Below are 111,005 nucleotides of genomic sequence, written 5' to 3' on the forward strand. Positions count from 1 at the left end.
ACCCCGAAGGGCTTCACCGTTCGACTTGCATGTGTTAAGCACGCCGCCAGCGTTCGTCCTGAGCCAGGATCAAACTCTCCGTGAATGATTACCGGATATCCGGTTCACACCCGCGTCGAGCGGCACGGCAACCACCGGAATAGGGCGGCCCCGCGCACTGCGTCCTCGCTAGTGTTATTTCAAAAGGAATCTCCAACCCCAGAAGAATCTGAGGCCGGGGATGTCAACATATCTGGCGTTGACTTTTGGCACGCTGTTGAGTTCTCAAGGAACGGACGCTTCCATCAGGCGGCTTTCACACCGGCCCTCCGGGCGCTTCGTTCTTTCGTGTTTCCAGCTTATCAGATGTTTTCCGTGCCGTTCCCGGCGCTTCCTTCATCCAACTCGCTGGCGTCTTCTGCGGCTTGACGCCCTGTCCGACGTTTCAAACTCTAGCCGATCACCGCTCCGAAAAGCGAATCCGGCCGCGATCCCCGAAAACAGGCACACCGAATAGACCCTGAGCCGGAACGCGTCGAAACAAATAACGACACGCCTCGGCCCGTAACCGGGAAGAGGTGGTGTTTCAGAGGATTGGCCGCCCCGGGACCGTCCGCGCAGACGCGTGTCCGGTGCTCCCAGCCAGGCAGCTCGAAGAACACTAGACCTCTCGGGTGGCAGAGTCAAGCGCCCGCCGCTGCTCGGGGTACTCCTCGTCGGCCGGCAGCTGGAAGGCGAGGACGGCGACGTCGTCGTCGTGCTCGGAGGTGACGCCCATCGCCCGCAGCAGGCGGGCGCAGACCACGTCGGGGGCACCGACCGCGCCGGCGAGGGTGCGGGCGAGCTGGTCGAGACCCTGGTCGATGTCCTCGTCGCGGCGTTCGACCAGGCCGTCCGTATAGAGGACGCCGGTGGTGCCGGGCAGCAGCCGGAGGGTGTGCGAGAGGTGCACGCCTCCCCCGGTGCCCAGGGGCGGGCCGTTCTGTTCCTCGCTGCGCAGGACGGTGCCGTCGGGGCAGCGCAGCAGGATCGGGAGGTGGCCGGCGGAGGCGTAGTCGAGGGTGCGGCGCTGCGGGTCCCAGACGGCGTAGGTGCAAGTGGCGATCTGGTTGGCGTCGATCTCCATCGCGAGGCCGTCGAGCAGGCTCATCACCTTGTGCGGCGGGAGGTCGAGGCGGGCGTAGGCGCGCACGGCGGTGCGGAGCTGGCCCATGACGGCGGCGGCGCGCAGACCGCGGCCCATGACGTCGCCGATGACGAGGGCGGTGCGGCCGCCGCCGATGGCGATGACGTCGTACCAGTCGCCGCCGACGGCGGCCTCGGCTCCGCCGGGCTGGTAGGTGGCGGCGACCCGGAGGTCGGCCGGCTGGTCGAGCTTCTGCGGCAGGAGACTGCGCTGGAGGGTGACGGCGGCCTCGCGGTGGCGGCGTTCGGACTCGCGCAGCCGGGCGGCGGCGAGGACCTGGTCGGTGACCTCGGCGGCGAAGACGAGGACACCGGAGGTCGGGTCGTCGCTCGTTCGGGTGGAAAGGGCGGGCTCGCCGCCGGGGCCCGCTCGGCTCGGGTCACGGGTGAGGGGGACGCAGGAGACGTTGTAGTAGCGGTTGCCGGTGAGACCGAGGATGCAGCGGGCCTTGACGCTGCGGGGGCTGCCGCCGCGGATCACCTGGTCCATCAGGGGCAGGACGCCGAGGGTGCCGAGTTCGGGCAGCGCGTCGCAGGCGGGCAGGCCGGTGGGGCGCTCGCCGAAGAGCTCGCGGTAGGCGCGGTTGGCGTAGCCGAGCTGGTGGAGCGGGCCGTAGGTGACGGCGACCGGCGACGGGATGCGGTTGAGGACCTCGCGGAGGTCCTGGGGCCGGTGGGGGTCGAGCACGCCGGTGGGGTCGAGGGCGTCGGGGGCGTCGAGGGCGTCGGGGGTGTCGACCGGTCCGGCGGGGCTGGTGGGGTCGCGGGGGCCGGGCACCACGACGGCGTCGCCGGCCGGGGTGCCGAGGTCGGTGCCGGCCCCGGACCGCGGGGTGGCACGCCAAGGGACTCCGGTGAGCCGGGCGCTCCAGCGCATGAGGTTCAAACGACGGCCGCTTCCTCGGGTTCCAGACATATCATCACTTTTTGTGCACTCGTCAGCACACGGGGTAATGACTCGGTCGGGCCGATCCTGTCAGGCGGAGGCCCGATTCCGGAAGTCGTCCGCGCCGGGCGTGGCCCTCCGGTCGGCCGCAGGGCCGCGTCCGTACGCCGGGCGGGCGGCGGCGGCCGGGCGCCGGGGCGGCTCACCCGGGCCGGTCGTCGACCGGCGCGGGCTGCTCGGGGCGGCCGAGCGGGACCACCTCGCGGGAGAAGAGCCCGGCCAGCGCCCAGTCCACCAGGACCCGCACCCGGCGCTCGCCGCTCGGCAGCCGGCGCAGATGCCGGGCCCGGTGCAGCCACCAGGCCCGGCGGCCGGTGAGCCGCCCGCCGCGCCGGGTGTGGGCCACCGCCCGGCCGAGGCCCAGCGAGGTGGAACAGGCCGGGGCCTCGGGCCGGTACTCGGCGATCCCGGGCGCGTGCGGACCCCCCTCCAGGGCGACCAGCACGTTGGCGGCCAGCAGCTCGGCCTGGGCGAAGGCGTGCTGGGCGTTCGGCGCGCACGGCGCCCCGTCCGCGTGCGGGTCCGGCACGGCGGCGCAGTCCCCGGCGGCCCAGGCCCCCGGCAGCGCGCGGCCGTCCGGGCCCAGCACCTGGAGGGTCGGCAGACAGCGGATCCGGCCGGCGGTGTCCAGCGGCAGGTCGGTGTCGCGCAGCAGCGGGTTCGGGCGGATCCCGGCCGTCCAGACCAGGGTGCGGGCCGCGAACCGGCTGCCGTCGGAGAGCGCCATGACCCCGCCGGCGGCGGACTCCAGGGTGGTGCGCAGCCGGACGTCGACGCTGCGCTCGCGCAGCTGGGCCAGGGTGTGGTCGGCGAGTTCGGGCGTCTCCTCGGCGAGGATCCGGCCGGTGGCCTCGACCAGCACCCAGCGCAGGTCCTCGGGGGTGATGTTGTGGTGACCGCGGACGGCGTACCGGGCCATGTCCTCCAGTTCGGCGAGCGCGCCGACGCCCGCGTAGCCGGCCCCGACGAAGACGAAGGTGAGCGCGGCCTGGCGGAGCGCCGGGTCACGGGTGGTGGCGGCCAGGTCGAGCTGCTCCAGGACGTGGTTGCGCAGGCCGACGGCCTCGCCGACGGTGGAGAAGCCCCGGCCGTGCTCGGCCAGGCCCGGGACGGGTGCGGTGCGGGAGACCGCGCCGGGGGCGAGCACCAGGACGTCGTAGTCGAGTTCGACCGGTGCGGGCGGTTCGCCCGGGCCTGCGGCGTCGGCCCAGGCCCGGCGGGTGGCGTGCTCGATGCGGGTGATCCGGGCGGTCAGCACCTTGCAGGCGGTGAGCTCGCGGCGCAGCGGCACGACCACGTGGCGGGGGTCGATGGTGCCGGCCGCGACCTCCGCGAGCAGCGGGTGGTAGGTGAGGTAGGCCTGCGGTTCGACCACGGTGAGGTGGACCTCGCCGCGGCGCAGCCGCTCGCGCAGGCCGCGCTGGAGGTGCAGCGCTGCGGACATGCCCGCGCAGCCGCCGCCGACGATCAGGATCCTGATGGCGCACCTCCTGTCGATGGGTCCGGGCGCCCGCCTTCGGCCGGGCATGCCCCCATCACGCCCCCCAATAAAGGACCGTCGGCGCCGTCTTGTCCACCATCCGTGCTGTGACGGGCGGGGCGGTTGGGGCCGGGTGGGGACAGATGTGCTGCCGGGGTCAGTTTCTGACGCACTTTCGGCCTCGAACGGCGGTGAACTATGGTCGGATTGTGTGGCGTCGCGGCCACTGCCATGTCAACCGGCGGCGACGCACCGTGGATCGGCCATTACGGCCAGTTCTAGTGTTGGCGGGAGAACCCGACTGCGGGACCGTGATCCGGGGAAGGGTAGTTCCCGGACAAGGCCCCGGACGGGCGCCGAGACGCCGGTCCGATCGCACCGATCGGCCCGGCGGCGCCCGCCGGATCGGGGTCCGGGTGGTCTGCGTGTGACCGCACCCGCGGTCGGGCGTCACCCGGGCGGCACCACCAACGGCACGAGCGATGGGTCATCGGTCATTTCTTTCAGGCGTAGCTGCACCGGGGGGTGCAGGGGCGGGCGACGACAGGGTCCGGAATCGGATGCCTGCGGGGGAGAGTTGGGATGATGGAACAGGAGCGACTGTTGGGGCGAGCGGGTGCGGCACTTCCCGGCCAGGGCGTGGTGCCGGAGCAACGCGGACCCGCCGAGGCGGCCGGGCTTCCCGGGCTTCCCGGGGCGTCCAGTGCGTCCAGTGCGTCCGGCGTTCCCGGAGCGTCCGGGACGGCGTACGCGGCGGTCCCGTACCGGGGCGGCGAAGTGACACAGGCAGGCGGACCGCCGCCGGGCGCGCGGCTGCGGGTCGACGCCCGCCGGAACCTGGAGAGCGTGCTGCGCGCGGCTCGCGAGGTGTTCGGCGAGTTCGGCTACGGCGCGCCGATGGAGGAGGTCGCGCGGCGGGCCGGGGTCGGCGTGGGCACGGTGTACCGGCGCTTCCCGAGCAAGGAGGTGCTGGTCCAGCGGATCGCGGCCGAGGAGGTCGCCTGGCTGACCGCCCAGGCGCGCGAGTCGCTGTACGGCGGTTCGGGGGCCTGGGAGGCGCTGGCCGGGTACCTGGCGCACGCGGTGTCCACCGGGGCGGGGCGGCTGCTGCCGCCGGAGGCGTTCCGGTACGCCGAGGAGCTGGGGCGGGTGCCCGAGCAGCGCTCGCCCGAGCCACTGGGCCCCGGCGGGCCGGCCGGCGGGTTCGGCTCCCAGCGGTACGAGCCGCCGGGCGACGGACCGACGGCGGCCGGCGGGTTCCCGGACACCGGGGTCCCGGCGTCCGAGGCCGAGGCCGCGGCGCTGGTGGCCGACGCGGACCCGCGGCTGCTGCTGCAGCTGCTCGCGGCGCTGGTGGCGCGGGCGGGCGCGGCCGGCGAGCTGCGGCCCGGCGTGACCGTCGCGGACGTGGTGCTGGTGCTGACGGCCTCCGTGCCGGTGCACGCGTGGCGCGGCGTTCCGGCGGGCGGCACCGGGCCGGCGGGCACGGCCGCGGCCGCGGTCCCCGGTGCCGCGGTGGCGGGCCCGGCGGCCGGGGACGTCTCGCAGCCGGCAAGTGGTCGGCAGGCGGACGGTCAACCTGCCGAAGGCCCGTCGGACCGCCTGCTGCAGATCCTGCTGGACGGGCTGCGGGCCCGCTGAACGCCACCCCGCCGGACGGCCACCGTCCGCCGCGGGCAAGGAGGTTGGCGAACCGGGTGGTGCGGCGGACCGGATCGCGCGCCCGGCGCGAGCGGTGCCCGCCGGGGTGCCGTTCACCCGGCGAACACATCCGCGACGGCCCCACGGAAGAGTGGGTCGCGGCCGGTCCGGCTACCGCCCAACTCTGCGCTATGCCATCCTTTGCCCGTGGTTGGAGCCAATGTCCCGATGCGCGCCGTTCGCGTGCCCTCGGCGCCGTGCAGCGGGACCTCGTGCGCCCACGCACTCCTGCGCGCCCTGCCACACTACGGGGGCTGTCGTGGAATCTGGGGTCCGTTGTGAGCGCCGAGGAACAGAACGACTACGGCTACGGCCTCGACTTCGGGCGGTCCGCCGGGACCGGGCCCGACTGGGAGTCCGACTGGCGGCCCGAGGGGCCGGGCGCGGACGCCGGGGCGCCCGGTTGCGCGGCGGCGGCCGTCCCGCAGGCGTCCGGTCCGGTGCAGCTTCCGCCCGGCCAGGTGCCCGACCAGGCCGGGATGCCCAGCCGCGAGACGCTCTCCGCCTCCGCCGCCTTCCCCCAGGGCCGCGTCCCCGGGCAGGCCCCCGCCGGACGGGGCGGTGTCACCCCGGAGGCCTTCGTCGGCGCCGGCGCCCCGGCGCGCCCCACCGTGCCGGCGCCCGCCGACCCGGTCGACGGTGAACGGCCGCCCTCCGACGCGGAGTTGACCGCGCTGGTGCGGGCCGGCGACGACACCGCGTACGAGGAGATCTACCGCCGGCACGTCGACTCGGTGCGCCGCTACGCCCGCACCTGCTGCCGGGACAGCTTCACCGCCGAGGACCTGGCCGGCGAGGTGTTCGCGCGCACCCTGCAGGCGCTGAGGGCCGGCAAGGGGCCGGAGTTCGCCGTCCGCGCCTATCTGCTGACCGCCGTGCGGAACGTCGCCGCGGCCTGGACCCGCAGCGAGCGGCGCGAGCAACTCGTCGACGACTTCAGCGTGTTCGCGCAGACCTCGGCGGCCGTCGTCGACCTCGACCTGGCCGACCCGGGCGCCGACGCCTGGGCGATGGCGATGGCCGACCAGCGCATGGTGATGCAGGCCTACGCCGAACTCCCCGAGGACGACCGGATGGTGCTCTGGCACACCGAGGTCGAGCGGGAGTCGCCCAAGACCGTCGCGGTGATGCTCGGCAAGACCGCCAACGCGACCGCCGTCCAGGCCCACCGGGCCCGCGACCGGCTCGCCGCCGGCTTCCTGCAGGCGCACGTCTCGGGCAGCCAGGACCGGGACTGCGAGGGGTACGCCAACCGGCTCGGCGCGTACGCGCGCGGCTCGCTGCGCAAGCGGGCCTCGGCGGAGGTCGGGCGGCACCTCAAGGAGTGCGACCGGTGCACGGCCGCGTGCCTGGAGCTGTCCGAGATCAACCACGGGCTGCGCGCGCTGCTGCCCGGCGGGGTGCTGGTCTGGGTCGGCGTGGGCGGCTTCGGTGCCGCCGCGGCCGCCGTGGGCGGGGCGGCGGTGGTCGGCGGCGCGGCCGCCGGGACCGCGGCCGCCACGGCGGGCGGCGCGGCAGGGGGCGCGGCGACGGGGGCGACGAGTGGTGCCGCCGCGGGTGCGGCGGGTACCGCGGGTGGCGCTGCGGGCGGGGCCGCGGGCGGGGGTGGTGGTGCGGGCGCCGGTGCCGGTGCTGCCGGGGAGGGCCTGGGCACCGCCGCGAAGGCCGGCATCGCCGCCGCCATCGCGGTGGCGGCCGCCGCCGTCGCCGCGTACGCGCTCACCGGCTCGCCCGAGCCCAAGCCCCCGGTGGCCGCTCCCCCGGTGGCCGCCCCGGTCTCGCCCGCGCCGCCGGCCCCCGCGCCCGAACCGGCCGCCCCGGAACCGGCGCCGAAGCCGGCCCCGGCGAGCGCCGAACCGGCGCCCGTGGAGGAGCCGGCGCCCGAGCCGTCGCCGCCGGCCGCGTCCCCCGCGCCGTCCAAGCCCGCGCCCCCGGCCGCGCCCAGCGCGTCGCCGGCCGGCGCGGCGCCGGCGCCGTCGAAGCCCGCGCCCCCGAAGGAGACCTCGGCGCCGTCGCCGTCACCGACGCCGGTGCCGACCAAGCCGCAGCCCCCGGTCCTGGTGACGCCGCAGCCGAGCCTGCCGCCGCTGCCGACGCCCGAGGTGCCGGTGATCCCGACGCCCGAGGTGCCGGTCATCCCCACGCCCACCTTCACGCCGTCCGTGCCGACGCCGACCCCGCCGCTGCCGCCGACCGACTTCTGGGCCGACAGCCTGCCGGTGGTCAAGCCCGGAAACAACCGGGTGCCCCCGCCGCAGCCGAGCATCCGGCAGAAGGGGAGCGACTGGTTCTGGCAGCGGGACGCGGTGTCGGTCGGCGGCACCGAGCACCTGCACGGCATCACCGTGCACGCTCCGGCGACCACGCTGATCGATCTCAACCGCACCTGCACGTCCTTCGACGCGGTGGCCGGGATGGACGACCTGAGCGTGACCCTCGGGGGCGTGGTCTTCTCGGTCCAGAGCGGCGACGGGCGGACGCTGTGGAGTTCGCGCACGCTGCGGGCAGGCGACGCGGCGGTGCCGGTGCACGTGCCGCTGGACGGGCAGAAGTCGATCCGGCTGGTGGTGACGCCGGCGAGCGGGGTCTGGTCGGCGCTGAACGTGGCCGACTGGGCCGAGGCCCGCTTCAGGTGCGTCTGAAACGGGCCTCGGGGGCTCTCCGGTCCGGTGACGGGGCCGGCGCGGGCGGCGGCGTCGGTCCGGGCGCCGGTGTCGGTTCGGACGGCGGCGTCGGTTCGGACGGCGGCGTCGGCTCAGATGGCGCAGGAGCCGTCCGCGCAGGCCTCGCCGGCCGGGGCGACCTGCACCGGCGCGGGCCGGCGCTCGCCGATCTCGGTGGCGACCTGGTCCAGCACCTGGCGGAAGGTCTCGGCCTCCTGGCCGCCCTGGACGGCCCACTTGCCCTCGAAGACGAAGGTCGGCACGGCGGTGATGCCCAGCTCGCGGGCCTCGGCCAGCTGCGCGCGGACCTCGGCGGTGCCCTCGTCGCCCGCGAGGTAGGCGGTCACGCGGTCGCGGTCCAGGCCCGCCGCCACGGCCACCTCGGCGAGGGCGGTGCGGTCGCCGACGTCGACGCCGTCGGTGAAGTGCGCCTTGAGCAGGGCCTCCTTGAGGCGGCCCTGGACGGCCGCGCCGTACTCGGTCTCGGCGAGGTGCAGCAGGCGGTGGCCGAGGAAGGTGTTGGCGTGCAGGGCGGCGTCGAAGTCGTAGGTGATGCCCTCGGTGCGGCCCAGTTCGGCCACCCGGGCATCCATCGCGACGGACTGCGGGCCGTAGCGCTCGGCCAGCCACTCGCGGTGCGGGCTGGCGGTGGCCGGCGCGTCCGGCACCAGCTGGTACGGCCGGTAGACCACCTCGACGTTCTCCTTGCCCGCGAAGCCCTCCAGCGCCTGCTCGAAGCGGCGCTTGCCGATGTAGCACCAGGGGCAGGCGATGTCGGAGTAGATCTCGACCTTCATGACGGGGGCTCCAGGGAGGTGGGGTGGGGCGGGCGGTGGTCCGGGTGGTCCGGGTGGTCCGGTGATCCGGCGGTCCGTTGATCCGGTGATCCGGGATTGGTGAACGGTGAACCATCTCGGGACATTCCCGGCGCCCCGCCGCTCAGCCCTCCGGCGGGGCGGGGACGACCAGGACGGGGCAGGCCGCGTGGTGGACGACAGCGGTGCTGACCGAGCCCAGGAGCAGGCGGGTGAAGCCACCGTTGCCCCGGGTGCCCAGCACCAGGGTGTGCTGGCGGGCCGAGGCGGCCAGCAGGACCTCGATCACGTTGCCGAGCACCACGTGCAGGGACATCTCCGCCGCGCAGGGGTGGGTGCGGGCCTTCTGGACCGCGGCCACCGAACGGCGCAGACCGTCGGCCATCGACTCGACCAGGGTCTCCACGCTCTCCTGGACCAGCTCGGCCATTCCCGGCGGGTAACCGGCGGGCGCCGGGTTGACGACGGCGAGCACGTACAGGGGCAGGCCGTGCACCTCGGCCTCGGTCATCGCCCGCTCCAGCGCCCAGAGCGAACCGTCCGACCCGTCACATGCCGCGAGCACCCCCGGCGGCCGCCCCGTCGGCGGCCGCCCGAGCACCGAGAGCAGGACGGGGACGGACGGGTCCGGGTGGGCACTGGCCACCACGACCTCCATGGGTACGGGAGAAGGGGACGGGACGCCTCGCCATGATCGCCGCCCCGGCCCGCCCCACGTCCGAGCCGCGCCGAATATGCCCACCGGGCACAGCGCAACGCGGCAGCCACACAGAAAGTCGGACCCGCCGACTTCCTACTCCAGCCATGCCGCCCGAAAGGCCGAATCAGTAGACCGGTCTGCATATTTGCGGGCGGGGAGGGGGCGGCGAGCGCAGGAAGTCGGACCCGCCGACTTTCCACTCCAGCCACACGGGGGTCAGCGCGTCTGCATTGTTCGAAGTGGGGAGGTGGCCGCGCGCGCAGGAAGTCGGACCCGCCGACTTTCCACTCCAGCCACACAGAGGCCAGCGAGCACAATAAGTAGACCGGTCTGGATATTCGTGGGCGGGGAAGAAGCGGCGAGCGCAGGAAGTCGGACCGGCCGACTTTCCACTCCGGCCGCACAGAGGCCGGCGCGGGCAATCAGTGGACCGGTCTGCATATTCGAGGCGGGGAGGTGGCCACGCGCGCAGGAAGTCGGACCCGCCGACTTTCCACTCCAGCCGCACGGAGACCAGCGAGCGCAATAAGTAGACCGGTCTGCATATTCGTGGGCGGGAAGCGGGGGGTCAGGGGAAGCGGGTGGGGGCGAGGGCGGGGTGGGTGGGGTGGGGGAGGCCTGTCCAGCAGGAGCCGTGGCGGCGGGCGCGGATGCGGCGGAGCCAGAGTTCGGTGGCGACCAGGTCGGCGAGGCCGGCGAGGGTGGCGGGTGAGAGGGGGGCGGTCCGGTCGGTGGCGTGGGTGAGGGCGGCGCGGACGGCGGGGAGGTCGATGAGGCCGGCCTCCGCGAGCAGGGGGGCGTCGAAGAGTTCGGCCAGGCCGTCGGCGGCCAGCCGCAGGCCCGCCCGGGCGGGGGCGGTGCGGTCGGGGCGCGGCCCGCGGCCCCAGTCCGGCGGCAGGTCGGTACGCCCCGCGGCGGCCAGGACGGACCGCAACAGCGCGTGCCGGGCCCCGGGCTGGAGCCGGACGTCGTCCGGGAGCAGCCGCGCGGCGCGCACCACCTGGTTGTCGAGGAAGGGCGCGTGCAGGCGCTGCCCCGGCTGTTCGGCGGCGTGCACCAGCGTGCGAAAGCCGCGCGCGTGCCGGTGCAGGGCGTGCCGGGCCCGGTACGCGCCCGGGTGTTCACCGGGCTCCGGCTCGCGCGCCGCCAAGCGGAGCCGCAGCGCGACGGCGGAGAGCGCGTCGTCGGAGAGCCAGCGGGCGGCCGGCCCCGGGACCACCCAGGCGAGGTCGTCCGCCGAGCGCGCGCCCGCCGTGCCGGCGCCGTCGGGCGTCCGCCGCAGGGTCAGCCGCACGGCCGTGTCGTCGAGCGCGTCCGCCCACCGGCGGCGGGCCAGCCGGTGGGCGGCGCGCACCACGGTGAGCGGGGTCCGCAGCGCGCCCGCGAGGACGCCGGCGGCCGCCCGGTCGGCGCCCGCCAGCGCGGCGACCGGGGAGAGCAGTTCGCGCGACCGCCCGGCCCGGACCAGGTCGGCCAGCCGGGCCGGGTGCCCGTCCAGCACGTGGCGGGCGCCGTAACCGGTGAGGTGGTCGGTGCCGCCCGCCTCGAACCGGGCCCCGGCCCAGGCCGCGGTGACCAGTTCCGGCCCGGGTTCGTCGGTGAGCCGCCCGGCCGTCGGGTCGGTGCGCAGGTCCGCGTACGGGAGGGTGTCCGGGCCGGTGGCGAGCACGGTGTGGCGCAGCCGCGGGACGTCGGGGGCCGGGACCGGGACGGCGGCGGCGGGGGCGGAGGCGGCCGGCAGGTCGGAGGTGACGGCGGCGACCGGCTCCGGAGCCGTCCGCGGCCGGTCGGCCGCGCGCGCCCAGGAGCCCTTCACCGCTCCGGTGCGCGCGCCCGTCGCCGGTCCGGACCCGGCGGGCGGCGGGCCCGGTTGGCGCAGCACGGCGGTGCCGCCGGCCGCGAGCGGGACGGCGGCGGCGAGCAGCGCGACGGTGGCGGACGCCGTCCCGTAGGAGAGGTCGACGCCGAGCCGGGCCCGCCCCGGCGGCCCGGCCGGGCTGGTGCGGACCCGGAAGCGGACCGACTCCAGCAGCGCCCGGGTGAGTTCCCCGACGGCCGCCGCCTCGCCCCGCCCGCGCGCCCCGCCGGCGCCCGGCTCGTCGTACCCGGAGAGGTACGGCCGCCCGTCGCGCAGGCCGAGCGCGTGCCCGGGCGGCACCCGCTGCACGCCCAGGTAGGGCGTGCCGGTGCCGAGCGCCTCCGGTGCCTCGGGGCAGGCGAGCCGGGCGGCGAGGTGGCCGGTGTCCAGCGGCGCGCCGACCAGGTCGGCGAGCGGCAGCGCCGCCGTGGCGTACGCGGTGCCGCCGCCCCACGGGGTGTGGAAGACCGGCCGGGCGCCGGCCAGGTCGGTGAGCAGCACCGTCGAGCGGGTGCCGCTGCGCAGCACCGCGGTGTAGCTACCGGGCCAGGCGGTGAGGTGGCGGACGGCGCCGCCGCGGGCGTTGGCCAGGCCGGCGGCGAGTTCGGCGTCGGTGGCGCCGCAGTGGCCGAGGACGGCGAGCCGCAGGACGGCGGGGCCGGCCTCGACCGGGTCCGGCGCGGTGGGGCCGGTGGTGACGGCGGCGGGGGCGCCGGGCCGCAGGGTGACCAGGCGGATCTCCTCGGGCCGCCAGTCGCCGACCGCCCAGAGCGGGTCGGCGCCGCTCCACAGGGGGCGCGCGGCGATCGGGGCGACCGTGCCGGGCGGCGGTTCGTGCGCCGGTGCGCCCGGTCGGGGCGCGCCCGTGCACCAGCCCGTCAGCCACCGCATCGCGCCTCCACCGCACGAGGACCTGCACCGCGCGGCGTCCGCCGGCGGGCGGTCCCCCGGCCGGTCCGGGGCGCGCCACGGCGGGCGCCGCCCACCGCGATCCGGCGCACCGTCAGAAGACACCGTCGGAAGACATGGTGCCACCGGTTGGGCGTCCGCCGACCGGAGTTGTCCTTTCCGGTACGCATCCGGCCGGGCGCGCACCGGAGAACGGGGAGCACCGGCGCCCGGCGGAACCCGCGCCGTCGAACACCCGGACGAGCCTCCCCGTCGGGGCGGGCCGGGTCTCCCCCTCCCCGGCCCGGACCGCCCTCCACGGCGCCCTGTCATGGCCATCGCGAGATGGCCGAAAGGCGTCGCTCTGCCCGGGAGGGCATCCGCATGCCCTCCCGGACGTCGCCGCCGCCCGCGGGGATGTAGGCGGCGGCATCCCCCGGCCCGCCGGGTCCTCGACGGCGGGCCGACCCACGACCACCAGCGAATCGCCGACCAGCCGGTCGGGCCAGGGGGCACGGCCGGGCGCACATCGACACGGGACCGGAGCACGGCGCTCCGGCGCTCCGCCCGGACACCCCCGGACGGCCGGATCCGGGCGGTCGGGACCGATCCCGCCCGCCGCCCGCCGCCCGGCCCCGGGCGCGCGATCCCGCCATCCGGAATGCGGCCTCTTAACCGTCGGAACGCGTCCGACTACTCTAGGTACAGCAGCTACGGCCCGGTGCCGCCCGGGCCCCGCGCACAAGGCCGCAGGAGGTGCCGCCGCCACCATGACCGTCAGCCCACGAGGACCGAACGAACGGCTCGGCACGCTCCTGACCCTCGCCCAGATCAGCAACGCGGGGCTGGCCCGCCGCGTCAACGACCTCGGCGCGCAACGCGGGTTGACGCTCCGCTACGACAAGACCTCGGTGGCCCGCTGGGTCAGCAAGGGCATGGTGCCGCAGGGCCCCGTCCCGCACCTGATCGCCACCGCGATCGGCGGCAAGCTCGGCCGGCCGGTGCCGCTGGAGGAGATCGGCCTCGGCGACACCGACCCGGCCCCCGAACTCGGCCTCGCCTTCCCGCGCGAGGTCCCCGACGCCGTGCGGTCCGCCACCGACCTCTGGCGGGTCGACCTCGACCTGCGGCGCGGCCCCGGCGGCGGGCGCTGGAGCGACAGCCTGGCCGGCACCTTCTCGGTCGCCGCGTACGCGACCCCGGTCTCCCGCTGGCTGATCACCCCCGCCGACGGCTCGGTGGCCCGCGAGGTGCCGCGCTCCCCCGCCGAGGCCGGCTCGTACCGGGTCGGCCACTCGGACGCCGCCAAGCTGCGCGAGGCCGCCCAGGAGGCCCGCCGCTGGGACTCCAAGTACGGGGGCGGGGACTGGCGTTCGTCGATGGTGCCGGAGTGCCTGCGGGTCGAGGCCGCGCCGCTGCTGCTCGCCTCCTACAGCGACGCGGTGGGCCGGGCGCTGTTCGGCGCGACGGCCGAACTCACCCGGCTGGCCGGGTGGATGGCGTTCGACACCGGCCAGCACGAGGCCGCCCAGCGCTACTACATCCAGGCCCTGCGGCTCGCCCGGGCCGCCGCGGACGTCCCGCTCGGCGGTTACGTGCTGGCCTCGATGAGCCTGCAGGCCGGCTACCGGGGCTTCGCCGAGGAGGCCGTGGACCTCGCCCAGGCCGCGCTGGAGCGCAACCGGGGCCTGGCCACCGCCCGGACGATGAGCTTCTTCCACCTGGTCGAGGCACGGGCCCAGGCCAAGGCGCGGAACGCGGCGGCGTGCGCGACGGCGCTCGGCGCGGCGGAGAGCGCCCTCGAACGGGCGCGCGCCGGGGATCCCGATCCGGCGTGGATCGACTTCTACGCCTACGACCGGCTCGCCGCCGACGCCGCCGAGTGCTTCCGCGACCTCGGTGTGCCCTCCAAGGTCCGCCAGTTCACCCGCGAGGCGCTGGCCCGGCCGACCGAGGGGTTCGTCCGCTCGCACGGCCTGCGGCTGGTGGTCTCCGCGATGGCCGAGGCCGAGGCGGGCAACCTCGACGCGGCGGTCGCGGCCGGCGAGCGCGCCGTCGACGTGGCCGGGCGGATCTCCTCGCAGCGCAGCCGCGAGTACGTGGTGGAGATGCTGCGCCGGCTCGAACCGTTCCAGGGCGAGCGCCGCGTCCGCGAACTGACCGAACGGGCCCGCGCGGTGATCGTCGCCCCGGCCTGACCGGGACCGGGGGCCCGGCGACGACGCCCCCTCGACCGGCCCCCGCCGGCGTGGCAGCATCGCGGTCGGACGGGGGACGGTCGGACGAGGCGAGGCGAGGAGCGGGCCGTGCGGTACGACGTCGACGTGCTGGTGGTGGGGGGCGGGATCGTCGGGCTCGCCACGGCGTACGCGCTGACCGGGGCCCGGCCCGGACTGCGGCTCACCGTCCTGGAGAAGGAGCCCGGCCTGGCCACCCACCAGACCGGGCGCAACAGCGGGGTGATCCACAGCGGCGTCTACTACCGGCCCGGGTCGCTCAAGGCCCGGTACGCCGTCTCCGGTGCCGCCGAGATGGTGGAGTTCTGCCGCGCCCACGCCATCCCCCACGAGGTCACCGGGAAGCTGATCGTCGCCACCGGGCCCGCCGAGCTGGACCGGCTGCGCACGCTGGCCGAACGCGGCCGGGCCAACGGCATCCCGGTCACCGAGCTGGACCGCCGGGGCATCGCCGGCCACGAGCCGCAGGTCACCGGCATCGCCGGGCTGCACATCGGGACCACCGGCATCTGCGACTTCCCCGCCGTGGCCGCCGCCTACGCGCGGCTGGCCCGGGAGGCCGGGGCGGAGATCCGCACCGGGGCCGAGCTGCGGGCGGTCGCCCGGCGGGCCGACGGCGTCACCGTGCAGACCTCGGCGGGCGAGCTGCGCTGCCGGGTGCTGGTGAACTGCGCGGGCCTGCACAGCGACCGGGTCGCCCGGCTGGCCGGCGACGACCCCGGGGTGCGGATCGTGCCCTTCCGCGGCGAGTACTACGAACTCGTCAAGGAGCGGCGGGAGTTGGTCCGGGGCCTGGTCTACCCGGTGCCCGACCCGGCGTTCCCCTTCCTGGGCGTCCACCTGACCCGGGGCGTGCACGGGGACGTGCACGTCGGCCCGAACGCGGTGCCGGCGCTGGCCCGCGAGGGCTACGACTGGCGCACCGTGCGGCCGCGCGACCTCGCCGGCACCCTCGCCTTCCCCGGCACCTGGCAGATCGCCCGCCGGCACTGGCGCTACGAGGTGGGCGAGCTGCACCGCTCGCTGTCCAAGCGGGCGTTCACCGCGGCCGTCCGGCGACTGCTGCCGGCCGTCACGGCGGGCGACCTGGTCCGGGCCGGGGCGGGCGTGCGCGCCCAGGCGGTGGCCCGGGACGGCTCGCTGCTGGACGACTTCGCGTTCGCCGGCTTCGACCCGGACGACCCGCGTTCCACCCGCCGCCTGGTGCACGTGCTGAACGCGCCCTCCCCGGCGGCGACGGCCTCGCTGCCGATCGGCCGGGAGGTGGCCCGCCGGGCGCTCGCCGCACTGGAGGCGGGCGGCTGAGCGGGCGGACGGGACCCGGCCGCGTGGGGACCGTCACAGGCCCTGCGGCCCGCGGCCGAGGGCCCCGTAGACTCGGGGGATTGTGACTGCCACCGCCCCGATCCCCCAGCCCTCGCCCTCCGCCCGGCTCTCCGCGGCGCCCGCCGCGTACCCCGCGCCGATGTACCCGCACAAGGCCACCGAGGCCCAGCACAGCGAGCGCCGCATCCGCAGCTTCCAGCCGCGCCGGGGCCGGATGACCAACGCCCAGGCGGGCGCGCTGGACCGGGGCTGGGAGAAGTACGGCATAGCCATCGACGGCACCCCGCTCGACCTGCCGGCGCTGTTCGACGGCCTGCCGGTCACCCTGGAGATCGGCTTCGGGATGGGCGAGACCACCGCCGCGATGGCCGCCGCCGACCCCGCGACGGGCATCCTGGCCGCCGACGTCCACACCCCCGGCCACGGCAACCTGCTCGGGCTGCTGGAGCGCGACGGCAGCACCAACGTCCGCCCGGCCGCCGGCGACGCCGTGATCCTGCTGCGCGACATGCTGCCGGACGCCTCGCTGGCCGGCCTGCGGGTCTACTTCGCCGACCCGTGGCCCAAGCCCAAGCACCACAAGCGCCGGCTGGTCCAGCCGTCCTTCCTGGACCTGGTCCTCCCCCGGCTGGCGCCCGGCGCGCTGGTGCACTGCGCCACCGACTGGGAGCCGTACGCCGAGCAGATGCTCGCCGTGCTGTCCGCCTCGCCGGAGCTGGAGAACCTGCACCCCGAGGGCGACGGCACCGGCTGGCTGGAGCCGGCGGACCACCCGGACGGCTCCGTCCCCGGCTACGCGCCCCGGCCCGCCTGGCGCCCGGTCACCAAGTTCGAACGGGCCGGCATCGCCAAGGGCCACGTGGTGCACGACCTGCTGTTCCGCCGCCGCTGAGCGGCCGCCGGGCGTTCGACCCGGCAGGCCGTCCCGGCCCCGGCGCCCGCCGCCGGGCCGCACCGGGACGGGGCACGCGCCCCGGCTCCCGCCGGCGGCCGGTCACCGTGGCCTACCCTGTGCCGGGTGAGCACCCCGTCCTTCGGTGGGTACCACATCACCGTGCGGGCCGCCGACGACCGAGAGATGCCCACGCCCACCGCCGGCCCCCGGACCGTCCCGGGGCCCCGGAGGCGCCGGGCGCACCGGCTCGTGCCCGCCCCCGCGCCCCGGCCGGACCGCGCGGCCTCCCCCGCCGCCCCGGCCGCCGGCGCCGCGCGGGCGCTGCGCCCGGTGGCGTTCCCCGCCGTGACCGCGACGGTCGTCCTGGCCCTGGCCGGCTGCGGCGTGCTGATCCTCCACCTGGTCCGCCGCCAGACCGGCACCGCCGGGCTGCTGGTCGGCCTCGGGCTGGCGACGGTCCCGCTGCCCTTCGTGCTCGGCGGGCTCGCCTGGCTCAACCAGACCGCCCGGGTGCCGCTGCGGTACACCGTCTTCTGTCTCGGCTGGGGCGCCTGCGCCGCCACCACGGTGGCCATCCTCGCCAACGGCTGGACCAGCACCTACCTGACCGCCCACCAGGGCAGCCTCGGCGAGGCGCTGGGCGCCGACCTGGTCACCCCGGTGATCGAGGAGAGCGCGAAGGGCGCCGCCCTGCTCGTCCTGCTGCTGCCGCTCGGCCGCCGGCCGCGCCGCGCGGGCGGGCACCGCGGCGGGCCCGGCGCGGGCGGGCCGTACCGGCTGCCCGGCCCCCGGCGGCCGCGCGGGTACGAGCGCCGGCTCGTCCGGCCGCACGCGCGCGGCCGGCTGCGGCTGCGCCCCTGTCCGCGCCCGCTGCCCCACCCCCGCCCCGGGCGGGCGGTCCTCCCCCGCGGCGCCCGGGTACGGCCGCGCGCGCTGGCCGCCGGGGTGGTGCTGGGCGGGATCACCGCCTGCGGCTTCGCCTTCACCGAGAACGCGCTCTACCTGGGACGGGCGTTCACCGACGACCAGCAGCAGCGGCTGGACAGCATCGGCCTCGGCGAGCCGCCGAGCCTGCGGGACTTCGACAGCACCGTGCAGACCTTCGTCCTGCGCGGCCTGCTCTCGCCGTTCGCCCACCCGCTGTTCACCGCGCTCACCGGGCTCGGCCTGGCGCTGACCCTCACCACCGGGCGCCGCGGGCTGGCCCGGCTGGCCGCGCCGGGCGGGCTGGTCCTGGCGATGGCCCTGCACGGCACCTGGAACGCCGCCGCGGACCTCGGGACACACGGCTTCCTGCTGGTGTACGCGGCGCTGATGGTGCCGTGCTTCGCGGCGCTGGTCGGCTTCGCCGCCTGGGCCCGGTCGCGGGCCGGGCGGCACACCGCGCGGGGGCCCTCGAAGGGGCGGACGTAGAACCGATTTCCCATTCGGGCGACTTCCCCGTATGGTTGTGTTCACCGACGCGGGGTGGAGCAGCTCGGTAGCTCGCTGGGCTCATAACCCAGAGGTCGCAGGTTCAAATCCTGTCCCCGCTACTCAGTAGCCGAAGGCCCGGAGGATTCGTCCTCCGGGCCTTCGTCATGCCCGGTGACCTCGGGCTCGGCACAGTCCTGCCACGAACCTGTAACGGCACGGCGGGTCAAGATCAGTCAAATGGTCCTTCGATCATACTGAGCGGGAAAGTCAGCCGTTCGGACGCGCACTGTCGCGCCGGGTTAGGAAGCACTCATGTTGTCGAAGCGCCTTGCCAGCACCGCCGCGATCTGTCTGCTGCTCGCGGCCGGAGCGACCGCCTGCGGCGACGACAAGGCCTCCCCCGCGAAGCTGGACACCGCCAAGCTCAGCGCCGAGGAGATCCAGAAGCAGGCCAAGGACGCCCTGGCCGGCGCCACGTCGGTCAAGGTCGTGGGCACGATCGGCGGCGCCGAGAAGATGACCCTGGACCTGGCGGTCGACACCCAGGGGCAGTGCAAGGGCACCATCACCATGCCCGGGACGGGCAAGTTCGAGCTGCTGGGCGACGGCAAGCAGGTCTACCTGAAGCCCGACGCCGAGTTCCTGACCAACGTCGCCGGCGGCGGCGCGGACGGCGCCAAGGCCGCCGAGCTCCTCAAGGGCCGCTACATCGCGGGCGTCCAGGACGACCCGGAGATGAAGGAGCTCACCACCGCCTGCAACCTCAAGGAGCTCACCAGGAGCTTCGTGGAGGACGGCAAGTCCACCGACCTCACCAAGGGCTCGGCCGGCACCGTCAACGGCGCGAAGACCTTCAGCGTCAAGTCGAAGAACAGCAGCGGCGACGAGATCGTCCTGCACGTCGCCACCGAGGGCACCCCGTACCCGCTGCGGCTCGAGAAGACCGGCAAGGACGGCGGCCAGGCGGACTTCACCGAGATCAACAAGCCGCTGACCATCCAGGCCCCGCCGGCCGACCAGATCATCGACTACTCGAAGTTCAAGGACCAGGCGACCACCGCCTGATCCGGCCGGAAGCGGCCGCGATAAATGCGTTGCCCTCCTCCCTGCGGGCTGCCTATGGTGGCTGCACACTGAAGGGAGGTGATCCTGAGTTGAGTTCCATCAGGATGCGTGAGGTGGCTGCTCGCTAGAGCCGCCCCTGCCTGCGCAGGGCGGGGCCGCAGGCCCCCGGCACAGGCGAAATCCACAGCAGTCACCCGGCCCGCGGGCTCACCGGTACATCCCCGGTGCCTCGGTGCCCGGCCCCTCGCGGGCCCGGGCCCGAGGAGCAGCCCGCGGGCTGTCTGCGTTCCCGGGGCGGGTCCGGAGGTCCGGGAGCCGGGGTTCCTGACGGTCCTGACGGTCCGTCCGGGTCCGTCCGGGTGTGTCCGCGGCCCCGGCGGGGCATCACGACCTCGGCATCGGGGGCGTCCCCGCTAGAGTCGGCGCGCGCTCCGCAGGAGTGGGGTGCGGGCACTGGGGGTGGTGGGCGATGGCGACACGGCGGAGCGGCGGAGCGGCGGTCGTGCGGACGGTGCAGCGGGTGGCGACCGGGATGCTGCTGGGCGCGGGGCTGCTGGGGCTGGTGCTGTTCTCGCTGGGACGGCCGCACCCCTGGCAGGCGCTGGGCGGCGGACTGGTGGTGGCCTGCGCGGCGACGCTGGTCGGCGGTGCGCTGGGGTTCCTGTTCGGGGTGCCCCGGGTGCGCGGCGGCTCCGGCGGCTCGACGGATGCCGGCGGCGGTGAGCCGCACGGCTCCTACGCGCCGAACACCAACCTGGAGCAGGTCTCGGACTGGCTCACCAAAGTGCTGCTGGGCGTCGGGCTCACCCAGCTCGGCTCGCTCGGCGAGCGGCTCGGCCGGCTCGGCAGCACGCTCGCCCCGGCCCTGGGCGGGGGCGCCGGCACCGCGCCCTTCGCGGCCGCGCTGGTCCTGCACTTCCTGCTGCTCGGCTTCCTGGCCGGCTGGCTGCTGACCCGGCTGGCGCTGCCGCGGGTGCTCTCCGACGCCGACCAGGCGCTGGACCTCTTCCTCGCCGGGCAGGACCGGGACCGCAAGGGCGACAAGGTGGGCGCGGACGACCTGCGGATGCGGGCGATGCAGCACCTGGGGCTGGTCGGCACCAGCGCCGGGAAGGCGGACGACCTGCCCGGTTCGATGCTGCCGGCGGACAAGGCGACCGGTCCCGAGCGGGTACTGGCCGAGGTGCGGTCGACGGCCCGGCGCTCGGCGCTGACGGCGTCCCAGGTGCGGGAGCTGTTCGCGGACGGCTCCGAGGGGCGGCGGATCCAGGCACTGGCCCTGATGCAGGGCGATCCGGCGCTGGCCGACCTGCCGAGCGTGCTGGAGGCGATCGAGCACCCGCGCTCCGGGTTCGAGCAGTACCACGCGCTGCTGGCGGCGCGCGGGCTGATGTCCCGGCTGCCGGCCGAGGAGGCGCGGCGGCTGCGGGACGCGGTGGCGGGGCGGCTGATGGCGCCGGACGGGATCCCGTACGGCTCGGACCGGAGCTGGCTGGCGGAGAAGATCCTCTCGGGGCTGGAGGCGCCGGTGTTCCTGCCGCAGCAGCAGGGCGGGCCGGCGGCGGACGGAACGGTCCCGGCACCGGCACCGGCGCCGGCACCCGCGGCGGAGGTGTGAGGACGCGCCCTCAGAGCGCGAAGCGCAGCTCGGGGCGGTCCCAGTCGATCGGCGGCCGGGCCGGGAAGGTGCCGACCCGCTCGGCGCCCATCCGCAGGTAGAAGGCCTCGGCGGGCGGGTGGGAGACCACCTTGATGCCGCCGGTGACGCCGACGGCGCGGGCGCGGTCGAGCAGGTGGGTGATCAGCCGGCGGCCGACGCCCAGGCCCTGCGCCTCGTCGGCGACGAACATCAGGTCGAGATCGGCGGGCTCGGTGACCAGCGCGTAGAAGCCGAGCAGGTGGTCGTCGGCGGCGCGCACGGCGAGGTGGACCTCGTGCCGGGCGAGGTACTCGGGCGTCACCCGGTATCCGGCGATCATCGGCGCGTAGCGGCCGTGGTAGGCGGAACAGTCCTGGATCAGGGCGGTGAGCCGGTCGGCGTCCGAGGCCTCGGCCGGCTTGATCAACATCTCGCTCATGGCCGGTGAGTATAGGGGCACAGGGCTGGTTCGGCTATTACCGGGGGGCGTCCGCCCGGTGCAGGACGAGTACCCGCTGGGCGCGGCCGTCCCGGTCGGCGGGCGGCAGCACCCGGACCTCGCTGGCGATCCGGCGCTCGCCCAGCGCCCGGCGGACGGCGTCCAGGCGGGTGGTGCGGCGGCCCTCGCCGTCGTACAGCGGGTGGATCCGGACCTCGCCGTCCGGGGCGGTGACCCGGACGAGTTCGGCCAGCGCGGCCAGCTGCCGCTGCGGCCCGAACAGCTCGGGGTAGGCGAAGAGCAGGTAGCCGCTCAGGGTGAGGGCGAAGACGCCGTCCGCGAAGGGGAGCCGGGGCAGCGCGGCGGCGACGTACTGCCCGGGGTGGGCGGCGCGGTCGGCCGCGAAGAGCCGGTGGGCCCGGTCCCAGCCGCGCAGATAGTGCTCGGGCCGGCGGTACCGGCGGGCCGGGTAGAGGTCGGGGCGGTCCACCATCGCCGCGGCCATCGCGGCCCGGGCGGCCAGCGCGCGGGCGGCGATCTCGTCGGCCGGCCGGGCGTACACCGGGTCGGTGGCGACGACCCGGCAGCCGAGCGGACGGGCCTCGGCCACCAGCGCGGCGGCGCCGCCGGGGCAGTCGAGCAGCGGGCCCGGCAGGGCGGCGATCCCGGCCCGGGTGAGGCCGAACAGGCCGCAGTACTCGTCCAGCGAACGGGAGGTCACCAGGGGCGGGACCGGGGCGGGGGCGGTGCGGTCGGCCATCCCGGCCATCCGACCACGGGCCGCGCGGCCCCGCACCCGGGGACAGCGGGCGGGGGCCGGAGGGCGGGACGGGAACGGGGGACGGGGACGGGACCGGGAGGGGGCCTGAGGTCAGCGGCCGAGCAGACCGCGGGCGGCGAGCCGGTTGACGTTGGTCAGTCCGCGCACCAGCTGCGGCGTCAGGAAGACGAACAGCAGCCCGACCAGGCAGACGCCGGCGATCTGCAGCGGCGACTCGACGTAGTAGACGTGCCGCACGCCGTCGCTGCCGGTGAAGTCGAAGATCCGGTAGCCCGGCCAGTCCACGTAGCGCGGGAACACCCAGTGGTAGACGGGGTAGAGCGCGAGCGTCCAGCCGACGCAGAGGAAGACCAGCGACAGCACCGTGCTGAGGATCGCCCACGGGAACATCACCACCTGGTACAGCACGGCCTTCCAGCCGGCCGCGTCCGCCAGGCGGGCGGTGATCGCGCCCCAGGCGCCCGGCCGCACCGCGCGCACCGGCGCCGGGGCGGGCACGTCCAGGGCGAGCATGCCGCGCACCCGGGCGCGCTCCAGCCCGCCGAAGCCGCGCGCGGCGGAGGTCAGCGCCGCCAGCACCGGCAGGCCGAGCACGGTGACGAAGGTGCCGAGGCCGAGGCAGAACAGCGCGACGGCGACGGTGAAGCCGGCGACCGCCACCGGCAGTCCGGTCAGCGCGTAGCCGACCTCGCGGTAGAAGTACCCGGTGAACGGGGCCCGCCAGGCGTACGGCGGCTCCTCGATGCGGCGGGCGACGGCGTGGCGCTCGCCGCCCTCGCCGCCCTCGCGGCCGTCGTACGCGTCGTACTCGTCGTACTCGTCGCGCTGCATGGTGTGGGTGCTCATGGCCGGATCTCGGTCCCTCGGGTCGGTCGCGGTTCGGGCTCGTGGGGTCTGTCCTGCTGACTCCGCCAGCCTCTCAGGGCGCGCGCCGCCCGGACATCCTGCTCCCCGGCGAACCGGGGGTGGGGTTATCCCCCCGCGACGGCGCTCCCGCCGGCCGGGACGTCCTCGGCCAGGAGCGCGTACTGGTAGGCGTCGCGCCAGCCGTCGTGGCGCCGGTAGTCGTGCCGGACCCGGCCCTCCAGCCGGAAGCCGGCCCGGGTCAGCACCCGGACCGAGGCGGCGTTGTCGACGTCCACCCGGGCTTCCAGCCGGTGCAGGCCGAGCGGGCCGAAGGCGAGGTCGCGCAGCAGGGCGACGACCTCGCCCGCGTAGCCGAGGCCCCAGACGTCGGGGCGCAGGGCGTAGCCGAGGTGGGCGGCGTGGTGGGGGACGAGGCCGAGCGCGGCGTTGCCGATCGGGACGGCGCGGGCCGGGTCGTCGGCGTCGGCGAGCCGGGTGACGGCCAGCCGGTAGACCTCGCGGTTCTCCTTCTGCGCCTCCTCCACGAACTGGGCGACCTGGTCGGCGCAGGACTCGTGGTCGCGCGGGGCGAAGGGGAGGTAGCGGGTGGCCCGCGGATCGCCGAACACCGCGTGCAGCGCGTCGACGTCCTCGGGGGTGTGGTGGAACTCGCGGATGGCCAGCCGGGGGCCGGTGAGTCGGACGGGGACCATGGCTCCCGACCCTACCGCCGACCAGCGGTTACGGTTCGTGGTTATGGAAGACGAAGACCTGCGGCTCGCCCCGCGCACCAAGGCCGCCGAACTGCTCGCCTGGGCGGAGGCGCAGGGCCGCGAGCCGGTCGCCGGCGCCCCGCTGCGGGCGGTGCTGGCGCTGCTGGAGCTGGGCGGCGGCAGGATGCGCGACGGCTGGCCCGAACTGACCTCCGCCGCGGTGGAGCACCTGCTGTACGAGCAGCTCCACCTGTACGTCCAGCCGGAGCCGGGGCAGGACCCGCTGGCGTACGGCGCGGCGGTGCGGCTGCTGGTCGACCACCAGCGGGCGGCGAAGCGGCTGAACGCCAAGCGGCAGGAGCGGCTGCACGCCGAGGCCGAGTGGCAGGGCGAGGTGGCGGCCGGGCTGCTGCGCCGGGCGGACCTGGTGACCTGGCCCCGGCTGTACACGCTGCTGCTGCGCGCGGCCGGGGTGGACACCGGCGAGGAGGCGGCGGTGCGGGCCTGGCTGGAGGGGTTCCGGGAGCTGTCGCAGGAGGAGCGGTCGGCGGCCTTCACGGCGCTGGAGGCGGACGGCGTGCTGGACCCGGTGGACGACGGGGGCTGGGGTGCCGGGACCCGGCCGCTGGCGGTGGGGATGGCCACCGACGGCGCGCGCCGGCTGCTGGAGCAGGGGCTGATGCGGCGCAGCTACCGGAACCTGGCGGAGCTGACGGCGCTGGGCCGGCCGATGCCGGACGAGCTGGCCGGGGACTTCACGGCGTTCGAGGAGGCCGCGGTCCGGGTGGCGCTGGAGCTGGCCGGCGCGTGGACGGTGCCGGGGCTGCCTCGGCTGCTGGTGGAGGAGTTCCCGGAGCTGGCGCCGGAGCCGGGCCAGGAGGAGATCGACGCCTACCTGGCGGGCCTGGAACCGGCGGAGGGGTTCGAGGAGGACGGGGCGGAATAGCGCCGGTCCGGCGGGACCGTGGATTCGAGCCACCGGGCGGTCGATTCCGGCACTCCTCAAGGGATTCGGGGCCGGCCGCGATTGATGGATCGCACGCGGTGGAATCGCTTGGCCATGTGAAGCGTGACATATCACATGCGCTCCACGGTTCCCTTTGCCCGTTCTCGAAGGAGAGAATTCTGATGAATCGTTTCTCCGCCATCCTGGCGGCCGCCACCGCGCTGTCCTCGCTCGGTGTCGCGGGCGCCGCCCAGGCCACCGCGCAGACCACGGGCACGACGGCGACCACCGCGGCCGCCGCGACGAGCACCTGCGCCAACGGCTTCGCCGGTGTCCTCCAGAACCGCGTCTGCGTCACGGTCGACGGCGCCGGCGTGACGGCCGGCGGCTACACGACGCCGACCCCCGGCTGGACGGCGCAGGACGCCTCGTACAGCCTGACCCTCGGCGTCGTCGGCGGCGCGTCGCTCGGCACCGACAGCGGGACCGGCATACTCCCGCCCGGCGGGCGCGGGTTCGGCTACCTCGCGGCCACCGCGCCGTGCGGCTCCACCGTGACGGCCACCCTCGTGACCACCACGTGGGGCTACGGGGCGACCGCGACCGTCACCGCGCCCGTCACCTGCTGATCCCCCCTTGGAAGAACTCCGCCCCGCCGGACGCGATCCGGCGGGGCGGAGCCCTCACAGTGTCCGACGGGAGGCGTCAGGGGGTGACGCCGTGCTGCTCGAACCAGCTCTCCGGGTCGACGGGGGCGCCGCCGCCGGGGCGGACCTCGACGTGCAGGTGGGCGCCGGTGACGTTGCCGGTGGCGCCGACCTTGCCGATCTGCTGGCCGGGGACGACCTTGCCGGAGCCCTTGATGATCGAGGAGAGGTGGCAGTACCAGATCTCGGTGCCGTCGGGCAGGGTCTCGACGATCCGGTAGCCGTAGGCGCCGGCCCAGCCGGCCGAGGTGATGGTGCCCTGGCCGACCGCGTAGACGGGTTCGCCCTGGTCGGCGGCGAAGTCGAGGCCGGTGTGCAGGTGGGCCCAGTAGCGGGCGCTCTGCCCGTAGTGGGCGGAGAGCCGGTAGTCCTTCACCGGCAGCTTGATGGCGGCGAGCTTGGCCTTCTCGGCCTCCTCGGCGGCGCGCCTGGCCTGCTCCTGCTGGGCGATCTGGGCGGCCCGCTTGGCCTCGGCCTCCTGGGCGGCCTGGACGCGGGCGTTCTCCTCGGCCGCGGTGCGCTGGCTGTCGGCCTGCAGCTGGATGCGGGCGGCGAGGGCGAGGCCGGGGTCGGCGGAGAGCGCGACCGGCTGTTCGTCGGGCGCCTCGACCGCCGGCGCGGCGGCCGGGGTGGCGGAGGCGAAGCCGGTGGCGCCCAGGGTGGCGGCGACGGCGGTGACGCCGAGCAGCGGGGCGGTGCCGCGGGTCTGGCGGGGCATCCGGTGCCGGCTGGTCGGGTCGGCCGGCGGGGCGGTCTCGTCGGCGGGGCCGCCGAACGGGCCGTGCCCGGTGTACGGGCCCGGGTGGTCGAGCAGCCGGGTGCCGGTGGAGGAGCCGGACGGATGTGCCGGGGTGTGCGTCGACGCCACGGAGGCGCGCTCCTTTCCTTCCTTCGCGCCTACCGGGTTAGCTGACGGGTTCGGAGCAGGAAGGTCTCCTACGGCTGGGCCTGGACGGGGCCTGACCCGGCCGATTCACCCCAAGGAACGTGGTTCCCCGGCTCCCTGGCCTGCCCGGAGGCCGGCCGGCGGGATTAGGCGACGGCGCACGGTGCCGTCTGGGTACGGCGTTGCGGACCGCGCTGCGTTATCAAACGTTAATCCGAGAGCCCCCCGATTCCAAGCCATCCGTTGGTGACGGCGGGATACGGATCGGGCACCACGCTGCCCGGTGGGCGATTTGGGACGTTTGATGACAACTGACACTACCGAACGTGTCGGGACGTCAACGAACGGCCCCTCACTTGAGTACGCCTACTCATGTGCGGGCGGGCGCGGCGCGGCCATCCTGGCGCCCATGAGCACACCGATGCAGTCCCGCACCACGGCCGCGTACTACATCCAGGCCGTGCTGTCCTTCACCCTCTCCGCCGCCGCCCTCGGCATCGGGATCGCCTTCCTCCCGGTGGAGCCCTGGACCCGGGCGTTCCTCGCCCTCGGCCTGCTCTACACGATCACCTCCACGTTCACCCTGTCCAAGGTGGTCCGGGACCGGCAGGAGACCACCGAGCTGGTGACCCGGGTCGACCAGGCGCGGCTGGACAAGCTGCTGACCGAGCACGACCCGTTCAAGGTCGAGGGCGTCTGAGCCGCCCCGCGGGCGGGCCGGTCGTGCCGGACGCGCCGATAGCTTGACGGCTAAGGCTATTAGCCTTAGCTTTATGGCTATCGGCGCTCCGCCGACGGTCCCGCCCCAGGAGGCTCCCCATGAACGGCACCACCGCTCCCGTCACCCGCCACCTCGACCTGCCCGGCGGCCGGATCGCCTTCGACGACACCGGGCGCGGCGAGGGCGCCCCGGTCGTCCTGCTCCCCGGGATGCTCGACAGTCGGGCCGCGTACCGGCACCTGCGCCCGCTGCTGGCCGCCGCCGGCCGCCGGGTGATCACCATGGACCTGCGCGGCTTCGGCGAGTCCTCGATCCTCTGGGACGACTACTCCCCCGCCGCGATCGCCGGTGACGTCCTCGCCCTGCTGGACCACCTGGGCATCGAGCGGGCCGTGCTGGCGGGCAGTTCCTACACCGGCGCCAGCGTCGTCAGGGCCGCCGGGGACGCCCCCGAGCGGGTCGCCGGGATCGTCCTGATCGACGCCTTCGTCGAGAACGTGCCGGCGGGCGCCCTGCAGCGCCTGGCGGTCGGCGCGATGGGCGCGCTGCTGGTGCGCTCGCCCGCGTTCTGGGGCCTCTACCACCGCAGGATGGCCTACCCGGGCCCCAAGCCGGCCGACCACGAGGAGTACGTGGCCGCGCTGGTCGCCGCGATGCGCACCCCCGGCCGCAGGACCGCCACCCGCGGCTACGTGCGCGGCGACTCGGCGCCCACCGGCTGGACCGCCGCCGTGCGCTGCCCGGCGCTGGTCGTGATGGGCTCGAAGGATCCCGACTTCGGGAAGCCGGAGCTGGTCGCCGACCGGCAGGCCGCCGCGCTGAACGCGCGCAAGGTGATGATCGAGGGGGCGGGACACTACCCGATGGCCGACCACCCGCGGGCCACGGCCGACGCCCTGCTGTCCTTCCTCGCCGGCCTGGCCTGAGCGCCGCCGCCCCCGCCCCGCGCCCGTCCCGCCGTCCCGACCCGCCCGATCCCGTCCCGCACCGCACCGCACCGCACCCAGCCAGGAGAACCGCATGCCCCGAGTCGGACTGACCCCCGAGCAGGTCGTCGGCCACGCCCTCGCCCTCATCGACGAGCAGGGCCCCGAGGCCCTCACCCTGGCCGCCGTGGCCGCCCGCGCCGGGGTCGCCACCCCCTCGCTGTACAAGCACGTCAGCGGCGGCCTGGCCGAGCTGCGCCGGCTGGTGGCCGTCCGGGTGACCGAGGAGCTGGCCGACCGGCTCGCCGAGGCGGCGCTCGGCCGCAGCGGGGACGCCGCGGTCGCCGCCGTCCTGCGGGCGTACCACGCGTACGCCACCGAGCGCCCGCACCGCTACGCGGCCCTGCCGCAGGCGCCGCAGCCGGACCAGGACCTGACCGAGGCGGCCGGCCGGCTGGTCGGGGTGATCGTCGCGGTGCTGCGCGGGTACGGACTGGAGGGGTCCGAGGCGATCCACGCCGCCCGCACCTTCCGCTCGCTGGCCCACGGCTTCGCCGCGCTGTCGACCGGCGGCGCCTTCCAGCTCGCCGAGGACCTCGGGCGGACCCAGGACCGCATGATCACCGTGCTGACCGCCGGCCTGCGCGACTGGCCGCGCCCCTGAGCGGCGGCCCGGGGAGGCCCGGTAACCGCGGGGAGCGGGGAACGCCGAAGGGCCCGGAGCGGGATGCTCCGGGCCCTTCGGTGTGGTGTGGGGCTAACAGGACTTGAACCTGTGGCCTCTTCCTTATCAGGGAAGCGCTCTAACCGTCTGAGCTATAGCCCCGTACCGTCCGGCCCGCCTGGCGGCGGACGTCGTACGGAGAAGGGTACCGGACCCGGCGGGGGTCTCCGCACACCGGGCGTCCCCGGAAACTCGGGCGCCCCGGGACCCGCCGTTCTCCCCACGCCTCACCCGCTTAAGAAATAAGGTATTAAGAATTAACTGCCCCATAAGGAACCGGAGAGGCCGGCCGTCCCGTGGACCCGCGCAGCAGCCCCACCGCGCGCAGTGCCATGCGCTGCGTCCGCTTATTGCTCGGCTGCACCAGCGCCGCCGAACTGCTCGGCACCGTGCTCGCCGAGGGCCCGGGCTGGATCACCGGCGAGGGCTCGGCCCTCTATCTGCTGGACGGCGCCGGAATGCTCCGGCTCTCCGCCTCGCACGGCCTGCCCGACTGGGCGCACGAGCGCTACAGCGTGGTCGACCCGGCCAGTGAGCTGCCCGCCGCGATGGCCCTGAAGCTGCGCCGCCCCTATCTGCTGAGCCCCGAACGCACCAGCGTCGACTACCCGAACCGGAACGCCGGGATGGGCACCGGGATGGTCGCCGTCATCACCCTGCCGATGGTGGTCGACGAGCAGCCGATCGGCGTGCTCGCCCTCGCGCTCGCCCACCGGGGCGCCGTCCCGCAGCGCGACCTGGACGTGCTGGAGACCCTGGCGGACGCCTGCGCGCACCGGCTGGCCTACCTGCTGGAGCACGCCGGAGCGCTCACGGCGCCGCGCACCGGGGGCGCCGCGCCGCACGGGGTGCGCCCCGGGCCCCGCGCCGACGGCGACCCGGCCGCCGGCACGGCCCACCCGCTGCTCTCGCTCGCCGTCCGCGCCGCCGGGCACGGCGCCTTCGAGCGCGACCTGGTCACCGGCGAGACCCACTGGGACGCCCAGGCGCTGCGGCTGGTCGGCCGCCCCGCGCCACCGGACGGCGGGCCCGCCCCCGCGCCCGACCTCGACCTGGTCGTCCACCCCGAGGACCTGCCGGACGTCCAGGCCGCGCTCGCCGAGGCGCTCTCCACCGGCGGCCCGTACCGGATCCGCTACCGGGTGCCGCACCGGGGCGGCGGGGTGACCCGGATCGAGGAGACCGGCGAGGTCATGCTGGACGTGCACCGCCGCCCGGTACGGATCTCCGGGCTGATCGCCGACCTCGACCACGGCCGCTCCCCCGAGGAGCGCCCGCCCGCCGGCCGCTGGGGCGGACGCCGCGCGCGCACCGGGGCCGCCGGGAGGAACGCCGGGGCGAACGCCGACGGGGCGGCGGCCGGGGCGTCCGCCGCCGGGGCCCGGTCGGCGCTGCTGCTGGCGCTCACCCGGGCGCTGTCCCGGGCGGTCACCGTCCGGGACGTCACCACGGCCGTGACCGACGTCGCCCGGCCCGCCTTCGGGGCGGCCGGCATCGTGCTGGACCTGGTCGACGAGGGCCGGCTGCTGCCCGTCGCGCACACCGTCTACGGCGGCCCCCGGCGCACCGAGCTGACCCGGCTGGCCGACCTGTCGGAGGGCGTGATGCAGCGCGCGCTGGCCCGTTCGACCCCGCTGTTCAGCGAGCCGGCCCGGCGCGGACGGGGGCGTGGACGGGACCGCGGGCCCGGGCGGCCGGCGCCGGCCGGCACGGGGGGACCGCTCGCCCCGGCCGCGTGGGCGGTGCTCCCGCTGGTCGCCTCCGGCCGGCAGGTCGGCTCCTGTCTGATCACCTTCGCCACCGAGCGGGTCTTCAGCCGCGAGGACCGCACCCTCTACTCCGCCTTCGCGGGCATCCTCGCGCAGTCCCTGGAACGGGCCCGCCTCTACGACACCCACCACCACCGGGCCACCGAACTGCAACGCGCGATGCTGCCGCGCACCCTGCCCCGGCTGCCCGGGATCGCCAGCGCCGCCCGCTACCTGCCGAGCACCGAGGGCATGCAGATCGGCGGCGACTGGTACGACCTGCTGCGGCTGCCCGGCGGCCGGATCGGCCTGGTGATCGGCGACGTCCAGGGCCACAACGCCGAGGCCACGGCGGTGATGGGCCAGCTGCGCAGCGGGCTGCGCGCGTACGCGACCGACGGGCACGATCCCGCCGCCACGCTGGCCCGGACCAGCCGGCTGCTCGCCGAGATGGACACCGAGCTGTTCGCCACCTGCCTCTACCTCACCCTGGACCCGGCCGACGGCACGCTGCGGGCCGCCCGCGCCGGGCATCCGGCCCCGGTGCGGGTCACCGAGGACGCCCGGGCGGTGGAGCTGGATCTGCCGGGCGGCCCGCCGCTGGGCGTCGCCCCGGACCGGCCGTACCCGCTGGCGGTGGAGCACCTGACGCCCGGCGAGACGCTGCTGGCCTACACCGACGGCCTGGTGGAGGACCGCGAGGAGGACTACGACGAGTCGGTGCAGCGGATGCTCGGCGGACTGGAGCTGTGGGCCCGCAACGCCGGTCCGGTGTGGCTGGAGCCCGGCCCGGCCCTGGAGAGACTGGCCGATCTGCTCACCCTGAACGTCACCGAACGGCGTTCGCGGCCGGACGACGTCGCGTTGCTGCTGTTGCACCGGTTGTCAGCTGTGCACCAGTGGGGCTGATGGGACACCGATCGGGGGTCCACGGAGCGTCCGGTCGAGTCCGAAGCCGTGCGGATTGGCGCGGTATTGACAGGATATAGACGAGATCCGGTCACTTGGCGAGATCCGGTCACACCTTCGTAGGATCATCACCCTAGAATTCGCCGCGTGACGATGACTCAGTGGTGCGCAACGGCAACAGGCGTGCTCGCCGTCCTCGCCCTCGTGGCCGCCGCCCGCTACCGCGCGGTCGCCGCCACCCAGCGCCGCCGGGTCTCCGAACAGCAGCGCGAGATCGCCGGGCTCCGGGACCGGCTCGCCGCCGAACTGTCCCGCCGCAACGCCGAACTGGCCGCCGTCCAGCACGAGCAGGAGCTCACCGCCTCCACCCAGCGGGCCTTCCTCAGCGTCGCCCGCCGGATCCTGGTGATGGCGCACGACCAGCAGGCCCTGCTGGACGAGATGGAGCGCACCCACGACGACCCGGCCCTGCTGGAGGGCCTGCTCAAGGCCGACCACGCCGCCGCCCAACAGGCCCGGCTCGCCCAGACGCTGGCCGTGCTCTGCGGCGCCCGGGCCGGCCGCCACTGGCCGGAGCCGGTCTCGCTGGAGGACGTCGTGCGCGGCGCCCAGTCGCGCATCCTGCCCTTCCAGCGGGTGATGATCCGCAGCCGGATCGAGACCGCGGTGGTCGGCGCGGCCGCCGAGGCGCTGATCCACGCCGTGGCCGAACTGCTGGACAACGCCACCCGCTACTCCCCGCCCAGCACCCAGGTGTTCGTCACCCTGATGCCCGTGCACAACGGCGCCGTCATCGAGATCGACGACGGCGGCGTCGGCATGCCCGAGCAGGCCGTGGCCAAGGCCTCCGCCGCCCTGGCCGGCGGCTCCACGGTGGAGATCTCCCGGCTCGGCGAGGTGCCGCAGCTCGGCCTGGCGGCGGTCGGCCGGCTCGCCGAGCAGTACGGGTTCCGGGTCACCCTCAGCTCCGCGCCCTCGCCGTACGGCGGGGTGCGGGTCGTGGTGCTGCTGCCGAACGCGCTGCTCACCGAACCGCTGCCGCCGACCGTGCCCGGCCTGGGCATGGACGACGCGGTGTTCGGGGGCGGCCAGCGCCGCGGCGCCCCGCCGTCGGGCGGGACGGGCCGCGGCACCGGGTACGGAGCCGCGCCCGTGCGGCCCGGCCAGGGCTCGGCCGCCCCGTACGACCCCGCGTCCGCCCCCGGCTACCCGCCCGCGTACCCCTCTCCCGGGTACCCGCCGATCGGGCAGCCGCCGGCCGGGCAGCCCCCGATCGGGCAGCCCCCGGCCGCACCGTCCGCCGCGACCCCGGCGGGCGGCCCTCCGGCGGGCGAGGTGCCGGAGCCCGGCACCACCCCGCCGCCGCTGCCCCGCCGGAGCCACCGGCGCGGCCGCGCCGCCACCCGGCACGCGGCCACCGCCGCCTCCGCCCCGCCGCCGGCCCCGCCGTACCGCTCGGCGCAGCAGGCGCAGGCGTTCATGGCGATGTTCCAGGCCGGTACCGCCAGCGGCCGCTCGGCCGCCCGGGCCAACTCCCAGGCCCAGACGGCGTACCGGCCCCGGACCCCGTACCAGGACCAGGCGGCGTCGCAGGACCCGGCGGCGCAGCAGGACCGGGCCCTCCCCCGCGGCCCGTTCGGCCAGGACCGGGACGGGTTCCCTCCCCCGGGACACTCCCCGGCCCCGGCCCCGCACGACCCTTCCCTTCCCGCTTCCCCCCAGCTTCCCCAGCGCTCCGGAGAGTTCCATGACCACCACCCCTGACCTCGGCTGGCTGCTCGCCGACATCATCAACGTCCCCGAGGTCCAGCACGCCGTCGTGGTGTCCAACGACGGCCTGGAGATCGGGCGCAGCGAGAACATCGTCCGCGAGGACGCCGAACGGCTCGCCGCCGCCTGCTCCGGCCTGCAGTCGCTGGCCCGCGGCGTCGCCCAGGGCTTCGGCGGCCACCACAGCGCCACCCGGCAGATCATCATCGAGTACGGCGGCGGCTACCTCTTCATCGTCGCCGCCGGCGCCGGCGCCCACCTGGCCGTGGTGACCGGCGAGGCCGTCGACGCCGGCCTGGTCGCCTACCAGATGCAGGTCCTCGTCGAGCGGATCGGCACCCACCTCACCAGCCCGCCGCGCGCCGACCTCGCGGCGGGGGGTCACCGGTGAGCGGCGGCCCGGTCCGCCCCTACGTCATCACCGGCGGCCGCAGCCGCTCCACCCGCCCCGAGCTGGCGATCGAGAGCCTGGTCAGCGCGTTACCGGACCGGCCCGAGCTGCCCGAGGACGCGCTGCTCAACCGTGAGCACCAGCGGATCGTCGACCTCTGCCGCAGCCTGCTGTCGATCGCCGAGGTGGCGGCCCACCTGGGGCTGCCGCTCGGCGTCGTCAAGGTGCTGGTCGGCGACCTCTGGGACCTCGGCGCCGTCCAGGTGCTCCCGCCCGTCCCGCAGGCCGAGCGCCTGCCCACCACTCTCCTGGAAGAGGTGCTCGTTGGCCTCCGCCAACTCCGCTGACCCGCTCGCCGGCCCGGTGGCCGCCGCGCCGTCCGTCCCGCCCGCCGACCCGCACTACCTGCCGCCGTCCGTCCAGGGCGCGGTGAAGATCCTGGTCACCGGCCCGTTCGGGGTCGGCAAGACCACGCTGGTCGGCTCGCTCAGCGAGATCACCCCGCTGCGCACCGAGGAGACCATGACGGCCGCGAGCGCCGGCGTGGACGACCTCACCGGGCGCCCCGGCAAGACCACCACCACGGTGGCGCTGGACTTCGGCCGGATCACGCTCAACCGGCGGCTCGCGCTGTACCTGTTCGGCACGCCCGGCCAGCAGCGGTTCTGGCCGCTCTGGGACGACCTGTCGCGCGGGGCGCTCGGCGCGATCGCCATGGTCGACCTGCGCCGCCCGGACGAGAGCTTCGACGTGCTCGGCCGGCTGGAGGAGCAGCGGATCCCGTTCGCGGTGGCGGTCAACACCTTCCCGGACGCGCCGAGCTACCCGGAGGAGGAGCTGCGCTCCGCGCTGGACCTGCTGCCCGGGGCGCCGATCCTGTACTGCGACGCGCGGGACCGCCGGGCGGCGTACGACCTGCTGATCGACTTCGTCGACCACCTGCACCGCACCGCCGTCCTGGAGCTGCAGCGATGACCGTTCCCGAGCCCGCCGGCACGGCCGCCGTCCCGCCGCCGGGATGCCCCGCCCACGCGGGCGGCGCCGCGACCCACCGCGGCACGCTGCCCGGCGGACTGCCCGTCGGGGTGCCGCTCACCCCGCTGTACGGCGCCGCCGTCGCCGACGACCCGCACGGCCTGTACGCCCGGCTGCGCGAGCAGTACGGCCCGGTGGCGCCGATCGAGCTGGAGCCCGGCGTCGAGGCCTGGCTCGTCCTCGGCTACCCCGAGCTGCTCGAACTCACCCGCAACGAGGCGCTGTTCTCCAAGGACTCGCGCCGCTGGCGGGTGCCCGCCGAGGGCCGGCTGGCCGCCGACTCGCGGCTGCAGCCGATGACCTCCTGGCGCCCCACGCTGCTCAACCTGGACGGCGCCGAGCACCAGCGGCTGCGCGCCGCCGTGGCCGACACGCTCGCCCGGATCGACCACCGGCAGCTGCGCGGGACCACCGAGACCGCCGCCAACGCGCTGATCGACAGCTGGGGCCCGGACGGCACCGCCGACCTGGTCGCCCAGTACGCCCGCCGGCTGCCGCTGCTGGTCTTCACCCAGCTGCTCGGCCTGCCCGCCGACGCCGGTCCGCACCTCATCCGGCTGATCAGCCACATCGCCGACAGCGGCGCCGAGTCGGTGCGCGCCAACCAGGAGTTCCAGGCGGTTCTGGTCGACCTGGTGCAGCGCCGCCGCGCCACCCCCAGCGCCGACCTCACCTCCTGGCTGCTGGCCCACCCGGCCGCGCTGACCGACGAGGAGGCGGTGCACCACCTGGTGGTGATGATGGTCGCCGGAAACGAGACCACCATCTGCTGGACCGGCAACACGCTGCGGCTGCTGCTCACCGACCGCCGGTTCCGGGCCACCCTCACCGGCGGCCGGCTGACCGTCGCCGACGCGCTGGAGGAGGTGCTCTGGCGCGACCCGCCGACGCAGAACTTCCCCGGCCGCTGGGCCACCGGCGACACCGTGCTCGGCGGCCAGTACATCAGCCGGGGCGACATGCTGGTGCTCGGCCTGGCGGCGGCCAACGCGGACCCGGCCGCCCAGGGCCCCGGCGCGCTCGGCCACGCCGGTCTCGGCGGCAACCGGGCGCACCTGGCGTGGGGCGCGGGCAAGCACGTCTGTCCGGCCCAGCACCCGGCGCGGATCATCGTCGAGACCGCCGTCGAGACGCTGCTGCACCGGCTGCCGGACCTCCAGCTGGCCGTGCCGGCCCACGAGCTGGCCTGGCGGCCGTCGCCCTGGTCGCGTGCCCTGGCCAGCCTGCCGGTGCTGTACAGCGCCTTCACCCCGCCCCGCCCGCCCGCGCCCGAGAGGCCCTCCGCATGGACACCGCCGCAGCTGCCGGAAGACCAGGACACGACCGTCACGCCGAACCCGCCGGGCCCGGTGGAGGCGCCGTCGGAGCCGGGGCCGGCCGGCCCGGGCCCGTCCGGCTCGACGCCCTCGGACGCGACCAGCACGGGGAGAACGCCCGGCTCCGGGAAGCCGGCCCGGCGGTCCTGGTGGAGCTCCCTGGCGGGGTGGTGGTCTGGGCAGTAACCCACCACGACACCCTGCAGCAGCTGCTCGCCGACCCGCGCGTCGGCAAGGACCCGCAGCTGTGGACGACGTTCCGGGAGGGGCGGCTGCCAGAGGGCTGGCCGCTGACCACCTTCGTCACCGTGCCCGGCATGATCACCGCCGACGGCGAGGACCACCGGCGGCTGCGCGGCCTGGTCACCCAGGCGTTCACGCCGCGCCGGGTCGCCGCGCTGCAGCCCGCGATCGAGGCCCGCGCCACCGCGCTGCTCGACCGGATCGCCGGGCTGGAGGCCGCCGCGGAGGGCTTCGACCTGCGCGAGCACTTCGCCTACCCGCTGCCGATGCAGGTGATAGGCGAGTTGCTCGGCCTGCCGCCCCGGCAGCAGGACGAGCTGCACGAGCTCTCCGACACCCTGGTCTCCAGCTCCGCCACCCCCGAGGCCGCCGTCGCCGCGCAGCGCTCGCTGTTCGCGCTGCTCGCCTCGGTGGTCGCCGCCAAGCGGGCCGAGCCCGGCGACGACCTCACCACCGACCTCATCGCCGCCCGCGCGGACGAGGACCGGCTCAGCGAGAGCGAGCTGGTCGGCACCCTGCTGCTGATGCTGGTGGCCGGCCACGAGACCACGCTCAACCTCATCACCAACGCCGTCCGCGCCCTGCTCGCCCACCCCGGGCAGCTGCGGCTGGTGCTGGACGGCACGGTGCCGTGGTCGGCGGTCGTCGAGGAGACGCTGCGCCACGACTCGCCGGTCGGCCAGTTCCCGCTGCGCTACGCGACCGAGGACATCCCGGTCGGCGACGCGGTGATCCGGCGCGGCGAGGCGCTGCTCGCCTCGTACGCGGCCGCCGGGCGCGACGGCGCCCACTACCCGGACGCGGACCGCTTCGACGTCACCCGGCAGCCGAACCGGCACCTCTCCTTCGGGCACGGGCCGCACTTCTGCCTCGGCTCCGGGCTCGCCCGGCTGGAGGCGGAGACGGCGCTGCGGCTGCTGTTCGAGCGCTACCCCGCGCTGGCGCTCGCGGACGGACCCGCGCCTGAGCCGATCGGGTCGTTCGTCAGCAACAGCGTGCGGACGCTCCGGGTGACCGTCTGACGCGCGGTGACCGAGGGCGGCCCGGGTCGTTGGGGGGTTCATGAAGAAACTCGCCACCCTGGCCGCCCTCACCCTGGCCGGTCTCGCCGCCGCCGTGCCCGCCGCGTCCGCCGCCACCTCCGTCGCGAACTCCCCGGACGCGCTGGGCGGCCTGTCCAACGGGCTCACCCTCTCCCCCGCCGACCTCGTCATCCACGAGGCGAAGGACCTGCCGCTGGTCGGCAAGGCCGCCACCGAGATCGAGGCCATCGGCAACGACCAGATGACCCACCCGGGCCTCAGCGGCCAGATCGGGCACGGTCTGTGACCGGCGTGCGGCGGCCCCGCGCGCTCGGGCTGGCCGCGCTGGCGCTGGCCCTCGCGCCGGCGCCCGCGTTCGCTGGGTCTGCTGAGTCCGCGCCGGCGCCCGGTTCCGGCGCGAACGGCTGGGACTTCAGCGCCGCCGCGACCTGTCTGCAGGAGGTGGCGGTCGTCCCCGCGCTCGGCAGCCACGCCGCCGGGCCCAGTCACTGCGCCCGCGGGAACCTGCTCGACCACGCCGTGGGCACGGTCGACTCGCTCACTCCGTGAGGTACAGCCCCTGCACCTCCCGGTAGTCCAGCCCGCCGTCGAGCGCGGTGTACGTGCCGTGCGCGTACACCTCCTCGGCGGCGCGGCGCACCGCCGCGTAGGCCGCCTTCGCCAGGCCCGGCCCCAGGCTGACCCGGGCCACGCCCAGCGCCGCCAGCTCCGGCACGGACGGCGAACCCGGCCCGGCCAGCACGTTCAGCGGCGCGGGGACGGCCTCGACCAGCGCGGCGATCACCGCCGGGTCGGCCACCCCCGGCACGAAGACGCCGTCCGCGCCCGCCGCGACATAGGCCCGCAGGCGCTCCACCGCCTCCTCCAACCGCCCCTGCGGCGCGCCGATCCGCCGCAGGAAGACGTCGGTGCGGCCGTTCACGAACAGCGGCACGCCGGCCGCGTCCGCCGCCGCCCGGGCCGCCGCGATCCGCTCGGCCGTCTCGGCCGCGGGCCGGTCGCCGTCCTCCAGGTTGACGCCCACCGCGCCGGTGGCGAGCAGCGCGGCGACCGTCCCGCCGACGCCGGCGGCGGTGTCGGCGAACCCGCTCTCCAGGTCCGCGGTGACCGGCAGCGGCCCGGCCGCGCGGACCACCAGTGCGGTCTGCGCCAGCACCGCCTCCCGGTCGGCGGCGTCCCCGTCGGCGCTGCCGAGCGCCCAGCTGACGCTGGCGCTCGCCGTGGCGACGGCCGGCGCCCCGGCGGCCGCGACCAGCCGGGCGCCCACCGCGTCCCAGACGTTGGCGAGCACCAACGGCGCCCCGGGGCGGTGGAGTTCACGCAGACGGCGGGCCTTCTCCCGCTGCTCCGTCGACATCGCCCCGCCCCTCACTTCGCCGCGGCCGGGCTGAGCCGGGAGGTCACGCCGATCCGGTTCCAGGCGTTGATGGTGATGATCAGCGCGATCAGCTGCGCCAGCTCGGCCGGCTCGAAGTGGGCGGCGGCCTCGTCGTAGACGGCGTCCGGCACATGGCCCTGGGTGAGCAGCGTGACCGACTCGGTCAGCGCGAGCGCGGCGCGCTCCCTGGCGGTGAACCACGAGGTCTCGCGCCAGGCGGGGAGGGCGAGCAGCCGGTGGTTCTGCTCGCCGTGCTTCAGCGCGTCGGTGGAGTGCATGTCGATGCAGAACGCGCAGCCGTTGATCATCGACGCGTGCACCTTGACCAGCTCCGCGAGCACCGGGTCCACACCCTGCCGGGCGGCGCGCTCCACGGCGAACATCGCCTTGTAGTACTCGGGAGCGAGGTCGGGCAGCGAGATCCGCTGCGCCGGGGCGGGCACGGGGGCGTCGGTGCTGTCGTTCGTGATCGTCATGCCCGCCAGCCTAGGGAGCCCGCGGCCCACCGTCCCGGTCCGTTCACACGCGAAAATCCTGCGCCACTTCGACCGGGCCGGACGCCGGTCCGTCGCCCGCCACCCGATCAGATCATGTGCCGCACAAGTTCGTGAACGCTGGTCGACGGGTTGCGGTGTTGGCCCCCGCAGACGGACCAGCGCTTGCCGGCCCGCTGGACGGCGTCCTCCACTCGCCCGCTGTAGGCCTTGAAGTCGATGGACTTCTTGTCGTAGTCGCCCACGTGCTTCTTGAGCAGCGGGACGACTTGGCGGTAGGCGGAGAGGTGCGCGTTGTGGTCGCAGAAGTGCAGCAACAGCCAGTACTCGAAGCACGGTGTCGACAGCGCGACGAGGATTCCCTCCTTCTCCGCGAGCCCGATGGCCTGGTCGATGTCGAACTCGTCCTTGTCCAGGACCACCCAGTAGTCGTCGAAGACGTCCCGATCGGCGTTCCTGTGCTTGACCGCGGCCCGCACCACGTTCAGGGGATCACTGGTCTCCACCCGCACCTTGACGACGATGTTCGACTTGCGGCGCTCGTTCCGCAACCCCTCGAAGTACTGCTTCTCGGTCTGCGCCGCACCGCACAACACCAGGATCCGCTGCTGGACGCGGCGTCTCTCCCGAGCCCTCCGACTGGCCGGAATCGACGTCCGAAAGCTACTCATCGGCACCCTTCCCCGCGGGAACAGCCGCCTCGGCCAGCTCGTCGGAGAGCACGAACGGCACGGCCCCGATCGATCCTCCGAGGTACCGCCGCTCCCAGTTGAGTCCGTCCCGGGGCTTGAAGTCCGTCAGCGGGAAGAGGAGCGACTCTCCGAGCTCGTTCTTCTCCACCAACCAGATCTCGTCACGCCGGAGCAGTTCCTCTCCCCCGTGGCGGCCGAGCAACGAGCTGTCGTGCGTGGTGAAGACGAGCTGAGCACCCTCCGGATTCGTCCCAGGCCCCTGGAACAGTCGGACGAGCTGGGCGAGCAGGAGCGGGTGAAGGCTGGTGTCGAGCTCGTCGACCACCAGGGTCCAGCCGTGGTCCAGTGCTGCGAGGACGTAGCCTGCGGCCTCGAACCACGCACGGGTGCCGCGGGACTCCTCCTCGAAGGGGAGTTTCGCCACTTCCGCGCCAGCGTGTTCGAAGAGGATGCTTCGCGGCCGGCTCAGGAGTTCCGCGGGGATGACCGGCGGTTCGTCGCCGGTGTAGAGCACCCGGGTCACGTCCTGGTCGGTCTTGATGCGCACCGAATTGGGTTCGGCCAGATCCTCGACGGGAACCCGCTCGAACACCACGTCGTTCACCCGCCGCTCGATCCGCGAGATCCCGAAATCAGCAGCCTTTATCAGGCGTTGGATCCGCTCGGAGTTCTCCGGGTCACCGAGCATCCGCAGCGTCCGGCTGCGCATCAGGCGCACGTTCGTCCGCTCGTCCGAGGTGAACCAGAGCGACTGGTGGAACCAGTCGTAGACCGCCTGCGGAGCCTCGATCTTCGCGCGGGCCGCGTAGAGAAGGAAGAGGCCGTCGTCCGGTGTGAGGTCCTGCAACAACTGGATCTTCGGCGAATTCAGGGTGCGTCCCGTCCGGTACTTTCCGCCGCTCCTGTCGAACAGCACGACCTTTCTCCCCTTCGGGTAGGAGAAAAGCCACTCGTCGACGATGAGGTCGCCGCTGACCCCGAAACCGTAGGAGTAGCGGACGCCGTCGACGAGGATGTCGACCGCGTAGTTCGACGGGCGCCGCTTCGACTCGGAGTCGAGCAGGAACGGCTGCTGGCGCTCGCCGCCGGATGCCCTCCAGGCGGTGTCCTGGTCGGTCACGGTGTCGTGCATGAACCGCAGAGCGTGCAGCACGTTGGACTTGCCGGAGGCGTTGGCGCCGTAGATCGCGGCGACTCTGACCGACTTCTCGTCCTTGCGGTACACCGCCCGAAGGTCCAGATCCTGCTCGTCCTTCAATGAACGGTGATTGGAGACCCTGAAGTCGAGTAGCACGCCTGACTCCTCTCTGGGCCCCGCAGAGGCACCGGTAGCCACATTGTGAACAAGTGATTTGCGCGACAGAGATCACGAGAACGGTACGGCTCAACAGACCCGGGCGCCAGTAGCTCGTGATGACGACCGTGTCACTGCCGGTTCACGAACGGGCGTGCGAGGATCGCGGGGAGGGTGGTGCGGACGAGGGCAGGGGGACGGGACGTGTGTACGGCGTTCGTGAGCATCGAACCGGCGGCCGCGGTGCCGGTGCTGCTGCTGTCGGTGCGGGACGAGTACGCCGGACGGCGGTGGGCGCCGCCCGGCCGGCACTGGCCCGCGCAGCCCTCGGCCGTCGGCGGGCTGGACCTGGTCGCGGGCGGGACGTGGCTCGCGGTGGAGCCGGGCGGTGCGGGGCCGGTGGCCGCGTGCCTGCTGAACGGTTTCGGCACCCCGGCGGCGGAGGGCGGGCGGCTGTCGCGCGGCGAGCTGCCGCTGCTGGCCGTCCGGGGCGGCCGGGTCGCGGACCTCGACCTCGACCGCTACGACCCCTTCCACCTGGTGATCGTCCGGCCCGACGGCGCGCGGGTGCTGAGCTGGGGCGGCAGCGGCGGCCGGCTCACCGAACTGGAGCTGCCGACCGGCCTGAGCGTCGTCCTCAACGACGGGCCGGAGGGGCTGGCCGAGAGCCGCACCACCTCCGAGCGGATCCGCGCCCTGATGGCCGCCCGCGCCGCCCACTTCCGGGCCCGCTTCGCCGCCGAGCCCCGGCCGCGGCCCCGGGCGGACACCTCGACGGCCAGGGAGGCGTGGGGCGGCTGGCTGCCGATCGTCACCGGCGACGGGCTGGCCCTCGACGACCCCGCCGCCCTCATCCAGCGGCGCGAGTTCGGGGACGGCCGGATCTGGGGCTCGTCCTCGATCTCGCTGCTGGCCCTCGCGCCCGGGAGCGTCCGCTACGACTTCGCCGCCGTTCCCGCCGAGCCGGACGGCTGCGAGGGCTGGCGGCGGGTGGAGCTCCAGGGCTGGTAGCCGGCCCCGGTCGCCGAGGGCGCCGCCCACAAGACGGCGGCGGCGGGCGCTAGCGGCGGTCCAGAAGGCCTCGGTCGAGGGCGGTGACGACGGCGTGGGTGCGGTCGCCGACGTCGAGTTTGGCGAAGATCCGCAGCAGGTGGGTCTTCACGGTGGCCTCGGTGATGACGAGGCGGCGGCCGATCTCCACGTTGGACAGGCCGTCGGCGACGGCGCTCAGCACCTCGGTCTCGCGGGCGGTCAGCGTGACGGGGGCGGGGCGGCGCATCCGGGCGACCAGGCGTTCGGCGATCCGCGGGGCCAGCACGGTCTCGCCCCTGGCCGCCGAGTGGATGGCGTCGACGAGCCGTTCGCGGGTGGTGTCCTTGAGCAGGTAGCCGATGGCCCCGGCCTCGACCGCGCGCTCGATCTCCTCGTCGGTGTCGTAGGTGGTCAGGATCAGCACGCGGGTGGCCGAACCGGCGGCGGTGATCTCGGCGGTAGCGCTCGCCCCGTCGAGGACCGGCATCCGCAGGTCGAGCAGGGCCACCTCGGGCCGCAGGCGGGCGACGAGGTCGACGGCCGCGCGGCCGTCGCCGGCCTCGCCGACGACCTCGACGGTGGGCTCCGCGGCCAGCAGGGCGACCAGCCCGGCGCGCATCACGGTGTGGTCGTCGACCACGACGGTCCGGACCCTTCCCGTACCGGGTCGCACGCCGTCACCCCCGTCCGTCGGCGGGGAGGGCGGCGAGCACACGGGTGCCGTCGCCGACGGAGCTGGTCACGGTGAGCTCGCCGCCGAGTTCGGCGAGCCGTCGGCGCATGCCGTTGAGTCCGAAGCCGCGGGAGTCCCGCACCACGAACCCCTTTCCGTCGTCGGTGATCTCCAGTTCGACGCCGGAGGCGCCCGGCGCGAGGACGACCGCCACCTGGGAGGCGGCCGCGTGCTTGCGGATGTTGGCCAGCGACTCCTGGGTGCAGCGCAGGAGCGCGATCCGGGTCGGCCGGTCGCACACGACGTCCGCCAGCTCCGCCGTCACGGGAAGCCCGGTGTCCTCGGTGAACCGGTCCAGGGTCCGGCGCAGGGTCGCGGCGATCGAGCCGGGCGCGAGCCCGCTCTGCGGGGCCGACCCCACCAGCACCCGTGCCTCGGCGAGGTTCTCCCGGGCGGTCTGCTCGATCGAGAGCAGGTGCCGGGCCGCCCGCCCGGGGTCGGTGCCGAGGCCGGCGGCGGCCGCCTCCGCCAGCACGATGATGGAGGCGAACCCCTGCGCCAGGGTGTCGTGGATCTCCCGGGCGAGCCGCTCGCGCTCCTCGGTGGCGCCCTGCAGCCGGTGCGCCTCGGCCAACCGCAGCCGGGCGGCCTCCAGTTCGGCGCCCAGCCGGCCGGCGCGCTCGTCGCTCTGCTCGACGATCCGGACCACCCCGAGCCCGACGAGCACGCCCGCCAGCCAGCCGATCACGGTGAAGACGACGTTGCCCGCGGCGAACTCCTGGGCGTCCCAGGCCTGGTGACGGACGATGCCGGTCACGGTGGCCGCCGCGGCGAGGGCGCTGAGGGCGATCGCCCGGCGCGGGCTCCCGGCGAGCAGCCAGAACTGGGGGAGCGAGACGATGAACAGCGCCGCGCCGTCGCCGCGGACGAGCGCCAGTGCCCCCATCGCGGCCACGAGCACGCCCAGGAAGGCCTGCGGCCGCAGCACCGGACGCCCGGGGCGGGCCGAGACGCCCGCGTAGCAGAGGGCCAGCGCCGCCGACAGCCCGATCGACCAGTACGCGGTGGCGCCCGCGTCGTCGAGCACGGAGACGACCGGGGGGAAGATCCCCAGGACGACCCACCCGGCCACGTACCACCGGCGGAGCGCGCGTAACCGGAACCGGTCGTCGGACTGCGGGAGACGCGTCATGACGGTCAGCCTACGATCGCCCGCCGGGGGCGCGGCCGGGGGCGGGGGCGCTTCGGCGGCCACCAGGCCGTGTCGCGGAGCAGCAGCAGGGCCGAGGGCAGCACCATGAGCCGGACGACCACGGCGTCCAGCAGCACGGCCACGGCCAGACAGAAGCCCATCTGCTTCATCTCGGTGAGGTGCAGGGCGACGAAGGCCCCGAACACCGTCACCATCACGACCGCCGCGCTGGTGACCACCCGGGCCGACCGGCCGATCCCCGCGAGGACCGCCTCGCGGGCCGGCGTCCCGGCGCGGACGAACTCCTGGATCCGGCTGACCACGAACACCTGGTAGTCCATCGACAGGCCGAACAGGATCACGAAGAGGAACAGCGGCACCCGGGAGGCGATCGCGCCCAGCGAGTCGAAGGCGAGCAGGCCCTCGGCCCACGTCCCCTGGAAGACCGCGACCAGCATGCCCAGCGAGGCCGCCGCGGACAGCAGGTTGAGGACGACGCCGAGCAGCCCGAGGACCGGCGAGCGGAACGCCCAGAGGGTCATCAGGAAGGTGGCCAGCAGCAGCAGGCCGACGACCAGCGGCAGCGTCGAGCGCTCGTGTGCCACGTAGTCACGGCCCCGCGCCACGTCCCCGCTCACCGCGCTCCGCGTTCCCGCCAACGAGCCGACGGTGGCGGGCAGATGGACCCGCCGGAGGTGGTCGAGGGAGGTGATCGCCTCGGTCGAGGAGGCGGGGAACGGGACGGCCAGCTCCAGGACGGCGATCCGGCCGTCGGCGGAGGTGCGCAGCACCGGTTCGGCGCCGGCGGCGAACAGCGGGTCGGCCTGCGCCCGCCGGCCGAGGTCGGTCAGGGCCCGCTTCACCTCGGCGGCCCGGTCGGGGGCGGCGCGGGTGACGACCTCGTGCCGGGTCAGGAGCTCGGGGAAGGCGGCGGTGAGCCGGTCGTGGACCCGCATCGCGGGGATGTCGCGGGAGAAGGTGTCCTTGCCGGGGTCGACGAGTTTCAGGCCGAGGGCGGGCGCCGCCAGGCCGAGCATGAGGAGGGCCGAGAGGCAGAGGGTGAGCGCGGGGTGCCGCTGCGCGGGCCGGAGCAGGGCGGCGACCACCCGGCCGGGGCCGTCCGCCGTGCGGCGCCCGAAGCGGTACCTCGACGCCCTGCGTCCGGCGCGGCGCCCGGCGCGGCGCTCGGCGCGGCGGCCGATCGTCACCAGCAGGGCGGGCAGCACGGTCAGCGAACTCGCCACGGCGACCGCCACGACCAGGATGGTGCCCGTCGCCAGCGAGGAGAAGATGACGTCCGAGGCCAGGTAGAGGGTGGCGGTGGAGACGATCACGGCGAGACCGGAGACGAGGACGGCCCGCCCCGCGGTGGCGGCCGCCAGCTCCACCAGGGCCTCCGGCGCGAGCCGCCCGCCGCCGCGGGCCCGTTCCTCGCGTTCGCGCTCCAGGTGGAAGAGGGTGTAGTCGACGCCCACCGCGAGGCCGATGAGCAGGATCATGTTGGTCCCGACCCCGGCGTCGGGGACGAGGTGCGAGACCAGCATGGACAGGCCCAGGGCGGCGGCGATCGAGGAGAGCGCCAGCAGCAGCGGCACGCAGGCCGTCACCACCGAGCCGAAGACGAGCAGCAGCGTCACGAGCGTCACCGGCAGGGTGATGCGCTCGGAGAGCGCGAGGTCCTTCCCGCGCTGCTCGTTGACGCCCTTGCTGACGGAGGGCGAGCCGGTCTCCTCCACGATCAGTCCCGGGTGGGCCTCCTGCGCCTTCGCGGTCTGTTCCAGGAGCGGGACGACGTTCTTCCGTCCTTCGAGCTCGGGCCCCTTCAGCACCACGGAGACCCGGACGGCCTCGCCGTCCGGTGACCCGACGGGCTCCGCGACCCCGGCCACCCCGGGCAGTGCCCGCATGCGCGCGGCGACGTCCCGGGCCGCCGCGGCCGCCGCGGCCGCGTCCAGTCGCCCGGCGGCGGAGCGGATGACGACGTGTTCCACGGGCCGGCGCTCCAGGCCCCCTTCGGCGGCGATCGCCTCGGCACGCCCGGCCTCGCCGACCCGGTAGTCCTCGGTGGTGGCCTCACGGGTGCCGGCGGCCACGCCGACGCCGAGGCAGAGGACGACGAAGGCGAACCAGCCGGCGATGGCGGTCCGGGCGTGCCGGGCGCTCCAGCGGGCCATCCGCACGGGGAGTTGATTCATACCCGCGATCCTGCGCAACCGGCCCCGGCCCGCGACACGCCTGCCCGGTGGAACCCGCCGTCCACCGGTCGGTGGACGGCAGGCCCCCCGGGGCGGGCGGTCAGGTCCTCGGCAGGTCGTGGAGGCAGGCGTCGAGCAGCGCGGCCAGCGCCTCCGGGCGTTCGAGGTGGAGGTCGTGGGTGGTGCCGGGGATGCTGACCGCCGTGGTGTCGGGGCGGTGGTGGAGCATCCGTTCCAGATCCTCCGCCTCGACGATCGTGGACCGGGCGAGGACGACCAGGGTGGGGCAGGTGATCCGGCTCCACTCGGGCCACCAGGAGCGGTGGGTGTTCTCCCGGAGGGACGCGAGCATCACGTCCGCCGCGAAGCGGGGGTGCCAGCCGTCCTCCCGCTCCTCCAGCCCGGCCGCCCAGCCCGCGCCGACGGGGCCGCCGCCGAGGAACTCCGCGGCGGCCTCCCGGGTGGCGAACGGGGTGGGCCAGGAGGCGAACCAGGCTCCGATCCCGTCCACCGCCTCGGGGGTCGTACGGCCGGGGCCGGCTTCCACCATCACCAGCGCCTCGACCAGGCCGGGGTGGGCGGCGGCGGTCAGCATCGCGGCGTGGCCGCCGTAGGACTGGCCGAGCAGGGTGACCGGGCCGGTGCCCAACCGGTCGATCACGGCGGCGACATCGGCGACGTGGGCGGCGCGGGAGACGTCCGCGGGGCGGCGGGTGCTCGCGCCGTGGCCGCGCTGGTCGACGGCGACGACCCGCCGGTGGGGGCTCAGGCGGCGGGCGAGGGCGTCCCACTCCCCCAGGTGCCCCGCGAGGCCGTGCAGGAGCACCAGCGGCGGACCGTCGCCGCCCCAGTCGTGGCAGACGAGGCTCACGTCGTCGCGGACGATGGTGTGTTCGATCATGCGTCGGTCTCCGGGAACGGCGGGCGGCCCCGGGAGACGCGGCGGTCCCCCGGGGCCGGTCGGGTGGTCGGTCGCGTCCGCCGGAAGGTCACTTCCGCCAGAACAGGTGGTGTGTCACGCCGCTCGGGCTGGGGACGACGTCCAGGTGGAAGCGGTCGCGCAGCTCGTCCGGGGATTCCCACAGCTTCAGCCCGGAACCGAGCTTCAGCGGGGAGACCGCCACGTGCATCGTGTCGACGAGGTCGGCGTCGAGGAACTCGCGGATGGTGGTGACCCCGCCGCCCAGACGGACGTCCTTGCCCCGGGCGGCCTCGCGGGCCTGCCGCAGGACGGTGGCCGGGTCGCCGGAGACGAAGTGGAACGTGGTGTCGGAGAGGGTGATCGACGGACGCCCGTGGTGGGTCATCACGAACACCGGGGTGCGGAACGGGGGCCGGTCCCCCCACCAGCCCTGCCACGCGTGGTCCTGCCAGGGGCCGCGCTGCGGACCGAACTTGTTGCGGCCCATGATCTCGGCGCCGATGTTGCGGGCGTAGTCCCGGGTGAGGTGGTCGTCCAGACCCCGGCTGCCCCCGGGGTCGGTGCGCATCGGCCAGCTGGCCGTCGCCCCGGCCCAGGAGAACAGCCGCTCCGCGTGGTCGAGACCGAACGGCCGCTCCAGGCTCTGGTCCTCGCCGGCGGCGATGCCGTCGCTCGACACGTTGAAGTTCTGGACCTTCAGGAGCTGGGTCATGTGCTTCCTCCGGTGTTGTCGTCGGGCACGCCGGCCTCCAGGCGGCGGGCCCGCTCGGTCAGGTGCCGGCGTTCCGGGGCGCTGGTGGCCCGGCGGGCGGCCTCGCGGTAGACCTCGGCGGCCGCCGGGTCGCCGAGGAGCTCCAGCAGGTGGGCCCGGGTGGCGAAGAGGCGGTGGTGGCGGGCGAACCGCTTGTCCGCCTCCAGCGGTGCCAGGGCGGCGAGACCGGCCTCCGGGCCCCTGACCATCGCCAGCGCCACCGCGCGGTTGAGGGTGATGAACGGGTTCTCGCCGTACCGGGCCAGCAGGCCGTAGAGGCCCAGGATCTGCGGCCAGTCCGTCGACTCCGCGTCCGGCGCCTCGTCGTGGACGGCCGCGATCGCCGCCTGGAGCTGGTACGGCCCGGGCCGGCCGTGCGGCAGGGTCCGGGTGATCAGGGCCACGCCCTCCTCGATCAGCGACGCGTCCCACAGCGAGCGGTCCTGCTCCGCCAGCGTCACCAGCTCCCCGCCCGGCCCGGTGCGCGCCGGACGGCGGGCGTCGGTGAGCAGCATGAGGGCGAGCAGCCCGGCCGTCTCGGCGTCGTCCGGCACGAGGCTCAGGAGCAGCCGGGTCAGCCGGATCGCCTCGGTGGACAGTTCGGGCACGGTGAGGTCGTCGCCGGTGCTCGCCGTGTAGCCCTCGTTGAAGATCAGGTAGAGGACCTGGCGGACCTCGGCCAGGCGCCCGGAGAACGGACCGTCGGGCAGTCCGGACGCCCGCACGGTCTGCTTGGCGCGGCTGATCCGCTGCGCCATCGTCGCTTCCGGTACCAGGAACGCCGCCGCGATCTGCGCCGTGCCGAGGCCGCCGACGGACCGCAGGGTGAGGGCGATCCGGCTGGGTGCGGACAGGTCCGGGTGGCAGCAGAGGAACAGCAGGTGCAGGGAGTCGTCCCGGCCGGAGGCGTCCGCGGCGTCCGGCCCGGGGCTGAGCAGCGCGGACTGCGGCGTGGCCAGCGCGAGCGCGTCCTCGCGGCGCCGGCGGGCCGCCTCGCTGCGCACGGCGTCGGTCAGCCGCCGCCCGGCGACCGTCACCAGCCAGCCCCGCGGGTTCTCCGGCACCCCCTCGGCCGGCCACTGGGTGGCGGCCGCCAGCAGCGCCTCCTGCACGGCGTCCTCGCAGGCGTCGAACTGCCCGCGCCCGTACCGGCGCACCAGCGCCCCGAGGGCCTGCGGCGCGAGGTCGCGCAGCAGGCCCTCGAACCCGCCCGGATCCGGCAGCCGGTCGACGCTCACACGTCCGCCGCGTTCGCCGGGGACTCGTGCAGGACCGGCCACAGCTCCACCGGCTCGACGTCCGCGAACGGCATGTCGGCGGCGATCCGCTGGGCGCGCTCCAGGCTCTCGCAGTCCAGCAGGTAGAAGCTGGCGATGTACTCCTTCGTCTCCAGGTACGGACCGTCGGTGACGACCGGCAGGCCCTCGGAGCGGCGGACCAGCTGGGCGGCGGCCGCGTCGGCGAGGCCGTAGGCGCCGATGAGTTCGCCGGTCTCGCGGTACTTGGTGTTGAACGCCTCCTGCTTGGCGATCGCCGCGGGCCACTCCTCGGCCGGGAACGCGTCCCACTTGGCCTGGTTGCCGTAGATCGTGACGAGGTACTTCATCTCGGGTGTCCTCCCGTCCCGCGTGCCCCGTGCGGCGCGCTCTCACCTTCGGTCGGAGCCGCCCAGCCGGGTCTCGACATCCGCCGGAAAGATTTTTTTCGACATCCTTCCGGGTTCCGCCGGGGCGGGGAAACCCGGCATGGTCGGCGGACCGGGGCGGGACGGGGTGCGGGCGGCGGTGCTGTCGCGGGGCGCCGCCCGGGGGTGAGGGTCTCCCCCGGGCGGCGCCGCGCCGGGCCTGGCGGGGCGTCAGTCCGCCGAGAGCCCGAGGCGCTCCAGGCGCTCCGGGTCGGTGAAGATGTCCAGCTCGACGACCCGGCCGCCGCGCACGGTGAACACCGCGAGCGAGACCGGGCGGCCGTCGGCGAAGGCGGCCACCGCCGGTTCGCCGTTGACCAGCACCAGGCGGGACTCCCCGGCGAACTGCGCGCCGAACAGGCTCGCCCCGGCCGCCACCTGGGCCGCGCCGCGCCGGAAGGTGGCCGGGCGCAGGGCGCCGCCGTCGGAGCGGGCCACCACGTCCGGGTCGAGGACGGCGAGCAGCGCGTCGAAGTCCCCGCGCCGGGCGGCGGCCAGGAAGGCCTCCACCACCTCGCGGCGCAGCGCCAGGTCGGCGTCCGGCGCGGGGGCGGCCCCCTGGACGCGGCGCCGGGCCCGGCTGGCGAGCTGGCGGGTGGAGGCGGAGGTGCGGCCGAGGATCGGGGCGATCTCGTCGAACGGCACCGAGAACAGGTCGTGCAGCACGAACGCCAGGCGCTCCGCCGGGGCCAGCGTCTCCAGCACGATCATCAGCGCGATGCCGACCGAGTCGGCGGTCAGGATCTCCTGCTCCGGGTCGACGGCCCGGGCCGCGCCGATGATCGGGTCGGGCAGCCGGACCTCCCGGCCGTCCTGGTCCTGCAGAGGGTCCTCGCGCCGGGCGACGCGCGAGCGCAGCAGGTCCAGGCAGACCCGGCCGGTCACGGTGGTCAGCCAGCCGCCCAGGTTGGCGACCTCGCTGACGTCCGAGCGGCTCAGCTTGAACCACGTCTCCTGGACGGCGTCCTCGGCCTCGCTGAGCGAGCCGAGCATCCGGTAGGCGACCGCCCGCAGATGGGGCCGGTGCTGTTCGAAGCGCTCGGCCAGAAAGTCTTCCCCGTCCACCTGTCACATCCTCGCGTCGGCATCCGTCGCTTCCCTGACGGACGTTAACCGGTCCGCGTGACGCCGGCGCTGGCGGCCCGCGCCCGGCGGATCACCGGACGGGCCGCCGGAGGGCCGCCGCCCGGCCGTCAGGGACGGCGGGGGCCGCGCGGTGAGGAGGACGGGGCCGGGCCGCCGGAGGGGCGCGGCCGGGGCGGGCGGGGCGGCCGGGCGGGGCCGAGGGCGGTCTGCCGGCGCTGGATCTCCTGCCAGGTCCGCGGCGGGCAGGGGCCCTGCGGGTGGTCGGAGAGGAAGCTCTCGTACGGCACCCGGCGCGGCGTCATGCCGATCTCGACCCAGGACGGTTTGCCGGTGCGGTCCCAGCCCTCGTTCTCCATCCGGATGTAGTCGGCCCGGTGCTCCTTGTCCTTGCTGGTGATCTGCAGGACCTCCGCGTACCCGGCCCGGGCGCCCACCACCACGCAGTAGTGCCGCGCCGCCTCCGCGCGGTCCCGGAAGGGCACCATCGCCACCCACACCTCCCCCGCCGCCGGACGGGCGACGGTGGCGGTGCGCGGGGCGGTGCCGCCGCGGACCGGGCGCGAGGCCGTCCGCACCCGCGGCGACGGGTCGCCGGCCCAGGACCGGACGCGCGTCCGCCACGCCCAGGCGAGCGCGCCGACCACGACGCACTGCAGGGCGGCACCGTTCGCGGCGGCCGGATCCTGGCCGCCGAAGACCTTCGGCACGAGGTGGGCGCCGACCAGGTGGGCGGCCGCCGACGAGGCCGCGGTCAGCCCGGCCGCGCGGGCGGGCACCACCCACAGGGCGACCCGGCGGGCCCGGCCGGCCTGCCGGTCCAGCAGCAGCGCCACCGCGTACGCGATGCCGACCAGGATCGCCACCTGCCCGGACGTGACGTGCTGCGGCGGGGTCTGCGCCTCCAGGAGAGCGGGCATCAGGACCGGCAGGGCGAGCGGGTAGCCCAGGGCCACGAAGAAGAGCAGCATGAAGAAGGCGCTCAGACAGCCACCGCCACCGGGCCGCCGCCTTCGCTGCGGGACCGCCGAACTCCCGTACCGGTACGCCATGTTCGCCACCCCCATCGCGATCGCGCGTCCGGCGCAATGTACCGGACATCCGGGAGCCGCGGGGGTTGCGGCGATAATCCCGCCATGAGCCGCCCCCGAACGCCCCCCGGCCCCGCTCCGAGCCCCCACCGCAGCCCTCCGCGCACCGCCCGCGGCACCGCCCCCTGGACCGCGTTCGGCGGCGACCTGCACCTCGACCTCGGCGAACGGCGCGCCGCCGGGGCCGGGCTGCGCGCGGCACTGGAGGACGCGCTGCGCGAGGCCGTCCAGGACGGGCGGCTCGCGCCCGACACCCGGCTGCCGTCCTCCCGGGCGCTCGGCGAGGACCTCGGGATCGCCCGGAACACCGTGGTGGAGGCGTACGGGCAACTGACCGCCGAGGGCTGGCTCAGCTCGCGGCGGGGCTCCGGGACGACGGTCGCCGAACGCGCCGCGCCCCGGCCCGCCGCCCGGCCGGTCGAGGTGCGGGCCGGGCGGCGCCCCACCGGGCGGCACGACCTGCTCGCCGGGCGCCCGGACCTCTCGCTGTTCCCGCGCTCCGCCTGGCTGGCCAGTGCCCGCCGGGCGCTGGCCGTGGCCCCGCACGAGGCCTTCGACTACGGCTCGCCGCTGGGGCGGATCGAGCTGCGGCGGGCGCTCGCCGGCTACCTGGCCCGGGTGCGGGGCGTGCGCACCGACCCGGACCGGCTGCTGATCTGCTCCGGCTTCGGCCAGGGCCTCGGCCTGCTGGCCGCCGCGCTGCGCGGGCGCGGCGCGGGGCGGATCGCCGTCGAGGGGTACGGGCTGCCGCCGCAGCGGGACACCCTGCGGGCGGCCGGGCTCGGCCTCGCGCCGCTGCCGCTGGACTGCTCCGGGGCGCGCACGGACCTGCTGGCGGAGCTGTCGGGCGCCGGGGAGGGCGCCGGGGAGGGCGCCGGCGGGCGGCTGGGGGCGGTGCTGCTCACCCCGGCGCACCAGTTCCCGACGGGCGCCGCGCTGGCCGCCGACCGCCGGGCGGCCGCCGTCCGCTGGGCCCGCGGGCACGACGGGTACGTGATCGAGGACGACTACGACGGCGAGTTCCGCTACGACCGGCAGCCGCTCGGCGCGATGCAGGCGCTCGACCCGGACCGGGTGGTGTACGGCGGGACGGCCGCCAAGAGCCTGGCGCCCGGACTGCGGCTGGCCTGGCTGGCGCTGCCCGACGAACTGGTCGAACCGGTCGCCGCGCTCAAGGAGGCGGCGGACACCATGAGCCCGGTGACCGACCAGCTCACCTTCGCCGAGCTCATCACCTCGGGCCGGTACGACCGGCACGTGCGGCGCTGTCGGCTGCACTACCGCCGCCGCCGGGACCTGCTGGTCGCGGCGCTCGCCGAACGGGCCCCGCGGGTGCGGGTCACCGGGATCGCCGCCGGACTGCACGCCGTCCTGGAGCTGCCGCCCGGCTCCCTGCCGGAGGCGGAGCTGATGGACCGCGCCCGCGCCGCGGGCCTGGTCCTCACCGGCCTCGGCTGGTACCTCGCCGGGCGGAACGCGGCCCCCGACGCCGCGCCGGCCCTGGTGGTCGGCTACGCCACGCCGCCCGACCACGCCTTCCCGGCCGCCCTGGACGCCCTGTGCGAGGTGCTGCGCACGGCCTGAGGGGCGAGCCGGGGCCGTCCGGGGCGGGGCCCCGGCGGCCGGGGGCGGCCCGGGGGTCGGGGCGGGGGCCTGGAAACGCGGCTCACGTGCTGAACGGGCCTCTGAGGTCCGCTACTTGCGGCTGCCCAGTTCGAACAGGAGGATGATGAAGCCGGCGAAGAGGTGGCCCCCGGCGGTGTAGATCACCAGGCGGTGGTAGACGCGGCGGTTGGCCCACTTGCCGGCGTCTATGGTCTTCGGGGCACCCTCCGCGTTGGTGTCCGGGGTGGGCACGGCGCTCGGGGCGGGGGTGGCGGCGGTCTCGGCCATCGGGGTCTCCTCCGGGTTTCCTGACATCGGGTCAGTGGTGCGGGGCGGCGGGGCCGCCGCCGAGGCAGAGTTCGCCGCCGGGGCTCTGCAGCAGGGTGTGCATGAAGAGCAGTTCGACCCCGGACGAGGAGTCGGCGGCGATGCAGTGCGGGGTGAGCGAGTCGAAGTGGGCGGAGTCGCCCTCCTCCAGAATGTGGACGCGGTCGCCGAGGGTCAGCTTCAGCCGCCCCTGGAGGACGTAGAGCCACTCCTCGCCGGGGTGGACGCGGACGACGGCGTCCTGCACGCCCGGGGGGACGTGCACCCGCAGCGCCTGCATCGCCCGGCCGGGGGCGCCGGCCCGCCGGTAGCCCCAGCCGCCGGCCCGGCCCGGTTCGATCGCGCCGCCGCGCACCACCGGGTCCGGCTCGGTGAAGGTCTCGCCGAGCAGGCCGGACACGGAGGTGCCGTAGGCGCGGGCGAGGCCGAGCAGGACGGGCAGTGAGGGCTGCCGGCGTCCGGTCTCCAGTCGGGACAAGTAGGCTGGGGAGAGACCGACCCGGGCGGCGGCGACCTCCAGGGTGAGGCGGCTGCTGAGCCGGTGCTCGCGCAGCCTGGCGGCGAGGCCGGCCACCTCCTGCGTCTCCTGGTCGCCGACGGGAACGGCGGCGGCGGGGACGGCGGGAGCCTCGGACGGACCGGCTGGGCTGGTGGTCATGTGTCCAGTGGACACCTCACGTGCCGGGTGGGCAATTTTTTTGCCCCACAGGCAAGGGCGGGTGTCGGGCCGCTACGGGCGGGGAATGTTCCTGAGGTTGGACCGTGCCAGGTCGATCATCCGGCCCACGCCGCCGGAGAGCACCGTCCGGCCGGCGGCCAGCGCGAAACCCTTCAGCTGGGCGGCGGTGATGTGCGGCGGGATGGACAGCGCGTTCGGGTCGGTGACCACGTCCACCAGGGCAGGGCCCGGCCGCTCCAGCGCCTCGGCCAGCACCTCCCGCACCCGGGCCGGCTCGGTGACCCGCTTGGCCGGGATGCCCATCGCCCGGGCGATCCCGGCGTAGTCGACGTCACCGTTGTCGATCTCCGACTCCGGGTAGCCGGAGACCAGCATCTCCAGCTTGATCATGCCGAGCGCGCCGTTGTTGAAGACCACCGTCTTCACCGGCAGCCGGTGCTTGGCCACCGTCAGCAGCTCGCCGAGCAGCATCGACAGCCCGCCGTCGCCCGCCATCGCCACCACCTGCCGCCCGGGGAAAGCGAGTTGGGCGCCGATCGCGTGCGGCAGCGCGTTGGCCATCGAGCCGTGCAGGAAGGAGCCGATCACCCGGCGGCGCCCGTTGGGCTGCAGGTACCGGGCGGCCCAGACGTTGTTCATGCCGGTGTCGACGGTGAACACCGCGTCGTCGGCGGCCACCTCGTCCAGCACCGAGGCCACGTACTCGGGGTGGATCGGCAGGTGCTTCTCGATGTCCCGGGTGTAGGCGCCGATCACGCCCTCCAGGGCGCGGCAGTGGCGGCGCAGCATGTCGTCGAGGAAGGAGCGGTCGGTCTTCTGCTCCAGCAGCGGCAGCACGGCCCGCAGGGTGGCGGAGACGTCGCCGTGCACCGCGAGGTCGAGGGCGGTGCGGCGGCCGAGCCGGGTGGCGTCGTGGTCCACCTGGACGGTGCGGGCCTGGGGCAGGAAGGAGTCGTAGGGGAAGTCGGTGCCGAGCAGCAGGACGAGGTCGGCGGAGTGCAGCGCCTCGTGGCAGGCGCCGTAGCCGAGCAGCCCGCTCATGCCGACGTCGTACGGGTTGTCGTACTGGATCCACTCCTTGCCGCGCAGGGAGTGCCCGACCGGCGCGTGCAGGGCCGCCGCGACCTCCATCACCTCGGCGTGCGCCGCCCGCACGCCCGCACCGCAGAACAGCGCGACCCGGCGAGCGGCGTTGAGCGCGCGCCCGAGTTCCTGCACCTGGGACCAGGGCGGGGCGGCGACGGCCTGCTCGGTGAGGAAGTGGCTGGTGCCGGTCGGGCCGGCCGCGGAGAGCGCGGCGACGTCTCCGGGGAAGGCCAGCACGGAGACGCCGCGGGCGCCGAGCGCGTGCTGGATCGCGACCCGCAGCAGCCGGGGCAGCTGGCCGGGCGTGGAGAGCATCTCGCACCAGCCGCTGCAGTCGGTGAACACCCGTTCGGGGTGGGTCTCCTGGAAGAAGCCGGTGCCGATCTGGCCGGAGGGGATGTGCGAGGCGAGGGCGAGGACCGGGACGCCGCTGCGCTGGGCGTCGTAGAGGCCCTGGATCAGGTGGGTGTTGCCGGGACCGCAGGAGCCGGCGCAGACCGCGAGGCGGCCGGTCAGCTCGGCCTCGGCGGCGGCCGCGAAGGCGCCGGCCTCCTCGTTGCGCACGTGCACCCAGCCGATGCCCTCCGTCCGGCGGATCGCGTCCACGACGGGGTTGAGGCTGTCGCCGACCACGCCGTAGACCCGCTCCACCCCGGCCTGGCGGAGCACCGCGACCATCTGCTCGGCCACACTCACCACGGGGGATCTCCTCACGCCGGGGACGCACGACACCAGCACCGTGCGCCGCCGCCGGGCCCCCCGCACCCGGGGTGGGCCGGACGGGTGAGGGGGGCGGCCGGGGAGGGGGCGCGGTGGCCGGGGCGGGCGGCTACTCGGCGGCGAGGTGGTCCGGGCCGGAGGTGATCCGGCCGGCGGAGAGCCCGGACTGGGCCTGGCGGCGGGCCGGTTCGCGGCCGGGGGGCTGGCCGCAGCGCTCCTGGGCGGGCGGGGTGGTGGTGGGCAGCGAGACCGGGCGGCCCGCCTTCACCTGGACCGTCTCGCCGTCGTGCCGCAGGTGGATCACCTCGCCGCGGCGCAGCGTGTACGTGGTCTCGTCGTGGTCGATCCGCACCCCCAGCAGCTGCCCGCGCACCAGCAGCGAGAAGCTGAGCCGCATCAGCCCGCTGGGCAGCCGGGGCCGGAACCAGAGCACCTCGCCGTGGTCGCGCAGCCCGCCGAAGCCGGCCACCAGGGCGATGCAGGCCCCGGCGAGCGAGGCCATGTGCAGACCGTCGCGGGTGTTGCCGCCGAGGTCGTGCAGGTCCATCAGGGCGGCCTCGGCGGTGTAGTCGTACGCGAGGTCGAGCTGCCCCACCTCGGCGGCGATCACCGCCTGGGTGCACGCGGAGAGCGAGGAGTCGCGGACGGTCAGCCGCTCGTAGTAGGCGAAGTTGCGGACCTTCTGATCGTCGGTGAAGGCGTCGCCGCGGACCTGCATGGCGAGCACCAGGTCGGCCTGCTTGACCACCTGCTTGCGGTACAGGTCGAAGTACGGATAGTGCAGCAGCAGCGGGTAGTTCTCCGGCGGGGTGTTCTCGAAGTCCCAGACCTGGTGGTCGGTGAAGCCGTCGGCCTGCGGATGGACGCCGAGGTTCTCGTCGTACGGGATGAACATCGCGGCGGCGGCGTCCCGCCAGGCGGCGGTCTCCTCGGTGTCGACGCCAAGCAGCGCGGCCTCCCGCGGGTGCCGGGCGGCGGACTCGGCGGCGGCGCGCAGGTTCGACTGCGCCATGAGGTTGGTGTAGACGTTGTTGTCCGCGACGGCGCTGTACTCGTCCGGACCGGTGACGCCCTCGATGCGGAACCGGCCGGTGGCGTCGTGGTGCCCCAGCGAGCGCCACATCCGGGCGGTCTCGACCAGCAGCTCCAGGCCGTACTCGCGCTCGAACTCGGCGTCCCCGGTGGCCCGGACGTAGCGGGCGGCGGCGGCCGCGATGTCCGCGCCGATGTGGAAGGCGGCGGTGCCGGCCGGCCAGTAGCCGGAGCACTCCTCGCCGCGGATCGTGCGCCAGGGGAACACCGCGCCGGCCAGGCCGAGTTGGACCGCCCGGTCGCGGGCCAGCGGGAGGGTGGTGTGCCGCCAGCGCAGCGCCTGGTTGACGGCGGCCGGCAGGCAGTAGGTGAGCACCGGCAGCACGAAGGTCTCGGTGTCCCAGAAGCTGTGCCCGTCGTAGCCGGGTCCGGTCAACCCCTTGGCGGGGATGGCGCGTTCCTCGCTGCGGGCGCCCGCCTGGAGCACGTGGAAGACGGCGAACCGGACGGCCTGCTGGAGTTCGACGTCGCCCTCGATCTCGATGTCGCTGGTCTCCCAGAACTCCTTGAGGAAGTCCAGCTGTTCGGCGATCAGGCCGTCCCAGCCGGTGTACCGGGCGGCGGTCAGCGCGGCCTCCACCTGGTCCCGGACGGCCGGCAGCGAGCGGGTCGCCGACCAGCCGTAGGCGATGAACTTCACCAGCCGCAGCCGCTCGCCGGGGTGCAGCACCGTGGTGACGGTGATCCGGCAGTGGTCGGCCTCCGACTCGGCGACGGTGTCCAGCCGCTCCGGGCCCTCGATCACGTGGTCCATCCCGGCCGCGACCCGGATGCCGCTGTAGCGGGTGCGGTGGACCAGCACGCCCTTCGTCCCGCCCGCGTGGTGCGCCTCGGCGAGCAGCGGGGCCTCCAGCACGGCGGCGGCCCGCGGGTCGCCCTCGGGGCCGCCGGGCAGCTGCTCGTTGGCGACCAGCTCGCTCTGCAGCACGATCCGCACCGGGCCGTCCACCGCCTCGACGGTGTACTCGACGGCGGCGACGGCCCGTTGGGTGAGCGAGACCAGCCGGGTGGAGTCGACCTTGATGGTCCGCCCGGCCGGGGAGGTCCACTCGGCGGAGCGCCGCAGCAGGCCCTCGCGGAAGTCCAGCCAGCGGCGGTGGCCGATCAGTTCGCCGTAGCGCAGGTCGAAGGGCTCGTCGTCCACCAGCAGCCGGATGATCTTGCCGTTGGTCACGTTGATGACGCTCTGGCTGGACTCCGGGTAGCCGTAGCCGCCCTCGCCGTAGGGCAGCGGGCGCAGTTCGAAGACGCCGTTGAGGTAGGTGCCGGGCAGGCCGTGCGGCTCGCCCTCGTCGAGGTTGGCGCGCAGGCCGATGTGGCCGTTGGAGAGCGCGAAGACGGACTCGGCGCGGGCCATCGAGGTGAGGTCCAGGCCGTTCTCGGCGACCTGCCACGGGTCGACGACGAAGGGCTGTTCCTGGCCGGTCATGCCGACGCCTCCTCGGGCCGGTCGGGGTGATCGGGGTGGTCGGGGATCAGCTCGGCGAGGTCGCGGACGACCACGGTGGCCCCGTCGCGGCGCAGTTCGGCCCCCTGGCCGGTGCGGTCCACGCCGACCACCGCGCCGAAGCCGCCCGCCCGGCCGGAGGCGACCCCGGCCAGCGCGTCCTCGAACACGGCCGCGTGCGCGGGCTCGACGCCCAGCGCCCGGGCGGCGGCCAGGTAGGTGTCCGGCGCCGGCTTGCCCGGCAGCCCCTCGCGCTTGGCCACCACGCCGTCCACGATCACGTCGAAGAAGCCCTCGATGCCCGCCGCGCGCAGCACGTCCCGGCAGTTGGCGCTGGACGAGACGACGGCGGTGGGCAGGCCGAGCGCCCGCAGCCGGCGCACGTAGGCGACCGAGCCGTCGTACGGGGCGACGCCCTGCTCGCGGATCATCCGCAGCACGGTGTCGTTCTTGGCGCGGCTGACGCCGTGCACGGTGCGGGCGCCCGGCGGGTCCGCGTCGGTGCCCTCGGGCAGGTCGATGCCCCGGCTGTGCAGGAAGGCGCGGGTGCCGTCGAGTCTCGGCCGCCCGTCCACGTGGGCGTCGTAGTCGGCGACGGCGTCGAACGGGGTGAACGGCCCGCCGGTGCGGGCGGCTTCGGCCCGCAGGAAGGCGTCGAAGGTGTCCTTCCAGGCCGCGGCGTGCACCGTGGCGGTCTGGGTGAGCACCCCGTCGAGGTCGAAGAGGAAAGCGCGGATGTCGTCCGGTAGCCCCAGCATGGGTGCAGTCTCTCCCCTCCGCGCGCGCCGTGCCGCCCATTCCCGGCGGCGCGTCGCGGGAACGGGCGGCTCGTCGCGGGAGGACGGACCCTACGGGGAGTCCGGGGTGGAGGTGACCGCGAAGACCGCGCCCTGCGGGTCGCGCACCACCGCCATCCGCCCGGCCTGCATGTCGAACGGCGGCTGGATCACCGAGCCGCCCGCCTTGACCAGGGCGTCCACGGTGGAGTCGGTGTCGTCGACGGAGAAGTAGGCCATCCAGTGCGAGGGCGTGCCGGGCGCCAGGTACTCGGCGACCGGCTGCATGCCGCCCACCGTGTGGTCGCCGACGTTGAGCGAGTAGAACCCGTCCATGCCCTGGATGGTCCCCGGGCGCAGGCCGAAGGCCTGCTGGTAGAACCGGCCGGCCGCGGCGGTGTCGGTGGTGTTGAGCTCGTTCCAGACCAGCGCGCCGGGCTCGTTGACGATGCCCGCGCCGTTGAAGTCCAGCTTCTGCCAGACGCCGAACACCGCGCCGGTCGGGTCCGCGGCGACCAGCATCCGGCCGGTCTGCCCGACCTCCATCACCGGGTAGACGATCGTGCCGCCGGCATCGGTGACGGCCCGCGCGGAGGCGTCGGCGTCGTCCGTGGCGAGGTAGGTGGTCCAGGTGACCGGGGGCAGCGGCTGCCCACCCGGGGCGGAGCGTGCCATGATCCCGGCGACCGGCTTGCCGTTCAGCGAGCACACGGCGTAGCCGCCGAACTCGGGCGGGCCGACCTCGCCCTGCCAGCCGAACAGGTCGCGGTAGAAGTCGAGCGCGGCCTGCTGGTCGCTCGCCATCAGGTCCACCCAGCAGGGCGTGCCGGGCTTGTACGGTGCGGTGACTACGGGCATTTCCTGGGCCTCCAAGCGATGGTCCTCCGCCGGGTGGGCGGCCGGGTGCGCGGACCGTCCGGCGCGCGGCCGACGGCCGTACACCTCCACCGCCCACGATCGCCGCGCCCCCGCGATCCCGCCACCGGACGGCGTCCCGGCGGGTCGCCGTCCGCCGGGCGGTCACCGGCCGACGCGCGGGCGGTCACGGCGCGTGGTGGTGGCCTCCCCGGGTGAAGAGCGGCTGCGCCTTGCCGCTCTGCGCGTAGTCCTTGAGCCGGACGAGCAGCTGCGCCCAGGTGCCGGCCACCAGCGGCACCCCCTCCTCGCTGCCGGGCTGCCAGCCGCCGTGCCGCAGCAGCAGCCGGGTGCGGTGGCCGGGCCCGGCGTGGTCCTCGGGCGGGTCGGCGAGGTCCCAGCTGATCCAGGTGCCGGCCCAGTGCGGGGGGAAGGCCCCGGCGTTCGTCCACACCACCCGGTCCGGGCCGGCGGAGCCGGGCCGCAGCCGGTACGGCTCGGGGGCGCCGGGGACGTCGAACAGCAGCACGTCGTCCTCCCGTTCCACCCCGGTGGTCCACCAGGAGGTCAGCCCGTCGTGGGTGGTCAGCGCGGCCAGCACGACGGCGCGCGGGGCGGCGATGTCGAGCTCCAGGGCGATCTCGGCCATGGTTCCGCCTTTCGGGCCTGCCCCCCGGGCTGTCCGACAGGCCCACCATGGCACGGGCCCGGGAGCGGCGCGCCCCGGGAAGCCCGGCCCTCAGCCCCCGGAACCGTAGGTGGTGTTGTCGCAGATGTTGTCGTCGGCCGAACGGGCGTCGGCGGTGACCGTGGTGGGCAGCGGGGCGGGCGTGGCCGGGGTGGACGGGGCCGCCGAGGCGCTGCCGGCGGCGCCCGCCGCGCCGTTGGCCGCCGCGAAGTCCTTGCCGACGATCACCGTGACGCCCGGCGAGGTGCCGGGCTCGACGATCGCGCCGGGGAACACCGCGGCGACCTTCTCGGCGTTCGCCTTCTGCCCCGAGCCGTACTGGACCATCGTGGTCGTGTACTTGGTGTTGTCCGCCCGGCCCACCGCGGTGGCGGTGAACTTGGCCGCCTTGAGCTGCTCGGCCGCCTTGCCGGCCATGCCGACAGCCGTGGTGCCGGTGTAGACGGACACCCTGATGCTCTTGTTGGCGGTGTCGGTCGCGAACGGGGAGGCGGGCGTCGTCGCGGCGGTGGTGGCCGGCGCGGCCGGACCGGTCGGCGCGGCGGTCTCCGGGGGCTGCTCACCGGTGGCGTTCTGGCCGTCGATGGTGCGATCGGCCTTGAGGGTGTCGAAGAGCTTCTGGGCGTCTGCCTGGACGATGTCGAGGTCCTTGTCCTGGGTGCGGAAACGCCAGGGCAGGGTGATGAACTTGAGGTCGTGCAGGTCGATGTTGCGCAGCGACAGGCCGAAGGACATCAGCTTGTCGGCGCTGTCGAGGCCGGGGTCGACGGTCAGCGACTTGGTCGCGGCATCGGCCAGCGGCAGCAGGTTGGTCGGGCTGAGGCCCTGCTTCTTGATCTTGGAGGCCAGCGAGCTGATGAAGGCCTGCTGGCGCTTCATCCGTCCGATGTCGGAGCCGTCGCCGATGCCGTGCCGCAGCCGGACGTAGTCCAGCGCCTGCTGGCCCTGCACCTTCTGCGGGCCCTTCTTCAGCACCACCGCGCCCTTCGCGGGCAGCTTGTCGTTGAGGTCCTTCTCGTGGATGTCCTCCGGCAGGCAGATGTCGACGCCGTCGACCGCCTTGGTCATCGCCGCGAAGCCCTGGAAGTCGATCACGATGGTGTGGTCGACCCGGATGCCGGTGAGCTTCTCCACGGTGTTCTGGGTGCAGGCGGGGTTGCCGTCATCGCTCCCGCCGGTGGAGAAGGCCGCGTTGAAGAGCTGACTGGCCTCCCCCTTGGTCCACTTGCCGCTGGGCAGCTTGCACGGCGGGATGGCCACCTTCGCGTTGCGCGGGATGGAGATGCCGACGGCGTGCTTGTGGTCGGCGTAGACGTGCAGCAGGATCGTGGTGTCCGAGCGGGCGCCGCCGTCCTCGCCACCGCCGAGGTCGGAGTTGTTCTTGCCCCGGCTGTCGGAGCCGATCAGCAGCACGTTGACCGGCTTGTTGCCGTCCGCGTCGGCCTGCGCCTCCGGCGGGCGGTCGGTGGCTATCGCGTCCGGGTCGAAGGACTTGATGTTGCCGTTCAGCTTGTAGTAGATAAGCCCGCCGGTACCCGCCAGCAGGACCAGCACACCGGCGGCGGACCAGGCGACGATCTTCTTGGCGCCCCACTTGGGCTTGCGCGCCGCCGCCCTGGCCGCGGCCCGGCCGACGGGCGCCGCCGGGGGCGGCGGGCCCTGGGTACCGCCCGCCCTGCCCTGGGCGGCCCGGCGGGCCTCGGCCCGGCCGCCCGGCCGCGGTGGGGGCACCGCGGCGGTGTTCGCGCCGTCGGCCGCGGGCGCACCGGGCGCGTCGTCACCGCGGGACGGACCCTCGCTCCGCCGCTGACCTGACATGCGTGTACCTTTCACCGCCGGACCCCGCGCCCCCCTACGTCCGGACGCGTTGCACACAGAGAGACGGCCGAGGCCTGCCCGGGGTTGCACGTACGACGGTCGCAATAACCGACGAACGCCCCCGGAACACCCTCCCCCACGGCCCTCGCAGTGGACCCGTCGTCCCCCAACAGATCCGCTTCGGATCATACAAACCGATGATCCAGCTGAATCGTTCCGCGCCGAACGGGCGTTCCGGGAACGGCGAAGGCCCGGGGCGGAGGTGGTCCGGCCCGGGCCTTCGTGTCGGTGGGGCGCCAGGGGCTCGAACCCTGAACCTACGGATTAAAAGTCCGCTGCTCTACCCATTGAGCTAGCACCCCGACACCGTGGACATCATGCCAGACCGGGCCGTCCGGTGCGGCCGAATACGGACCGGCGGACAAGGCCGCGGACGGGCCGGCGGGCCGGTTCGCGGGGCGCCGCGGGCGGGTGTGACCCGGGCCACTTTTCCGGGGGGCTTGGCCCGCCGCCGGACACGTGTCACTATTCCTGCACGCCCACCCTGCCCAAAACCCGTTCCGGGAGCGGGGGTTGAGTGTCGAAGCCGCCGGTCCGCGCAGGTCGGACCAGGTCCGCGGCCGACACGCGTACCGGTTCCCCCTTCGGTAGCCCGTCACCCGCCCGAGCCGCGGCGTGCACGGGGGAACGACCGCGCACGCGCCGCGCCCCGCACATCCGCTCCCGCGCACGACCCGCGACGCGCCACGCCATCCGCACACGCACGCCACGACCGGACAGCTGGAGGAAGAATGTCGGAGAACGCCTTCCTGGAGAAGTTCTACGCGGCCATCGAGGGCACCGCCCGCGTGGTGGACGTGCCCTTCGAACGCGGGACGGTCCAGCCGGTCCTGACCGCCTACCAGGACGTGCTGGAGGAGGCGGTGATCTCCTTCCGGGTGCAGAACAGCCCGCGCGGCGCCGATGACCTCGACTGCCGCTTCACCATGCTCCCCCGGGGCCTCGACCCGTACGCCGTCGCGCTGGCGAACGGCCTGACCGAGCCGACCGACCACCCCGTCGGCCGGCTGCTGGCCGAGGTGCACGGCGAGCTGCCGATCGACAGCTGCGGCGTGGACTTCGGGGTCCGCGCCGGGTTCACCAAGGCCTGGTCCTTCCCCACCGTCGAGCGGCTGCTGACGGTCCGCGAGGTGATGGCGCTGCCCTCCGCGCCGCCGAGCATCGCCGCCCACCTCGACGTCTTCGACCGCTACGGACTGTCCGGCATCGTCAGCACGGTCGGCATCGACTACGGCAGCCGGACGGTCAACCTCTACTTCGGCGGCGGCGCCTCCGGCCGGGTGCCGCGGGAGACCTTCGCTCCCGAGGGCGTGCGCGCGATGCTCGGCGACCTCGGCCTGCCCGCGCCCAGCGACGAGCTGCTGGCCTTCAACGAGAAGGCGTTCGTCATGTACGCCACCCTGAGCTGGGACGCCCCGGAGGTCTCCCGGATCACCTACTCGGTGATGACGCCCGAGCCGCTGACGCTGCCGGTCACCGTCGCCCCGCAGATCGTGCGGCTGGTGAAGGACGCCCCGTACAGCACCGAGGGCCGCAACTTCGTCTACGGCGTCACGGTCACGCCCAAGGGCGAGTACCACAAGATCCAGTCGTACTACCAGTGGCGCCGGCCGGTCGAGAAGATGCTGGTCGCCGAGAAGTAGGACGCGCCGGCGGTGGCGGGCCCGCGCCGGGACGGCGAAGGGCCCGCCACCGGACCCCTTCCTTCCGCGAACCCTGGATGAGCGATCTCCATGCAGAAACGACACGGGGAGCTGAGTTCGTTGTCCCCACCCGCCGCAGCCGGGGGGCTGCCGGAGCGGCGCGGCAGCCGGCCGGTCGGCACCGGCCGGGCCCGGGCCAAGGCCATCGTGCTGGGCGAGCACGCGGTGGTCTACGGGGCCCCGGCGCTCGCCCTCCCGCTCCCGCAGCTGACCGTCACGGCCACCGCCGGGTTCTCCGCGCGGTCGCCCGCCGGCCCCGACGGCTTCTCCCTCACCGTCACCGGCGACGGGGAACGGCCGAAGGCCGCCCGGGCCTCCGACGGACTGCGCCGGCTGACCGCCGGGTTCCGGGCCGTCATGGGCCTGCCCGACACCCCGCGCCTCGACGTGATCATCGACTGCGCGATCCCGCTCGGCCGCGGGCTCGGCTCCAGCGCGGCCTGCGCGCGGGCCGTGGTCCACGCGCTGGCCGACCTCTTCGGGCGCGAGGTGACGCCGCAGCTGGCCTTCGACCTGGTGCAGACGGCCGAGAAGGTGGCACACGGACGGGCCAGCGGCGTCGACGCGGCGGCCGTCGGCGCGACGGCCCCGCTGCTGTTCCGGGCCGGCCGGGCCGAGGAGCCGGCGATCGGCTGCGAGGGCCTGTTCATCGTCGCGGACAGCGGCGTCGCGGGCCGCACCAGGGACGCCGTCGAGCTGCTGCGCCGCGGCTTCGAGGAGCGCCCGGGCAGCCGGGAGGCCTTCGTGTCCCGGGCCACCGAACTGACCGGCACGGCCCGGCTGGCGCTCGCCGAGGGCCGGCCGGAGGAGCTCGGCGCGCAGCTCACCGAGTACCACGGACTGCTGCGCGCGGGCGGCCTGAGCACCGACCGGATCGACGCGATGGTCGGGGCCGCGCTCGCCGGCGGCGCCCTCGGCGCCAAGATCACCGGCGGCGGGATGGGCGGCTGCGTGATCGCGCTGGCCCGCGCGGAGCGGGCGGCCGGGGTCACCGCCCGGCTGCTGGCGGCCGGCGCCGTGCGGACCTGGTCCGTGCCGCTGGGGAAGCAGGCCGGCCATGGACGCTGAGCAGCCGGTCACCGTGCCCGGCCACCCGCCCGCCGCCGGGGACGCCACCGCCGTCGCGCACCCGAACATCGCGCTGGTCAAGTACTGGGGCAAGCGGGACGAGCGGCTGGTGCTGCCGTGGACCGACAGCCTCTCGCTGACCCTGGACGTCTTCCCGACCACCACCCGGGTCCGGCTCGCCCCCGACGCCGGGCAGGACACGGTCACCCTCGACGGGGTGCCCCTGACGGGCGAGCCGCGGCGCCGGGTGACCGCCTTCCTGGACCTGGTCCGCGAGCGCGCCGCGCTGCCGCTGCGGGCCGTCGTGGAGACCAGGAACACCGTGCCCACCGGCGCCGGACTGGCCTCCTCCGCCAGCGGGTTCGCCGCGCTGGCCACCGCCGCCGGCGCCGCGTACGGGCTGGGCCTGGACGCCACCGGGCTGTCCCGGCTGGCCCGGCGCGGCTCCGGCTCGGCCGCGCGGTCGGTCTTCGGCGGCTTCGCGCTCTGGTACGCGGGGCGGCCCGGCCACGGCCCGGACCCCGACCTCGGCTCCTACGCCGAGCCGCTGCCGGTACCGGTGCGCGCGCTGGACCCGGCGCTGGTGGTGGCGGTGGTCGACGCCGGGCCCAAGGCGGTGTCCAGCCGGGAGGCGATGCGCCGCACCGTCGAGACCTCGCCGCTGTACCGGCCCTGGGCCGCCTCCAGCCAGGCCGACCTGACCGAGATGCGGGAGGCGCTGCGCCGGGCCGACCTCGACGCGGTGGGCGAGATCGCCGAGCGCAACGCGCTCGGGATGCACGCCACGATGCTGGCGGCCCGGCCCGCGGTGCGCTACCTGTCGGCGGCCACGCTGACCGTGCTGGACGCCGTACTGGAGCTGCGCCGCGCCGGGGTGACGGCGTACGCGACGATGGACGCCGGGCCGAACGTCAAGGTGCTCTGCCGGGGCGCGGACGCCGGGCGGGTGGCCGCGCTGGTGCGCGGGGCGGTCGGCACCGGCGCGGTGCACGTCGCCGGCCCGGGGCCGGGCGCCCGGCTGCTGGGCCCGGACGCGCGCACGGGCACCGGCACCTGGCCGGACGCATGACCGGCGGCCGCCCGCCGGTGGTGCGCAGCGCGCCGGGCAAGCTGTTCGTCGCGGGCGAGTACGCGGTGGTGGAGCCGGGCGGCCCGGCGATCCTGGTCGCGGTGGACCGCCGGCTCACCGTCACCGTCACCGAACCCGCCGCCGGCCCCGAGGTGGTGCTCTCCTCCGACCTCACCGCCGCACCGGTGCGCTGGCGGTGGCGCGGCGGCCGGCTCGACCCGGTCGGCGCGGCGGACCCGGCGCGGGCCCGCCGCGAGCTGGCCCGTGTCGTCGCCGCGGTCGAGACGGTCGCCCGGCTGCTGGCCGAACACGGCCGCCCGGCCCCCGAGGTGGACGTCTCGGTCGGCAGCCGGCTGCACGAGAACGGCGTCAAGCTCGGCCTCGGGTCGAGCGGCGCGGTGACCGTGGCCACCGTCGCGGCGGTGGCCGCGTACGCCGGCCTGTCGCTCCCGGCCGAACAGCGGTACCGGCTGGCCCTGTTGGCCTCGGCCGGGCTCGACCCCGGGGGCTCCGGCGGCGACCTCGCCGCGGCCACCTGGGGCGGCTGGATCGCCTACCGGTCGCCCGACCGGACCGCCGTGCTCGAACTCGCCCGCCGCCGAGGCGTGGCCGAGGCGCTGGCGGCGCCCTGGCCGGGCTTCGCGGTGCGCCGGCTGCCGCCGGTCCCCGGCCTGGCCCTGGAGGTCGGCTGGACCGGCACCCCGGCCTCCACCGCCGACCTGGTGGCCGGGCTGCGGCGGCGCGGCCCTCACGGCACCCCCGCCCACCGGCGGTACTCGGCCGCCGCCGGGGAGTGCGTCCGGGCCGCCGCCGAGGCGATCGAACACGGCGACCGGCCGGGCCTGCTGGAGCAGATCCGGCGCGCCCGGCGGGAGCTGGCCCGGCTCGACGACGCGCTCGGGCTCGGCGTCTTCACCCCCGCCCTGACGGCCCTGTGCGACGCCGCCGAGGCCGTGGGCGGCGCGGCCAAGCCCTCGGGCGCGGGCGGCGGCGACTGCGGCATCGCCCTGTTGGACACCGCGGGCCACGGGCCCGCCTCGGCACCGCCGTCCATCGACCAGCTACGGGAGCGGTGGGCCGCGGCCGGGGTGCGACCCCTGGGCCTGCGACCCGCCCCGGAAGGGAACGAGGAATGATCTCTCAGCGCAAGGACGACCACGTCCGGCTCGCGGTCGAGCAGCAGCACGGCCACATCGGGCGTAACCAGTTCGACGAGGTGACGTTCGTCCACCACGCCCTGGCCGGGATCGACCGGCCCCAGGTGTCCCTGGCCACCGGCTTCGCCGGCCTCTCCTGGCCGGTCCCGCTGTACGTCAACGCGATGACCGGCGGCAGCGAGATGACCGGCCGGATCAACCGCGACCTCGCGATCGCGGCCCGGCAGACCGGCGTGCCGATCGCCTCCGGCTCGATGAGCGCGTACTTCAAGGACGAGTCCTGCGCCGGCACCTTCAGCGTGCTGCGCGAGGAGAACCCGGACGGCTTCGTGCTGGCCAACATCAACGCCACCGCCTCGGTGGAGAACGCCCGGCGCGCCGTCGACCTGCTGCGGGCCGACGCCCTGCAGATCCACGTCAACACCGTCCAGGAGACGGTCATGCCGGAGGGCGACCGCTCGTTCTCCGCCTGGGTGCCGCGGATCGGCGAGATCGCGGCCGGCGTGGACGTCCCGGTCATCGTCAAGGAGGTCGGCTTCGGACTCAGCCGGGAGAGCGTCCTGACGCTGCGCGAGCTGGGCGTGCGGGTGGCCGACCTCGGCGGCCGCGGCGGCACCGACTTCGCCCGGATCGAGAACGGCCGGCGCGACCTGCGCGACTACACCTTCCTGGAGGGCTGGGGCCTGTCCACCGCCGCCTGCCTGCTGGACGCGCAGGGCGTGGACCTGCCCGTGCTGGCCTCCGGCGGCGTGCGCCACCCGCTCGACGTGGCCCGCGCGCTGGCGCTCGGCGCCCGGGCCGTCGGGGCGTCCGGCACCTTCCTGCGCACCCTGATGGACGAGGGCGTGGACGCGCTGATCGCCCGGATCGCCACCTGGCTCGACCAGTTGGCGGCGCTGATGACCATGCTCGGCGCGGCCACGCCGGCCGACCTCACCCGCCGCGACCTGCTGATCCAGGGCTCCCTGCGCGAGTTCTGCGCCGACCGCGGCATCGACACCGCGCGGTTCGCCCGGCGCTCCGCCGCCACGGCCGACGACCTCACCGGAGGCACCCGATGACCGACCAGCACGCCGTCGCCGGCGTCCCGATGCGCTGGGTGGGACCGGTGCGCATCTCGGGCAACGTCGCCACCACCGAGACGCACGTCCCGCTGGCCACCTACGAGTCCCCGCTGTGGCCCTCGGTGGGCCGGGGCGCGAAGGTCTCCATGCTCGCCGAGCGCGGCATCGTCGCGACCCTGGTGGACGAGCGGATGACCCGCTCGGTGCTGGTCGAGGCGACCGATGCGCAGACCGCGCTGGCCGCCGCCCGCAGCATCGGGGCACGCTTCGAGGAGCTGAAGGAGGTGGTGCGCGGCTGCAGCCGGTTCGCCGAACTCGTCGGCGTGCGGCACGAGATCAACGCCGACCTGCTGTTCGTCCGGTTCGAGTTCACCACCGGCGACGCCTCCGGGCACAACATGGCGACGCTCGCCTCCGACGCGCTGCTGCAGCACCTGCTGCGGACCGTCCCGGGGATCTCCTACGGCTCGATCTCGGGCAACTACTGCACGGACAAGAAGGCGACCGCCGTCAACGGCATCCTGGGGCGCGGCAAGAACGTCGTCACCGAGCTGCTGGTGCCGCGCGAGGTGGTCACCGGGGTGCTGCGCACCACGGCGGCGCGGGTGGCCCGGCTGAACGTCCGCAAGAACCTGCTGGGCACCCTGCTGGCCGGCGGCATCCGCTCGGCCAACGCCCACTTCGCGAACATGCTGCTCGGCTTCTACCTGGCCACCGGCCAGGACGCGGCCAACATCGTCGAGGGCTCGCAGGGCGTGGTGATGGCCGAGGACCGCGACGGGGACCTGTACTTCGCCTGCACCCTGCCGAACCTGATCGTCGGCACGGTGGGCAACGGCAAGGGGCTCGCCTTCGTGGAGAGCAACCTGGAGCGGCTCGGCTGCCGGGCCGAGCGCGAACCCGGCGAGAACGCCCGCCGGCTGGCCGTCATCGCGGCGGCGACCGTGCTGTGCGGCGAGCTCTCGCTGCTCGCGGCGCAGACCAACCCGGGCGAGCTGATGCGCGCCCACGTCCACCTGGAACGCGGCGACGCGACGGAGAAGGTCGGGGTCTAGTCTCCGCACGGAGCACCCGCGGATCCGTTGACGGGCGGTGTTGCCGCCCGCCCGGCAGCGGATCCGCGGGGTCGTCGGTCAGCGGCCGGCGGCCGCCTCAGGCCTGCCGGCGCAGGGCGATCGCGGTGAGTTCCTCGATGTCGAACTCCGAGCGGCCCGGCGTGCCGTAGCGGGTGATCTTCCCCCGGCTGACCCACTTGCGGATGGTCGCCTCCGAGACGCCCGCGGCGAGCGCGGCGACGTTCGTCGGCACCAGCCGGTGGCGGGGCGGGCGGCTCAGACCGCCGCCCTGCGCCGCTGGTCCATGAGATGCCGGAGCGTGAGCCATTCGCGTATCCCCCATGAGTGTCCGGACGAGCAGCCGATACTGGTCCGTCCTCCGGTGTGGTGCTGCGGTGAGGCGTCGATCGTGCCCGGGCAGCCGTCCACCACGCAGTCCCGGGCGGGTGCGGGGCGGACGGCCTCCTCGGGGTCGATCGCGTCGAGCAGTCCGACCCGCAGGTCCTCGATCTCGTCGGCGAACTCGGCGGCCGGCGGCTGCGCGGCGAGCCAGTCCAGGTGGCGGCCGAGGAACCTCGCCAGGTGCGGCACGGAGCGAACCACCGCGGCGGTGCCGAGCCGTTCGGCGGCGAAGCGCGACCAGGACTCCAGGATCGCCACGATGTCGTTGCGGGCGTCGATCGCCGCCGGGTTCAGCCGGTCCCGGCGGCGGCTGCCCGACACCTTGGTCGGGTTGCGCCGCCGGGGCTGCGACTGGATGTGGTGCAGGCACTCCCGGTGCAGCTCCGGAAGCGCCCGCAGGGTGCGTTCCAGCTGTCCGATGCACGGGGCGCAGAGGACGGAACCGGCGGCGGCGGGGACCGCCCCTGCGTGGTTCCGGGGACACGGGTGGAACTCCATCGAATCTCCTTGGTGCGTGCGTGCGACACCCGGATTCCCTTGGCCGGCCGGTCAGTCGGTGGGAATCCAGTCCCGCCGGATGTGCGGGGTCTCGATGCCGAGCGACTTCATGTGCTCGATCGGGTTGGTGTACTCGCGGCTGGCGGCGATGAGGCCGTCGCGCAGTGTGAAGCCGTGGATGAAGTGGTTGCGGTAGCGGCCCTCGGGATAGCCGGGGAAGCGGATGGTGCCCTCGCCGTCGCACTCGACCATGATCAGGTCCGGGTCCTGGGTCTCGTAGAGGCGGACGCCGGACCACTGCCAGTCGGGCAGGACCTGGAGCGAGAGCTCGTTGTGGCGCTTCAGCTTCTCGCGGCCGGTGACCACGATGGGCCGGCCGATGTCGGTGTAGAAGAGGGCGGCGGTGCCGTCCTCGGTGTAGAGGGTGTAGCGGCGCAGCCGGGCCTGCGGTCCGGTCTCCAGGTACCGCTCGACGGCCCGGCGGTTGCGGGCGCGCAGGTCGTGGTGGTCGGTGAAGATCTGTGGCGAGGTCATGACATCTCCGGGAGCGTGGGGCGGGTCGGCGCGGCCGGCGGCCGCGCGGGGATCAGGGCTGGAGCCGGCTGATCGCCCAGCCGTCGGCGGTGCGGTCGTAGCACAGCCGCTCGTGCAGCCGGTCGGTGCCGTCGGCCCAGAACTCCAGGACGTCCGGCACCAGTTCGAAGGCGGTGTAGGAGGCGGGCCGGGGCAGCGGCTGCCCCGGGCGGCCGAGCTCCAGGGCCTTGGCGCGGATCTCCTCGAAGTGGTCGAGGTCCTCCACCGGCGCGCTCTGCCGGGAGACCGTGGTCATCGGGTGGGTGAACACCGCCCGGGCGGCCCACAGCTCCTCGGCGGTGGCGTCCGGCAGCCGCCGCACCGGCCCGGCCAGGACGATCTGCTGGCTGGTCTCCCGCCAGTACAGGACGCCGGACGCCCAGGGGTTCTCCGCCAGCTCCCGGCCCTTGCGGCTGCCGGCGTGGGTGGCGAAGACGATCCCCCGCTCGGTGATCCGGTTGATCACCAGGATCCGGGACGAACTGCGGCCCCGGGCGTCGGCGGTGGCGAGGGCGAGCGCGCGCGGCTCCCGCACCCCGTGCCCGGCCGCGGCGGCCAGCCAGGAGTTCAGCAGGCCCATCGGCTCGGCCGGCGGGGTGCGGAACTCCGGGAAGTCGATCGCGACCGTCCCGGTCAGCGACTCGGAACGCCTCGGCCGGTCAGACATGCAGGACTCCTTCGATGGTGACGACCCCGTGGCCCGAGACCTCGACGCTGTCGACGCGGTCGCCCTCGCCGTGCACCAGGGCGCCCATCGGCGAGGGACGGCCGATCTCGACGCCCTGGGTGATCTCGATGCGCTGCCCGTAGGCACCGAGACCGTGGCGGGCCACGTGGATGGCGATCGGGCCGGCGGCGGAGCCGGTCGCGGCGTCCTCCACCACCCCGTAGGCGGGCGAGAACATCCGGTTGCGCCAGACCGTCCCGGAACCGGCGATGCAGTTGGTCGCCATGTCCGGGAACCGGGCCAGCGCGCGGTGGTCCGGGTCCACCTTGGACAGCGCCTCGACGCTCTCGAAGCCGACCAGGACGTGCCGCGGACCGTTGCGGTAGATCTCCACCGGGAGCGTGGACCCGCTGACGCCCAGCGCCCACAGCAGCTCCTCGGTCCGGTCGAAGGGCTCCCAGACCGGCACCGGCTGGCGCATGCTGGTCGCGACGGTCCGCCCGCCCTCCCGCTCCAGCTCGAACGGGATGACGCCCATCGCGGTCTCGATCCGCAGCGCGGCGGCCTCGGTGCGCTCGCCCAGGGCGATCGCCGTGCCGAGCAACGGGTGCCCCGCGAAGGGCAGTTCGTTCACCGGGGTGAAGATCCGCACAAGGTGGTCCCCGCCCTGCCGGGGGGTGAGGACGAAGGTGGTCTCCGAGAGGTTCATCTCCCGGGCGATGCGCTGCATCTGGTCGGCCGACAGGTCGTCGGCCCCGAAGAAAACGGCCACCGGGTTGCCGGTGAGCGGCCGGCGCGCGAAGGCGTCGACGACGACGTACTGGTGCATGGGTCCTCCCACTCGTCGTTGGGAATGCGGGTGCGGCGCCGCGCCGGCCGGGCACGGCACGGCGCGCGGCGGGCAGGGGGGAGCCGGGCCGGCGCGTACGGGGGGGAGCGCCGGCCCGGCGGTCTCGCGGGCGGGTCAGGCCGGGTCGGGGACCCGCGCCGGGCCGAGCAGTCCGGACAGGGCGGTGGCCACGATCCGCGGCCCCTCCCGGGTCAGGACCGACTCGGGGTGGAACTGGAGCGAGGCGAAGCCGGGCCCGCGCAGCGCGTGCACCTCGCCGGTGGCCGCCTCCCGGCTGACCCGGACCGGCCCGAGGCCGTCCGCGGCGAACTCGTCCGCCGGGCTCACCAGGGCGAAGGTGTTGTAGAAGCCGACCCGTTCGGGCGAGCCGAAGAGGTCGATCTCCTTCTGCACGCCCTGGTTGGGCACCGTCCGGCGGCGGATCGGCAGCCCGAGCCGCAGCCCGAGCACCTGGTGGCTGAGGCAGACCGCGAGGAACGGCCGGCGCTCCGCCAGCAGCGTGTCGACCGCGCCGCGCAGGTGGCGCATCCTGGGGTGCGCGGCCTCCCGCGGGTCGCCCGGCCCGGGGCCCAGCACCACCAGGTCGTGGCCCTCGAAGGCGTACTCCTCGTCGAACCGGCGGACCGTGACGCGCAGGCCCAGGGAGCGCAGCTCCTGGTCGATCATCGAGGTGAAGGTGTCCTCCGCGTCGACCACCAGGACGCTGCGCCCGGCGAGTCCGGGCGGGGCCGAGGCACGGGCCTCGGTGTCGGCGAGCCAGAAGCCGGCGATCGAGTCGTTGCGCGACTCCAGGGCGCGGAGCACGCTCGGATGGTCGGCGAAACGATTCCGTACGTCCCCGTCGAGTGCGGCGACCAGCCCGGCCGCCTTGGCCCTGGTCTCGGCCGCCTCCGAGGCCGGGTCGGAGTGCCGCACGATGGTGGCGCCCACCCCGATGCCGATCCGCCCCCGCGGGGTGATGTCCGCGGTGCGGATGAGGATCGCGGAGTCCATCACCCGCTCCCCCGCCGCGTCCCGGCCGATCAGCGCGGCGACGCCGCTGTAGTAGCCGCGGCCGCCCGGCTCGTACCGGTGGATGATCCGGCAGGCGCTCTCCACCGGGCTGCCCGTCACGGTGGGGGCGAACATCGTCTCCCGCAGGATGTCCCGCACGTCGCGGTCGGTGCGGCCCTCGATGAGGTACTCGGTGTGCGCGACCCGGGCCATCTCCTTGAGGTACGGGCCGACCACCCGGCCGCCCGTCCCGCAGATCCGGCCCATCATCTTGAGCTCCTCGTCGAGCACCATGTACAGCTCGTCGGTCTCCTTGCGGTCGCCGAGGAACTCCAGCACCCCCGACAGGGTCGGCCCGGACGGCGGGTAGCGGTAGGTGCCGCTGATCGGGTTCATCACCGCCGTGCCGCCCCGGAGGCTGACGTGCCGTTCCGGCGAGGCGCCGACCAGGGTGCGGCCGCCGGTGTGGACCAGGAAGGTCCAGTAGGCGCCGGTCTCCCGCTCCAGCAGCCGGCGGAACAGCGCGGGCGCGCTGAGCGGCCCGTAGTCGGTGATGTCGGCGACGAAGGTGCGGCGGATGACGAAGTTCGCCCCCTCGCCGGTGCCGATCGTCTCCTCGACGATCCGGCGCACCACCTCGCCGTACGCCTCGTCGCCGACGTCGAACGCGCCGCCGGCCAGCGGCGTCGGCACGTCCGGCAGCCGGACCAGCGCCTGGGCGAGCGGCACCCGCTGCTGGCCGGTGACGGTCATCGCCACCAGCGGCGTCCCGTCGTCGGCGGCCTCGAAACCGCGCTCGGCGAGCTGCCGGTAGGGCACCACCACGAGCACCTCGTGCCGCTCTCCGCTGCCCGGCCGCGGGGCCGGGGGCAGCGGGATGTCCGCCAGCGCGGCGGGCAGGGCGACCGAGCCGGTCAGCACCTCCACCACCGGGCCGCCGCCGTCGGCGCCGGCGGCAGCGGTGCCCGGCCGGTGCAGCAGGGCGAAGGCCTCCGCACGGCCCGCCAGCACCTCGTGGAGCAGGTCGGGGCCGCTCTCGTGACCGGGGGCCCCGGACAGGCCGACCGTCATGCGAACAGCCCCTCGACGGTGGTGACCCGGGCGCAGCGCTCGGCGGCGTAGGTGAGCGCCGAGCGGTGGTACTCCGGCGAGAAGTCGGCGGTGGCGTCCGCGACGAAGAACACCTGGATGTCGTTGGTGAAGGCCTCGACGGCGGTGGCCAGCACGCCCACGTGGGCGTAGACGCCGCAGAGCACGAGCTGGTCGCGGCCGGCGTCGCGCATCCGCCGCAGCAGGTCGGTGCGGAAGAACGCGCTGTAGCGCCACTTGGTGAGCAGCCAGTCCTGCTCGGCGGGCGCCAGGGCGTCCACCACCTGGCGGTCCTCCGGGGCGGGGCGCATGCCCGGGCCCCAGAAGTCCTTGAGGAGCCCGCGCTGTTCGTCGGTCATGCCGCCCGGCTGGGCGGTGTAGGCGACCGGGATGCCCCGGGCGGCGCAGCGGTCGCGCAGCCGCGCCGCGTTGCGCACCAGCTGGTCGCGGGTGCTCTCCGGGATCGGGGCGAGGAAGTAGCGCTGCATGTCGTGGACGAGCAGGACCGCGCGGTGCGGCTCGGCGGTCCAGGACACGACGGCCGGCGGCAGGTCGCCCTCGGCCGGTAAGGGGTACGACGGGATGGGGGGTATGCCGGTCATGGCTCCGGTTCTCTGCCTGGTGCGAGGGTGGGTGTGGGGCGCGGAGCGGGGCGGCGTGGTGCCGCGGTCATGGGGGGCCGTGGTGCGGCGGACCGGGTCAGGCGGTCCAGGAGGACACCACGGCGACGGCCTGGCCCGGGTTGAGGCGGGGGTCGCAGCGGGAGGTGTAGCGCTCGCCGACGGAGCCGAGGTCGGCCTCGGTGGACGCGCACTCGGTGACGTCGTCCGGGGTGGTCTCCAGGTGCAGTCCGCCGGCCACGCCGCCGGCGCCGCGCACCGCCTCGACGAACCGGGCGACCTCCAGCGCGACGGTCTCCACCAGGCGGGTCTTGAGTCCCCCGGGGGCCGCGAAGGTGTTGCCGTGCACGGGGTCGCTGAGCCAGACCACGGGGTGGCCGGCGCCGCGGACGGCGTCGACGAGTTTCGGCAGGCGGTCCGCGACGGCCTCGGCGCCCATCCGGGCGATCAGGGTGAGGCGGCCGGGGTCGCGCCAGGGGTCGAGCTTCTCGCAGAGGGCGAGCAGCTCGTCCGGTTCCACGGTGGGGCCGACCTTGCAGGCCACCGGGTTGGCGACCTGGGCGAGCAGGGCCACGTGGGCGCCCTCGACCTGGCGGGTGCGCTCGCCGATCCACGGCCAGTGGGTCGAGCCGAGGAACAGCCGGCCCTTGTCGTCGACGCGCAGCATCGGCGTCTCGTAGTCGAGCAGCAGCGCCTCGTGGCTGGTCCACACCAGGGGCTCGACCACGTCGCGGCCGGCCGCGCGGTCGCGCCAGCCGAGGTGCTCGACGATGTCACCGGCCGCCATGTAGCCGGTGAGGATGCGCAGCGGGTCGGGCCGGCGGGCCTCCGGGTCCGGCTCCGGCCCGTTCACCATGTGCCCCCGGAAGACCGGGAGTTCGATCCCGTCGACGACTTCGGTGGGCCTGGAGCGGGGCTTGGCGAACTGTCCCGCGATACGGCCCGCGCGGATGACGGGCTGACCGGTTCGCAGACCGAGCGTCCCGGCGAGCAGGTCGAGCAGCGCGGTCTTTCGCGCCACATGTTGACGTGTACATTCCTGAGGATCCTCGGCACAGTCCCCCGACTGGAGCACCAGCGCTTCGCCGGCCGCCACTTTTCCCAGCAGGGCGCGCAAGGTCGCCAGCTCGTCCGGCTGGACCAGGGCGGGACGCGAGGCCAGCGCCTCGCCCACCCGGCTGACCTGGAGGAGGTCGCTCCATTCGGGTTGATGCAAAGCCCCGCGGATGCGAATCTCCCGTATGACGTCTTCCACGACGCACTCCGATCCGGCGGTGGTTCTCTGGAATTGTCAGGTGGGTATTCCGGTGCGCTTGATCTCCGGCACCGGAATCCCGAGCGCGCGCAGCTGCCGGAACGGGTTCATGAACTCCCGCTGCAGCTTTATCAGCCCGTTCTCCATTTCGAAGGAATGGATGAAGTGGTTCTCGTACCAACCGTCCGGGTAGTCACCGAAGAGGATCTTCCCGCGGCCGTCGCACTCCACCCAGAAACGGTTCGGGTCCTGGGTCTCGAAGATCTCGATGTTGTACCACTCCCAGTCCGGGAAGCACTTCAGCGACCAGACGGCGTGCTCGCCCAGGCGGTCCCGGCCGCGGGTGGCCACCGGGGAGCCGGTGTCGGTGGTCCACAGGCCGCCGACGCCGTCCTCGGTGAACAGCTCGTGCCGGCGCAGCCGGTCCTGGCCGAGGGTGTGCATGTACCGCTCGACGGTGGCCCGGTTGAGGCGGCGCAGCGCGGCCTCGCCGGTGAATCCCTGCGGGCTGGCGGATTCGGGCACGGTGGTATCCCCTGTTTGTTATTCGGGTGAGTGAATGAGCAAGCAAGCGATCTTGTTGAATCCTGCCTCACCGGCAGATGCTTCCGCAACAGCCACCTATGAACTAACTGTGAAGGTTCGATCGCCGGAACACCGGCCCGGGGGTGGCCGAAAACCGTCCGGCATTAAATGACGTTTGTTCTTCTGCTTCACCTTTGAAAGGCGTGGGGCCGGTGGTGTTCGGAATCCGGTATTCCCGTTGTCCGGCGCCCGCCCCGCGGTGCGGCGGGGCGGGCGCCGGCCCGCGGGCAAGGTCCTGGCCGGTCAGCCCACCGGTACCTCGGTGCCGCCGCGGTGGCTCGCCAGGTGGCCGCGGAGGGTGAAACCGGGGGCGGTGGCATCGACCGGATCCAGCACCACGCCTCGGTCAAGGAGCCGCCGGGCCGCCAGGTGGTCGGCCGGGCGGTTCACCGACTCCACCGCCTGCAGTTCACCGGCGCGGAACAGCAGCACCGAGAAGGCGTCCGGGTCGTCGCCGAGCACCACCTCGGTGTCGTGGCCCTCGTTCAGGCCGGCGATCTGCACGGTGGTGGCGAACTGGTCGCTCCAGAACCACGGCAGTTCGCGGTAGCCGCCGGCCGTGCCGGTCAGCCGGGCGGCCACCGCCTCGGCGTGGCCGACGGCGTTCTGCACCGACTCCAGCCGCAGCAGGTTGCCCGAGCGCACCTGGGGGAACGCCGCGCAGTCGCCGATCGCCGAGATGTGCGGGTCACCGGTCAGCAGCCGGGAGTCGACGACGATGCCGCCGCTCACCCGCAGCCCGGCCTCGGCCGCGAGACCGGTGCGCGGGACCACGCCGATGCCGGCCAGCACCAGGTCGGCCTCCAGGCTGTCGCCGTCGGCCAGTTCCACCACCGCGACCCGGCCGTACTCGTCGCCGTGCAGGGCGGCGACCCCCCGGCCGAACAGCAGCCGGGTGCCCTCACGGCGGTGCAGCCGGGTGAAGTGCTCGGCGGTACGGGCCGAGACCGCCCGGGCGAGCGGGCGGTCCAGGGCCTCGACCACCGTCACCTCGCAGCCGGCCCGCCGCGCGGCGGCGGCGAACTCCAGGCCGATGAACCCGGCGCCCACCACCACCGCGTGCCGGGCGGCGCCGAGCGAGGACCGCAGGGCGGCGGCGTCCCGGGCGGTGCGCAGCGTGTGCACGCCGTCCAGCCCGGCCCCCGGCACGGCGAGCGTGCGCGGGGTGGCCCCGGTGGCCAGCACCAGGTGGTCGTAGCCGTACACCGAGCCGTCGGCGAGCCGGACCGTGCGGGCGTCCGGGTCGAGCGCCGTCACCGAGCCCGCGACCAGCTCGATCGACCGGCGCGCGTAGTAGCTCACCGGCCGCAGCCACAGCTGGGTCTCGTCCGCCTCCCCGTGCAGGTAGGCCTTGGACAACGGAGGTCTCTCGTAGGGGAGTTCGTCCTCGTCGTCGATCAGCACCAGCCTTCCCCGGTAGCCGCGTTCGCGCAGCGAGGCGGCCGTCTGGTAGCCGCCCTGGCCGGCTCCGACGACGACCACCGACGCGGGGTGGCCGGGCCCGGGACGCTCCGACGCGGGGCCGGTGGCGTAGGCCATCACCTCTGCCGCTCGGGGAGGTGGACGATCAGGCCGTCCAGGGCCTCGGTCACCGTGAGCTGGCAGCTGAGCCGGCTGTTGGGCCGGCGCTCGCAGGCGGTGAAGTCCAGCATGTCGTCCTCGTCCTCCCGGATCGGCTCCGGCTTGTCGAGCGTCGACTCGTCGACGTAGACGTGGCAGGTGGCGCACTGGAGGTTGCCGCCGCACTGGGCGACGATGCCGTCCACGTCATTGAAGACGGCACCGCGCATGACGCTGGTGCCGACCGGGACGTCGATGGTGCGCTCCGTCGTGTCGACGGCGACGTAGGTGATCTTGGGCATGACGGGACTCCTCGATGGTGCCCGGGCGTGCGCGAGGCGCGCCGGAAACGCGGGCACCGGTCACGTGACGAAGGGGTGGCAGGACGGCTGCCGGTGGGTGGCTCAGAGGGCGTCTCCCCCGCCAACCCGCCTTCTCCTACCGACCGTTCGGACACGCGACGCCCTCGGTCGGGAACACGGCAGCGCGTTCGAGCGTAGCAAAGGACCCAGGGGCGCGCCAGGATCGATCATCCGCGCCCCGGGCACGCTCAGGCCCGCCCGCGGAACACCCTGGGATCCGGCCGACGGTGCGTCATCAGCGGCCTGCTGATGGTGAATTCCCGGAACCGGCGGGCCGCCTCGGAGTGGTAGGAGGCCCGGTTCCAGACCAGGGTGAGCACCCGGTAGCAGTTCGCGGCCTCCACGTGCACCCAGGCCACCGGGACATGGGTGTCGGTGCCGGCCAGCCGGGACATCGCCGGGATGAGGCCGATACCGAGCCCGCTGCTGATCATGTCCTGACTGGCGCCCGGCTCGTCCCCCTCGCAGGACAGCCGCGGGGTGAGCCCCTCGGTCGCGAACAGCCGGTCCAGCAGGGCGCGTTGCCAGTGGCCGCGGCGGGTGGTGACGAACGGTTCGTCGGCGATCTCGGCGATGGTCACGCTCTCCCGGCCGTCCAGCCAGTGCCCGCGCGGCACGGCCAGCAGCACCTCCTCGCGGAGCAGTTCGACGGCCTCCAGGTCCGGTCCGGCCAGCGGCTGCGAGGCGACGCAGAAGTCGACCTCCCCGGCGCGCAGCTGGCGGTCCATCTCCTCGACGTTGGACTGGAACAGCCGCACCTCGGCGCCCGGGAAGGCGGTCCGGAAGCCGCCCATCAGATGGGTGACGGTCAGCAGCGTCTCGGAGGCCACGCCGACCCGGCCGAGGCCGGTCTCCCGGGCCTCCCGCAGCGCCCGTCGCCCGTCGTCGAGCTCGCTCAGCGCGCGGTCGACGTGGCGCAGGAACACCGCGCCGTACTGGTTGAGCCGGATCCGCCGGCCCAGCCGGTCGAAGAGCGGGGTGCCCAGCTCGGCCTCCAGCCGGGCGATGGTGCGGCTGAGCGAGGGCTGGGCGACGTTCAGCTCCTCGGCGGCGCGGCTGATGTGCTCGAAACGGGCGACGGCCTGGAAGTGGCGCAGTTGCAGCAAATCCACGGTTCACCTCTGCTGATGCCTGACGGGTTATCCGCACATAGCAAAACCGGTCTTGGAACGCATAAGCAATCCTCGCCTAACGTCCTCGGTGGGGTTCGTCGCCGCGGGTGGCGGGCAGCGCCGCTGCCCGCCACCCGCACACGCGAGGCGGGGACCCCGTCCCCCTCCTCCGCTTCCCGTCCTCCTCATCCGTCCGCCGCCCCGGAGGCCCACCGCCCCCCAGGAAGGTCGCATCATGAGCGCTGCGGATCTGGCCCGACTCCAGTTCGCGGCCACCACCAGCGTGCACTGGCTCTTCGTCATCCTCACCATGGGGCTGGTCCCCCTGGTCGCGTTCATGCACACCCGGGCCGCGTACACCCGGGACCCGGCCACCCGGGCGGTGCGCGAGCGGATGACCCGCTTCTGGGGCCAGCTCTACGTCATCAACTACGCGGTCGGCATCGTCACCGGCCTCGTCATGGAGTTCCAGTTCGGCCTCAGCTGGAGCGGACTGAGCAAGTTCGCCGGCAACGTCTTCGGCGCCCCGCTGGCGCTGGAGACCCTGATCGCCTTCTTCGCCGAGTCCACCTTCCTCGGCATGTGGATCTTCGGCTGGGGCCGGATGCGCCGCGGCGTGCACGTCGCGCTGATCTGGCTGGTCGCGCTCACCGCGTACGCCTCGGCGTTCTGGATCCTGATCGCCAACGGCTTCCTCCAGCACCCGGTCGGCTACGAGGTGCGCGACGGCGCCGCCTACCTGACCGACTTCGGCGCGCTGCTGACCAACGCCAACGCCCTGGTGGCCCTCGGCCACGTCGCGCTGGCCGCGCTCACCACCGGCGGCATCTTCGTCGCCGGCATCAGCGCCTGGCACTTCGCCAAGGGCACCCGGGAGACCGCGCTGTTCCGCGGCTCGCTGCGGCTGGGCGTCTGGGTGAGCATGCTGTCCTCGTTCTTCGTCATCATCGTCGGCAACCTGCAGGTCCCGGTGATCGAGCGGACCCAGCCGATGAAGGCCGCCCTCCTCGACGGCGGCGGCGTCGCCGAGGAGCAGGCGCGGCTGGTCGCCCAGTACGGGCCCGGGGACTACGTGCCCTGGCAGGGCTGGGTGAAGAACTCGATGGACCTGATGACGATCCTCGGCAACACCGTCTCGACCATCACGTTCATCGCCGTCTTCCTGCTGCTGAAGGACCTGCTGGTGCGCCGGCGCTGGCTCGCCTACCTGATGACCGCGATCATCCCGCTGCCCTTCATCGCCTCCGTCGGCGGCTGGGTGGTGCGCGAGATCGGCCGCCAGCCGTGGCTGGTCTACGGCGAGCTGACCGTCGACGACGCGCTCTCCCACGTCGGCCGGGGATCCCTGGCGGTGTCCTGCGCGGTGTTCACCGCCGTCTTCGTCGCCCTCGCGGTGACCAACTGGACGCTGATCACCCGCTTCGCCCGGCGCGGCCCGGACGGCGCCCAACTCGGCGCCGGCGATCCGCTCGGCGACGACCTGCCCGGTGCGGGCGGCGCCGACGAGAAGCAGCCGGTCCCGGTCTTCTGAGCCCGGCGACGGATCCCGCACCGAGATGAACTCCCCTGACGTGACGGAAGGTTGGGCGACATGAGCCTGGAGACCCTCTGGCTGGCCCTGCTCGGCCTGCTGCTCGCCGGCTACTTCGTGCTCGGCGGCTACGACTACGGCGCGCAGATGCTCTCCCCGTTCCTCGGCTCCACCGCCGCGGCACCGGAACAGGACCGGGGCCCGGGAGGGCGCAACGCCGCGCTGGACGCGATCGCCCCGTTCTTCCTCGGCAACGAGGTGTGGCTGGTCGCCTTCGCCGGCGTGATGTTCGGCGCCTTCCCGCACCTGGAGGGCAGCCTGCTCTCCGGCCTCTACCCGCTGATCGTGGCGATCCTGGCCGGCCTGGTGGTCGGCAACGCCGCGGTCCAGCTGCGCGGCCGCTCCCGCGGCGCCCGGGCACTGCGCGTCTGGAACGCCCTGGTGGTGTTCGGCGGCGCGCTGCCCGCCGTCGGCTGGGGCCTCGTGGTCGGCCTGCTGCTGCACGGCGTGCCCCGCCGCGCGGACGGCTCCTTCCACCTCGGGATCGGGGACGTCCTCGCGCCGTTCCCGCTGACCTGCGGCGTGGCCACCGCTCTGCTCTTCGCCGGGCACGGCGCGGCCTTCATCGCGATCCGATCCGAACCCGAACCCGCCGCCGCCGCACGGCGGGTGGGCGCCACCCTGATCGCCGCGGCGGGCGCCGCGAGCGCCCTCGCCCTGGTGCTCTCGCTGTTCGGGGCGGGCGCCTCGATGACCAGGACGGCCACCTCGGCGGTGCTGTTCGCGCTCGTCGCCGCCGCCCTCGGCGCCGGCTGGTGGTTCCTCACCCGCGGCCGCGGCGCCCCGGCGTTCGCCGCCACCTGCGCCGCGACCGCGCTGCCGGTGCCGCTGATCGGGGCCGGCCAGTACCCGTACCTGCTGACCGCGGACTCCGGGGCCGGGATCACCGTCGACGAGGCCGTCGCCGACGAGGCCACCCTGAAGCTGCTGATCGGCTTCGGCGTGCTGGTCGTCCCGCTGATCCTGATCTACCAGGCCTGGAGCTGGTGGGCGTTCCGCGGCCGCACCGGCCGGCGCCACCCCAGCTACTTCTGACCGCCCGCCGTCGGCCGGCCGCCCCCCGGCGCCACCGGCCGACGGCCTCAGCCGGCTTCCGCGGCCCGACGGCCACCCGACCGGCCCGACCCGGGTCGCGGAAGCCGTCCGCACCGGGCCGCGGAAGCGATCCGCCCCGCACGCCGGGGACGACCCGGGAGGGAGCACGGGATGAAGCCGGCCGAACGCCGCCTGCGGCGCGAACTCCCGGTAGTGCGACACCACCTGACCACCGCGACCGCGCTCGCCCTGCTGGGCGCCGGGCTCGTCGTCGGCCAGGCCGGCCTGCTGGCCGGCCTGCTCGCGGACGGCTTCGCCGGGCGGAGCCCGGGGGCCGGCGCCCTCGCCGCCCTCGCCACCGTCCTCGCCCTGCGCGCCCTGCTCGCCTGGGCCCGCGGCGCCCTCGCCCAGCGCGCCGCCGCCGAGGCCAAGCGCGCCCTGCGCGAGCGCCTCACCGCCCGCCTCCGGCACACCGGCCCGCGCCGGCTGGCCGCCCGGCGGCACGGCGAGACGGCCACCCTGCTCACCCGCGGCCTGGACGCCCTCGACCCGTACCTCACCGGCTACCTGCCCACCATGGCCGCCACCGCCGCCGTCCCGCCCGTGGTCGTCGGGTGGCTGTGGTGGACCGACTGGACCTCCGCGCTGATCATCGTGATCACGCTCCCGCTGATCCCGGTGTTCGGCGCGCTCGTCGGGATGCACACCGCCCGCCGCACCGCCCGGCAGTGGCGGCTGCTCGCCCGGCTCGGCGGCCACTTCCTGGACGTCCTCGCCGGACTGCCCACGCTGCGCGCCTTCGGCCGCGAGCACCACCAGAGCGGCGTGGTGCGGGAGATGGCCGACGCCCACCGGCGGGCCACCATGCGGACCCTGCGGGTGGCCTTCCTCTCCTCCCTCGTCCTGGAGACCGTCGCCACCCTGTCGGTGGCGCTGGTCGCCGTCCCGGTCGGGCTGCGGCTGCTGGCCGGCGAACTGGACCTGCGCACCGCCCTGGTGGTGCTCTTCCTCGCCCCCGAGGCCTACCTGCCGCTGCGCGCGGCGGGCGCGGCCTTTCACGACAGCGCCGAGGGCCTCGCGGTGGCCGAGCGGGTCTTCGCCGTCCTGGACGAGGAGGAGCCCGCCGCGCGCCCCGCGCCGTCCCCCGTCCCCGGCCTCGGGACCGCGCGGCTTCGCCTGGACGGCGTGAGCGTCCACCACCCCGACCGCGCCGCACCGGCCCTCGACGGCGTCTCGCTCACCGTCCACCCCGGCGAGCACCTCGCCCTGGTGGGCCCGAGCGGCGCCGGCAAGTCCACCCTCCTCGCGCTGTTCCTCGGCTTCACCGCGCCCGGCGCGGGCCGGGTCCTGGTCGACGGCACCGACCTCGCCGCGCTCGATCCCGACGCCTGGCTCGCCCGGGTCGCCTGGGTGCCGCAGCGCCCGCACCTGTTCGCCGCGACCGTCGCCGACAACATCCGCCTCGGGCGCCCCGACGCGACCGACGCCGAGGTCCGCGCCGCCGCCCGGGCCGCCTGCGCCGACGGCTTCACCGAGGCGCTCCCGCAGGGCTACGACACCCCGCTCGGCGAGCACGGCGCCGGGCTGTCGGCCGGGCAGCGCCAGCGCATAGCCCTGGCCCGCGCCTTCCTCAAGGACGCCCCCGTCCTGCTGCTCGACGAACCGACCGCCCACCTCGACCCGGAGAGCGAGGCCGCCGTGACCAGGGCCACCGCCGACCTCATGCGCGGACGCACCGCGATCGTGGTCGCCCACCGCCGGAGCCTGCTGCCGCACGCCGACCGGATCGTCACCGTCCGGGCCGGCGTCCTCGACCCGGCCGGGCCCGCCCCGATCGCTCCGGCCCCGGCCGGCCCCGGCCCGGCCGCCGAAGGGCTGGTGCGCTCATGACCGCCGCACCGGCTTCCCGCCCCACCGTCCGCCTGCTGCGCCACCTCCTGCCGTACTGGCGCCGGCTGCTGCCCGCCGTCCTCGCCGCCGCCGGCAGCGAGCTCAGCGGCGCCGCCCTGATGGCCACCGCCGCCTGGCTGATCACCCGCGCCGCCGAACAGCCGCCGATCTCCGCCGTCGCCGTCGCGATCGTCGCCGTGCGCGCCCTCGCCCTCGGCCGCGGCACCCTGCGCTACGCCGACCGCCTGCTCGGCCACGACGGCGTGCTGCGCGCCGTCGCCGGCTTCCGCGCCCGGGTCTACGAGGCGCTCGTCCCGCTCGCCCCGGCCGGCACCCCGGCGCTGCGCGGCGGCGACCTGCTGATCCGCCTGGTCGACGACGTCGACGCCGCCCAGGACCTGCTGCTGCGCGTCCTCTTCCCGGTCACCGCGGCGGCCCTGGTCGCGGCGGCCGCCACCGGAACCGCCCTGGCGCTGCTGCCCGCCGCCGGGCTGCTGATCGGCGTGCTGCTCGCCGCGGCCGGCCTGCTGGTGCCCGCCCTGGTGCTCGCGCTGTCCCGGCGCACCGGGCACGCGGAGAAGGCCGCGCGCGCCGAACTCGCGGCGCTCACCGTCGACCTGACCGAGGGCGCGGCCGACCTCGCCGCGTACGGCGCCCGCGACCGCGCCCACCGGCGGGCCGCGGACGCCACCGCCCGGATCGCCGCCCTGGAGCGCCGCGCGGCGCTGACCACCTCGCTCGCCTCCGGCGTGGTCCTGCTGTTCCAGGCCGCCGCCACGGTCGGCACCACCTGGCTCGGCCTGCGCGCCCACGCCGACGGCCGGCTGCCCGCCGTCCTCGCGGTGCTCGCCCTGGTCTCCTTCGACGCCCTGGCCGGCCTGCCCGCCGCCGCCCGCCGGCTCGCCGGCGTCTGGGCCCGCGCCCGCCGGCTCGCCGACCTCATGGACACCCCGCCCCCGGTCACCGACCCGGCCGACCCGCTCCCGCTCCCCGCCGCCGGCCCGCTGGGCGTCGAGATCACCGACCTGCGGGTGCGTCACCGCCCCGACGGCCCCGCCGCCCTCGACGGCGTCAGCCTGCGCCTGCCGCCCGGCCGCCGGGTCGCCCTGGTCGGCGCCAGCGGCTCCGGCAAGTCCACGCTGATCGCGGCGCTGATGCGGTTCGTCCCGTACGAGAGCGGCAGCATCCGGGTCGGCGGCCGCGAACTGCGCGACTGCGCGGGCGCCGACGTCCGCCGGGTGATCACCGGCGTGACCCAGGACGCCCACGTCTTCCACACCACGATCCGGGCCAACCTGCGCCTGGCCCGCCCCGACGCCGCCGACGAGGACCTGCGCGAGGCCGCCCGCCGGGCCCGGCTGCTGGACTGGATCGAGTCGCTCCCCGACGGCTGGGAGACCATGCTCGGCGGGGACGGCGCCACCGTGTCCGGCGGCCAGCGCCGGCGCCTGCTGCTGGCCCGCGCCCTGCTCGCCGACCCGCCGGTGCTCGTCCTCGACGAACCCACCGAGGGCCTCGACCCGGACACCGCCGCCGCCGTCCTCGCCGACGTCCTGGACGCCACCCGCGGCCGCACCACCCTCCTGGTCACCCACGACCACGCCGCCCTCGCCGCCGTCGACGACGTCCTCACCCTCACCGCCGGCCGCCTCGCCCCCGCCCTCTGACCACCCCCGCCCGCCGGGGGGCGGGTGGGGGCACCACCCGCGCGTCCCTGATCGGAAGCGGGCCGGATCGGAAGCGGGCCGGAAGCCCCGGCGCCTTTCCCCGGAAGCGGCCGGACTGGTGTGCTGTCCTCCGGGAGCGGACGGCCCCGTGCGGGGGACGGCGCGGTCCGCTCCCGCCCGCCACCACCACGGGAGGGACGCATGCGGAGGCGCCGGCCACGACCCGCCGGAAGCCGCCCGGCCGGTCCGTCACCCGCACCCGTACGGTGCCTCCTGGAGGAAGCGCTCCAGCTCCAGCAGGTCGGTGCGGCGCAGGTCGTCCGGGTGCACCACGATCCGCAGCTCGGGCGCGACCGGAGTGCCGCCCAGACAGGCCCGGACGAAGGACTCCACGATCAGCTTGGCGAGCCGCCCGCGGTCCAGGTCCACGATCCGCGCGAGGCCGGAGCCGAGCATCGGCACCGCGACCGGACGGTACCGCCCGTGCAGGGCCACCGCCTCCCAGAGCCGTTCGAGGGCCAGCGCGAGGTACTCCGGACGCGACCTGGCCACCATGTCGTTGCCCAGCCGCGAGTACGCGGTGGCGAAGACCTGCCGGCGCCCGTGCGGCACCGCCACCGTCGTCCCGATCGGATACCGCAGCCGGCGCCCGTGGGGCTTGTCCCGGCTGCGCTCGCGCTCGACCACCGGCACGGACCGCAGGGCCCGCTCCAGCTCGGCGTCCAGCAGCTCGCCGCGGCCGCCGAAGAGCCGCTCCACGAGCTGCCCCTGGATGCTGGAGCGGCTGATCACCACGTCCTGGTCGATCTCGGTGTCGAAGGTGTCGGTGAAGCCCGCCACCAGATTGGCGTCCTCCTGCTCGAACAGGTCCCCGCACACCACCACGACCTCGACCGCCCGGTCGGGCAGCGCGATGCGCAGCAGCTCGTCGTCCCAGCGGCCCCGCAGCCTGGTGCGCAGCAGGCCGAGCTCGGAGGCCCAGGACGGGTCGTCCGGACGCTCCCGCACCGCCGCCTCGGCGACCGGCAGCGCGAGTTCGGGCCGGCCGAGCCTGACCCGGCAGGAGATCAGCTCCCGGCGGGCGGTGTCCTGCAGACCGGTCAGCCGGCGGATCAGCGGTTCGGCGAAGTCCTCGCCGGAGGCCTCGGCCAGCGGCCGGCCGCGGACCATGCCCAGCGCCTCCTCCAGCCGCCACGCGGCCATCGCCGGTCCGACCTGGAAGGACTCGTTGACCAGCTCGGTGAACCGGGCGCAGTCCAGCTCCGCCGCCGAGAGGCTCAGCCGGTAGGCGGTCTCCGACCCCCTGGGCGTCGAGAGCTGCTCGGTGCGCAGGACCCGTGCGCCGGCGAGCTGGTCGCCCCCGCCGATCGCGCGCCGCAGTTCGAACACCCGCTTCTGCACCTCGTTGCGGCCCCGCGCGCCCTGGCCCGGGAGGTCGGCCTGCCGGCCCCAGACGTCCCGGCGCAGTTGGCGGACCGGCACCGCCTCACCGTCCGCGGCCACCAGCCGGACCAGCAATCGCCTGGTCAGCGGCGTCAGGCGCACCGGAACCCCGTCGGACTCCACCCGCACAGGCCCCAGCACGCTCACGCGGACACCAGCCATCGGACCCCCCACCCGCCTCGTCCCCGGCCAGGAGCCGCCTCGCTCAAGGCACCGAGCAGGATAGCAACCGGTGTGCCGCGCTGGAACGTTGATGAAGGACGTGTCGGATGAGCGGTCGGTTTCCGGGCCGTTCGCCGGTGTCCCGGCGAACGGCGGCCGCCTTCCTGCGGAACACCGCGGCCGCCTTCGGTGGCGTGGCGGTGGCGGGCCAGCTCGCCGGGCCGCTCTTCCCGCACGGACTGCCCGCGCCCGGCTGGGTGACCGCCGGCGCGGCCGGGGCCTGCGTGCTCTGGGGCGCGGTGCGGGCGCGTCCGGTCCCGGTGGTGCGCCAGGAGTTCCGGCGGCCCGACATGACCGTGGTGGTGGAGGGCGGCGACCTCTTCACCGCCCCAGGTCACCTCGTCGTCGGCTTCTGCGACACCTTCGACACCGCCCCGGCGGACGGGCGCCTGATCGACGGGGGCAGTGTGCAGGCCCAGCTGCTGCGGCGGCGCTACGACGGGGACCCGGACCGGCTGGACGCCGAACTCGCCGACGCCCTGGCCGCGGTGGCCCCGCAGTCCCGTGAGCTCCGGGCGGACAAGCCGCTCGGCAAGCTCGACCGGTACCCGCTCGGCACCGTGGCCGTTCTCGGCCCCCCGTCGCGGCTGGTCTTCGCCACCGCCTACAGCCGGCTCGGCCGCGACCTGGTGGCGTCCTCCGGCGTCGAGGACCTCTGGTTCAGCCTCAACCGGCTCTGGGACGCCGTCGACCGGCGGGCCAGGACGGGCTCCGTGGCGATGCCGCTGGTGGGGTCGGGGCTCGCCCGGATGGACTACCTGGACCAGGACAGCCTGCTGCGGCTGATCCTGATGTCGTTCATCGCCCGCTCCCGGGAGGGCGCGGTCTGCCGGGAGCTGCGGGTCGTGCTGCGCCCGGCGGACCTCGCGAACGTCTCCATGCCGGAGGTCCGGGCGTTCCTGCGGAGCATGGCCGCGGGTCTGAGCGAGCGGTGACGGCGGCGGCCCGGCCGCGGTGTGCCACCGAGGCCGGGCCGTTGGCCCGTTGGCCCGTTGGTCCGTTGGGTCCGTTGGTCCGTTCGTCCCGGGGTCAGCCCCGGCGGCGGTAGGCCCCGAGGTCCCGGAACGGCTCGGTGTCCAGCCAGTCGTGGCCGCTGTCGTCCACCGGGCAGCCCGCCACCCTGAGCCGCTGCGCGACCTTCCGCAGCACGATGTTGAGGTCCGCCTCCGCGCTGAACCGGATCACGTTGCGGCCCGCCAGGTCGGAGGCCGGCCGGATGTCCCCGAACTCGAGGATCACCGTCCGATCGGGAAAGGCCATCAGCACCATGCCCAGCTCGATCAGCACGTTCTGGCGCGGCTGCCCGGCGGCCTCCCGCTCGTGCAGCGGCTCGGCCGGCCCCTTCAGGTCGTCGTGCAGCCGGGCGACGTCGTCCGGGGTGAGCAGGACGAGGGCGGCGCCGGCCACCGACGGCGCGTGGGCCACCACCTCGCCGATGAACGGGGAGGCCGTCCCGGTCGTCCCGACCAGGTGCTCCCACTCCAGGGGGTTCAGTCCCAGGCCGCGCAGCAGCCCGAACGCCTTGCGCCGCACCTGCTCGTCGCGGCCGTGGACCACGAAGACGTTGCGGCCGCGCTCGGCCGCGCTCGGCGGCGCCGTGTCCGCGCGCCGCCCGGCGGCCGGCCCGCCGTCCCCGCGGTTGACGGTCTTGCCGGTGGAGAAGTCGATGTTCCCGTTGCCGAAGTGGTTGCCGAAGACGGCTCCGCCGCGGCCCGCTTCATGGTCCGTCATGGGTCGGATGTCCTTGTCCGTGGTCCGGGGGATCAGTTGTTGACCTGCTTGTTCTGCGAGAAGTCGACGTCACCGGTGCCGAAGTGGTTGCCGGCCAGGACGGTGGTCTGGTTGCGCCGGTGGTCGGCCAGGTCGACCTGGTGCTCGCGCAGGAAGCGCTCGACGAGGTGCAGCAGCCGGCGCTCCACGATCCGGGTGTACTTCTCGGCGTCCGACTGCTGGAAGTAGTGGTGGTAGGTGTCGCTGCAGGCCAGCTCCCGGATGCTGGTGCGCGCGCCGCGGTTCACCGCGAGCGTCGCGTAGCGGCCGAGGCCGAACTCGCTGCGGTCCGCGACCCCGACGAGCTCGACCTCGTAGCGCCGGCCCTCCTGGTAGTGCCGCCGCATGCGCGCGAGGCCCCGCGACAGGAGGCCCAGGGGCAGCAGGATCCTCCAGGCCCGGCCCGCCACGTGCCGCAGGGAGTCCCAGGCGGCCTGCCGCAGCAGCCGTCCGTCCAGCCGCTCCGGCAGCCGGTCGACCAGGTGGAACTCGGAGACCACCGGGGTGAGCACATGGCTGTGGAACTCGGTGTGCAGGGTGTTCCCGCGGACGTCGAAGCCCACGAACACCGAGGTGACCACCTCCTCCTCCCAGGAGCCGATCCGGGCGCACAGGTACTCGCGCGCCGCGCCGTAGCCCTCCGCCCAGTGCTCGTCCCCGTCGTCGCCGATCGCGGGCAGCGGGCTCCAGCCCTCCCCCGCCGACCGGTCGTGCACGGTGACCGCCCGGGCGTACCGGTGGCGTTCGACGGTGAGCGTCGCGATCCGCTCGGACTCCCGTGCGGCGTCGCGCAGTTCGGCGGTGATGTGGTGCTGGACGAACGCGGCCAGCTCCGCGGCGTCGAAGGGGATGACGGGCCGGCGCCTGGTCACCACCGGGGCGGACGGCCCGTCGGCCGCGTCCGGAGCCGCCCGGCCGGTGAGCCGGGCGATGAGGTCCGCCGCGTCGTCGCCCTCCTCCGGGGCCCCGAGCAGCAGTTGCGCGTTCGACCACCGGTGCAGCCGGGACCCCGCTCCGACGAACGGCCGGTAGCCCCCGAAGTAGGCGACGCCGTCCCGGGCCGACTGCTCGCGGTCGATCTTCTCGACGAGGTCGTCGTCGAGGAGGCCGACCGCCGGGCGACCGCCGTCGAAGCCCCCGCCCGGCCCGGCCTTCTTGAGCCGGGTGACCAGGGTGTGCAGGGTGGCCACCCGGCGCAGGTAGTCGGCCGACCAGAACAGCCAGAAGCCGAGCACCAGCAGGGAGAGGGCCCCGAGCACACCGGTGAAGGCGAGCACGGCCAGGAGGGCGGCTCCGACCCCGATGTACACCCAGGAGTTGCGCTGCAGCGCGCGTGCCGCGAGGGCGTGCGCGAGCACCGGCACGGCGTCGTAGCCGAACGAGGGGGCCACCGCCCGGGCCCGGTTGGTCAGCAGTTCCCTGATGACCGCGCTGCGGTAGTCCGGATCGAGGTAGGTGCCCGCCGCGAGCAGCCGGGTGGCCCGGCTGCGGGAGTCCACCCCCGGGGGAGCGGTGGGCCCGGCCGGCCCCGGCGGCGCTGAGAGGGAGGCGCCATGGATCGTCATCTGTCCTTCAGAGCTCCTGTCGTGGAGGGTCCTGCCGTCGTCGGCCGTCGTCGGCCGTCGTCATCCCGTCCGGACGACGGTGGCGCTGGTGATGGCACCGTCGGCGACGGTGTAGCTGCCGCGGAAGTGGCGGACCGTCCCGTCCGTCTGGTGGGCCTCCAGCGCGGCGGTGACCTCGTCGCCGTCGACGGCGAGCACGGACACCGTGGTGGAGGCGGTCGCGGAGAAGCCCTCGACGAAGCTGTCGTAGTCGGCGGCGAGGTTGCTCCCGCCGAGCTGCCAGGCGGTCCGGAACGCACCGGTGTTGACCGCCCTGAAGTAGTCGCGCAGCACCGCGTCGGGCCGGGTGGTCGTCGCACTCGCCGTCGCGCTCGCGGTCGCCGTCGCGCTCGCGGTCGCGGTCGCCGTCGCGGAGCCGGACGGCAGCGAGCCGAACCAGGACGAGGACGGCGAGGTCGTGGCCGCGGCCGTCGACAGGCGCGAAACGGACGGCGAGGGCGACGGCGTCCGGGTGGGTGAGGCGCTGCGGGTGGTGGGCGTGGCAACCGTCCGCGAGGCCGTCACCGGCTGCGGCTCCTCCCATCCGCCGCGGTACCCGCCACCGGCGCCCGTGACATAGGGGTCGTCGTAGTCGTCGAAACCCCCGTCGTCCGAGCCGAAGGAGATGCCGCCGTTCAGCCCGAGCAGCAGCAGGAGCACCGCCAGCGAACCCCCCGCGACGGCGAGCACCCACGTGCGGACGTCCCCGGCCGCGGGGAGCAGCGACGGCGGCGGATGGACGGGCCGGGTGGCGCCCCGGGCCCGGACCTGCGCCTCCACCGGGACCGGCGGCCCCGGGATCTTGTCGTTCAACGCGGACCTCCTGTGCGGTCACCGGCGGACTCGGGCGCGATCGCCGGCCGTCCCGCCGCCGGTCACCGCCCCCAGGATCGATCCGACCAGCCGCCCTGCTTCCGCGGCGACAACCGGAACTCTTCCGATCCGCTTCCGATGCGGTCCCGGCCCCCGCCCGACCCGCTCCGGGGCCCGCTCCGACCTCCCGCCCCGACCCCGCACCGGCCCGAACAGGCCCGGCCCGCAACGGAAAGGGCCCGGGCCGGTCTGTGCCGGTCCGGGCCCTCGTCCGTGGGCCGCCAGGGGCTCGAACCCTGAACCTACGGATTAAAAGTCCGCAGCTCTGCCGATTGAGCTAGCGGCCCGTGGCCCGGCCGGGGTGGTGGCGGCGGGCCGCCGCGATCCTACCCGGTGGGGTCGGGCTCACGCGGCCGGTGTCCAGTGGGCGGTGCGCACGCGGCGGAGCCAGGCGTCGGCGGGGCGCTCGTCGGGGCGCTCGGGCAGGACGCCGGGGCGGTCGAGGCGGTCGGCGGCGGCGGTGAGGAGGCGTTCGGCGCGGTCGGGGTCGTCGGCGATGCGCTCGCCGAGCTCGCGGACGCGCTCCGGGTCGGGCAGCCGGACCAGGTTGTGGCCGGCCTCGTGCAGGCGGACGGCCTGGTCGAGCAGCCGGACCAGGTGGCGGGCGTGCTTGGCCGCCCTCGCCCGGGAGGCCGGGTCGGAGGTGTCGCGGGTCCGCAGCTTGCGGAACTGCTGGGTGGCGTAGCCGAGGTAGGCGTTGCGCACGGCCCGGGCGCTGAGGAAGGAGCGGCGGATGCCGATCAGCTCCTCGCCGAGCGGGGTGCGGACCTCGTAGAGGTCGTCGGGCAGCCAGACCAGCTCGGAGGCGGTGGGGTTGCAGCCGAGCGCCAGCCGGCACCACTTGGCGGCCTCGTGCAGGGTGCGGTCCGGGGCGGTGGTGACCTGCGACTCGGCGGGGCGGTGCAGGCCGTGGAAGCGTTCGGTCGGGGCGGCGAACAGGCCGAGCCGGTCGACGTCGGAGCCGGCGTGGGCCAGTCCGTACGCGGTCGAGCCGACGATGCCGGAGAGCAGGACGGTGCCGGGCGGGACGGACACGGGCGGGACGGACACGGGCGGGACGGACACGGGCCGGGCGGACATGGGCCGGGCTCCTCTCCTCGGACGCTCCCGGGGAGTCTGCCCGGCGGGGCGGCGCGGGGCGAACGGATTTCCGGCGGCCGGGGTACGGCGGGCGGGTAGGGTGCGGAGCATGTCGACCGCGAACGGTTCCGAACAGCCCGGCGTCGTCCTGATCACCGGTGCCGGCCGCGGCATCGGCGCCGCCACCGCCCTGCTGGCCGGGCGGCGCGGGTACCGGGTGTGCGTCAACTACCGGGCGGACGAGGCCGCCGCCGCCTCGGTGGCGGAGGCGATCCGGGGCGGCGGCGGCACCGCGCTCGCCGTCCGCGCGGACGTCACCCGCAGCGCCGAGGTGGCCCGGCTGTTCGACACCGTCGACGCCGAACTCGGGCCGCTCACCGCCCTGGTGAACAACGCGGGCACGCTGGAGCGGCAGGGCCGGCTGGAGGACATCGACGAGGAGCGGCTGAACCGGATCTGGGCCGCCAACATCACCGGCCCGTTCCTGTGCGCCGCGCAGGCCGTGCGCCGGATGTCCACCCGGCACGGCGGGCGCGGCGGCGCCATCGTCAACGTCTCCTCGGCGGCCTCCCGGCTCGGCTCGCCCAACGAGTACGTGGACTACGCGGCGGCCAAGGGGGCCGTCGACTCGATGACCCGCGGGCTGGCCCTGGAGGTCGCGGCCGAGGGCGTCCGGGTCAACGCCGTGCGCCCCGGCCTGATCCACACCGGCATCCACGCCCTGGGCGGCGAGCCCGGCCGGGTCGACCGGGTCGCGCCGGACCTGCCGATGCGCCGCGGCGGGCAGCCCGAGGAGGTCGCGGAGGCGATCCTCTTCCTGCTGTCGCCGGCCTCCTCGTACACCACGGGCGCCTTCCTGGACGTCTCCGGCGGACGGTGACGGGCAGGCCGTCCGGCGCCTGGAGGTGAAGTCGGCTTCAGGTCAAGATCGGAAAGGCGGATCCTCTCCTTCCCCTGGCGCGGTCCGCGCCCATACCGTGGTGGCCATGACCGACGACGTGCAGTCCGCCTTCATCGACATCCCCGGGGTGCGCAACTTCCGTGACGCCGGGGGCGTCGGCGCGCTCCGCCGGGGCGTCCTGTTCCGCTCCGGCTCCCTCCACGAGCTCGCCCCCGAGGGTGCCCTGCGCCTCAAGGCCCTCGGCCTGCGCACCGTGATCGACCTGCGCAGCCGGTTCGAGCTGGACGTCTGGCCGGACCTGCGGCACGACCTCGACCACGAGACGTTCAGCCTCCCCACCCTGCCCGCGAACCGGGAGGACGCCGAGCACCCCTGGCCGGAGGACCAGGCCACGCTCTACCCGTTCATGGCCGCCACCGCCGGCCCGTCGCTGGTCGCCGCGATCCGCCGTCTCGGCGCCCCCGGCACCCTGTCGGCCGTCGTCCACTGCGCCGTCGGCAAGGACCGCACCGGCCTCACCATCGCCGTCGTCCAGTCCCTGCTGGGCGCCTCCGAGGCCGACATCACCGCCGACTACCTGCTCTCCAACACCGGCCTGGGCCTGCTGGACGGCCCCACCCCGTACACCGACGAAACCGGCGCCGAGCGGATCTCCCGGCCGGTCTCGGCGGAACTGCTCGCCTCCTCCTTCGCCTGGATCCACGACCGTCACGGCTCCCTCCCCGCCTACCTGCACGCCCACGGCGCCACCGACGCCGACCTCGACGCCCTCCGGGCCAACCTGTCGGCCTAGGGCGGAGGACGCGGCGATGAGACGGGGGGAACTGCTCGCCGCCCTGGGCCGGCTCCGGCAGGCGAACACCGGCGGGGTGCGGGCCCCGCACAAGCCGCTGCTGCTGCTCTGGCTGCTGGGCCGGCACGCCCGGCTGGGCACCAGCGCCGTCCCGTACCCGGAGGCCGAGGAGCCGGTCAGCCGGCTGATCAACGACTTCGGGCCGGCCGTCGGCCCGGCGACGGCCGCGCAGCGGGCGGCGATGCCGTTCGTCCACCTGGAGCGGAGCCTCTGGTCGCTGTGCGACGCCGCCGGGCGCGAGCTCGGCACGGCGGACGTCCAGGGAAGCGGCGCGGCGCTGCGCCGGGTGGGCGCGGTGGGGCGGCTGCGGCCCGAGGTCGAGCGGCTGCTCACCGAGGACCCGTCGGCCGGGCCGGTGGCCGTCCGGCTGCTGCTCGACCGGCACTTCACGCCCAGTCTGGAGGCGGCGATCTGCGAGGAGGCGGACGTCGCCCTGCCGGACCTGGACGTCGGCGATCTGGACGTCCCCGGGCCGGACAGCGGAGCAGCCGACGACGAAGCATCGGACACCGCCGCGGCGGACGGCGCGGCGCGGGAGCCGGCCTTCCGGCTGGTCCGCCGGCGGGTGCGGGCCGCCGGGTTCGCCGCCGACGTGCTGCGGGCGTTCGACCACGCCTGCGCGTTCTGCGGGTACGACGGCCGGCTCGGCCGCCACCCGGTCGGCGTCGAGGCCGCGCACATCCAGTGGCACAGCCAGGGCGGCCCCGACGTCCTCGCCAACGCCTTCGCGCTCTGCTCGCTGCACCACGCCCTGTTCGACTTCGGCGTGCTCGGCGTGACGGAGGACCGCACCGTGCGGATCTCCCCGCACTTCCGGACCGACTCCCCCGCCGGCCGGGCCGTCCGGGCGCTGCGCGACCGCCCGGTGCCGCTCCCGCACGGCCGGCCGGCCGCGCCGCGCGCCCACGCCTTCCTGCGCTGGCACGACCGGTCGGTGTTCAAGCACGAGGGGCACCCGCTGGGCTGAGCGGCGGCCCGGGACTACTGCCGTTCCAGGTGCCACCACTGGGTCGGGGAGTCGGTGTCCTCCCACTGGTGGACCGGGGCGGTGGGGTCGGCGGGGGCGGTGAGCGGCTTGCCGCTGACGAAGCTGGTGAGGGTGCAGGTGCCGGGGGCGTCGACGTGGTGCTCGACCAGCCACTCCTGGGCGCCGAAGGCGTTGGCGGACCACTGCTGGACGGGCACGCCGTCGTCGGTCGCGGCGCCGGTGACGTCCAGGCGCTTGCCGCCGGCGACGTTCTCGACGTGGAACAGCGCGCCGCCCGGGTGGACGGCGGTCAGCCGCCAGAGCTGGGCGTCCGAGCCGTCCTCGGCTCCGAGCAGCACCTTCACGCCGCTGCGGCGGCTGCCGCCGGGGACCTCCAGCAGCAGGCCGGTGGCGACGTTGCGGATCCGGTAGAGGCCGTCGGTGATCTCGTGGTCGGTCACCGGGCGAGTCTCCCACCCGGGACCGACAGCCCGGGACCGACCGCCGGGGACCGAGCGCCAGGGGCCGCGCACCACGGACCGCTCGCCGGGGACCGGCAGCCGCCCCCCGGACGGCGGGCGCCTATGCTGCGGCGAATGGTGTTCGACCCTCACTCCACGCAGGACGGCCGCCCCGGCGGGCCGTCGGACAGTCAGCAGTCCGCCCTCACCGGGGCGGTGGGCGCCCTGGAGCACGCCGTGGCCGGCCTGGCGGACGGCGGGGACGGCGCCGGCGAGCGCTTCGACGCGGCGCTGCGCCGGCTGGGCGGGCACCTCGGGCCCGCCGGGGAGGCGGAGTCGGCGGCGGTCGGCCCCCGGCTGGCGGCGCTGCTGCCGGACACCCCGCTGTTCCCCCGCGCCCATCTGGCGATGATGACCGGCGCCTGCGTGGAGCGCGGCGCCGACCCGGAGGCCTGCGCCGACGGGGTGCTCGCCGGCCTGCGCGAGGCCCTGACCGGCGCGCTGCTGCTGCTCGACCGGTGGGCGGAGAGCGGCGGGGACGCCCTGCCGGACCCCGACGGGGACGACCCCGGCGCGGCCCACGCCCGGCTCGTCGAAGACGGGCGCACGGACCCCTGGCGCGCCCACCGGGCGGTGGCCGGCTGGTGGACGCTCGGCCTGTGGCAGCGCGCCGCGTTCGCGCTCTGCACGCACGCCGCGGTGCGCCGGGCGGCCCGCGCCGACGGGGTGGCGGACGTCCTCACCGAACTGATCGACCGCTACCGCGAACGCTCCGAACTGCACGACCTCAAGGGCCTGCGGTACCTGGCCGCGACCCTCGACGACGAGCCGCTGCTCGTCCTGCACCGCCCGAGCGGCACCGGCTACCTGCTCCGGATGGACGGCCTGACCGACAACTTCCAGCTGCACACGCTGCTCGCCGAGGCACTGATCGGCGGCGGCCACCTGCCCGGCACCCGCCCCGACCCGGAGGTGGTCGCGCTCAGCCGCACCCGGTGGCTGGACGGGCGCCGGTTCATCGCGACCGGCGCCTTCAACCTGGTCGCGCCGGACGGCGGCTGGATCTGGAACGAGGGCATGCCGGAGTCCATCCCGGTGGTGGACGGCGTGCGGACACTCGTGCTGGACCCGCAGCCGTACGAGCGGAGCTGGGCGGCCGGACGGTTCGTCGAGCAGGTCCCCGGCGACCTGCGGCTGGAGCGGGTCCTGGCGCCGGAGGAGGCCTCGGCCCGGCTCGCGGCCGTCGCGCCGGCGCTGCCCTTCGAGCAGGCGACGCGGTAGGGCGGGCGACGCGGTAGGGCGGACGGCGGTTCCGGGGCCGTGGAGGCGGCGGGTTATCGTCGGGAGTCCGAGGAGTCCCGAGAACCTGCCGCGGATCCGCACCGGATCCGCCGAGGAGTGGAGTCGACGATGGCGAGGATCCCGAACGCGCTCGCGAGCACCGCACCGGCCGCGCTGACCGCGGCGGGCGGTCTGGTCGGCGGCTACGGCGTCGCCCGGTGGACCGGGAAGCGGCAGCTCGGCGGCGCGGTGCTGGCCGTGGCCGGCGCCGGCGCCGGCGCGCAGTGGCACCGGCGTTCGGGCGCGCCCGCGGCGGCCGCGCTGACCGGCCTGTACGTGGCGGCCTTCGGCGGCTCGCACCCGCTGGCGAAGAAGATCGGCGCCTGGCCGGCGGTCTTCGCCGTCACCGGGGTGGTGACGGCCGCCTCGGCGCTCACCTCGGTGCTGGTCACCCGCAAGGGCTGAGCCCCGCGCACAGGGCGCACAGGGCCCTGTGCGCCGGCCCCGCGCACAGGCCCCCCGTGCACAGGCTCCGCGCGCGCCGGGCGGTGGCCCTACCCGCCGAACCGGGCCTCGAAGGCGGCCCGGTTCGGCGAGACCGGCGTCCGGTCCCAGACCGCGAAGACCACCCGGTCGAAGGCCGCGCCGTGGCGGGCCAGCGCGTACTCGAAGGCCTCCGCGACCTCGGCCGGGTCGTTGCGGAACACCCCGCAGCCCCACGCCCCGAGCACCAGCGCGCGCACCCCGTGCCGGGCCGCCGTCGCGAGCACCCGCTCGGCCCGCTCGGCGAGCACGCCCCGGACGTCCACGCCCCCGGGGGTGCGCAGGGTCAGCTGGCCCGCGTTCGGCGCGGGCGAGGTCAGGAACGTCACGCCGTAGGGCCGCGCCAGCAGCCCGCCGTCCTCGCCCCGGACCACCGGCACCCCGGGCGAGACGATCACCCGGTGGCCGTACCGGAGGTCGGTGGAGGCCCGGTGCGCCTCGTAGTAGTCCGGTGCCTCCAGCAGGCAGGTGTACAGCAGGGCGCTGCGGCAGAGGTCCTCCTCCTGGGCGCGGGCGCCGCGCAGGTAGCCGCCGCCGGGGTTGCGCGCGGAGGCGAAGTTGAGCACCCCGACCGTCCCGGCGCCCGCCTCGACCAGCCGGCGGGCTGCCTGAATGCTCCCCTCGGCCGTCACCTCGACGGGGCCCGCCGTCGGACCGGGCCCGCCCGCCGCGACCAGGGCGTCCAGCGCGGCCGGGCCGTAGGACACCGTGCCGGCCCGCGCCGCCGCCAGCTGTTCGGCCACCTCGACGAGTTCGCCCCCGGTCGCGCGATAGCTCCCCCGTTCGGCGATGCCCTCGTTCACCGTCGCCACATCACGCAGTCTGCTGCTCATGCCGCCGACCGTAGGCGACGGCGGGCGCGCCGCGCCACTGGTTATTCTCGGTTGTAGAACAACAGCGTCGGCGCCAACGGCGACGGGCCCGCCCCACCGAAGTGGAACGGGCCCGTCGCGGGTGCGTCAGGTGCTAAGCGGCGTCAGTTCTTCCAACGCGGCTTGCGGTCGTCGCGGTTGAAGCCGGAGTTGAAGCCACCGGAGCGGCCACCGCGGTCGTCACGGTCCCGGTTGAAGCCACCGGACTGCGGACGGCCGCCGGAGCGGTGGTCGTCGCGGCGGGCGAACGGACGGTTGTTGCTGCCGCCGCGCTCGTCACGGTCCCGGCCGAAGGAACGGTCGCGGTCGCCGAAGGAACGGGCCGGACGGTCGCCGAAGGAACGGCCACCGCGGTCGTCACGGTCCCGGTTGAAGCCACCGCGGTCACGGTCACCGAAGGAACGGCCACCACGGTCGTCACGGTCCCGGTTGAAGCCACCGCGGTCACGGTCACCGAAGGAACGGCCACCACGGTCGTCACGGTCCCGGTTGAAACCACCGCGGTCACGGTCACCGAAGGAACGGCCACCACGGTCGTCACGGTCCCGGTTGAAACCACCGCGGTCACGGTCACCGAACGAGCGGCCACCACGGTCGTCACGGTCCCGGCCGAAGGAACGGCCACCGCGGTCACGGTCACCGAACGAGCGGCCACCACGGTCGTCACGGTCCCGGCCGAAGGAACGGCCACCGCGGTCGTCGCGGTCCCGGTTGAAGGAGCGGCCACCGCGGTCGTCACGGTCGCGGTTGAACGACGGGCGCTCGGTGCGCGCCTCGCGGTACGACGGCGCGCGCTCCTCGGCCACCGGGGCGGCCGGCTCGGCGGCGGCCACCGGGGCGGCGGCCTCGTCGGCGGCGGCACCCTCGGTCTCGGCCTCGGCGGCCGGGGCCTCGTCCTCGATGCCCAGCTCGGCCCGCTCGCGCGCGGCACGCGCGGTCAGGCGGTCGGCCTCGTCGCGCAGCTCGGCGGCGCGGCGCTGGGCGCGCTCCAGCTGGCGGGTCATGTCGGCGACCTCGCGCTCGGCGGCGCCGGCGATGTTGGCCGCGCTCTCCGCCTGGACCTCGACCAGCGAGCGGGCGCCGGTGATCCGGGCCACCTCGGCGTCGAAGGCGTGGTCCAGGATGTGGCGGCTGGCCTCGACGCCCGCGTCCTCCATCAGGCGGAAGACGCCGCGGCGCTGGTGCGGCAGCACCAGGGTGACGACGGTGCCGGAGCGGCCGGCGCGGGCGGTACGGCCCGAGCGGTGCAGGTAGTCCTTGTGGTCGCCGGCCGGGTCGACGTTGAGCACCAGGTCGATGCCGTCGACGTGGATGCCGCGCGCGGCGACGTCGGTGGCGACGACGACGTTGACGTAGCCGTCCTTGAAGTCGCCGAGCACCCGGGTGCGGGCGCCCTGGGTCATGCCGCCGTGCAGCGCGTCGGCCTTCACACCGGCCTCGACCAGCTGCTCGGCGACGCGGTCGGCGCCCATCTGGGTGCGGACGAAGATGATCGTGCGGCCCTTGCGGGCGGCGATCGCGTTGGTGATCGGCGCCTTGTCCTTGGGCTTCACCACGAGGATGTGGTGGGTCATGGTGGTGACGGCGCCGGCCGACGGGTCGACCTCGTGGGTGACCGGGCTGTTCAGGTAGCGCTTCACCAGGGTGTCGATCTCGTTCTCCAGGGTGGCGGAGAACAGCAGGCGCTGGCCGCCGGCCGGCACCTGGTCGAGGATCTCGGTGACCTCGGGCAGGAAGCCCATGTCGGCCATCTGGTCGGCCTCGTCGAGGACGGCGACCTGGACGTCGTCCAGCTTGGCCGAGCCGCGGTTGATCAGGTCGCGCAGGCGGCCCGGGGTGGCGACCAGGACGTCGACGCCGCGCTCCAGCGCGTAGATCTGGTTCGACATCGAGGTGCCGCCGCAGACCACCTTGAGGCGCTGGCCGAGGACCGAGCCGAACGGCTCCAGGGCGTCGGCGACCTGCATGGCCAGCTCGCGGGTCGGGACCAGGATCAGGCCGCGCGGGTGCTTGGCGCGGGTGCGCTCGCCGTCGGCGAGGCGGGTCAGCAGCGGCAGGCCGAAGCTGAGGGTCTTGCCGGAGCCGGTGCGCCCGCGGCCCAGCACGTCCTTGCCGGCCAGGGCGTCCGGGATGGTCGCGGCCTGGATCGGGAACGGGGTGGTGACGCCGCGCTTGGCGAGGGCGCGGACGACCTCGTCCGGCAGGCCCAGGTCGCCGAACGTGATGGTCGGCTCGGCGTCGGCGGCCTCGTCGGCGTCGGTGGAGTCCTCGACGGACTCGGCCGACTCGACGGTGTCGGTGTCGGTGTCCTCGACGGCGTCGACGGCGGCGATCAGCTCGGCGTCGGCCTCGGCGGGAACGGTGGTGGTGGCATCGGCGGCGGACTCGCTCGCGGGCATGGCGAAGCGGGCGTCGTCAACGAGAGACATGCAAAACCTTCCGGAAGTGGCACGCGCCAAAGTCCGGGGTTCTGTTTCACAACCGCCTCTATGCGGTCAGCCACGGATCGCCGGAACGCGCCAAGGGCGCCAGATGGGAGTAGGGCGCCAGTCAAATGGATCAAACGAACGATCTACCACCATAGACGACCCTCGGGATCGGAGGCAAACGCGCTGGCCAGGCTGGGGATCGGCGCTCAGTGGCCACTCGGCGCCCCCGGGCTGGAGGGCACCGTGGCGCTCGGGGCGGGGGTCGGCTCCGGCGCCGTGGTGGCGGTCGGGGCGGGCGTGGTGTGGCCGGGCTCCGAGGAGGGGCGCCCGGTGGGGCTGGCCGCCGGGGCGGCCGTCGTCGTGCCGCCGGAACCCGTACCGCCGCCCCCGGTGGACCCGGCACCGCCCGAGGGGCCGCCGGGGCCGCCCGTACCGCCACCGCCCGCCGCACCCCCGCCCGGGCCGCCCGAGCCGCCCGTGGCGGCGCCCCCGGTGCCCGGACGGGGCGCGGGGCTGGCGTTCGCGCCCCCCGCACTGCCGGGCGCGCCGGGCGCGGCCTCGCCGGGGGCCTCCGCCGCCACGGGCTCCGCGCCGGTGGGCGCGCCGTTCACCCCGCCCGCCCCGTTGCCGCCGCCCGCGCCCACCGCGCCGTTCGCGCCACCGGCCGCCTCACCGCGGGCCGCGTTCAGCCCGCCGGTCGACGCGCCCTGGGCCTGCACGCCCGCCGCCCGGGGCTCCGAGCGCCCGGCCGCACCCCCCTGGTGCGCCCCGCCGCTCGGCGAGGCCGACGCGGTCGCCCCCGGCCTGGTCGGCGTCCCGGCCTGGCCGACCGGCACCGTGCCGTGCTTCTCGTCCGCACCCGGCCCGACCGACATGCAGCCGGTCAGCCCCAGCCCCGCCACCGCCAGAACCGCCGCGCCGCGCAGCACCGCGCTGCGGACCACCGCCGTTTCGCGCTCCGTCACCGCACGCACCACCCGCACCGCACGCATCGCCGCCACCGAGTCCCTCTCCTGCACCCGCCCCGCCCGGGCCGCCCACCCACCGCGCACGGCCACCCTTGCGGGTGTCCAACGGCCGCCGGGGGCGCGCGGACACGGGTGGGGCACCGGAAGCACCCGGACGGGCACCGGACCGCCGCGCCCGGCCCGGCCGCGCTCAGCCCCAGAGCGCCGCGGCCAGCTCCGCGCCCGCGTACACCGCCGCCAGGCCCGCCGCGACGCTGCCGGCCGCGTTCGCCACCGCGTACCGCCCGGCCCCGCCCTGCGCCAGCCGCAGCGTCTCGTACGAGAAGGTCGAGTACGTGGTCAGCGCCCCGCACAGCCCGGTCCCGAGCAGCAGCTGGACCTGCGAGGACGCGGCCCCGGCCGCCACCGCCCCGGTCACCAGCCCGAGGACCAGGCAGCCGGACACGTTCACCACGAAGGTCCCCCACGGGAACACCGAGTCGTGCCGGAACTGCACCGCCCGGTCGGTCAGGTACCGCAACGGCGCGCCGACCACCGCGCCGGCCACCACCAGCAGCCAGTTCACGCCCCGCCCTCCCCCGCCGCCGCGCCGCCGCCGGCCGGGCGCCCGGCGTACCGGACCACCTCGCACCGCTCCAGGGTCACCAGCCCCTCCACCGCCAGCTCCTCCAGCTCGGGCAGGAACGCCCGCACCCGCTCCTCGGTGTCCACGACCACCACCGCCACCGGCAGGTCCTCGCTCAGCGACAGCAGCCGCGCCGTGTGCACCATCGAGGACGCGCCGAACCCCTCGACCCCCCGGAACACGCTCGCCCCGGCCAGCCCGGCCGCCCGCGCCCGGTGCACGATCTCGCTGTACAGCGGGCGGTGGCGGCAGCGGTCGTTCTCGCCGACCAGCACGGTCAGCCGCAGCGCCGGACCGCCCGGCCGGGGCTCCGCCGCACCCGTCACACCGGCCTCCCGGCCCCGCGCACCAGCAGACGGCGCGTCACCGCGGCCGCCGCCCAGACCGCCGCCATCGCCGCCACGAGGGTGAGCCCCAGATACGCCACGGCCGGCCCCGGCCGCCCCTCCACCAGCAGCCGGCGGACGTCCACCGCGTACGTCGAGAAGGTCGTGAAGCCGCCCAGCACGCCGGTGCCGAAGAACGGCCGCAGCAGCGGACGGGCCGGCCGGCCCTCGGTGACCACCACCAGGAAGACCCCGATCACGGCGCACCCCACCACGTTCACCAGCAGCGTCGTCCACGGGAACGCCGACGGCCCGGTCGTCCAGACCAGGCCCGCGCCGTACCGGGCGGTCGCCCCCAGCGCCCCGCCCGCGGCCACCACCGCCACCGCCGGCCCCTGCCCGCGCAGCACCGGCGGCCGTCGCCGCCGCCGCGCGCCGGCCGCCGCGCCGTCCGCCACCAGGTCCTCCGAGGTCGCCACAGACCCATGAAACACCGCCCCCGACCGCCTGGCACGCCGTCACCGCAGACCCGACAATGAACCGGTGGAGATGACCCGGGAAGAGTTCGAGGTACTGGTCGCGGACGCGCTCGACCGGATCCCGCCGCAGCTCGCGGCGATGATGGACAACGTCGCCGTCTTCGTCGAGGACGAGCCCGACCCCGCCGACCCCGAGCTGCTCGGCCTCTACGAGGGCACCCCGCTCACCGAGCGCGGCGAGTGGTACGCGGGCGTCCTGCCGGACCGGATCATCGTCTACCGCGGCCCGACCCTGCGCCTGTGCGAGGACCGCGAGCAGGTCGTCGAGGAGGTCCGCACCACGGTCATCCACGAGGTCGCCCACCACTTCGGCTTCGACGACCACGAGCTCGACGAACTGGGCTGGTCCTGACCCCCGCCGCCCGCCCGGCCGAAACCCGTTTTGGCGTTCGGCCCCGCATCCCATATGCTTCTCGACGTCCCCGAACGCTGGAAACAGCCGGACAGGCCGCAAGCCCTCATCGTCTAGTGGCCCAGGACGCCGCCCTTTCAAGGCGGTAGCACGGGTTCGAATCCCGTTGGGGGCACGCAGTACCGTAGTAAAGTGCATGACCGAAAGACCCTGAAGTGGTTCGCCACTCCGAGGTCCCGTGGAGCAGTTGGTTAGCTCGCCACCCTGTCAAGGTGGAGGTCGCGGGTTCAAGTCCCGTCGGGATCGCTCGTCTCGCAAGAGACGGTGCAGTACGGCCAGGTAGCTCAGTTGGTACGAGCGTCCGCCTGAAAAGCGGAAGGTCGCCGGTTCGACCCCGGCCCTGGCCACATCGCCTGACCAGGCACGATGCCCTCGAAGCAGCTCGCTTCGGGGGCATTTTCATGCCGTTTGACGCCAACGGCACGGCGGTCAGCTGCGGGAACGAGCGAGGCCCCCGCAACGGCCCGAGGAGCGGGGTCCACGGCGAGCATCGTGCAGGAGCGCTGTCGGTCCCGGCGCCGGACTACTCTGAGGATGTTGCCCGGCACACCCCAGGAGACACCGCGCATGAACCCGGAGCACTTCGCACTCCTCGAAGAAGCCCGCCGGAGCCTGCCCGACGGATTCAAGGTGGAGATCTCGGGCGACACCATCGTCATGATGGTCAGCCCCTCGGGCATCCACCAGCGGAACCTGCTGCTGGTCCGCCGCCAGTTCGACAGGCACGCCCCGGTCGAACTGCTGCCGAGCGAGAACACCGACCTGGTGTCGCCCAAGGTCGGTACGAGCCGTAACCCGGACCTGACCTACCTTCCGAGCGAGGCCTTGGAGACGTCCGACAACCAGGTCCCGTCCGAGCTCGCCGCCGTCGCCGTCGAACTGGTATCCCCCTCGAACCCGGAGAACGACTGGGTGGGGAAGGTCCGCGACTACCCGTTGATGGGCATCCCGTTGTACCTGCTGGTCGACGCCCGGCAGAAGACCGTCACCCTGTTCAGTCGGCCCGACGGTACGAAGTACCACCGCCGCGAGGACATCGAGTTCGGCGAGACGCTGCACATCCCCGAACCGTTCGGCTTCGATCTGGTCACGAGCGACCTGCTGCCGTACTGACCTGCGCCGGATCGCGTTCCGCGCCACCGATTGACGCCAACGCTGACGCCAACCGGTCAGGACGACGGCGCCCGACAGCGACCTTCCACGGACGGCAGAGGTGCCCACGCCGGGGCATTCCCCTGCCCCGGCGTGGCCTGAAAAGCGGAAGGTCGCCGGTTCGACCCCGGCCCTGGCCACAGGAGCCCGAAAAGGCACGATGCCCTCGAAGCAGTTCGCTTCGGGGGCGTTTTCGTGTCCGCCGACGCCAACGGCACGGCGGACGGCCGGCTGCCGGTCCCGGCCGGGCTCGCCGCGGGTCGCCGTCGGGCCGGTCTCCCCCGCGAACCCGGAGACCGCGCCGGAGAAGGCCCCGGAGAGCGAACTCTCCGGGGCCTTCTCCGTGTCACCGGGCCGGTGGGGGTCAGCTGTCCAGCCACTTCCCGTCGGTGGCGATCAGCGAGCCGTCGGCGGCGTAGAGGCGCAGCTCGGCCGGGATGCCGCGCTTGGCGACGGCGATCCAGCGCGCCTCGGAGTCGCCCAGGGCGAGGACGGCGGGCTCGGCGGTGACGCCGTCGGTCCACCGCACCTCGGCGCGGGCGACGTCCGGCTGCACCAGTCCGGCCTGGGCCTTGGGGACGTGGAACAGCGGGTCGGCCTCGCCGTTCTTGGCCTGGCGGCCCAGCCAGACCTTGCCGAAGCGGTCCCCCGACCCGCCGTAGGTGAGGCCCACCGGGGCGCCCGGCGGGGCGATCAGGGCCTCCGCGGGCGTCGCCAGCCGCTTGCCGTCCAGGACGTAGTAGAAGACCACGTGGTCCGCGTCCGGCGTCCCGTACTGGTTGACGTACTCCTCGGTCGGCGCGGGCCAGGGGTAGCCCGCGGCGGCGTCCTCCGCCCAGATCAGCCGGGCCTGCTCGTGGATCCGCTCCTTGCCCGGGGCGGGCCACAGGGCCGCCCAGACGCTCCACGGCTTGCCGTCCTCGGTGCCCGTGAGCACCTGGATCCGGGTCGGCACGAGCGGGTCGCGGGGGCCCTGGGCCCCGGCCGGGGCGGCGCCCGGGACCAGGACGGCCGAGACGTCGGCGGAGGAGACCGCCACCGCCGCGCCGCCGGCCGCCGGACCGCCGGGCCCCACCCCGCCGTTCACCGCCGCGACGCCGCCCGCCACGGCGACCAGGGCCAGCGCCAGCGCGCCGCCCAGGGAGGCCCGCCGCCGGACCACCCGCCGCCGGCCGCCGGCCAGCACCGCCGCGTACGGCGCCGGTCCCGTCTCCACCGTTCCCGCCAGCCCGGACAGCGCCCGGGTCACCTCCTCCTCGCCCTCGACCGCCGCTTCCACGGATGTCCCGTCGTGGTTCATGCCGCATCTCCGATGCTCGTCCTGGTGATGAGTGAGGAGAGTTCGCGCAGCTTGGCGATGCCCTTCGACGCCTGGCTCTTGACCGTGCCCACCGAGCAGCCCATCGCGGCGGCGGCCTGGGTCTCGCTCAGGTCCTCCCAGTAGCGCAGCACCACCGCCTGGCGCTGCCCGGGCGGCAGCGTGCCGAGTGCCTCCAGCAGGGCGGCCCGGTCGTCCAGCCGCGCGAAGCCGTCCGGGCCGGACCGCTCCGGCACGGCGGTGACCAGCTGTTCCGGCACCCGGCGGCGCCGGAAGCGGCGGGCGTGCTCGTTGACCACGATCCGGCGCACGTAGGCGTACGGGTCGTCGGCCCGGGTGACCCGCCCCCAGGCGGCGTAGGTCCGTTCCAGCGCGGTCTGCACCACGTCCTCCGCCAGGTAGCGGTCCCCGGTCAGCAGGAACGCCGTGCGGATCAGCCGTGGCCAGGCACCGGTCACGAACGCGTTGAACTCCGCGTCCCGCTCGGCCTTCTTGGCTCCCATGAGTACCTCCTCGCCCCACCAGAGCCCGCGTCGGCCGCGAACCGTTGCCGGGAACGCCGGCGGCCGGCCCCGGAGGACCGGCCGAACGGGCAGGGCCGCAGGTCAGGAGGCCATGCAATCAGGAGGCGGGCGGGATGTTGAAGTTGAGCCGGAACAGGTTCCCCGGGTCGTACACCGCCTTGAGCTCCGCCAGCCGCCGGTGCACCGGCTCCGGGTAGGCGGTGCGCACGGTGGCCGGGCCGGCGTCGTCCAGGCCGAAGAAGTTGGCCAGCGCCCCTCCGGTGGACCACGGCCGCAGGCGCTCGTGCAGGGCGGCGTGCGCGGCGCGCAGCTCCTCCAGCCCGACCGGGCCGATCATCGCGGTGGAGAAGGCGAGGTACTCGGCGTCCCGGCCGCCGACCGCGTTCGGCACGGCCGGCTCGCGCGAGTACGCGCCGCCCTGCAGCCGGAACTCGACGATCAGCGGGCTGCCGGCGTCCGGCCCGGCGAGCTCCAGGACGGCGTCCGCGGTGGCCGGGGTGAACTCCCGCAGCGCGCTGTTGCGGTCGTACGCGGGGTGCGCGAACGGCGGCTCGTGGTGGATCGTGCCGGCCTCGGTGAAGGGCAGCTCCCGGACGGTGTCCAGCAGCGGGGTGCCGAGCGCGCGCAGCGGCCGCACCCACTCCTCGCCCTCCCCCGCCGCACCGCTCCAGGCGACCCGCAGGACGGCGGCGTACCGGCCGCGGATCGGCTCGGGGACGGCGTCCAGGTCGGGGTAGCGGATCAGCTGGGCGGAGGTGGCCAGCGCCTCGGGGACGGTCCGGCTCCACGCCGCCCAGCCGTGCAGCGCGGCGGCCGCGGAACCGGCGGGGAAGTAGAGGCCGCCGCCGTACAGGCCGGTGCAGGGGACGAGGTCGATCTCCATCTCGGTGACGATCCCGAAGTTGTCCTTGCCGCCGCGCAGCGCCCAGAACAGCTCGGGCTCGGTGTCCGGCGTCGCGGTGCGGTGCCGGCCGTCGGCGGTGACCACCTCCAGACGGCGCACGTGGTCGGCGGCGAAGCCGTGCCGGCGGCCGAGCAGGCCGATGCCGCCGCCGAGGGTGTAGCCGACCGCGCCGACGTCCGGGTTGGAGCCGCTGAGCGGGGCGAGGCCGTGCGCGGCGGCGGCGGCGATCACCTCGCGCCAGCGGACGCCGGCCCGGACGGTGGCGGTGCGGGCGGCCGGGTCGACGGTGACGCCGTCCAGGCCGGAGGTGTCGACCACCAGCTGGCCGTCGGTGGGCACGGAGATGCCGTGGCCGGTGGCCCGGACGGCGACGGCGAGGCCCTGCGCGGCGGCGTACCGGACGGCCGCGGAGACGTCCCCCGGGTCGGCGGCGGACACCACCAGGGCCGGGTGGTGGTCCAGCGCGAGGTTGTAGCCGGTCCGTCGGGCGTCGTAGTCGGCGTCTCCCGGCCGGTGCACCGGCCCCTTGGTCTCGATCATGCCGGGAGGCTAACCCGCTCGGGGGCGGAGCAATCCCGTCCGCATCCGGTCTCTGTCAGGTTCCCCATCAAGGGAGTTGACTTTCCGTCAGTCCGGCTCACCGGCTGTCGGCGGAGGCGCGGGTCATGATCTCCAGGTTGTGGCCGCTCGGGTCCTCGAAGTAGGCGCCGCGGCCGCCGAACCAGTCGTTGACCCGGCCGGGGTGACGGTGGAACGGGTCGGCCCAGTAGGTGAGCCCGCGCTCCTCGACGCGGCCGAGGATGGCGTCGAACTCCTCGTCGCCGACCAGGAAGGCGTAGTGCCCGGTGGGGACCGGTCCGCCGACTCGCATGACGTCCAGGGCGACGTCGTTGGAGAGCCGGACGACCAGGAAGGGCTCGCTGCGCACCGGGGCGGCGAGGCCCAGGACCTCGGTGAGGAAGCGGGCGGTCTCCTCGTCGTCCCGCGCCGGGACGATCGTGTGGTTCAGCTGAACGGCCATGGAACGCTTCCCTCCTGGGGCTTCCGGACGTCTGTCGAGCGTAGGACTTCAAGTCCGCTTCACGTCAACTGTGTCGTAAACTACACGATGTAGTGCACTGCAAGGAGGGCTTTTCCGTGACCGACCAGACCACCCCGCCGGCCACGGCCGCCCCCGCCTCCCCGGCCCCCGACCCCGTCTCCGGCGCCGGATCCGCCCCCGCCCCCGCCCCCGCCCCCGGCGCCGCCCAGCGCGGCATGCCGGAGAAGCGGGTGGCGATCACCCGCGCCGCGCGCACCGTGTTCGGCCGCGAGGGCTTCACCCGCACCAGCGTGGACGCCATCGCCGCCGAGGCAGGCGTCTCCAAGCGGACCATCTACAACCACTTCGCCGACAAGGAACAGCTGTTCCAGTCGGTGGTCCTGGAGGGCGCCACCGCCGTGGCCGCCACCCAGGCCAGGATCGCCGACCGCCATCTGCGCAAGATCGTCGACCTGCGCACCGACCTCGTCGACTTCGGCCTGGAGCGGGTCGACTCGCTCACCACCTTCGCCGAGCACTGGGCACTGGTGCGCACCATCGAGGCCGAGGCGCTGCACATCCGCCCGGCGCTGCTGGAGGCCTGGCAGGAGGCCGGCCCGCGGGAGACCCACCGGGTGCTGACCCACTGGATGACCGAGTTCGCCGAGCGCGGGCTGCTGGTGGTGCCGGACCCGGCGGAGGCCGCCCGGATGCTCAACCTGCTGACCTTCCTCGCCGTCGCCCAGCCCACCTTCTACGGCGCGCTCCCGATGCCCACCGAGCGGATCGCCGAGGTCGTGGGCAACGGTGTGACCGCCTTCCTCGCGGTGTACGGCGCCGAGCGGTAGCCTTCGCCCTCGCGTCACCACGACCGCCAGGGGGAACGGGACATGGAGCTGACCGTCGTCGACGTCGGGCCGGACGAACCCGCGCTGCACCGGGACGTCGCCCCGCTGATCCGGGCGCTTCGCCCGGCGCTCGGGACGGAGGGATTCGCCGCCTTCGCCGCCGAGGCGCACGCCCAGGGGCTGGTGTTCACCGCCGCGTACGACGAGCGGGGCCGCTGCCTGGCGGTGGCCACCCACCGGGTGCTGACCACCAGCCGGGGGCGGCTGTTCTTCGTCGAGGACCTGGTGACCGCGCCGCCGGCCCGCTCGGCGGGGATCGGCGGGCGCCTCCTCGGCGTGCTCCGGGAGCGGGCCCGGGCGGCGGGCTGCGTGCGGATCGAGCTGGACTCGGGGACGGCCAACCACGGCGCGCACCGCTTCTACCACGCGCACCGGATGGCGGTCACCGCCCTGCACTTCGGCCTGGAACTGAAGTAGGTCCTCGCTCTTCCGTCAGGTCCGCGGCCGGACTTGACGGACCCGGCGGCCGGGCTTTGACCCTCCCGCGCGCCGCCGCCCAGGATTCCGACCATGGGAGACATCGGAGAAAGCCCCGCAGAAACCGCGCCCCTTTTCCGTTCCCGGGCCGAGGTC

103 protein-coding genes, 7 tRNA genes, 1 rRNA gene, 1 pseudogene and 1 riboswitch (1 of these 113 running past the window's edge) are annotated in these 111,005 nt (G+C 75.1%); of the genes and pseudogenes, 49 read left to right on the plus strand and 63 right to left on the minus strand.

The genetic code is table 11. The annotated features are described in order from the left end of the window. The 3 genes and pseudogenes from ABT238_RS03545 to ABT238_RS03555 all read right to left on the minus strand — a co-directional run. A 16S ribosomal RNA gene (locus tag ABT238_RS03545) occupies positions 1-85 on the minus strand; the annotation flags it as partial. Positions 86-697: 612 nt separating this feature from the next. Further along, positions 698-2,050: pseudogene (locus ABT238_RS03550) on the minus strand (PP2C family protein-serine/threonine phosphatase); the annotation flags it as partial. 202 nt (positions 2,051-2,252) lie between these two features. Then, positions 2,253-3,554: an NAD(P)/FAD-dependent oxidoreductase gene (locus tag ABT238_RS03555; protein WP_502884117.1), complete on the minus strand. Its 1,302-nt coding sequence runs from the start codon at positions 3,552-3,554 to the stop codon at positions 2,253-2,255. Between the two features lie 813 nt (positions 3,555-4,367). On the opposite strand from ABT238_RS03555, the gene ABT238_RS03560 reads away from it, so the two are divergent. Beyond that, positions 4,368-5,231, plus strand: a complete 864-nt coding sequence (locus tag ABT238_RS03560; RefSeq protein WP_350755426.1) for a TetR/AcrR family transcriptional regulator — start codon at positions 4,368-4,370, stop codon at positions 5,229-5,231. Positions 5,232-5,569: 338 nt separating this feature from the next. Further along, positions 5,570-7,933 carry a sigma-70 family RNA polymerase sigma factor gene (locus ABT238_RS03565; protein WP_350755427.1) on the plus strand — a complete coding sequence of 788 codons (2,364 nt, stop codon included), beginning with the start codon at positions 5,570-5,572 and terminating at the stop codon, positions 7,931-7,933. 113 nt (positions 7,934-8,046) lie between these two features. Here ABT238_RS03565 and ABT238_RS03570 read toward each other — a convergent pair whose 3' ends face one another. From ABT238_RS03570 to ABT238_RS03580, 3 genes are all read right to left on the minus strand, one after another. Further along, entirely contained in the window at positions 8,047-8,751 is a 705-nt protein-coding gene (locus tag ABT238_RS03570; RefSeq protein WP_350560085.1) for a DsbA family oxidoreductase, read from the minus strand. Between the two features lie 142 nt (positions 8,752-8,893). Next, the gene (locus ABT238_RS03575) at positions 8,894-9,415 is read right to left on the minus strand and encodes a universal stress protein (RefSeq protein ID WP_350560087.1); all 522 of its coding nucleotides are present in this window, start codon (positions 9,413-9,415) and stop codon (positions 8,894-8,896) included. Between the two features lie 622 nt (positions 9,416-10,037). Then, positions 10,038-12,218: an asparagine synthase-related protein gene (locus ABT238_RS03580; RefSeq protein ID WP_350755428.1), complete on the minus strand. Its 2,181-nt coding sequence runs from the start codon at positions 12,216-12,218 to the stop codon at positions 10,038-10,040. A gap of 767 nt (positions 12,219-12,985) precedes the next feature. Between ABT238_RS03580 and ABT238_RS03585 the strand changes: the two genes are divergently transcribed. The 7 genes from ABT238_RS03585 to ABT238_RS03615 all read left to right on the plus strand — a co-directional run bounded on the left by ABT238_RS03585 (position 12,986) and on the right by ABT238_RS03615 (position 20,772). Next, complete coding sequence (locus ABT238_RS03585; protein ID WP_350547828.1) at positions 12,986-14,413, plus strand: NsdA family TPR-like regulatory protein; 1,428 nt, start codon at positions 12,986-12,988, stop codon at positions 14,411-14,413. Between the two features lie 108 nt (positions 14,414-14,521). Beyond that, positions 14,522-15,757 carry an L-2-hydroxyglutarate dehydrogenase gene (lhgD, locus tag ABT238_RS03590; protein ID WP_350755429.1) on the plus strand — a complete coding sequence of 412 codons (1,236 nt, stop codon included), beginning with the start codon at positions 14,522-14,524 and terminating at the stop codon, positions 15,755-15,757. An 82-nt stretch (positions 15,758-15,839) separates the two neighbouring features. Continuing rightward, positions 15,840-16,670 (plus strand): tRNA (guanosine(46)-N7)-methyltransferase TrmB, encoded by an 831-nt coding sequence (gene trmB, locus ABT238_RS03595; protein ID WP_350560093.1) that lies wholly within the window; start codon positions 15,840-15,842, stop codon positions 16,668-16,670. A 126-nt stretch (positions 16,671-16,796) separates the two neighbouring features. Continuing rightward, the gene (locus ABT238_RS03600) at positions 16,797-18,086 is read left to right on the plus strand and encodes a PrsW family intramembrane metalloprotease (protein WP_350755430.1); all 1,290 of its coding nucleotides are present in this window, start codon (positions 16,797-16,799) and stop codon (positions 18,084-18,086) included. A 48-nt stretch (positions 18,087-18,134) separates the two neighbouring features. Beyond that, positions 18,135-18,208: transfer RNA gene (locus tag ABT238_RS03605), tRNA-Met, on the plus strand. A gap of 193 nt (positions 18,209-18,401) precedes the next feature. Next, positions 18,402-19,154, plus strand: a complete 753-nt coding sequence (locus tag ABT238_RS03610; RefSeq protein ID WP_350755431.1) for a hypothetical protein — start codon at positions 18,402-18,404, stop codon at positions 19,152-19,154. 469 nt (positions 19,155-19,623) lie between these two features. Further along, positions 19,624-20,772 carry a hypothetical protein gene (locus tag ABT238_RS03615; RefSeq protein WP_350755432.1) on the plus strand — a complete coding sequence of 383 codons (1,149 nt, stop codon included), beginning with the start codon at positions 19,624-19,626 and terminating at the stop codon, positions 20,770-20,772. Between the two features lie 10 nt (positions 20,773-20,782). On the opposite strand, the gene ABT238_RS03620 is transcribed toward ABT238_RS03615, so the two are convergent. The 4 genes from ABT238_RS03620 to ABT238_RS03635 form a co-directional block, all read right to left on the minus strand. Next, complete coding sequence (locus ABT238_RS03620; protein WP_350560101.1) at positions 20,783-21,232, minus strand: GNAT family N-acetyltransferase; 450 nt, start codon at positions 21,230-21,232, stop codon at positions 20,783-20,785. Positions 21,233-21,269: 37 nt separating this feature from the next. Next, a complete protein-coding gene (locus tag ABT238_RS03625) occupies positions 21,270-21,992 on the minus strand; it encodes a class I SAM-dependent methyltransferase (protein ID WP_350755433.1) in 723 nt (240 codons plus the stop codon). A gap of 111 nt (positions 21,993-22,103) precedes the next feature. Next, positions 22,104-22,859 carry a sensor domain-containing protein gene (locus tag ABT238_RS03630; protein ID WP_350755434.1) on the minus strand — a complete coding sequence of 252 codons (756 nt, stop codon included), beginning with the start codon at positions 22,857-22,859 and terminating at the stop codon, positions 22,104-22,106. A 125-nt stretch (positions 22,860-22,984) separates the two neighbouring features. Then, positions 22,985-23,572 (minus strand): GNAT family N-acetyltransferase, encoded by a 588-nt coding sequence (locus ABT238_RS03635; RefSeq protein ID WP_350560107.1) that lies wholly within the window; start codon positions 23,570-23,572, stop codon positions 22,985-22,987. A 43-nt stretch (positions 23,573-23,615) separates the two neighbouring features. On the opposite strand from ABT238_RS03635, the gene ABT238_RS03640 reads away from it, so the two are divergent. Next, positions 23,616-24,518, plus strand: coding sequence for a hypothetical protein (locus ABT238_RS03640; protein ID WP_350755435.1), 903 nt, complete (start codon positions 23,616-23,618; stop codon positions 24,516-24,518). 182 nt (positions 24,519-24,700) lie between these two features. Then, positions 24,701-25,147: a hypothetical protein gene (locus ABT238_RS03645; protein ID WP_350560111.1), complete on the plus strand. Its 447-nt coding sequence runs from the start codon at positions 24,701-24,703 to the stop codon at positions 25,145-25,147. A gap of 76 nt (positions 25,148-25,223) precedes the next feature. Here the strand turns inward: ABT238_RS03645 and ABT238_RS03650 are convergent, their stop codons facing one another. Next, positions 25,224-26,093, minus strand: a complete 870-nt coding sequence (locus tag ABT238_RS03650; RefSeq protein ID WP_350560113.1) for a M23 family metallopeptidase — start codon at positions 26,091-26,093, stop codon at positions 25,224-25,226. 12 nt (positions 26,094-26,105) lie between these two features. Then, positions 26,106-26,274, minus strand: a riboswitch (cyclic di-AMP (ydaO/yuaA leader). A 246-nt stretch (positions 26,275-26,520) separates the two neighbouring features. Here ABT238_RS03650 and ABT238_RS03655 point away from each other — a divergent pair. The 3 genes from ABT238_RS03655 (at position 26,521) to ABT238_RS03665 (ending at position 28,422) form a co-directional block, all read left to right on the plus strand. After that, positions 26,521-26,811 (plus strand): YiaA/YiaB family inner membrane protein, encoded by a 291-nt coding sequence (locus tag ABT238_RS03655; protein ID WP_350560115.1) that lies wholly within the window; start codon positions 26,521-26,523, stop codon positions 26,809-26,811. Positions 26,812-26,930: 119 nt separating this feature from the next. Next, entirely contained in the window at positions 26,931-27,758 is an 828-nt protein-coding gene (locus ABT238_RS03660; protein ID WP_350560117.1) for an alpha/beta fold hydrolase, read from the plus strand. Positions 27,759-27,852: 94 nt separating this feature from the next. Beyond that, complete coding sequence (locus tag ABT238_RS03665) at positions 27,853-28,422, plus strand: TetR/AcrR family transcriptional regulator (RefSeq protein ID WP_350560119.1); 570 nt, start codon at positions 27,853-27,855, stop codon at positions 28,420-28,422. Between the two features lie 88 nt (positions 28,423-28,510). Here ABT238_RS03665 and ABT238_RS03670 read toward each other — a convergent pair. Further along, positions 28,511-28,584, minus strand: a tRNA-Ile gene (locus tag ABT238_RS03670). Positions 28,585-28,778: 194 nt separating this feature from the next. Between ABT238_RS03670 and ABT238_RS03675 the strand changes: the two genes are divergently transcribed. The 9 genes from ABT238_RS03675 to ABT238_RS03715 all read left to right on the plus strand — a co-directional run bounded on the left by ABT238_RS03675 (position 28,779) and on the right by ABT238_RS03715 (position 37,486). Further along, positions 28,779-31,139, plus strand: coding sequence for a SpoIIE family protein phosphatase (locus ABT238_RS03675; protein ID WP_350755436.1), 2,361 nt, complete (start codon positions 28,779-28,781; stop codon positions 31,137-31,139). 153 nt (positions 31,140-31,292) lie between these two features. After that, positions 31,293-32,903, plus strand: coding sequence for an ATP-binding protein (locus ABT238_RS03680; RefSeq protein ID WP_350755577.1), 1,611 nt, complete (start codon positions 31,293-31,295; stop codon positions 32,901-32,903). Beyond that, positions 32,887-33,300 carry a roadblock/LC7 domain-containing protein gene (locus ABT238_RS03685; protein WP_350560123.1) on the plus strand — a complete coding sequence of 138 codons (414 nt, stop codon included), beginning with the start codon at positions 32,887-32,889 and terminating at the stop codon, positions 33,298-33,300. The genes ABT238_RS03680 and ABT238_RS03685 overlap by 17 nt, the downstream gene beginning before the upstream one ends. Beyond that, positions 33,297-33,647 carry a DUF742 domain-containing protein gene (locus tag ABT238_RS03690; RefSeq protein WP_350560125.1) on the plus strand — a complete coding sequence of 117 codons (351 nt, stop codon included), beginning with the start codon at positions 33,297-33,299 and terminating at the stop codon, positions 33,645-33,647. Before ABT238_RS03685 ends, ABT238_RS03690 begins: the two co-directional genes overlap by 4 nt. A gap of 16 nt (positions 33,648-33,663) precedes the next feature. Beyond that, complete coding sequence (locus ABT238_RS03695) at positions 33,664-34,275, plus strand: GTP-binding protein (protein ID WP_502884129.1); 612 nt, start codon at positions 33,664-33,666, stop codon at positions 34,273-34,275. Continuing rightward, positions 34,272-35,837: a cytochrome P450 gene (locus ABT238_RS03700; RefSeq protein ID WP_350560127.1), complete on the plus strand. Its 1,566-nt coding sequence runs from the start codon at positions 34,272-34,274 to the stop codon at positions 35,835-35,837. Before ABT238_RS03695 ends, ABT238_RS03700 begins: the two co-directional genes overlap by 4 nt. Further along, positions 35,822-36,916, plus strand: a complete 1,095-nt coding sequence (locus ABT238_RS03705; RefSeq protein WP_350560129.1) for a cytochrome P450 family protein — start codon at positions 35,822-35,824, stop codon at positions 36,914-36,916. The genes ABT238_RS03700 and ABT238_RS03705 overlap by 16 nt, the downstream gene beginning before the upstream one ends. A gap of 40 nt (positions 36,917-36,956) precedes the next feature. Continuing rightward, positions 36,957-37,223: a hypothetical protein gene (locus ABT238_RS03710; RefSeq protein ID WP_350560131.1), complete on the plus strand. Its 267-nt coding sequence runs from the start codon at positions 36,957-36,959 to the stop codon at positions 37,221-37,223. A 5-nt stretch (positions 37,224-37,228) separates the two neighbouring features. After that, a complete protein-coding gene (locus ABT238_RS03715; RefSeq protein WP_350560133.1) occupies positions 37,229-37,486 on the plus strand; it encodes a hypothetical protein in 258 nt (85 codons plus the stop codon). On the opposite strand, the gene ABT238_RS03720 is transcribed toward ABT238_RS03715, so the two are convergent. The 4 genes from ABT238_RS03720 to ABT238_RS03735 form a co-directional block, all read right to left on the minus strand. Next, the gene (locus ABT238_RS03720) at positions 37,476-38,294 is read right to left on the minus strand and encodes an isocitrate lyase/PEP mutase family protein (protein ID WP_350560135.1); all 819 of its coding nucleotides are present in this window, start codon (positions 38,292-38,294) and stop codon (positions 37,476-37,478) included. The two genes, ABT238_RS03715 and ABT238_RS03720, sit on opposite strands and share 11 nt — an antisense overlap. Positions 38,295-38,305: 11 nt before the next feature. Next, entirely contained in the window at positions 38,306-38,791 is a 486-nt protein-coding gene (locus ABT238_RS03725; RefSeq protein ID WP_350755437.1) for a carboxymuconolactone decarboxylase family protein, read from the minus strand. A gap of 107 nt (positions 38,792-38,898) precedes the next feature. After that, complete coding sequence (locus ABT238_RS03730; RefSeq protein WP_350560139.1) at positions 38,899-39,480, minus strand: RloB family protein; 582 nt, start codon at positions 39,478-39,480, stop codon at positions 38,899-38,901. Beyond that, positions 39,473-40,795, minus strand: coding sequence for an AAA family ATPase (locus ABT238_RS03735; protein WP_350560141.1), 1,323 nt, complete (start codon positions 40,793-40,795; stop codon positions 39,473-39,475). The genes ABT238_RS03730 and ABT238_RS03735 overlap by 8 nt, the downstream gene beginning before the upstream one ends. Positions 40,796-41,014: 219 nt before the next feature. Between ABT238_RS03735 and ABT238_RS03740 the strand changes: the two genes are divergently transcribed. After that, positions 41,015-41,806 carry an NRDE family protein gene (locus ABT238_RS03740; RefSeq protein ID WP_350755438.1) on the plus strand — a complete coding sequence of 264 codons (792 nt, stop codon included), beginning with the start codon at positions 41,015-41,017 and terminating at the stop codon, positions 41,804-41,806. A 49-nt stretch (positions 41,807-41,855) separates the two neighbouring features. Here ABT238_RS03740 and ABT238_RS03745 read toward each other — a convergent pair whose 3' ends face one another. The 9 genes from ABT238_RS03745 to ABT238_RS03785 all read right to left on the minus strand — a co-directional run bounded on the left by ABT238_RS03745 (position 41,856) and on the right by ABT238_RS03785 (position 51,379). Next, entirely contained in the window at positions 41,856-42,467 is a 612-nt protein-coding gene (locus ABT238_RS03745; protein WP_350560145.1) for a response regulator, read from the minus strand. A gap of 37 nt (positions 42,468-42,504) precedes the next feature. Then, a complete protein-coding gene (locus ABT238_RS03750) occupies positions 42,505-43,692 on the minus strand; it encodes a sensor histidine kinase (RefSeq protein WP_350755439.1) in 1,188 nt (395 codons plus the stop codon). Between the two features lie 5 nt (positions 43,693-43,697). After that, positions 43,698-45,887: an MMPL family transporter gene (locus ABT238_RS03755; RefSeq protein ID WP_350755440.1), complete on the minus strand. Its 2,190-nt coding sequence runs from the start codon at positions 45,885-45,887 to the stop codon at positions 43,698-43,700. Positions 45,888-45,987: 100 nt separating this feature from the next. Next, positions 45,988-46,788 (minus strand): alpha/beta fold hydrolase, encoded by an 801-nt coding sequence (locus ABT238_RS03760; RefSeq protein WP_350560151.1) that lies wholly within the window; start codon positions 46,786-46,788, stop codon positions 45,988-45,990. A gap of 88 nt (positions 46,789-46,876) precedes the next feature. Then, positions 46,877-47,521 (minus strand): dihydrofolate reductase family protein, encoded by a 645-nt coding sequence (locus ABT238_RS03765; protein WP_350560153.1) that lies wholly within the window; start codon positions 47,519-47,521, stop codon positions 46,877-46,879. Beyond that, positions 47,518-48,798, minus strand: coding sequence for an RNA polymerase sigma factor (locus tag ABT238_RS03770; protein ID WP_350755441.1), 1,281 nt, complete (start codon positions 48,796-48,798; stop codon positions 47,518-47,520). The genes ABT238_RS03765 and ABT238_RS03770 overlap by 4 nt, the downstream gene beginning before the upstream one ends. Beyond that, positions 48,795-49,166: a YciI family protein gene (locus ABT238_RS03775; RefSeq protein ID WP_350560157.1), complete on the minus strand. Its 372-nt coding sequence runs from the start codon at positions 49,164-49,166 to the stop codon at positions 48,795-48,797. Before ABT238_RS03775 ends, ABT238_RS03770 begins: the two co-directional genes overlap by 4 nt. Positions 49,167-49,415: 249 nt before the next feature. Then, on the minus strand, positions 49,416-50,309 hold the full coding sequence (locus tag ABT238_RS03780) for a sigma-70 family RNA polymerase sigma factor (RefSeq protein ID WP_350755442.1): 894 nt from the start codon (positions 50,307-50,309) through the stop codon (positions 49,416-49,418). Positions 50,310-50,437: 128 nt separating this feature from the next. Beyond that, positions 50,438-51,379 (minus strand): hypothetical protein, encoded by a 942-nt coding sequence (locus tag ABT238_RS03785; protein WP_350755443.1) that lies wholly within the window; start codon positions 51,377-51,379, stop codon positions 50,438-50,440. A gap of 84 nt (positions 51,380-51,463) precedes the next feature. Here ABT238_RS03785 and pdxR point away from each other — a divergent pair, with 84 nt between their 5' ends. Next, positions 51,464-53,002, plus strand: coding sequence for a MocR-like pyridoxine biosynthesis transcription factor PdxR (pdxR, locus tag ABT238_RS03790; RefSeq protein WP_350755444.1), 1,539 nt, complete (start codon positions 51,464-51,466; stop codon positions 53,000-53,002). A 111-nt stretch (positions 53,003-53,113) separates the two neighbouring features. Here the strand turns inward: pdxR and ABT238_RS03795 are convergent, their stop codons facing one another. From ABT238_RS03795 to ABT238_RS03835, 9 genes are all read right to left on the minus strand, one after another. Further along, entirely contained in the window at positions 53,114-53,311 is a 198-nt protein-coding gene (locus tag ABT238_RS03795; protein ID WP_350560165.1) for a DUF6126 family protein, read from the minus strand. A gap of 31 nt (positions 53,312-53,342) precedes the next feature. After that, positions 53,343-54,008 (minus strand): helix-turn-helix domain-containing protein, encoded by a 666-nt coding sequence (locus tag ABT238_RS03800; RefSeq protein ID WP_350560167.1) that lies wholly within the window; start codon positions 54,006-54,008, stop codon positions 53,343-53,345. A 72-nt stretch (positions 54,009-54,080) separates the two neighbouring features. Then, positions 54,081-55,793 (minus strand): pyruvate dehydrogenase, encoded by a 1,713-nt coding sequence (locus ABT238_RS03805; RefSeq protein ID WP_502884130.1) that lies wholly within the window; start codon positions 55,791-55,793, stop codon positions 54,081-54,083. Between the two features lie 151 nt (positions 55,794-55,944). Beyond that, positions 55,945-58,356, minus strand: a complete 2,412-nt coding sequence (locus ABT238_RS03810) for a glycoside hydrolase family 65 protein (protein WP_350755445.1) — start codon at positions 58,354-58,356, stop codon at positions 55,945-55,947. After that, entirely contained in the window at positions 58,353-59,132 is a 780-nt protein-coding gene (locus ABT238_RS03815) for an HAD family hydrolase (RefSeq protein ID WP_350560173.1), read from the minus strand. The genes ABT238_RS03810 and ABT238_RS03815 overlap by 4 nt, the downstream gene beginning before the upstream one ends. 90 nt (positions 59,133-59,222) lie before the next feature. After that, on the minus strand, positions 59,223-60,008 hold the full coding sequence (locus ABT238_RS03820; protein WP_350560175.1) for a VOC family protein: 786 nt from the start codon (positions 60,006-60,008) through the stop codon (positions 59,223-59,225). Positions 60,009-60,192: 184 nt separating this feature from the next. Next, a complete protein-coding gene (locus ABT238_RS03825; protein WP_350560177.1) occupies positions 60,193-60,654 on the minus strand; it encodes an SRPBCC family protein in 462 nt (153 codons plus the stop codon). A gap of 90 nt (positions 60,655-60,744) precedes the next feature. Continuing rightward, positions 60,745-62,511, minus strand: a complete 1,767-nt coding sequence (locus ABT238_RS03830) for an LCP family protein (RefSeq protein ID WP_350755446.1) — start codon at positions 62,509-62,511, stop codon at positions 60,745-60,747. 289 nt (positions 62,512-62,800) lie between these two features. Next, positions 62,801-62,873 (minus strand) — tRNA-Lys (locus tag ABT238_RS03835). Positions 62,874-63,302: 429 nt separating this feature from the next. On the opposite strand from ABT238_RS03835, the gene ABT238_RS03840 reads away from it, so the two are divergent. The 6 genes from ABT238_RS03840 to ABT238_RS03865 all read left to right on the plus strand — a co-directional run bounded on the left by ABT238_RS03840 (position 63,303) and on the right by ABT238_RS03865 (position 69,687). Further along, positions 63,303-64,214, plus strand: a complete 912-nt coding sequence (locus ABT238_RS03840; RefSeq protein ID WP_350560181.1) for an aromatic prenyltransferase — start codon at positions 63,303-63,305, stop codon at positions 64,212-64,214. Between the two features lie 120 nt (positions 64,215-64,334). Beyond that, positions 64,335-65,342 carry a mevalonate kinase gene (gene mvk, locus ABT238_RS03845; RefSeq protein WP_350755447.1) on the plus strand — a complete coding sequence of 336 codons (1,008 nt, stop codon included), beginning with the start codon at positions 64,335-64,337 and terminating at the stop codon, positions 65,340-65,342. Further along, positions 65,332-66,411: a diphosphomevalonate decarboxylase gene (gene mvaD / locus ABT238_RS03850; protein ID WP_350560185.1), complete on the plus strand. Its 1,080-nt coding sequence runs from the start codon at positions 65,332-65,334 to the stop codon at positions 66,409-66,411. The genes mvk and mvaD overlap by 11 nt, the downstream gene beginning before the upstream one ends. Next, a complete protein-coding gene (locus ABT238_RS03855) occupies positions 66,408-67,547 on the plus strand; it encodes a phosphomevalonate kinase (protein WP_350560187.1) in 1,140 nt (379 codons plus the stop codon). The genes mvaD and ABT238_RS03855 overlap by 4 nt, the downstream gene beginning before the upstream one ends. Continuing rightward, positions 67,544-68,629 carry a type 2 isopentenyl-diphosphate Delta-isomerase gene (fni, locus tag ABT238_RS03860; protein ID WP_350560189.1) on the plus strand — a complete coding sequence of 362 codons (1,086 nt, stop codon included), beginning with the start codon at positions 67,544-67,546 and terminating at the stop codon, positions 68,627-68,629. Before ABT238_RS03855 ends, fni begins: the two co-directional genes overlap by 4 nt. Beyond that, the gene (locus tag ABT238_RS03865) at positions 68,626-69,687 is read left to right on the plus strand and encodes a hydroxymethylglutaryl-coenzyme A reductase family protein (protein ID WP_350560191.1); all 1,062 of its coding nucleotides are present in this window, start codon (positions 68,626-68,628) and stop codon (positions 69,685-69,687) included. Before fni ends, ABT238_RS03865 begins: the two co-directional genes overlap by 4 nt. A gap of 97 nt (positions 69,688-69,784) precedes the next feature. Here ABT238_RS03865 and ABT238_RS03870 read toward each other — a convergent pair whose 3' ends face one another. The 12 genes from ABT238_RS03870 to ABT238_RS03925 all read right to left on the minus strand — a co-directional run bounded on the left by ABT238_RS03870 (position 69,785) and on the right by ABT238_RS03925 (position 80,253). Continuing rightward, positions 69,785-69,940, minus strand: coding sequence for a hypothetical protein (locus ABT238_RS03870; RefSeq protein ID WP_350560193.1), 156 nt, complete (start codon positions 69,938-69,940; stop codon positions 69,785-69,787). A 23-nt stretch (positions 69,941-69,963) separates the two neighbouring features. Further along, positions 69,964-70,587: a hypothetical protein gene (locus ABT238_RS03875; RefSeq protein WP_350560195.1), complete on the minus strand. Its 624-nt coding sequence runs from the start codon at positions 70,585-70,587 to the stop codon at positions 69,964-69,966. 51 nt (positions 70,588-70,638) lie between these two features. Further along, entirely contained in the window at positions 70,639-71,121 is a 483-nt protein-coding gene (locus ABT238_RS03880) for a PhzA/PhzB family protein (RefSeq protein WP_350560197.1), read from the minus strand. Between the two features lie 52 nt (positions 71,122-71,173). Further along, positions 71,174-71,827: a phenazine biosynthesis FMN-dependent oxidase PhzG gene (gene phzG, locus ABT238_RS03885; protein ID WP_350560199.1), complete on the minus strand. Its 654-nt coding sequence runs from the start codon at positions 71,825-71,827 to the stop codon at positions 71,174-71,176. Continuing rightward, positions 71,820-72,656 carry a PhzF family phenazine biosynthesis isomerase gene (locus ABT238_RS03890; protein ID WP_350560201.1) on the minus strand — a complete coding sequence of 279 codons (837 nt, stop codon included), beginning with the start codon at positions 72,654-72,656 and terminating at the stop codon, positions 71,820-71,822. The genes phzG and ABT238_RS03890 overlap by 8 nt, the downstream gene beginning before the upstream one ends. Positions 72,657-72,791: 135 nt before the next feature. Next, entirely contained in the window at positions 72,792-74,741 is a 1,950-nt protein-coding gene (locus tag ABT238_RS03895) for an anthranilate synthase family protein (protein WP_350560203.1), read from the minus strand. Beyond that, positions 74,738-75,361, minus strand: a complete 624-nt coding sequence (locus ABT238_RS03900) for an isochorismatase family protein (protein WP_350560205.1) — start codon at positions 75,359-75,361, stop codon at positions 74,738-74,740. The genes ABT238_RS03895 and ABT238_RS03900 overlap by 4 nt, the downstream gene beginning before the upstream one ends. Before the next feature lie 97 nt (positions 75,362-75,458). Further along, positions 75,459-76,634, minus strand: a complete 1,176-nt coding sequence (locus tag ABT238_RS03905; protein ID WP_350755448.1) for a 3-deoxy-7-phosphoheptulonate synthase — start codon at positions 76,632-76,634, stop codon at positions 75,459-75,461. A gap of 36 nt (positions 76,635-76,670) precedes the next feature. Then, entirely contained in the window at positions 76,671-77,159 is a 489-nt protein-coding gene (locus ABT238_RS03910) for a PhzA/PhzB family protein (protein WP_350560209.1), read from the minus strand. Positions 77,160-77,462: 303 nt separating this feature from the next. Further along, positions 77,463-78,758 carry an NAD(P)/FAD-dependent oxidoreductase gene (locus ABT238_RS03915; protein ID WP_350755449.1) on the minus strand — a complete coding sequence of 432 codons (1,296 nt, stop codon included), beginning with the start codon at positions 78,756-78,758 and terminating at the stop codon, positions 77,463-77,465. Continuing rightward, positions 78,758-79,081 carry a 2Fe-2S iron-sulfur cluster-binding protein gene (locus ABT238_RS03920; RefSeq protein WP_350560213.1) on the minus strand — a complete coding sequence of 108 codons (324 nt, stop codon included), beginning with the start codon at positions 79,079-79,081 and terminating at the stop codon, positions 78,758-78,760. The genes ABT238_RS03915 and ABT238_RS03920 overlap by 1 nt, the downstream gene beginning before the upstream one ends. Before the next feature lie 248 nt (positions 79,082-79,329). Next, entirely contained in the window at positions 79,330-80,253 is a 924-nt protein-coding gene (locus ABT238_RS03925; protein ID WP_350560215.1) for a LysR family transcriptional regulator, read from the minus strand. Positions 80,254-80,488: 235 nt separating this feature from the next. Between ABT238_RS03925 and ABT238_RS03930 the strand changes: the two genes are divergently transcribed. The 4 genes from ABT238_RS03930 to cydC all read left to right on the plus strand — a co-directional run bounded on the left by ABT238_RS03930 (position 80,489) and on the right by cydC (position 86,436). After that, on the plus strand, positions 80,489-81,784 hold the full coding sequence (locus ABT238_RS03930; RefSeq protein ID WP_350560217.1) for a cytochrome ubiquinol oxidase subunit I: 1,296 nt from the start codon (positions 80,489-80,491) through the stop codon (positions 81,782-81,784). Between the two features lie 60 nt (positions 81,785-81,844). After that, complete coding sequence (locus ABT238_RS03935; protein WP_350755450.1) at positions 81,845-82,879, plus strand: cytochrome d ubiquinol oxidase subunit II; 1,035 nt, start codon at positions 81,845-81,847, stop codon at positions 82,877-82,879. A 171-nt stretch (positions 82,880-83,050) separates the two neighbouring features. Next, complete coding sequence (gene cydD / locus ABT238_RS03940) at positions 83,051-84,769, plus strand: thiol reductant ABC exporter subunit CydD (protein ID WP_350755451.1); 1,719 nt, start codon at positions 83,051-83,053, stop codon at positions 84,767-84,769. Then, complete coding sequence (gene cydC, locus ABT238_RS03945) at positions 84,766-86,436, plus strand: thiol reductant ABC exporter subunit CydC (protein WP_350755452.1); 1,671 nt, start codon at positions 84,766-84,768, stop codon at positions 86,434-86,436. The genes cydD and cydC overlap by 4 nt, the downstream gene beginning before the upstream one ends. Positions 86,437-86,685: 249 nt before the next feature. On the opposite strand, the gene ABT238_RS03950 is transcribed toward cydC, so the two are convergent. After that, positions 86,686-88,041, minus strand: a complete 1,356-nt coding sequence (locus ABT238_RS03950) for an AfsR/SARP family transcriptional regulator (protein WP_350560225.1) — start codon at positions 88,039-88,041, stop codon at positions 86,686-86,688. A 107-nt stretch (positions 88,042-88,148) separates the two neighbouring features. Here ABT238_RS03950 and ABT238_RS03955 point away from each other — a divergent pair, with 107 nt between their 5' ends. Continuing rightward, positions 88,149-89,036, plus strand: a complete 888-nt coding sequence (locus tag ABT238_RS03955) for a macro domain-containing protein (RefSeq protein WP_350755453.1) — start codon at positions 88,149-88,151, stop codon at positions 89,034-89,036. 94 nt (positions 89,037-89,130) lie between these two features. Here the strand turns inward: ABT238_RS03955 and ABT238_RS03960 are convergent, their stop codons facing one another. From ABT238_RS03960 to ABT238_RS03980, 5 genes are all read right to left on the minus strand, one after another. Beyond that, entirely contained in the window at positions 89,131-89,832 is a 702-nt protein-coding gene (locus ABT238_RS03960) for a TIR domain-containing protein (RefSeq protein ID WP_350560229.1), read from the minus strand. 32 nt (positions 89,833-89,864) lie between these two features. Beyond that, complete coding sequence (locus ABT238_RS03965; protein WP_350560231.1) at positions 89,865-91,436, minus strand: AbeC-like domain-containing protein; 1,572 nt, start codon at positions 91,434-91,436, stop codon at positions 89,865-89,867. Between the two features lie 60 nt (positions 91,437-91,496). Continuing rightward, complete coding sequence (locus ABT238_RS03970; protein WP_350755454.1) at positions 91,497-92,288, minus strand: hypothetical protein; 792 nt, start codon at positions 92,286-92,288, stop codon at positions 91,497-91,499. Between the two features lie 274 nt (positions 92,289-92,562). Continuing rightward, positions 92,563-92,635 (minus strand) — tRNA-Lys (locus tag ABT238_RS03975). 58 nt (positions 92,636-92,693) lie between these two features. Next, entirely contained in the window at positions 92,694-93,428 is a 735-nt protein-coding gene (locus ABT238_RS03980; protein ID WP_350755455.1) for a nucleotidyltransferase domain-containing protein, read from the minus strand. A 109-nt stretch (positions 93,429-93,537) separates the two neighbouring features. Between ABT238_RS03980 and ABT238_RS03985 the strand changes: the two genes are divergently transcribed. The 3 genes from ABT238_RS03985 (at position 93,538) to ABT238_RS03995 (ending at position 96,149) form a co-directional block, all read left to right on the plus strand. Continuing rightward, positions 93,538-94,308, plus strand: a complete 771-nt coding sequence (locus tag ABT238_RS03985; RefSeq protein WP_350755456.1) for an SDR family oxidoreductase — start codon at positions 93,538-93,540, stop codon at positions 94,306-94,308. Positions 94,309-94,414: 106 nt separating this feature from the next. Then, entirely contained in the window at positions 94,415-95,122 is a 708-nt protein-coding gene (locus tag ABT238_RS03990; RefSeq protein WP_350755457.1) for a tyrosine-protein phosphatase, read from the plus strand. A 16-nt stretch (positions 95,123-95,138) separates the two neighbouring features. Then, positions 95,139-96,149 carry a phosphorothioated DNA-binding restriction endonuclease gene (locus ABT238_RS03995; protein WP_350755458.1) on the plus strand — a complete coding sequence of 337 codons (1,011 nt, stop codon included), beginning with the start codon at positions 95,139-95,141 and terminating at the stop codon, positions 96,147-96,149. Between the two features lie 14 nt (positions 96,150-96,163). Here ABT238_RS03995 and ABT238_RS04000 read toward each other — a convergent pair whose 3' ends face one another. Beyond that, positions 96,164-96,610: an RICIN domain-containing protein gene (locus ABT238_RS04000; protein WP_350560243.1), complete on the minus strand. Its 447-nt coding sequence runs from the start codon at positions 96,608-96,610 to the stop codon at positions 96,164-96,166. A 135-nt stretch (positions 96,611-96,745) separates the two neighbouring features. Here ABT238_RS04000 and ABT238_RS04005 point away from each other — a divergent pair, with 135 nt between their 5' ends. After that, a complete protein-coding gene (locus ABT238_RS04005) occupies positions 96,746-97,891 on the plus strand; it encodes a hypothetical protein (RefSeq protein ID WP_350755459.1) in 1,146 nt (381 codons plus the stop codon). A 129-nt stretch (positions 97,892-98,020) separates the two neighbouring features. Further along, a complete protein-coding gene (locus tag ABT238_RS04010) occupies positions 98,021-98,356 on the plus strand; it encodes a hypothetical protein (RefSeq protein ID WP_350755460.1) in 336 nt (111 codons plus the stop codon). An 89-nt stretch (positions 98,357-98,445) separates the two neighbouring features. Here the strand turns inward: ABT238_RS04010 and ABT238_RS04015 are convergent, their stop codons facing one another. The 6 genes from ABT238_RS04015 to crcB (ABT238_RS04040) form a co-directional block, all read right to left on the minus strand. Beyond that, positions 98,446-99,267, minus strand: a complete 822-nt coding sequence (locus ABT238_RS04015) for a TIGR02452 family protein (RefSeq protein ID WP_350560249.1) — start codon at positions 99,265-99,267, stop codon at positions 98,446-98,448. 143 nt (positions 99,268-99,410) lie between these two features. After that, positions 99,411-101,735, minus strand: a complete 2,325-nt coding sequence (locus ABT238_RS04020; protein ID WP_350755461.1) for a DEAD/DEAH box helicase — start codon at positions 101,733-101,735, stop codon at positions 99,411-99,413. Between the two features lie 206 nt (positions 101,736-101,941). Then, on the minus strand, positions 101,942-102,736 hold the full coding sequence (locus ABT238_RS04025) for a hypothetical protein (protein WP_350755462.1): 795 nt from the start codon (positions 102,734-102,736) through the stop codon (positions 101,942-101,944). 157 nt (positions 102,737-102,893) lie between these two features. After that, entirely contained in the window at positions 102,894-103,268 is a 375-nt protein-coding gene (gene crcB, locus ABT238_RS04030) for a fluoride efflux transporter CrcB (protein WP_350560255.1), read from the minus strand. Further along, a complete protein-coding gene (locus ABT238_RS04035; RefSeq protein ID WP_350560257.1) occupies positions 103,265-103,654 on the minus strand; it encodes a DUF190 domain-containing protein in 390 nt (129 codons plus the stop codon). Before ABT238_RS04035 ends, crcB (ABT238_RS04030) begins: the two co-directional genes overlap by 4 nt. Continuing rightward, positions 103,651-104,133 (minus strand): fluoride efflux transporter CrcB, encoded by a 483-nt coding sequence (gene crcB, locus ABT238_RS04040; protein ID WP_502884118.1) that lies wholly within the window; start codon positions 104,131-104,133, stop codon positions 103,651-103,653. Before crcB (ABT238_RS04040) ends, ABT238_RS04035 begins: the two co-directional genes overlap by 4 nt. Positions 104,134-104,203: 70 nt before the next feature. On the opposite strand from crcB (ABT238_RS04040), the gene ABT238_RS04045 reads away from it, so the two are divergent. The 5 genes from ABT238_RS04045 to ABT238_RS04065 all read left to right on the plus strand — a co-directional run bounded on the left by ABT238_RS04045 (position 104,204) and on the right by ABT238_RS04065 (position 105,718). Continuing rightward, entirely contained in the window at positions 104,204-104,545 is a 342-nt protein-coding gene (locus tag ABT238_RS04045; RefSeq protein ID WP_350547852.1) for a metallopeptidase family protein, read from the plus strand. A gap of 102 nt (positions 104,546-104,647) precedes the next feature. Further along, positions 104,648-104,720 (plus strand) — tRNA-Glu (locus tag ABT238_RS04050). 57 nt (positions 104,721-104,777) lie between these two features. Beyond that, positions 104,778-104,851: transfer RNA gene (locus tag ABT238_RS04055), tRNA-Asp, on the plus strand. A 27-nt stretch (positions 104,852-104,878) separates the two neighbouring features. Then, positions 104,879-104,952 (plus strand) — tRNA-Phe (locus ABT238_RS04060). Between the two features lie 220 nt (positions 104,953-105,172). Then, positions 105,173-105,718: a Uma2 family endonuclease gene (locus tag ABT238_RS04065; protein WP_350755463.1), complete on the plus strand. Its 546-nt coding sequence runs from the start codon at positions 105,173-105,175 to the stop codon at positions 105,716-105,718. Positions 105,719-106,121: 403 nt separating this feature from the next. On the opposite strand, the gene ABT238_RS04070 is transcribed toward ABT238_RS04065, so the two are convergent. The 4 genes from ABT238_RS04070 to ABT238_RS04085 form a co-directional block, all read right to left on the minus strand. After that, on the minus strand, positions 106,122-107,057 hold the full coding sequence (locus tag ABT238_RS04070) for a hypothetical protein (RefSeq protein WP_350560259.1): 936 nt from the start codon (positions 107,055-107,057) through the stop codon (positions 106,122-106,124). Next, a complete protein-coding gene (locus ABT238_RS04075) occupies positions 107,054-107,578 on the minus strand; it encodes a SigE family RNA polymerase sigma factor (RefSeq protein ID WP_350755464.1) in 525 nt (174 codons plus the stop codon). Before ABT238_RS04075 ends, ABT238_RS04070 begins: the two co-directional genes overlap by 4 nt. A gap of 118 nt (positions 107,579-107,696) precedes the next feature. Beyond that, positions 107,697-109,043 (minus strand): FAD-binding oxidoreductase, encoded by a 1,347-nt coding sequence (locus tag ABT238_RS04080; RefSeq protein WP_350560263.1) that lies wholly within the window; start codon positions 109,041-109,043, stop codon positions 107,697-107,699. Positions 109,044-109,140: 97 nt separating this feature from the next. Next, positions 109,141-109,524: a VOC family protein gene (locus tag ABT238_RS04085; protein WP_350560265.1), complete on the minus strand. Its 384-nt coding sequence runs from the start codon at positions 109,522-109,524 to the stop codon at positions 109,141-109,143. A gap of 116 nt (positions 109,525-109,640) precedes the next feature. Here ABT238_RS04085 and ABT238_RS04090 point away from each other — a divergent pair, with 116 nt between their 5' ends. The 3 genes from ABT238_RS04090 to ABT238_RS04100 all read left to right on the plus strand — a co-directional run. Then, a complete protein-coding gene (locus tag ABT238_RS04090; protein ID WP_350755465.1) occupies positions 109,641-110,372 on the plus strand; it encodes a TetR/AcrR family transcriptional regulator in 732 nt (243 codons plus the stop codon). Positions 110,373-110,414: 42 nt separating this feature from the next. Beyond that, the gene (locus ABT238_RS04095) at positions 110,415-110,849 is read left to right on the plus strand and encodes a GNAT family N-acetyltransferase (RefSeq protein ID WP_350560269.1); all 435 of its coding nucleotides are present in this window, start codon (positions 110,415-110,417) and stop codon (positions 110,847-110,849) included. A 93-nt stretch (positions 110,850-110,942) separates the two neighbouring features. Beyond that, on the plus strand, positions 110,943-111,005 hold the start of the coding sequence (locus tag ABT238_RS04100; RefSeq protein ID WP_350560271.1) for an SRPBCC family protein. Its footprint extends 492 nt past the window's final position; 63 of the gene's 555 nt are visible here — the first part of the coding sequence; its start codon is at positions 110,943-110,945; its stop codon lies off the right edge, out of view.

This window comes from Kitasatospora sp. NPDC001527, from assembly GCF_040298605.1.
Taxonomy (GTDB): Bacteria; Actinomycetota; Actinomycetes; order Streptomycetales; family Streptomycetaceae; genus Kitasatospora.

Excerpts from the sequence above, each read along its gene's own strand:
- ABT238_RS03555 (WP_502884117.1), bottom strand. The coding sequence starts at position 3,554 with ATGTCCGCAGCGCTGCACCTCCAGCGCGGCCTGCGCGAGCGGCTGCGC.
- ABT238_RS03570 (WP_350560085.1), bottom strand. The coding sequence starts at position 8,751 with ATGAAGGTCGAGATCTACTCCGACATCGCCTGCCCCTGGTGCTACATC.
- ABT238_RS03580 (WP_350755428.1), bottom strand. The coding sequence starts at position 12,218 with ATGCGGTGGCTGACGGGCTGGTGCACGGGCGCGCCCCGACCGGGCGCA.
- ABT238_RS03585 (WP_350547828.1), top strand. The coding sequence starts at position 12,986 with ATGACCGTCAGCCCACGAGGACCGAACGAACGGCTCGGCACGCTCCTG.
- ABT238_RS03610 (WP_350755431.1), top strand. The coding sequence starts at position 18,402 with ATGTTGTCGAAGCGCCTTGCCAGCACCGCCGCGATCTGTCTGCTGCTC.
- ABT238_RS03615 (WP_350755432.1), top strand. The coding sequence starts at position 19,624 with ATGGCGACACGGCGGAGCGGCGGAGCGGCGGTCGTGCGGACGGTGCAG.
- ABT238_RS03620 (WP_350560101.1), bottom strand. The coding sequence starts at position 21,232 with ATGAGCGAGATGTTGATCAAGCCGGCCGAGGCCTCGGACGCCGACCGG.
- ABT238_RS03625 (WP_350755433.1), bottom strand. The coding sequence starts at position 21,992 with ATGGCCGACCGCACCGCCCCCGCCCCGGTCCCGCCCCTGGTGACCTCC.
- ABT238_RS03630 (WP_350755434.1), bottom strand. The coding sequence starts at position 22,859 with ATGAGCACCCACACCATGCAGCGCGACGAGTACGACGAGTACGACGCG.
- ABT238_RS03635 (WP_350560107.1), bottom strand. The coding sequence starts at position 23,572 with ATGGTCCCCGTCCGACTCACCGGCCCCCGGCTGGCCATCCGCGAGTTC.
- ABT238_RS03640 (WP_350755435.1), top strand. The coding sequence starts at position 23,616 with ATGGAAGACGAAGACCTGCGGCTCGCCCCGCGCACCAAGGCCGCCGAA.
- ABT238_RS03645 (WP_350560111.1), top strand. The coding sequence starts at position 24,701 with ATGAATCGTTTCTCCGCCATCCTGGCGGCCGCCACCGCGCTGTCCTCG.
- ABT238_RS03655 (WP_350560115.1), top strand. The coding sequence starts at position 26,521 with ATGAGCACACCGATGCAGTCCCGCACCACGGCCGCGTACTACATCCAG.
- ABT238_RS03660 (WP_350560117.1), top strand. The coding sequence starts at position 26,931 with ATGAACGGCACCACCGCTCCCGTCACCCGCCACCTCGACCTGCCCGGC.
- ABT238_RS03665 (WP_350560119.1), top strand. The coding sequence starts at position 27,853 with ATGCCCCGAGTCGGACTGACCCCCGAGCAGGTCGTCGGCCACGCCCTC.
- ABT238_RS03680 (WP_350755577.1), top strand. The coding sequence starts at position 31,293 with ATGACTCAGTGGTGCGCAACGGCAACAGGCGTGCTCGCCGTCCTCGCC.
- ABT238_RS03685 (WP_350560123.1), top strand. The coding sequence starts at position 32,887 with ATGACCACCACCCCTGACCTCGGCTGGCTGCTCGCCGACATCATCAAC.
- ABT238_RS03700 (WP_350560127.1), top strand. The coding sequence starts at position 34,272 with ATGACCGTTCCCGAGCCCGCCGGCACGGCCGCCGTCCCGCCGCCGGGA.
- ABT238_RS03710 (WP_350560131.1), top strand. The coding sequence starts at position 36,957 with ATGAAGAAACTCGCCACCCTGGCCGCCCTCACCCTGGCCGGTCTCGCC.
- ABT238_RS03720 (WP_350560135.1), bottom strand. The coding sequence starts at position 38,294 with ATGTCGACGGAGCAGCGGGAGAAGGCCCGCCGTCTGCGTGAACTCCAC.
- ABT238_RS03725 (WP_350755437.1), bottom strand. The coding sequence starts at position 38,791 with ATGACGATCACGAACGACAGCACCGACGCCCCCGTGCCCGCCCCGGCG.
- ABT238_RS03730 (WP_350560139.1), bottom strand. The coding sequence starts at position 39,480 with ATGAGTAGCTTTCGGACGTCGATTCCGGCCAGTCGGAGGGCTCGGGAG.
- ABT238_RS03750 (WP_350755439.1), bottom strand. The coding sequence starts at position 43,692 with ATGACGCGTCTCCCGCAGTCCGACGACCGGTTCCGGTTACGCGCGCTC.
- ABT238_RS03755 (WP_350755440.1), bottom strand. The coding sequence starts at position 45,887 with ATGAATCAACTCCCCGTGCGGATGGCCCGCTGGAGCGCCCGGCACGCC.
- ABT238_RS03760 (WP_350560151.1), bottom strand. The coding sequence starts at position 46,788 with ATGATCGAACACACCATCGTCCGCGACGACGTGAGCCTCGTCTGCCAC.
- ABT238_RS03765 (WP_350560153.1), bottom strand. The coding sequence starts at position 47,521 with ATGACCCAGCTCCTGAAGGTCCAGAACTTCAACGTGTCGAGCGACGGC.
- ABT238_RS03775 (WP_350560157.1), bottom strand. The coding sequence starts at position 49,166 with ATGAAGTACCTCGTCACGATCTACGGCAACCAGGCCAAGTGGGACGCG.
- ABT238_RS03785 (WP_350755443.1), bottom strand. The coding sequence starts at position 51,379 with ATGGCGTACCGGTACGGGAGTTCGGCGGTCCCGCAGCGAAGGCGGCGG.
- pdxR (WP_350755444.1), top strand. The coding sequence starts at position 51,464 with ATGAGCCGCCCCCGAACGCCCCCCGGCCCCGCTCCGAGCCCCCACCGC.
- ABT238_RS03795 (WP_350560165.1), bottom strand. The coding sequence starts at position 53,311 with ATGGCCGAGACCGCCGCCACCCCCGCCCCGAGCGCCGTGCCCACCCCG.
- ABT238_RS03800 (WP_350560167.1), bottom strand. The coding sequence starts at position 54,008 with ATGACCACCAGCCCAGCCGGTCCGTCCGAGGCTCCCGCCGTCCCCGCC.
- ABT238_RS03805 (WP_502884130.1), bottom strand. The coding sequence starts at position 55,793 with ATGGTCGCGGTGCTCCGCCAGGCCGGGGTGGAGCGGGTCTACGGCGTG.
- ABT238_RS03810 (WP_350755445.1), bottom strand. The coding sequence starts at position 58,356 with ATGACCGGCCAGGAACAGCCCTTCGTCGTCGACCCGTGGCAGGTCGCC.
- ABT238_RS03815 (WP_350560173.1), bottom strand. The coding sequence starts at position 59,132 with ATGCTGGGGCTACCGGACGACATCCGCGCTTTCCTCTTCGACCTCGAC.
- ABT238_RS03820 (WP_350560175.1), bottom strand. The coding sequence starts at position 60,008 with ATGCCCGTAGTCACCGCACCGTACAAGCCCGGCACGCCCTGCTGGGTG.
- ABT238_RS03825 (WP_350560177.1), bottom strand. The coding sequence starts at position 60,654 with ATGGCCGAGATCGCCCTGGAGCTCGACATCGCCGCCCCGCGCGCCGTC.
- ABT238_RS03830 (WP_350755446.1), bottom strand. The coding sequence starts at position 62,511 with ATGTCAGGTCAGCGGCGGAGCGAGGGTCCGTCCCGCGGTGACGACGCG.
- ABT238_RS03840 (WP_350560181.1), top strand. The coding sequence starts at position 63,303 with ATGTCGGAGAACGCCTTCCTGGAGAAGTTCTACGCGGCCATCGAGGGC.
- mvaD (WP_350560185.1), top strand. The coding sequence starts at position 65,332 with ATGGACGCTGAGCAGCCGGTCACCGTGCCCGGCCACCCGCCCGCCGCC.
- ABT238_RS03855 (WP_350560187.1), top strand. The coding sequence starts at position 66,408 with ATGACCGGCGGCCGCCCGCCGGTGGTGCGCAGCGCGCCGGGCAAGCTG.
- fni (WP_350560189.1), top strand. The coding sequence starts at position 67,544 with ATGATCTCTCAGCGCAAGGACGACCACGTCCGGCTCGCGGTCGAGCAG.
- ABT238_RS03865 (WP_350560191.1), top strand. The coding sequence starts at position 68,626 with ATGACCGACCAGCACGCCGTCGCCGGCGTCCCGATGCGCTGGGTGGGA.
- ABT238_RS03875 (WP_350560195.1), bottom strand. The coding sequence starts at position 70,587 with ATGGAGTTCCACCCGTGTCCCCGGAACCACGCAGGGGCGGTCCCCGCC.
- ABT238_RS03880 (WP_350560197.1), bottom strand. The coding sequence starts at position 71,121 with ATGACCTCGCCACAGATCTTCACCGACCACCACGACCTGCGCGCCCGC.
- phzG (WP_350560199.1), bottom strand. The coding sequence starts at position 71,827 with ATGTCTGACCGGCCGAGGCGTTCCGAGTCGCTGACCGGGACGGTCGCG.
- ABT238_RS03890 (WP_350560201.1), bottom strand. The coding sequence starts at position 72,656 with ATGCACCAGTACGTCGTCGTCGACGCCTTCGCGCGCCGGCCGCTCACC.
- ABT238_RS03895 (WP_350560203.1), bottom strand. The coding sequence starts at position 74,741 with ATGACGGTCGGCCTGTCCGGGGCCCCCGGTCACGAGAGCGGCCCCGAC.
- ABT238_RS03900 (WP_350560205.1), bottom strand. The coding sequence starts at position 75,361 with ATGACCGGCATACCCCCCATCCCGTCGTACCCCTTACCGGCCGAGGGC.
- ABT238_RS03915 (WP_350755449.1), bottom strand. The coding sequence starts at position 78,758 with ATGGCCTACGCCACCGGCCCCGCGTCGGAGCGTCCCGGGCCCGGCCAC.
- ABT238_RS03920 (WP_350560213.1), bottom strand. The coding sequence starts at position 79,081 with ATGCCCAAGATCACCTACGTCGCCGTCGACACGACGGAGCGCACCATC.
- ABT238_RS03930 (WP_350560217.1), top strand. The coding sequence starts at position 80,489 with ATGAGCGCTGCGGATCTGGCCCGACTCCAGTTCGCGGCCACCACCAGC.
- ABT238_RS03935 (WP_350755450.1), top strand. The coding sequence starts at position 81,845 with ATGAGCCTGGAGACCCTCTGGCTGGCCCTGCTCGGCCTGCTGCTCGCC.
- cydD (WP_350755451.1), top strand. The coding sequence starts at position 83,051 with ATGAAGCCGGCCGAACGCCGCCTGCGGCGCGAACTCCCGGTAGTGCGA.
- cydC (WP_350755452.1), top strand. The coding sequence starts at position 84,766 with ATGACCGCCGCACCGGCTTCCCGCCCCACCGTCCGCCTGCTGCGCCAC.
- ABT238_RS03950 (WP_350560225.1), bottom strand. The coding sequence starts at position 88,041 with ATGGCTGGTGTCCGCGTGAGCGTGCTGGGGCCTGTGCGGGTGGAGTCC.
- ABT238_RS03955 (WP_350755453.1), top strand. The coding sequence starts at position 88,149 with ATGAGCGGTCGGTTTCCGGGCCGTTCGCCGGTGTCCCGGCGAACGGCG.
- ABT238_RS03960 (WP_350560229.1), bottom strand. The coding sequence starts at position 89,832 with ATGACGGACCATGAAGCGGGCCGCGGCGGAGCCGTCTTCGGCAACCAC.
- ABT238_RS03965 (WP_350560231.1), bottom strand. The coding sequence starts at position 91,436 with ATGACGATCCATGGCGCCTCCCTCTCAGCGCCGCCGGGGCCGGCCGGG.
- ABT238_RS03980 (WP_350755455.1), bottom strand. The coding sequence starts at position 93,428 with ATGTCCGCCCGGCCCGTGTCCGTCCCGCCCGTGTCCGTCCCGCCCGTG.
- ABT238_RS03985 (WP_350755456.1), top strand. The coding sequence starts at position 93,538 with ATGTCGACCGCGAACGGTTCCGAACAGCCCGGCGTCGTCCTGATCACC.
- ABT238_RS03990 (WP_350755457.1), top strand. The coding sequence starts at position 94,415 with ATGACCGACGACGTGCAGTCCGCCTTCATCGACATCCCCGGGGTGCGC.
- ABT238_RS03995 (WP_350755458.1), top strand. The coding sequence starts at position 95,139 with ATGAGACGGGGGGAACTGCTCGCCGCCCTGGGCCGGCTCCGGCAGGCG.
- ABT238_RS04005 (WP_350755459.1), top strand. The coding sequence starts at position 96,746 with ATGGTGTTCGACCCTCACTCCACGCAGGACGGCCGCCCCGGCGGGCCG.
- ABT238_RS04010 (WP_350755460.1), top strand. The coding sequence starts at position 98,021 with ATGGCGAGGATCCCGAACGCGCTCGCGAGCACCGCACCGGCCGCGCTG.
- ABT238_RS04015 (WP_350560249.1), bottom strand. The coding sequence starts at position 99,267 with ATGAGCAGCAGACTGCGTGATGTGGCGACGGTGAACGAGGGCATCGCC.
- ABT238_RS04020 (WP_350755461.1), bottom strand. The coding sequence starts at position 101,735 with ATGTCTCTCGTTGACGACGCCCGCTTCGCCATGCCCGCGAGCGAGTCC.
- ABT238_RS04045 (WP_350547852.1), top strand. The coding sequence starts at position 104,204 with ATGACCCGGGAAGAGTTCGAGGTACTGGTCGCGGACGCGCTCGACCGG.
- ABT238_RS04065 (WP_350755463.1), top strand. The coding sequence starts at position 105,173 with ATGAACCCGGAGCACTTCGCACTCCTCGAAGAAGCCCGCCGGAGCCTG.
- ABT238_RS04070 (WP_350560259.1), bottom strand. The coding sequence starts at position 107,057 with ATGAACCACGACGGGACATCCGTGGAAGCGGCGGTCGAGGGCGAGGAG.
- ABT238_RS04075 (WP_350755464.1), bottom strand. The coding sequence starts at position 107,578 with ATGGGAGCCAAGAAGGCCGAGCGGGACGCGGAGTTCAACGCGTTCGTG.
- ABT238_RS04080 (WP_350560263.1), bottom strand. The coding sequence starts at position 109,043 with ATGATCGAGACCAAGGGGCCGGTGCACCGGCCGGGAGACGCCGACTAC.
- ABT238_RS04085 (WP_350560265.1), bottom strand. The coding sequence starts at position 109,524 with ATGGCCGTTCAGCTGAACCACACGATCGTCCCGGCGCGGGACGACGAG.
- ABT238_RS04095 (WP_350560269.1), top strand. The coding sequence starts at position 110,415 with ATGGAGCTGACCGTCGTCGACGTCGGGCCGGACGAACCCGCGCTGCAC.